The organism is Streptomyces sp. NPDC001709 (assembly GCF_053596375.1).
The window spans coordinates 115,343-230,685 of sequence record NZ_JBSFGB010000003.1 but is presented as its reverse complement, the minus strand read 5'-3'; the positions used below and the strand labels follow the sequence as shown (position 1 = coordinate 230,685).

Annotated in this window: 91 protein-coding genes, 3 pseudogenes and 2 riboswitches (1 of these 96 cut by a window edge); of the genes and pseudogenes, 64 read left to right on the top strand and 30 right to left on the bottom strand. The window is 71.1% G+C overall.

Annotated elements, in window-relative coordinates:
• The 7 genes in view from ACWC0C_RS06145 to ACWC0C_RS06115 are tightly spaced (at most 39 nt apart) and all read left to right on the top strand, a layout consistent with a single transcriptional unit that may run on beyond the window.
• A protein-coding gene (locus tag ACWC0C_RS06145) for an AAA family ATPase (RefSeq protein WP_450861993.1) crosses the window boundary here: on the top strand, positions 1–235 show its end. 1,682 nt of this gene lie to the left of the window's left edge; 235 of the gene's 1,917 nt are visible here — the last part of the coding sequence; its start codon lies beyond the left edge, outside the window; its stop codon occupies positions 233–235.
• A 39-nt stretch (positions 236–274) separates the two neighbouring features.
• Positions 275–1,492 (top strand): AAA family ATPase, encoded by a 1,218-nt coding sequence (locus ACWC0C_RS06140; RefSeq protein ID WP_449199185.1) that lies wholly within the window; start codon positions 275–277, stop codon positions 1,490–1,492.
• 29 nt (positions 1,493–1,521) lie between these two features.
• Positions 1,522–2,316 carry a hypothetical protein gene (locus ACWC0C_RS06135; protein WP_450861991.1) on the top strand — a complete coding sequence of 265 codons (795 nt, stop codon included), beginning with the start codon at positions 1,522–1,524 and terminating at the stop codon, positions 2,314–2,316.
• 3 nt (positions 2,317–2,319) lie between these two features.
• Positions 2,320–2,586, top strand: coding sequence for a hypothetical protein (locus ACWC0C_RS06130; RefSeq protein ID WP_449199187.1), 267 nt, complete (start codon positions 2,320–2,322; stop codon positions 2,584–2,586).
• Positions 2,583–3,257, top strand: coding sequence for a hypothetical protein (locus ACWC0C_RS06125; RefSeq protein ID WP_449199188.1), 675 nt, complete (start codon positions 2,583–2,585; stop codon positions 3,255–3,257). Before ACWC0C_RS06130 ends, ACWC0C_RS06125 begins: the two co-directional genes overlap by 4 nt.
• A gap of 37 nt (positions 3,258–3,294) precedes the next feature.
• A complete protein-coding gene (locus tag ACWC0C_RS06120; protein WP_450861989.1) occupies positions 3,295–4,914 on the top strand; it encodes a hypothetical protein in 1,620 nt (539 codons plus the stop codon).
• Entirely contained in the window at positions 4,911–8,078 is a 3,168-nt protein-coding gene (locus ACWC0C_RS06115; RefSeq protein ID WP_450861987.1) for a hypothetical protein, read from the top strand. Before ACWC0C_RS06120 ends, ACWC0C_RS06115 begins: the two co-directional genes overlap by 4 nt.
• Before the next feature lie 20 nt (positions 8,079–8,098).
• Here ACWC0C_RS06115 and ACWC0C_RS06110 read toward each other — a convergent pair whose 3' ends face one another.
• From ACWC0C_RS06110 to ACWC0C_RS06095, 4 genes are all read right to left on the bottom strand, one after another.
• Positions 8,099–8,308, bottom strand: a complete 210-nt coding sequence (locus tag ACWC0C_RS06110; RefSeq protein WP_069777248.1) for a radical SAM-modified peptide, FtsH ternary system-associated — start codon at positions 8,306–8,308, stop codon at positions 8,099–8,101.
• A 6-nt stretch (positions 8,309–8,314) separates the two neighbouring features.
• Positions 8,315–9,328, bottom strand: a complete 1,014-nt coding sequence (locus tag ACWC0C_RS06105) for a radical SAM protein (protein WP_450861985.1) — start codon at positions 9,326–9,328, stop codon at positions 8,315–8,317.
• Positions 9,329–9,358: 30 nt separating this feature from the next.
• Positions 9,359–10,516, bottom strand: a complete 1,158-nt coding sequence (locus ACWC0C_RS06100) for a hypothetical protein (RefSeq protein WP_450862284.1) — start codon at positions 10,514–10,516, stop codon at positions 9,359–9,361.
• Between the two features lie 140 nt (positions 10,517–10,656).
• The gene (locus ACWC0C_RS06095) at positions 10,657–11,487 is read right to left on the bottom strand and encodes a hypothetical protein (RefSeq protein WP_450861983.1); all 831 of its coding nucleotides are present in this window, start codon (positions 11,485–11,487) and stop codon (positions 10,657–10,659) included.
• A 241-nt stretch (positions 11,488–11,728) separates the two neighbouring features.
• Between ACWC0C_RS06095 and ACWC0C_RS06090 the strand changes: the two genes are divergently transcribed.
• Positions 11,729–12,373: a methyltransferase family protein gene (locus ACWC0C_RS06090; RefSeq protein ID WP_450861981.1), complete on the top strand. Its 645-nt coding sequence runs from the start codon at positions 11,729–11,731 to the stop codon at positions 12,371–12,373.
• Positions 12,374–12,412: 39 nt separating this feature from the next.
• Here ACWC0C_RS06090 and ACWC0C_RS06085 read toward each other — a convergent pair.
• A pseudogene (locus tag ACWC0C_RS06085) lies at positions 12,413–12,877 on the bottom strand (alcohol dehydrogenase catalytic domain-containing protein); the annotation flags it as partial.
• Between ACWC0C_RS06085 and ACWC0C_RS06080 the strand changes: the two are divergent.
• The 4 genes from ACWC0C_RS06080 to ACWC0C_RS06065 all read left to right on the top strand — a co-directional run bounded on the left by ACWC0C_RS06080 (position 12,812) and on the right by ACWC0C_RS06065 (position 14,890).
• Positions 12,812–12,952 (top strand): hypothetical protein, encoded by a 141-nt coding sequence (locus ACWC0C_RS06080; protein ID WP_449199194.1) that lies wholly within the window; start codon positions 12,812–12,814, stop codon positions 12,950–12,952. The pseudogene ACWC0C_RS06085 and the gene ACWC0C_RS06080 overlap by 66 nt on opposite strands.
• A gap of 104 nt (positions 12,953–13,056) precedes the next feature.
• Positions 13,057–13,177, top strand: a riboswitch (cobalamin riboswitch).
• Positions 13,178–13,239: 62 nt separating this feature from the next.
• Positions 13,240–13,638: a (2Fe-2S) ferredoxin domain-containing protein gene (locus ACWC0C_RS06075; protein ID WP_449199195.1), complete on the top strand. Its 399-nt coding sequence runs from the start codon at positions 13,240–13,242 to the stop codon at positions 13,636–13,638.
• 80 nt (positions 13,639–13,718) lie between these two features.
• A riboswitch (cobalamin riboswitch) is annotated at positions 13,719–13,858 on the top strand.
• Positions 13,859–13,894: 36 nt separating this feature from the next.
• Entirely contained in the window at positions 13,895–14,116 is a 222-nt protein-coding gene (locus ACWC0C_RS06070) for a CbtB domain-containing protein (RefSeq protein ID WP_031170427.1), read from the top strand.
• 21 nt (positions 14,117–14,137) lie between these two features.
• Positions 14,138–14,890 carry a CbtA family protein gene (locus tag ACWC0C_RS06065; protein WP_450861979.1) on the top strand — a complete coding sequence of 251 codons (753 nt, stop codon included), beginning with the start codon at positions 14,138–14,140 and terminating at the stop codon, positions 14,888–14,890.
• Between the two features lie 131 nt (positions 14,891–15,021).
• Here the strand turns inward: ACWC0C_RS06065 and ACWC0C_RS06060 are convergent, their stop codons facing one another.
• Positions 15,022–15,603 (bottom strand): histidine phosphatase family protein, encoded by a 582-nt coding sequence (locus ACWC0C_RS06060; RefSeq protein ID WP_450861977.1) that lies wholly within the window; start codon positions 15,601–15,603, stop codon positions 15,022–15,024.
• A gap of 102 nt (positions 15,604–15,705) precedes the next feature.
• Between ACWC0C_RS06060 and ACWC0C_RS06055 the strand changes: the two genes are divergently transcribed.
• Positions 15,706–16,506, top strand: coding sequence for a BPL-N domain-containing protein (locus ACWC0C_RS06055; RefSeq protein ID WP_450861975.1), 801 nt, complete (start codon positions 15,706–15,708; stop codon positions 16,504–16,506).
• Positions 16,507–16,510: 4 nt separating this feature from the next.
• On the opposite strand, the gene ACWC0C_RS06050 is transcribed toward ACWC0C_RS06055, so the two are convergent.
• From ACWC0C_RS06050 to ACWC0C_RS06035, 4 genes are all read right to left on the bottom strand, one after another.
• A complete protein-coding gene (locus tag ACWC0C_RS06050) occupies positions 16,511–16,933 on the bottom strand; it encodes a hypothetical protein (RefSeq protein ID WP_449202037.1) in 423 nt (140 codons plus the stop codon).
• Positions 16,934–17,111: 178 nt separating this feature from the next.
• On the bottom strand, positions 17,112–18,770 hold the full coding sequence (locus ACWC0C_RS06045; protein ID WP_450861973.1) for a hypothetical protein: 1,659 nt from the start codon (positions 18,768–18,770) through the stop codon (positions 17,112–17,114).
• Between the two features lie 290 nt (positions 18,771–19,060).
• Positions 19,061–20,695: a fucose isomerase gene (locus ACWC0C_RS06040; protein WP_450861971.1), complete on the bottom strand. Its 1,635-nt coding sequence runs from the start codon at positions 20,693–20,695 to the stop codon at positions 19,061–19,063.
• 204 nt (positions 20,696–20,899) lie between these two features.
• The gene (locus ACWC0C_RS06035; RefSeq protein WP_450861969.1) at positions 20,900–22,387 is read right to left on the bottom strand and encodes an FGGY-family carbohydrate kinase; all 1,488 of its coding nucleotides are present in this window, start codon (positions 22,385–22,387) and stop codon (positions 20,900–20,902) included.
• Positions 22,388–22,685: 298 nt separating this feature from the next.
• Here ACWC0C_RS06035 and ACWC0C_RS06030 point away from each other — a divergent pair, with 298 nt between their 5' ends.
• The 4 genes from ACWC0C_RS06030 to ACWC0C_RS06015 all read left to right on the top strand — a co-directional run bounded on the left by ACWC0C_RS06030 (position 22,686) and on the right by ACWC0C_RS06015 (position 26,976).
• Positions 22,686–23,732 carry a glycoside hydrolase family 172 protein gene (locus ACWC0C_RS06030; RefSeq protein WP_450861967.1) on the top strand — a complete coding sequence of 349 codons (1,047 nt, stop codon included), beginning with the start codon at positions 22,686–22,688 and terminating at the stop codon, positions 23,730–23,732.
• 70 nt (positions 23,733–23,802) lie between these two features.
• The gene (locus ACWC0C_RS06025) at positions 23,803–25,170 is read left to right on the top strand and encodes an ABC transporter substrate-binding protein (protein WP_450861965.1); all 1,368 of its coding nucleotides are present in this window, start codon (positions 23,803–23,805) and stop codon (positions 25,168–25,170) included.
• The gene (locus tag ACWC0C_RS06020; protein ID WP_450861963.1) at positions 25,167–26,129 is read left to right on the top strand and encodes a carbohydrate ABC transporter permease; all 963 of its coding nucleotides are present in this window, start codon (positions 25,167–25,169) and stop codon (positions 26,127–26,129) included. Before ACWC0C_RS06025 ends, ACWC0C_RS06020 begins: the two co-directional genes overlap by 4 nt.
• A complete protein-coding gene (locus ACWC0C_RS06015) occupies positions 26,119–26,976 on the top strand; it encodes a carbohydrate ABC transporter permease (RefSeq protein ID WP_450861961.1) in 858 nt (285 codons plus the stop codon). Before ACWC0C_RS06020 ends, ACWC0C_RS06015 begins: the two co-directional genes overlap by 11 nt.
• A gap of 75 nt (positions 26,977–27,051) precedes the next feature.
• Here ACWC0C_RS06015 and ACWC0C_RS06010 read toward each other — a convergent pair whose 3' ends face one another.
• Entirely contained in the window at positions 27,052–28,050 is a 999-nt protein-coding gene (locus ACWC0C_RS06010; RefSeq protein ID WP_450861959.1) for a LacI family DNA-binding transcriptional regulator, read from the bottom strand.
• Between the two features lie 118 nt (positions 28,051–28,168).
• On the bottom strand, positions 28,169–29,566 hold the full coding sequence (gene lpdA, locus ACWC0C_RS06005; RefSeq protein WP_450861957.1) for a dihydrolipoyl dehydrogenase: 1,398 nt from the start codon (positions 29,564–29,566) through the stop codon (positions 28,169–28,171).
• A gap of 242 nt (positions 29,567–29,808) precedes the next feature.
• Here lpdA and ACWC0C_RS06000 point away from each other — a divergent pair, with 242 nt between their 5' ends.
• Together ACWC0C_RS06000 and ACWC0C_RS05995 are read left to right on the top strand one after the other, a co-directional pair.
• On the top strand, positions 29,809–30,825 hold the full coding sequence (locus tag ACWC0C_RS06000) for an alpha/beta fold hydrolase (protein ID WP_450861955.1): 1,017 nt from the start codon (positions 29,809–29,811) through the stop codon (positions 30,823–30,825).
• A gap of 106 nt (positions 30,826–30,931) precedes the next feature.
• Positions 30,932–31,123 (top strand): hypothetical protein, encoded by a 192-nt coding sequence (locus tag ACWC0C_RS05995; protein ID WP_450861953.1) that lies wholly within the window; start codon positions 30,932–30,934, stop codon positions 31,121–31,123.
• Between the two features lie 40 nt (positions 31,124–31,163).
• Here ACWC0C_RS05995 and ACWC0C_RS05990 read toward each other — a convergent pair whose 3' ends face one another.
• The 3 genes from ACWC0C_RS05990 to ACWC0C_RS05980 form a co-directional block, all read right to left on the bottom strand.
• On the bottom strand, positions 31,164–31,727 hold the full coding sequence (locus tag ACWC0C_RS05990; protein ID WP_450861952.1) for a CGNR zinc finger domain-containing protein: 564 nt from the start codon (positions 31,725–31,727) through the stop codon (positions 31,164–31,166).
• Between the two features lie 341 nt (positions 31,728–32,068).
• Positions 32,069–32,974, bottom strand: a complete 906-nt coding sequence (gene surE / locus ACWC0C_RS05985; protein ID WP_450861950.1) for a 5'/3'-nucleotidase SurE — start codon at positions 32,972–32,974, stop codon at positions 32,069–32,071.
• A gap of 101 nt (positions 32,975–33,075) precedes the next feature.
• Positions 33,076–34,320, bottom strand: a complete 1,245-nt coding sequence (locus tag ACWC0C_RS05980) for an MFS transporter (RefSeq protein ID WP_450861948.1) — start codon at positions 34,318–34,320, stop codon at positions 33,076–33,078.
• A 669-nt stretch (positions 34,321–34,989) separates the two neighbouring features.
• On the opposite strand from ACWC0C_RS05980, the gene ACWC0C_RS05975 reads away from it, so the two are divergent.
• Both ACWC0C_RS05975 and ACWC0C_RS05970 read left to right on the top strand, forming a co-directional pair.
• Positions 34,990–35,604 (top strand): phosphatase PAP2 family protein, encoded by a 615-nt coding sequence (locus ACWC0C_RS05975; RefSeq protein ID WP_450861947.1) that lies wholly within the window; start codon positions 34,990–34,992, stop codon positions 35,602–35,604.
• A gap of 176 nt (positions 35,605–35,780) precedes the next feature.
• A complete protein-coding gene (locus tag ACWC0C_RS05970) occupies positions 35,781–37,328 on the top strand; it encodes a carboxylesterase/lipase family protein (protein ID WP_450861945.1) in 1,548 nt (515 codons plus the stop codon).
• A gap of 285 nt (positions 37,329–37,613) precedes the next feature.
• Here ACWC0C_RS05970 and ACWC0C_RS05965 read toward each other — a convergent pair whose 3' ends face one another.
• The gene (locus ACWC0C_RS05965; protein ID WP_450861943.1) at positions 37,614–38,969 is read right to left on the bottom strand and encodes a cytochrome P450; all 1,356 of its coding nucleotides are present in this window, start codon (positions 38,967–38,969) and stop codon (positions 37,614–37,616) included.
• Positions 38,970–39,085: 116 nt separating this feature from the next.
• Here ACWC0C_RS05965 and ACWC0C_RS05960 point away from each other — a divergent pair, with 116 nt between their 5' ends.
• A complete protein-coding gene (locus ACWC0C_RS05960; RefSeq protein WP_450861940.1) occupies positions 39,086–40,096 on the top strand; it encodes a LacI family DNA-binding transcriptional regulator in 1,011 nt (336 codons plus the stop codon).
• On the opposite strand, the gene ACWC0C_RS05955 is transcribed toward ACWC0C_RS05960, so the two are convergent.
• Both ACWC0C_RS05955 and ACWC0C_RS05950 read right to left on the bottom strand, forming a co-directional pair.
• Positions 40,084–40,830 (bottom strand): phosphatase PAP2 family protein, encoded by a 747-nt coding sequence (locus tag ACWC0C_RS05955; RefSeq protein WP_450861938.1) that lies wholly within the window; start codon positions 40,828–40,830, stop codon positions 40,084–40,086. The genes ACWC0C_RS05960 and ACWC0C_RS05955 overlap by 13 nt on opposite strands.
• 184 nt (positions 40,831–41,014) lie before the next feature.
• On the bottom strand, positions 41,015–41,980 hold the full coding sequence (locus ACWC0C_RS05950; protein ID WP_450861936.1) for an alpha/beta hydrolase fold domain-containing protein: 966 nt from the start codon (positions 41,978–41,980) through the stop codon (positions 41,015–41,017).
• A 223-nt stretch (positions 41,981–42,203) separates the two neighbouring features.
• Here ACWC0C_RS05950 and ACWC0C_RS05945 point away from each other — a divergent pair, with 223 nt between their 5' ends.
• From ACWC0C_RS05945 to ACWC0C_RS05885, 13 genes are all read left to right on the top strand, one after another.
• Positions 42,204–42,686 carry an ATP-binding protein gene (locus ACWC0C_RS05945; RefSeq protein WP_450861934.1) on the top strand — a complete coding sequence of 161 codons (483 nt, stop codon included), beginning with the start codon at positions 42,204–42,206 and terminating at the stop codon, positions 42,684–42,686.
• Positions 42,687–42,849: 163 nt separating this feature from the next.
• Positions 42,850–44,475 carry an AMP-binding protein gene (locus tag ACWC0C_RS05940; RefSeq protein WP_450861933.1) on the top strand — a complete coding sequence of 542 codons (1,626 nt, stop codon included), beginning with the start codon at positions 42,850–42,852 and terminating at the stop codon, positions 44,473–44,475.
• Positions 44,476–44,567: 92 nt separating this feature from the next.
• Complete coding sequence (locus tag ACWC0C_RS05935; protein ID WP_450861931.1) at positions 44,568–45,062, top strand: acyl-CoA thioesterase; 495 nt, start codon at positions 44,568–44,570, stop codon at positions 45,060–45,062.
• Between the two features lie 98 nt (positions 45,063–45,160).
• On the top strand, positions 45,161–47,533 hold the full coding sequence (locus tag ACWC0C_RS05930; RefSeq protein ID WP_450861930.1) for a bifunctional salicylyl-CoA 5-hydroxylase/oxidoreductase: 2,373 nt from the start codon (positions 45,161–45,163) through the stop codon (positions 47,531–47,533).
• Positions 47,534–47,545: 12 nt separating this feature from the next.
• Complete coding sequence (locus ACWC0C_RS05925) at positions 47,546–48,583, top strand: carbon-nitrogen hydrolase family protein (RefSeq protein WP_450861929.1); 1,038 nt, start codon at positions 47,546–47,548, stop codon at positions 48,581–48,583.
• Positions 48,580–49,692, top strand: coding sequence for a cupin domain-containing protein (locus ACWC0C_RS05920; protein WP_450861927.1), 1,113 nt, complete (start codon positions 48,580–48,582; stop codon positions 49,690–49,692). Before ACWC0C_RS05925 ends, ACWC0C_RS05920 begins: the two co-directional genes overlap by 4 nt.
• Positions 49,693–49,817: 125 nt before the next feature.
• Complete coding sequence (locus ACWC0C_RS05915) at positions 49,818–50,723, top strand: fumarylacetoacetate hydrolase family protein (protein ID WP_450861925.1); 906 nt, start codon at positions 49,818–49,820, stop codon at positions 50,721–50,723.
• Between the two features lie 33 nt (positions 50,724–50,756).
• The gene (locus ACWC0C_RS05910) at positions 50,757–51,551 is read left to right on the top strand and encodes a maleate cis-trans isomerase family protein (protein ID WP_450861923.1); all 795 of its coding nucleotides are present in this window, start codon (positions 50,757–50,759) and stop codon (positions 51,549–51,551) included.
• An 82-nt stretch (positions 51,552–51,633) separates the two neighbouring features.
• Positions 51,634–52,473, top strand: coding sequence for a PaaX family transcriptional regulator (locus tag ACWC0C_RS05905; RefSeq protein ID WP_450861921.1), 840 nt, complete (start codon positions 51,634–51,636; stop codon positions 52,471–52,473).
• A 166-nt stretch (positions 52,474–52,639) separates the two neighbouring features.
• Positions 52,640–53,587: an ABC transporter permease gene (locus ACWC0C_RS05900; RefSeq protein ID WP_450861919.1), complete on the top strand. Its 948-nt coding sequence runs from the start codon at positions 52,640–52,642 to the stop codon at positions 53,585–53,587.
• On the top strand, positions 53,584–55,518 hold the full coding sequence (locus ACWC0C_RS05895) for a dipeptide/oligopeptide/nickel ABC transporter permease/ATP-binding protein (protein ID WP_450861917.1): 1,935 nt from the start codon (positions 53,584–53,586) through the stop codon (positions 55,516–55,518). Before ACWC0C_RS05900 ends, ACWC0C_RS05895 begins: the two co-directional genes overlap by 4 nt.
• Positions 55,515–56,534 carry an ABC transporter ATP-binding protein gene (locus ACWC0C_RS05890; RefSeq protein ID WP_450861916.1) on the top strand — a complete coding sequence of 340 codons (1,020 nt, stop codon included), beginning with the start codon at positions 55,515–55,517 and terminating at the stop codon, positions 56,532–56,534. The genes ACWC0C_RS05895 and ACWC0C_RS05890 overlap by 4 nt, the downstream gene beginning before the upstream one ends.
• Positions 56,531–58,078, top strand: a complete 1,548-nt coding sequence (locus tag ACWC0C_RS05885) for an ABC transporter substrate-binding protein (RefSeq protein WP_450861914.1) — start codon at positions 56,531–56,533, stop codon at positions 58,076–58,078. The genes ACWC0C_RS05890 and ACWC0C_RS05885 overlap by 4 nt, the downstream gene beginning before the upstream one ends.
• A gap of 64 nt (positions 58,079–58,142) precedes the next feature.
• Here the strand turns inward: ACWC0C_RS05885 and ACWC0C_RS05880 are convergent, their stop codons facing one another.
• Together ACWC0C_RS05880 and ACWC0C_RS05875 are read right to left on the bottom strand one after the other, a co-directional pair.
• Positions 58,143–59,081 (bottom strand): sigma-70 family RNA polymerase sigma factor, encoded by a 939-nt coding sequence (locus ACWC0C_RS05880; protein ID WP_450861912.1) that lies wholly within the window; start codon positions 59,079–59,081, stop codon positions 58,143–58,145.
• Positions 59,082–59,091: 10 nt separating this feature from the next.
• Complete coding sequence (locus ACWC0C_RS05875; protein WP_450861910.1) at positions 59,092–60,285, bottom strand: NAD(P)/FAD-dependent oxidoreductase; 1,194 nt, start codon at positions 60,283–60,285, stop codon at positions 59,092–59,094.
• Between the two features lie 230 nt (positions 60,286–60,515).
• On the opposite strand from ACWC0C_RS05875, the gene ACWC0C_RS05870 reads away from it, so the two are divergent.
• The 5 genes from ACWC0C_RS05870 to ACWC0C_RS05850 all read left to right on the top strand — a co-directional run bounded on the left by ACWC0C_RS05870 (position 60,516) and on the right by ACWC0C_RS05850 (position 67,160).
• Positions 60,516–61,229 carry a FadR/GntR family transcriptional regulator gene (locus ACWC0C_RS05870; RefSeq protein ID WP_450861909.1) on the top strand — a complete coding sequence of 238 codons (714 nt, stop codon included), beginning with the start codon at positions 60,516–60,518 and terminating at the stop codon, positions 61,227–61,229.
• Between the two features lies 1 nt (position 61,230).
• Positions 61,231–62,064: a sterol desaturase family protein gene (locus ACWC0C_RS05865; protein WP_450861907.1), complete on the top strand. Its 834-nt coding sequence runs from the start codon at positions 61,231–61,233 to the stop codon at positions 62,062–62,064.
• Positions 62,065–62,183: 119 nt separating this feature from the next.
• A complete protein-coding gene (locus ACWC0C_RS05860; protein WP_449201647.1) occupies positions 62,184–62,987 on the top strand; it encodes an intradiol ring-cleavage dioxygenase in 804 nt (267 codons plus the stop codon).
• 55 nt (positions 62,988–63,042) lie between these two features.
• Positions 63,043–65,577: an ATP-binding protein gene (locus ACWC0C_RS05855; RefSeq protein ID WP_450861905.1), complete on the top strand. Its 2,535-nt coding sequence runs from the start codon at positions 63,043–63,045 to the stop codon at positions 65,575–65,577.
• A 167-nt stretch (positions 65,578–65,744) separates the two neighbouring features.
• Positions 65,745–67,160 carry a DEAD/DEAH box helicase gene (locus tag ACWC0C_RS05850; protein WP_450861903.1) on the top strand — a complete coding sequence of 472 codons (1,416 nt, stop codon included), beginning with the start codon at positions 65,745–65,747 and terminating at the stop codon, positions 67,158–67,160.
• A 1,087-nt stretch (positions 67,161–68,247) separates the two neighbouring features.
• On the opposite strand, the gene ACWC0C_RS05845 is transcribed toward ACWC0C_RS05850, so the two are convergent.
• Positions 68,248–69,534: a M20 metallopeptidase family protein gene (locus tag ACWC0C_RS05845; RefSeq protein ID WP_450861902.1), complete on the bottom strand. Its 1,287-nt coding sequence runs from the start codon at positions 69,532–69,534 to the stop codon at positions 68,248–68,250.
• Between the two features lie 627 nt (positions 69,535–70,161).
• Here ACWC0C_RS05845 and ACWC0C_RS05840 point away from each other — a divergent pair.
• The 3 genes from ACWC0C_RS05840 to ACWC0C_RS05830 all read left to right on the top strand — a co-directional run bounded on the left by ACWC0C_RS05840 (position 70,162) and on the right by ACWC0C_RS05830 (position 83,058).
• Positions 70,162–80,382 (top strand): amino acid adenylation domain-containing protein, encoded by a 10,221-nt coding sequence (locus ACWC0C_RS05840; protein WP_450861900.1) that lies wholly within the window; start codon positions 70,162–70,164, stop codon positions 80,380–80,382.
• 2 nt (positions 80,383–80,384) lie between these two features.
• Complete coding sequence (locus ACWC0C_RS05835; RefSeq protein WP_449201938.1) at positions 80,385–80,582, top strand: hypothetical protein; 198 nt, start codon at positions 80,385–80,387, stop codon at positions 80,580–80,582.
• 148 nt (positions 80,583–80,730) lie between these two features.
• Positions 80,731–83,058, top strand: coding sequence for an ABC transporter ATP-binding protein (locus tag ACWC0C_RS05830; protein WP_450861898.1), 2,328 nt, complete (start codon positions 80,731–80,733; stop codon positions 83,056–83,058).
• A gap of 120 nt (positions 83,059–83,178) precedes the next feature.
• On the opposite strand, the gene ACWC0C_RS05825 is transcribed toward ACWC0C_RS05830, so the two are convergent.
• The 4 genes from ACWC0C_RS05825 to ACWC0C_RS05810 form a co-directional block, all read right to left on the bottom strand.
• Positions 83,179–83,448: a DUF5132 domain-containing protein gene (locus ACWC0C_RS05825; RefSeq protein WP_449201940.1), complete on the bottom strand. Its 270-nt coding sequence runs from the start codon at positions 83,446–83,448 to the stop codon at positions 83,179–83,181.
• Between the two features lie 133 nt (positions 83,449–83,581).
• A complete protein-coding gene (locus ACWC0C_RS05820; RefSeq protein ID WP_450861895.1) occupies positions 83,582–83,794 on the bottom strand; it encodes a hypothetical protein in 213 nt (70 codons plus the stop codon).
• Between the two features lie 81 nt (positions 83,795–83,875).
• Complete coding sequence (locus ACWC0C_RS05815; protein WP_449201942.1) at positions 83,876–84,091, bottom strand: MbtH family protein; 216 nt, start codon at positions 84,089–84,091, stop codon at positions 83,876–83,878.
• The gene (locus ACWC0C_RS05810) at positions 84,091–84,375 is read right to left on the bottom strand and encodes a DUF5132 domain-containing protein (protein WP_450861894.1); all 285 of its coding nucleotides are present in this window, start codon (positions 84,373–84,375) and stop codon (positions 84,091–84,093) included. Before ACWC0C_RS05810 ends, ACWC0C_RS05815 begins: the two co-directional genes overlap by 1 nt.
• Positions 84,376–84,674: 299 nt before the next feature.
• On the opposite strand from ACWC0C_RS05810, the gene ACWC0C_RS05805 reads away from it, so the two are divergent.
• The 3 genes from ACWC0C_RS05805 to ACWC0C_RS05795 are packed head-to-tail and all read left to right on the top strand — an operon-like array spanning position 84,675 to position 87,628.
• Positions 84,675–85,814: an acyl-CoA dehydrogenase family protein gene (locus ACWC0C_RS05805; protein ID WP_449201944.1), complete on the top strand. Its 1,140-nt coding sequence runs from the start codon at positions 84,675–84,677 to the stop codon at positions 85,812–85,814.
• Between the two features lie 4 nt (positions 85,815–85,818).
• Complete coding sequence (locus ACWC0C_RS05800; protein WP_450861892.1) at positions 85,819–87,360, top strand: amino acid adenylation domain-containing protein; 1,542 nt, start codon at positions 85,819–85,821, stop codon at positions 87,358–87,360.
• A complete protein-coding gene (locus ACWC0C_RS05795) occupies positions 87,344–87,628 on the top strand; it encodes an acyl carrier protein (RefSeq protein WP_449201946.1) in 285 nt (94 codons plus the stop codon). The genes ACWC0C_RS05800 and ACWC0C_RS05795 overlap by 17 nt, the downstream gene beginning before the upstream one ends.
• 96 nt (positions 87,629–87,724) lie before the next feature.
• On the opposite strand, the gene ACWC0C_RS05790 is transcribed toward ACWC0C_RS05795, so the two are convergent.
• On the bottom strand, positions 87,725–88,915 hold the full coding sequence (locus ACWC0C_RS05790) for an inositol-3-phosphate synthase (RefSeq protein ID WP_450861890.1): 1,191 nt from the start codon (positions 88,913–88,915) through the stop codon (positions 87,725–87,727).
• 222 nt (positions 88,916–89,137) lie between these two features.
• Here ACWC0C_RS05790 and ACWC0C_RS05785 point away from each other — a divergent pair, with 222 nt between their 5' ends.
• The 10 genes and pseudogenes from ACWC0C_RS05785 to ACWC0C_RS05740 form a co-directional block, all read left to right on the top strand.
• Positions 89,138–91,282, top strand: a complete 2,145-nt coding sequence (locus ACWC0C_RS05785; protein ID WP_450861888.1) for a hypothetical protein — start codon at positions 89,138–89,140, stop codon at positions 91,280–91,282.
• A gap of 69 nt (positions 91,283–91,351) precedes the next feature.
• Positions 91,352–92,470, top strand: a complete 1,119-nt coding sequence (locus ACWC0C_RS05780) for a ferritin-like domain-containing protein (RefSeq protein ID WP_450861886.1) — start codon at positions 91,352–91,354, stop codon at positions 92,468–92,470.
• A 69-nt stretch (positions 92,471–92,539) separates the two neighbouring features.
• On the top strand, positions 92,540–93,418 hold the full coding sequence (locus ACWC0C_RS05775) for an SCO3242 family prenyltransferase (protein ID WP_450861884.1): 879 nt from the start codon (positions 92,540–92,542) through the stop codon (positions 93,416–93,418).
• On the top strand, positions 93,415–94,290 hold the full coding sequence (locus tag ACWC0C_RS05770) for a sugar phosphate isomerase/epimerase family protein (protein ID WP_450861882.1): 876 nt from the start codon (positions 93,415–93,417) through the stop codon (positions 94,288–94,290). Before ACWC0C_RS05775 ends, ACWC0C_RS05770 begins: the two co-directional genes overlap by 4 nt.
• A complete protein-coding gene (locus ACWC0C_RS05765) occupies positions 94,287–95,036 on the top strand; it encodes an EboA domain-containing protein (RefSeq protein WP_450861880.1) in 750 nt (249 codons plus the stop codon). Before ACWC0C_RS05770 ends, ACWC0C_RS05765 begins: the two co-directional genes overlap by 4 nt.
• Positions 95,006–95,872, top strand: a complete 867-nt coding sequence (locus ACWC0C_RS05760) for a TatD family hydrolase (RefSeq protein WP_449201953.1) — start codon at positions 95,006–95,008, stop codon at positions 95,870–95,872. The genes ACWC0C_RS05765 and ACWC0C_RS05760 overlap by 31 nt, the downstream gene beginning before the upstream one ends.
• A 51-nt stretch (positions 95,873–95,923) precedes the next feature.
• Positions 95,924–97,105: a metabolite traffic protein EboE gene (gene eboE / locus ACWC0C_RS05755; protein WP_450861877.1), complete on the top strand. Its 1,182-nt coding sequence runs from the start codon at positions 95,924–95,926 to the stop codon at positions 97,103–97,105.
• Positions 97,102–98,502: an alkaline phosphatase family protein gene (locus ACWC0C_RS05750; protein ID WP_450861875.1), complete on the top strand. Its 1,401-nt coding sequence runs from the start codon at positions 97,102–97,104 to the stop codon at positions 98,500–98,502. The genes eboE and ACWC0C_RS05750 overlap by 4 nt, the downstream gene beginning before the upstream one ends.
• A 158-nt stretch (positions 98,503–98,660) precedes the next feature.
• On the top strand, positions 98,661–98,894 hold the full coding sequence (locus tag ACWC0C_RS05745; protein ID WP_450861873.1) for a hypothetical protein: 234 nt from the start codon (positions 98,661–98,663) through the stop codon (positions 98,892–98,894).
• A pseudogene (locus ACWC0C_RS05740) lies at positions 98,839–99,240 on the top strand (pPIWI_RE module domain-containing protein); the annotation flags it as partial. The gene ACWC0C_RS05745 and the pseudogene ACWC0C_RS05740, both read left to right, overlap by 56 nt.
• 329 nt (positions 99,241–99,569) lie before the next feature.
• On the opposite strand, the pseudogene ACWC0C_RS05735 reads toward ACWC0C_RS05740, so the two are convergent.
• Positions 99,570–99,803 (bottom strand): annotated as a pseudogene (locus ACWC0C_RS05735) (helix-turn-helix domain-containing protein); the annotation flags it as partial.
• Between the two features lie 137 nt (positions 99,804–99,940).
• Entirely contained in the window at positions 99,941–101,329 is a 1,389-nt protein-coding gene (locus tag ACWC0C_RS05730; protein ID WP_450861872.1) for an HNH endonuclease, read from the bottom strand.
• A gap of 917 nt (positions 101,330–102,246) precedes the next feature.
• Here ACWC0C_RS05730 and panD point away from each other — a divergent pair.
• Positions 102,247–102,666, top strand: a complete 420-nt coding sequence (panD, locus tag ACWC0C_RS05725) for an aspartate 1-decarboxylase (RefSeq protein ID WP_449196829.1) — start codon at positions 102,247–102,249, stop codon at positions 102,664–102,666.
• Positions 102,667–103,077: 411 nt separating this feature from the next.
• On the opposite strand, the gene gndA is transcribed toward panD, so the two are convergent.
• Positions 103,078–104,517 carry an NADP-dependent phosphogluconate dehydrogenase gene (gndA, locus tag ACWC0C_RS05720; RefSeq protein ID WP_450861870.1) on the bottom strand — a complete coding sequence of 480 codons (1,440 nt, stop codon included), beginning with the start codon at positions 104,515–104,517 and terminating at the stop codon, positions 103,078–103,080.
• Positions 104,518–104,788: 271 nt separating this feature from the next.
• Between gndA and ACWC0C_RS05715 the strand changes: the two genes are divergently transcribed.
• Positions 104,789–105,940, top strand: a complete 1,152-nt coding sequence (locus ACWC0C_RS05715; RefSeq protein WP_450861868.1) for a transglycosylase family protein — start codon at positions 104,789–104,791, stop codon at positions 105,938–105,940.
• Here ACWC0C_RS05715 and ACWC0C_RS05710 read toward each other — a convergent pair.
• Positions 105,930–107,087, bottom strand: coding sequence for a DMT family transporter (locus tag ACWC0C_RS05710; protein ID WP_450861866.1), 1,158 nt, complete (start codon positions 107,085–107,087; stop codon positions 105,930–105,932). The genes ACWC0C_RS05715 and ACWC0C_RS05710 overlap by 11 nt on opposite strands.
• Positions 107,088–107,314: 227 nt before the next feature.
• On the opposite strand from ACWC0C_RS05710, the gene ACWC0C_RS05705 reads away from it, so the two are divergent.
• The 6 genes from ACWC0C_RS05705 to ACWC0C_RS05680 all read left to right on the top strand — a co-directional run bounded on the left by ACWC0C_RS05705 (position 107,315) and on the right by ACWC0C_RS05680 (position 115,140).
• Positions 107,315–108,064 carry a (2Fe-2S)-binding protein gene (locus ACWC0C_RS05705; protein WP_450861864.1) on the top strand — a complete coding sequence of 250 codons (750 nt, stop codon included), beginning with the start codon at positions 107,315–107,317 and terminating at the stop codon, positions 108,062–108,064.
• A 40-nt stretch (positions 108,065–108,104) separates the two neighbouring features.
• Positions 108,105–109,256 carry a glycogen synthase gene (glgA, locus tag ACWC0C_RS05700; protein WP_450861862.1) on the top strand — a complete coding sequence of 384 codons (1,152 nt, stop codon included), beginning with the start codon at positions 108,105–108,107 and terminating at the stop codon, positions 109,254–109,256.
• 50 nt (positions 109,257–109,306) lie between these two features.
• The gene (gene glgC, locus ACWC0C_RS05695; protein ID WP_450861860.1) at positions 109,307–110,527 is read left to right on the top strand and encodes a glucose-1-phosphate adenylyltransferase; all 1,221 of its coding nucleotides are present in this window, start codon (positions 109,307–109,309) and stop codon (positions 110,525–110,527) included.
• A 200-nt stretch (positions 110,528–110,727) separates the two neighbouring features.
• The gene (locus ACWC0C_RS05690; protein WP_449196836.1) at positions 110,728–111,201 is read left to right on the top strand and encodes an N-acetyltransferase family protein; all 474 of its coding nucleotides are present in this window, start codon (positions 110,728–110,730) and stop codon (positions 111,199–111,201) included.
• Positions 111,202–111,331: 130 nt separating this feature from the next.
• Positions 111,332–113,653 carry a GH92 family glycosyl hydrolase gene (locus ACWC0C_RS05685; RefSeq protein WP_449196837.1) on the top strand — a complete coding sequence of 774 codons (2,322 nt, stop codon included), beginning with the start codon at positions 111,332–111,334 and terminating at the stop codon, positions 113,651–113,653.
• 155 nt (positions 113,654–113,808) lie between these two features.
• Entirely contained in the window at positions 113,809–115,140 is a 1,332-nt protein-coding gene (locus tag ACWC0C_RS05680) for a wax ester/triacylglycerol synthase family O-acyltransferase (protein WP_450861857.1), read from the top strand.
• Positions 115,141–115,343: the final 203 nt, after the last annotated feature.

The window sequence follows — 115,343 nt, the reverse complement described above, 5'->3', positions numbered from 1 at the left end:
GATCAATCTGCACGCCGCGAAGTTCGGCATCGACGTCGGCGGCGGCGTGGACGAGCTGATCGCGTCGGCGCTGCGCGGCCGCAACGGCGACGACATCCACTCGGTCTTCCGGGACGCCTTCGTCGCCGCCCACTTCCAGGATCCGCCGGTGCCGCCCACCCCGGAGCAACTGGGTCAGATCGTCGGCCAGTTGCAGCGCAAACGGCGTGAGCAGCGCCGGTCGGGCAGGCGCTGACGCCGTGACAGTCACGAGGAACACGAGGCAGGAGGCACGGTGAGCTGGGGCCAGGACACCACCGACACCATCAGGGACCTGGACTATGTGCGACTGCGGCTCGGCGCCGAGTTCGTCGGCCGCGAGCGTGCCGTACGGCTGCTGCAGCTCGCCGTGGTCTGCCGGGAACACGCGTTGCTGCTCGGCCCCACCGGCACCGCCAAGAGCGAGCTGATCTCCGCCCTCGCCCGGCACATCGAGGCCCGTCACTTCAGCTATCTGCTCACCCGGTTCACCGAGCCGTCGGAGATCTTCGGCGCGCTGGACTTCGAGCAGTTCCGGCAGGGCACCTACCAGGTGCGCACCGAGGGCATGCTGCCGAGCGCCGAACTCGTCTTCCTGGACGAGGTGTTCCAGGGCAGCAGCGCCATCCTCAACACCCTGCTCACCCTGCTCAACGAACGCCGCTACCACAACGGCGCCCGGGCCGAGAACGCCCCGCTGATCAGCCTGCTCGGCGCCACCAACGAGATACCCGACGATCCCGGCCTGACCGCGTTCTCGGACCGGTTCCTGATCCGGCTCCAGGTCGAACCGGTCGGCGGCACCGATCTGGAGCGGCTGCTCCAGGTGGGCTGGGAGCACGAGACCCGCCGGTTCACCGCCGCCGTCAAGGCCGCCGAAGAAGCCGCCGAACAGGCCCGGGGCGCGGACCCGCCCGCCCGGCCCCGCCCCGCCCGCACCTCGGGCACGCTCACCGTCGAACGGCTGGGCCGGCTCACCCTGCGCCTAAAGGACGTCGACCTCACCCCGGTCCTCGGCGAACACCGGGAACTGGTACGCCAGTTACTGATCCAGGGCGTCCGGCTCTCGGACCGCCGGCTGGTGCGCAGCCTGAAACTGGTCGCCGGGTCCGCGCTGCTGCGCGAGTCGCGCACCGCCGAGCCCGTCGACCTGTGGCCGCTGGCCCACATCTGGACCGACCCGGCCGACCGCACCACGGTGGAGGAAGCCGTACAGAGCGTGGTGGAGAAGCACGGCGGGGAGCCGGCCCGGCGGCGCCGCCCCGACCACGAGATCCTGCTCGACGCCCGGGAGATCGGCGCCCCGCTGACCGTGGGCCGCCCGCCCAGCGAGTGGAGCGTCGTCGAGGGGCTCCACAAACTCGCCGATCTGTCACGTGAGTTGAGGGAGCATCCACCCGTGAACACCCAGACCGAGGCAGAGCTGTCTCGTATCATTGCCGAAGTGAACGCCCTGCTCGACCAGTTCGAGTGAGGGCGGAACACACGAGGGGGTACCCCAGCATGTGCAATCCCCGACGGGTCCGCGTCCGGGCCTCCAGCCGGCTCACCCGCATGTGGCAGGAAGAGCTGCGCCGCACCGGCCGGGCCAGCGCCGAGGTGGCCGGCGAGGCCACGCTCCGGGAGGAGTTCGGCACCCTGCTCGGCGCCCCGACCCGCCGGGCGTTCGAGGACGCGCTCGGCGCCGACACCCGGTGGACCTGGCAGGACGGCGGCTACCGGCTCGAACTGGACGGCGGCACGGTCGTCTACGACCTCGACTCCGGCTGGATCGAGATGACCGCCCGGCTGAGCGACGTCGTGACCGCCGAGGCCGAGGTGACCCGCACCCTGCAGGGCACCGTGGAGGTGAACGCCACCGCCGAGCACTCCGAGCGGTACTTCGACGACAGCTGGGCGGGCCTGAGCAAGTCGGTGGCCGAGCGCACCGCCCGCGCCCAGGCCCAGGAGCGCGCCGACCGCGAGGCCGCGGAGCAGGCCGCCCGCCAGGAGGAACGGGAGCGGCTCGCCGGACAGCGCAGGCTGGCCGCCCAGCGCGACGAGATCGACGCCGAAGCTCGGGCCGAGGCCGAACGCAGGGCCGCCGCCCAGGCCGAGCAGCGCCGCGAGGAGCTGGAGCGGGACGCCGAGGCCCGGCTACGGGAGGCGCGGACCGGCTTCCTGCGCCCGGTGCACGAGGTGCTGGCCGTGGCCTACCGCGACGCCATCGTGGAGTACGCGCGCGCCCACGGCGTGCAGGACATCCAGGTCGACGAGACGGACGGCACGCTCAACATCCAGTTCGAGATGGAGGCCTGAGCGATGCGGGTCAGGGTCGAGTTCCGGTACAACGCCGAGACCGGCGAGGTGGAACTGTTCCAGGTGGACGACATCGGCCGCACCACCCGGATCGAGGACCACGACGCCACCCACGACGAGATCGCCTACGCCATCGGCCGGGTGCTGGACCGCAGGCCCGGCGTGGCCGAGGTGGTGGCCGACCGGGAGCGCGAGCCGCAGCCGTGGATCGCCGAAACCGACGCGGGCACCGAGGAACAGCACCGTGAGCGAAGGCAAGCCCACGAATGACGAGACCGCCCGACCTCCTGGCCTCCGCCGCACGCTGCTACGAGCAGACGGGCGACTACGCCCAGGCCGCCCGCTGCCACGACGAGGCGGGCCATCCGCTGAAAGCGGCCGAGCTGTGGGAGCAGGCCGGCGACCCGGTGCGCGCCGCCGACCGCTGGCTGCGCGCCCGCCGGCCGAGCCGGGCCGCCGAATGCCTGCTGTCCGCGCGCCGGTTCGAGGAGGCCGCCGAGTGCTACGAGAAGGGCGGCGACCTGCTGAACGCCGGCTGGACCCTGGTCACCCTCACCCGGTCGTTCGCCACCGCGGAGCACCTGTTCGCCCTCGCCGAGCCGCAGACGGCCGGTGAGCGGCTACGGCGCAGGCTCGGCCGGCAGCTCGCCGCGGCCCGCGCCTACGGCGAGAGCGAGACCCTGCTGCGCACCCTGACGGGCGTACCGGAGCGGATCGGTTCGCTCACCCCGGCCAGGGAGCGGGCCAGGGTCGAGCTGTGGGCGGTCACGGCGGCGGACCACATCCGCCGCCCGGACCTCGGCGCCCTGGTCTTCGCCGCCTCCTACCGGGCCGCCGTCACCGGCTGCGCCGACCGCTGGCAGCACTGGGCCGCCCGCACCCTCGGCGACACCACCGGCGTACCGGCCTCCGCAGCGCCGCCGGGCCCGGCACCGGCCTAGGCGAGCGGCACCACCAGATCCAGACATCGGGGGATCCATGAGCTATCTGAGACCGCGCAAGAAGCGGACGCCGCCGCCCGTCCGTCCGGTCGGACGCTTCACGGCGGTCCCCCTGAACCCGCAGGACCACACCATGCCGCCCCCGCCCCCGGGCGAACCGCCGGTCACCGAGCCGGGGGAGCGGGGCGAACCGTCCGGCTGGTCGGTCGCGGTCCGCTTCCCGTCCCCCCGCGCCGCCCTGGGACATGTCGCCGCCACAGTGGAACTGGGCCCGCCCGGCCTGCGCAGATCGCCGCACGACCACTCCGTGTGGGCGCTGCTCACCCTCGGACACCAGCCGGGCCTGCCGCTGGCGGCCGGTTACGGCGGTCTGGTCTACGAGGCCGACGCCGACGGCCTGCTGTGGCCCGACCCGACGGCCGGCGGCGCTCGGCGCGCCTTCGACCACCTGTCCACCGTCGCCGGATGGGAGCCGGTGTCCCTCGCCGAACTGGCCGCCCACAGCCCGGTGACCGGCCCGCCGCCCGGCCTGAAGGAGGTCGCCGTCCTCGCACCGGGAGCGCTGGGCCGCTGGCTGCTGCGCCGCTGCCTGGCCACCGGCGTGGAGACCACCTTCACGCTGGTCGAGCGGTGTGACCCGGACGGCCGGGCGGACCCGGGCTGGCTGCTGCTGCGGCTGCGCGCCCTGGACGGCGCCGTACCCGCCGGACTGGTCGAGACCTGCGACAAGCTGCCCGGCACCGTGGCCTGCCGGGCCGCCGACCCGGACTGCCGGATGCTGGTCGACCTGCGGCTGCGGCTGCCCCTGGACGACGCGGTCCTGCTCGAGGACGTACCGCCCGGACAGCACCTGGTGGTGGAGCGCGCCCTCGCCGGACCGCCCTGGCAGTGGCAGCCGCTGGGCGAACCCGGCGCGGGCGAACTCCTCTACGCCCGCCCGGTGCCGGGCACTCCCGCACCCGTCCGCACCCCGGTGCCCGTACCCGCCCTCGGGCCGCCACTGCCGGTGCGCCTGGTGCCCAGCGCACGCGCCCCGCACCGGGTCGACGCCGTACTGATCGCGGACGGCGAACTCGACAGCCTGCGCCGCTTCCTGCGCACCCGGCCCCTGCACGAGACCGCCGTGGTCGCCTTCGGACCCGGCCGCCATCTGGTGACCGAGCCGCCCGGACTGTGCCAGGCCCTGCCCTTCGGCGTGCCCGTCTACCAGGCCGGGCCGGGCGCCCTCTACCTGGAGAGCGGCTGCGTCCTCAACCCGCCGCTGCCGGACACCGCACGCGACGAGGTCCTCGGCCTCGGCCCGGACCTCGTCACCGTGCTGTGCCGCGACGGCGCCTGGCAGCTGCGCCTGGCCGACGTGCGGCCCGCCTGGCAACTGTGGATGCCCGCGCCGCCCGCCTTCGCGACCGGCCTGTCCCAGCGGGCCCGGGAGCTGCTGGACCGGCTGGCCACCGCGATGCCCGAACCCGAGCCCGCCGCACCGGCCGCGCCCCGCACCCCGGAGGCCGAACGGCGGCGGCTGAACCAGGTCGCGATGGAGCACTCCCTGCGCGGCGAGTACCGCAAGGCCGCCGAACTGCTGGAGCAGGCGGGCCACTTCCAGCGCGCCGCCCAGATGTACGAGCGGGCGGCGACCGAGCTGGGCGAGGGCCTGTGAGCACACCCCCGGCCGGCGCCTGGAGCGCCCAGCACATCCTCACCGTGCCCGCGGCCGACGCCCGCTGCCTGTGCCTGTCACCGGACGGCACCGGACTGGTCGTGGTGCACGGCGGCGAGGTCGTACGCCACGACGACGAGGGCCGCGCCGTATGGCGGCTGCCCTGGCCCGGCCCACCGCCGGCAGCCGACCGGCACCCGGGCACCGACGCGGCGGTGTGGACCCCCGACGGCGACCGGCTGTTCCTGCTCGGCGCGGGCCACCTGGTCCTCCTCGACGCCGACACCGGGGAGCCCGTCGAACTGCCCCCGGAGCTCCACACCGAGGGCGAGATCACGGCCCTCGCCCTCTCACCCGACGCCCGGCTGCTGGCGGCGGGACTGCGCTCCGGCGACGTCCTGCTGCTGTACCGCGCCGAAGGCACCGTGACCCGGCTGCGTGGTGTCGACCCCGTGGTCGAGGTGTGCTGGATCCCGGGCCGGCAGGACACCCTCTGCGTCGCCACGGCCACCTCCGCACAGCTGTGGGAACCGCACGGCCGCACCATGACCGGCACACTCGGCGGGCTCTTCGAGGGCCTGCGCCGGGTGGCCTGCTCCCCGGAGGGCCGGGCGATCGCCGTCGAGGACTACGCCGGGCTACGGCTGCTGGACCCGGGCTCCGGCCGGGAACTACGGCGGGAGTTCGTGCCGTACCGGATGAACGCGCTGGCCTTCGGCCACGACGGCTCGCTGCTGATCGCCGGCTCCGAACTGGACGGACTGCGCGTCCTCGGCCCGCACCTCGACGCCCTCGGGCAGCTGCCGGGCCGGGTGACCGGACCCGGCGCGCTGAGCCTTTCGGCCAGCGGGCTGTTCGCCGCCCTGCTCGACACGGACACGGTGGCGGTGTGGGAGCCGTCCGGCGCGGTACCGCGCCCGCACCGGCGCCGGGACCCGGCCGCGCTGCGCCGCTGGGCCAACGCGATGGGCGTCACCGTCGGCAAGGTCCACACCCGCACCGGGGAACGGCCCCCCGGGGTGCTGCGCGCCGTACGGCTGCCGGAGGCGGGACTCGGCTGTGTCGCCCCGGCCCTCGCATGGTCCCCGGACGGCGCCCGGCACTGGTGCGAGTCCGGTCCCGGCCGCATCCTCGAGTACGCCGCCGACGCGACCCGCCCCCTCGGCGGGGCACCGGTGCCGAGCTTCCCGCACGGCTGGTACGACGCCGCCTGCCTGGCCGGCGACCGGCCGGTGCTGGTGCTCGCCGCCCACTACGAACAGGGCGTCAACCGGCTGGTGGACCCGAGTGACGGCGGGGTGCTCGCCGAGCGCGTGGCGGGGCAGGCGGTCACCGCCGATCCGGTGCGCCCGCTGCGCTGGGCGGCGCCCGAACCCGGCCCGGACCCACGGCAGTTGCTGGTGCACGACCTGGCCCAGGACGGCGGCGGGCCACAGCGGCTGCCCGTGGAGGACGGGGTGCGCCGGCCCGCCTGGTCCCCGGACGGCCGCCTGCTCGCCGCCGGCACCCGCGGCCGGGTGATCGTGTGGGGCGCCGCGACCACCGGCCGGTGCCGCCGGGTGCGGGTGCTCGACTGGCCCGACCGGCAGGCCATGGTGTGCCGGGTGGCCTGGTCCCCGGACGGCAGCCGGCTGGCCGCCACGCCGGGCAGTGCCGGCGGCCCGGTCGTGGTCTGGGACACCGGCACCTGGCAGCGGCGGCAGATCTTCGGCGAGGCCGGCGGCCGGGACTGGGCGCCGGCACTGTCCTGGTGCGCCGACTCCCGGCTGCTGGCGTTCCCGTCCGCCGACCAGGACTCGGTGGCGGAGGTCTGGGACGCCCAGGAGGCGCGCCGCATCAGGGTGCTCGTGCCGCCGGACGGGGTCGGCGGGCATCTGTGGACGCTGCGCTGGTCCCCGGTGGGCGACCAGCTCGCGGCCACCTACAACTCCGGGGCCGCGGTGCTGTGGGAGCTGTTCACCGGCGGCCCGCGCACCGCCGCCGCCCCGGTCCCGCCGAACGGCCAGGAGGAACTGATACGGCTCGCCGTGCTCGCGGCCGTCCACGGATTCGGGGTGCCGCTGGACCTGCTGGCGGACGTCCTGGCGCTGCTGCGCGGCACCACCCCGCCCCGGCTGCGCACCCTGGCCGACCACCGCGGCCTGCACGCCCTGCGCGAACTGGGCTGGCCGGGCCCCGCCCTGGCGGGGCTGGCGTTGCTGCTGGTCGCGGACCTGCCCGCGGACCCCGCCTATCTGGCCCCGCCCGAGGTCACCCCGGCCGACCTCGCCCAGGCCCTGGGCCGGGCGCTGACCGGCTCCTCCATCCCCGCCCGGCGGTCCGCACCCACCCTCACCGAACTGACCGCGGCGCTGGGCACGGTGGACGACCGGCTGGTGGCGCTGCTGCGCATCCTCGGCCCCGAGGCGGTGGCCGCCGACCCCACCCTGCCGGCCCGGATGCGCCGGCTCCCGCTCTCCCTCACCCCGCCCGGACCCGCCCAGCGCGCCCTGCTGGGCCTGAGACTGCTGGACGGCGACACCGGCCTCGCCATGGGCGGCGCGGGCGGCACCGGCCGCTCCGGGCTCGCCCGGCACGGCCGGGCCGACCGGCTGCTGCCCACCCAACTCGCCCTGCCCACCGAGCTGCTCAGGGCCCGGCACGCCCGGGAGGAGCTGCTGTACCGCACCAGCAGCGGCCGGCTGCCGCGCGATCCGCACGGTCTGGTGCTGCTGTTGGACGACACACCCGCCACGCACGGCAAGGTCGGCTCCGTGCTGCGGCTCGCGGCCCATCTGATGGCCGCCACCGTGCTCCGGCTCGGGCGCCCCTGTGCCCTGGTGCCGCTCGGCGAGCCGTGGCGGTCGCGGATCCTGCAGGGCCCGGAGGACCTGGTCCATGTGTGGGCCGCGGGCCCGCTGACGGCGGGCGACGCACCGACGGCGTTCCGGGAGGCCGAGGTGGTGGCCGCCCGGCTCACCGCCGACATGTCCGGGCCGCCCCGGATGGTGCTGCTGTCCCATCCGTACCTGCGGCCCGCGCCGCGCCCGGGACTGCGCGAACTGCGCGTGCACTACCCGCACATCCCGTGGCGGGAGCCGGCCCGGCACCGGCAGGTACTGCCACCGGAGCCGTCACCGGAGGAGCTGCGGGCGGCACTGACCGCGCTGCTGTCGGACGAGTGAGACCGCCCCGGCCACCCCGGTCAGCCGCAGAGCATCTGCTCGATCGCGTCCGGCCCGAGCGTCTCCAGCAGCCGCTCCAGCACCTCCGGCCGGAAGGCGTCCCCGAGCACCTGGACGCCCCCGCCGTCGACGCTGATGCTGATCCGCACCAGGCGCCCTTCGGGATGCCGCTCGTACTCCTCGGGCTGGATCAGGTCGGGGATGTGCTCGACCATCCGATACTCGGCCATGGTGTGTCACCAACGTCCTTCCACCGCGGTGCCGCACCGCGGGCACCTGCCGTCCTCGAGGGTGTTCCCGCCCAGGGCCCAGATGTCCCGGGCCACCACGGTGGTGCGGCAGCGCGGGCACCGGGTGGCCCGCCCTTGGGCGCCCAGGGCACGCTCGACGTACACATGCAGCAGTCCCTCCTCGCGCCCGATGCGCACCCCGGCCTCGAGGTCGGCCACCGGTGTCGGCGCGTGGCCGGTGCGGCGGTGGGCGGGGGTGGCCCGGACCAGGTGCCAGGGGATCGCGGGGTCCATCGCGGCCAGCGCACGGGCGATCGGGCGCAGGGTGCCGGGTCCCGCGGTGAGTCCGGGGATCAGCGGGGTCGACACCTCCACCCAGACGCCGCGTTCCCGCAGCCCCGTGAGGGTGTCCAGGACGGGGCCCGGCCGGGCGCCGGTGAGGTCGCGGTGGTCGCGTTCGTCGAGGGTCTTCACATCGACGTTGACGGCGGCGACATGGCGCGCCGCGAGATCGACGGCCTCGGCGGTCAGGAATCCGTTGCTCTTCCAGACCACGTCCACACCGAGCGGGCGGCCCGACCGGGCCAGCGCGGCGGTCAGTTCGATGGCCAGCGAGGGCTCGGTGTAGGAGATCGCGACACATCCCGAGCGCGCGGCGGCCTCCCCGGCCACCTCCTCGGGGTCCACCGGCTCCGCGTCCCAGCGGACGGAGTCCTCGCGGCCGTACTGGGACATGCGGTGGTTGATGCAGTAGTCGCAGGCGAAGGTGCAGCCGGGCGCGGCGAGGGTGAGACAGGGTGTGCCCGGGCGGTAGTGGTACAGCGGTTTGCGCTCGACGGTGTCCCAGTGCCGTACGGACGACGCGAAGGTCGCGGTCTCCAGCCCGTCCCCGGTCCGGCGGCGTACCCCGCACAGGCCCGTCTCGCCGTCCTCCAGCGCACACCGGAAAGGACACAGCAGACACTGCACCCGCCCGTGCCGCTCCCGGTGGAGGACCGCCGGTGTCCACTGCATCCCCATGTCGCCAGGGTAGCTTCCGTCCCGCCCAACTTACGGGGAATCAACGTGACTTGGACTCTTCGTGGCGTCGAGCGCGGCCAGCACGGCCTGTCCCGCCTCCGTGTGCGCGCGACGGCGGGCGGCGGCCGACGGATCCGGAGACGGTACGGCCCGGGTGCCGGCGGACCGCAGGCGCAGCACCTCGGCAACGGCCCGGTCGCCGACGGCCTGCCGGTCGTACGCGGCCGGGTCGCACTGGAAGGCGAGGGCCGCCGCGGCCAGCACCCCGGCCGCCGACGAGCACCGGGAGGGACCGCCGGCCAGCAGTCGCCGCGCTCCCGCCGTCACATCGGGGCGCTCGGCGGCGAACAGGTCGGCCAGCGACTGCCCGGCCAGCCCGGACCAGCCGCCCTTGACCAGCGCCGCGGCCACCGCACCGGCCTCCTGGTCGCCGTCGGTGCCGTCCGGCGCGCCCGCGCCCGGGTGTCCGGACAGCCGGGCGGCGGCACCGGCCAGCCGCAGCCTGGCCGCGGGCGGCGGATGCGGGCCGTCGTAGTCCCGTTCGTCCCCGTCGTCCCCGCCACCCCCGGATTCGAGTAACTCCGCGAGCACGGTGGCGTAAGCGGGCCCGCACAGCACGGCGGCGCACACGTCGGCGAACGCCTCGCCCGCCCAGCGCTCCCAGTGGACGGCCCGGTCCGGGGGCAGACCGGCCGCCCCGACCCGCAGGCGGATCTCCTCGCCGAGTCCGCAGTCGTCGTCGACGTGGTGCGCGGCCTCGTGCGCCACCGTCAGCAGGGCGGGGAGGTGGGAGCCGAAGGACCAGGGCACGTCGATGACCGGGAACGGCAGCCGCGCGGCGGCCTCGCGGCCCTCGCGGGTGTGGATGCCGCCGCGGGGCAGCAGATCGTGGTAGGCGCTGCCCCGGCGGTGGGCGCGCGGCGAGGCGGACCGGCTGAAACCCACCAGCGGGGGCTCCTTGGGACGGGAGCCGGCGAGCCCCAGCGCGGGGCCGTAGCACTCCCAGGCCAACTCGTCGGCGGCGTCCAGGAAACGGCGGTACTCACGGTCGCGGCGCAGCAGGAACCGGGCGCGGTAGAAGTCCCACACATGGTGCAGATCCAGCACCCGGCCCGGCACCTCGTCGCCGCGCCCGTCCGCGAGCCGGGCCCGTGCGTCGGCCACGCCCGCCCCGAGCAGCGCGAGCACCGCGTCCAGTTGGCTGTGGTGCTTCTCCAGCGGCTCGCCGGCGCGGCTCGCGTTCTGCCACCGGCGCAGCTCCTCCTCCAGCCCGGCGACCGCGTGCGCACGCGCGGCGGCGCGCCGGGCGGGCAGCGGGGCCGGGGTCGTCAGGACGTATCCCGGGCCGGCTCCGGCTCGGGCTCCTCGATGAGTTGCGGCGGGGAGTCGAGCACGGCCGACGGGTCGTCGGCGGCCTGCTCCAGCAGCAGCGGCGGCACCGGCTCGGCGTCGAGCCCGCGGCCCGGCTGCACGGGCCCGTACTCCTCGCGCACCCCGTTGAGCCAGGTGCCGCGCAGCCGTACGACCCGGAAGAGCGGCGTCACCGCCTCGCCGATCCACTGGAAGCCCAGGTGCCGGCTGCCCGTGACCTGTGCGGAGCCCGCCAGGTCGAGCAGTTGCAGCGGCCCCGCGCCCACGGAGGTGCCGAGCCGCAGCTCGGCGGAGGCGCCCGCCTCGGCGGCCACCAGCACGGCGGCCCCCTCGGCCCGGACCACCTCGGTCACGGCGAGCAGCCCGGCGTCCCACCGGCCCTCCCAGTAGCGCCGGACCAGCGCGCCGGCCAGGGCACGGGTGTCCGCCATCCCGCTGCCGGCCAGGCCCCGGTACGCCACCAGCGCGGCCCGCTGCCGGGCGAACCGCAGCAGCACTCCGGCGTCCGCGTCGACGAGGGCGGAGAACAGCGGGTCCGTGGCGCCGGACACCTTGAAGCGGACGTCGATCCCGCCTCCGGCGTCGTGCACGAACGCGCCGCGGGCCTCGGGCGCCGTCTCGTCGAACGCGATCCGCCGCTCGGCCAGCGTCCCGGCCGCGCGGACGGACCCGCGGGAGTCGTGCAGGACGTCCCCCACGGCGACCTTCTGGAGCAGGGGCCAGGCCAGCCACCAGTCGCCCCACGCCTCGCGCATCGCATCCCGGTACACGGCGAACGCATGGACCACGGCGTTCAGCTCCTCCCCTGTCCCGCCCGACCACCTGCGCGCAGGCTAGCAGCGCCGCATCCGGGACGCGCCCGAACTGCCCTGTTCCGCAGGGACTTTGACGTGGTCTGCCGCGCTCCGCGCGCCGTCGATCGCCCGTCGGGCCGACGGCGCCTCCATCCGTGGATGGAGACAGCTGGAGCGCTCTCCATCGACCCGTGGGTGGTGGTGATCGACTGTGTGCGCGGAGCACCCTTGGGACATGGGCTCTCTTCACTCGGCACTTGTCCTGATCACCGGCGTCTGCCTGGTGATCTTCGTCGCGGCCTGGATCGCGGGGGCCGTCTATTTCGGCGTGAAGAGCCGGAGAGGCGTGCGCGGCTGGGTGCGTGGACTGCGGCGCACGCTGCCGCGCCGGGTGCTGCTGATCGCGGGCGTCTATGCGTTCTCCCTCCTGGTCGGGCACTCCCGGGGCTTCTGGCGTCACCTGCGGTACTGGCAGCCCGAGCTGGCCGTCCTGGGCGTCCTGCTCGCCATCGCCTCCACCGCCCTGCTGCTGTGGGCCCGCTGGGTTCTGGGCACGATGTGGGCCAGCGTCCCGACGGTCCAGGAACACCATGAGCTCCGCACCGACGGGCCCTACCGGCTGGTCCGCCATCCCATATACACCGGCCTGCTCGGCTTGATCGCCGGCGCCATGCCGGCCTGCGGCTTCGGCGTCTGGACAGCGGTCCTGGCGGTCGCCGTGCCCTGGCTGCTGCGGCGGGTCCGGATCGAGGACGGCCTGATGGCCGACCGGTTCGGCGCCTCCTACGACACCTACCGCGCCGATGTCCCGGCCCTGATCCCCCGCATACACCCCGCCGCCGGTCTCGGCCTCCGCCGTGCGGGGGGCGGGCAGCGGTAGCCCGGTCGGTAGTACGGCCGCCCGGCTCCCGCGGGTGTACCCGCGGGCGACGACCAGGACACAGGCCCCGGGCCCGGCCTTCAGGTGCGGGGCCACCAGACGCCGCGACAGGGACCAGTTGTCCCCGGCCGAGGCCATGGCCACCGGGTTCAGATCGGCGGGCGGGGGTACGAGCATGGCGTCCGCTCAGGGCACGCGCACCAGGTCGGAGAAGAGCCCGCCCCAGCTGCCGCCGATCGGCGCGCCGTACATGGTCATGTGCGGTACGGCCGTGCAGTGCGCGGTCAGCCCGGCGCGGCAGTTCTCGCAGCTGCCGCAGTTGATGGACCAGGGGACGACCACGAGATCGCCCGGGCGTACGACGGTCACCGCGTCACCGGTCTCCACGACCCGGGCCACGCACTCGTGACCCAGGGCGAACGGCGGGTCGATGAAGCTGTGACCGGCGAGGATCGCGGTGTCGACGTCGCAGGTGGTGGCGGTGACCGGGGCGACGATCGCCTCCTCGACCAGGTCGCCCGGCAACTGGAGATCCTGCTCGCCGACGCACTCGACCGCCCGGTCCGACCGACAAGGTGAAGCCGCTGTCTCCGGACGGGGAGTGAACAGCACGGCGACCGTGTACCGGGCCTGCCCGCCCCGTGATGGCATGATGATCGTCGACATAGGGCGACGGCGGTCCGAGGAAGCCGGTGTGAATCCGGCGCGGTCCCGCCACTGTGACCGGTGAGCGAGTTCCGGCAGGTCACTGCCCCGACCGGGGCGGGAAGGCGGCGCGAGCGGGGTCCCGGGAGCCAGGAGACTCACGCGGTCGCCTCCTCGACGGACACCGGGGCGGATCTCCCCGGGAGGGGGAGTGGTGCGGCGTGCCCGAGAAGCCGGCGGAAGAGGCGACAGCCGGGGCCAGGGTCGGGAGCGGTTCGGCGCCGTGCCGGGTCGTCGTGTGCCGGGACTGCTGCTGCGGCAGCCCCAAGGTGACCGGGGTCGATCACGCGGCGCAGACCGCGCGCCTGCGGGCAGAGGTGCCGGTGCGCATCTCCGACTGCCTGGACGTGTGCGATCAGGCGAACGTCATCGTCGTACAGCCGTCCGCCGCGGGCCGGGCCGCCGGTGCGCGGCCGGTCTGGCTCGGGCTCGTCAACGACCCTGACGCCACCGAGGACATCGTCACCTGGGTACGCGCCGGCGGCCCCGGCGTGGCACCGCAGCCGGACATCCTCGACCTGTACGCCTTCACCCCACCACGGCGCCGTACGAACGCCTGAGCCGCGCCGCGGGAAGTCCGGCCGCACGTCCCCCTGTTGAGAGAGGAAGATCACGTAGGGGAGGCGCTCTTGGCCGCGCCCGCGTCACGCGGTACGGTCTGTCCGATATCGACGACGGCGAAACGGAAGCCGGTGGGAATCCGGCACGGTCGCGCCACTGTATGCGGCGCCCCCCAGGGGGCTCGCGAGTCAGACCCGTGGCCGTCGTCCTGTGCACCACCGAGATGGGACGCGAACTCCCAGAGGAGGTCCTGCCATGGCGCAGACCGTCGCCCAGCCGACAGCCACCACCCCCGTCGTTCCCGCCACGCTGCCACTGAAGGCGATTGCTCCCTGGGCTGTCTTCTTCGGCATCCTCATGCTGGTCCTGCTGTACTTCGTCGGCGCCGAGCAGGGCGCCACCTCCGTGTTCAACGGCACGGACGTCCACGAGTGGGTGCACGACGCCCGCCACCTGCTCGGTTTCCCCTGCCACTGACGCGAGGGAAACCGTACGCACATGAATTCCGCAACCGTACGGCGCCTTCTCGTACGGGGCATGCTCGCCGGCCTCGCGGCCGGCGTGCTCGCTCTGATCGTGGCGTACGTCCTCGGCGAGCCGAACGTCGACAAGGCGATCAGTTTCGAGGAGGCCCACTCCCACGAGCACGAGATGGAGGCCGTCTCCCGCTCCCTGCAGTCCACCGCCGGCCTCGCCACCGGTGTCCTCGTCTACGGCGTCGCCTTCGGCGGCATCGCCGCGCTCGCCTTCTGCTTCGCCCTCGGCCGCATGGGCCGCTTCGGCCCGCGCGCCACGGCACTGCTGCTGTCGGGCTGCGCACTGCTCGCCGTGTACGTCGTGCCGTTCCTGAAGTACCCGGCCAACCCGCCGTCGATCGGCAACGCCGACACCATCGGCAAGCGGACCACGCTGTACTTCCTGATGATGCTGCTCAGCGTCCTCCTGGCGGTCGCCGCCACCATCCTGGGCAAGCGTCTCGCACCGCGCCTGGGCACCTGGTGGGCGACCGTGGTCGCGGTGGCCGCGTTCGTCGTCGTGATCGGCCTGGCCTACCAGTTCCTGCCCGTCGTCAACGAGGTGCCCAAGGACTTCCCGGCCACCCTGCTGTGGCGGTTCCGGCTCTCGGCACTGGCGATCCAGACCGCTCTGTGGGGCGGATTCGGCCTCGCCTTCGGTGAACTGGCCGAACGGCTCCTGAACCCCAAGCCGGCAAGGGCCGCGAGCGGACAAGCGGTTCCGGCCGCGCACTGACTCCTTCCGGACAACACAGGGCCCGTGTAACTGGTCGTCGGCCGCCAGGGACATCCCCACCGGGCGCAGGTGGCATGCCGCCGTCGGCGGTGCCGTGACGGGCGCCGCCGACTTGATCCGCCGGACAGGCCCTAGTCGGCCTCCGGCACGGAGAGCGGGCGTCCCAGCCGCAGATTCCAGCGGCCGGCCCGGCCGCTGAGTTCGGTCACGGTCAGCGGCGGCACGTCGAGGCGCCAGAAGACCGCGGCGGGCATGCCCAGCGCTTCGAGGGCCGCCGCCCGCACCACCTCGGGCTCGACCACGGCGAGCGTACGACCCTCCAGGTTCTGCACGTCGGCCAGCCAGCGCGCGACGCGTCCGCACAGGTCCCGCACGGACTCACCTCCATGCGGCGCGCATTCGGGATCGGTGAGCCAGCGGCCCACCGCCTCGGGCTCGGCGGCCCCGACCTCGTCCAGGGTGCGACCGCGCCAGCGGCCCATATCGAGACCCGCCAGCTCCGGCGTCGGCACACCGTCGAGGCCCAGCGCCGCGGCCGTCTCCCGGCAGCGCACGCCGGGGGAGGTGAGCACACGAACCGCTGCGGGCAGCGACCCGGCAGCCGAGCGCGCCCGGGCCGCGCCGCTGTCGTCGATCGAGCCGCCGTCGTCGAAGCGGGCCTGCCGCAACGACGTGCTCATGGCGGGGGAGACGAGAAGGACTCGGCTGGTCACGCGGTCGCTCCTGTTGCTGTCGGGGACGCCGTCACCACGCAGGTGCGAACATGGCAGGCTACTCTGGATGGCTCGTTTCCCGGAAAGAGCAGGCGGCGGCACGTGATACCTCCCGTTCCCCCCATCAGCCGGCGCCGGCTGCTCGGCCGGGCCCTGCCCGCCGCGGCCGCCGGCCTGCTGACCGCCGGCACGGTCACCGCCTGCACCCGGACGAGCGCCTCCCGGCAGGCCGCCGAGCCGCTGCTGGCGCTGGTCTACCGAGGGCCCGGGGCCTGTGGGGGGTGCGCCGAGGCGGTGGCCGCGCTTCTGAAGAGGGCCCCACGGCCGTTCACGGTCAGGTACGTAGGCCCTGAAGAGGACGTACCGTTGACCGCGGCCGGCCTGGCGGACGCCGACGTGTACGTCCAGCCCGGCGGCGATGACGACCTCGACGGAACCTGGGCGAAGCTGAGGGGCGCCGCCGGGGCGATCCGTGACTGGACCCGGGACGGCGGCCGCTACCTGGGATTGTGCATGGGCGGCTATCTGGCCGGGAGGGACCCGGGATTCGGCCTGCTGCCCGGCGACACCGACGAGTACATCACCTCCCCGCGTGCCTCGGTCCGCGACGAGAGGGACACGGTCGTGCCGGTGACCTGGAAGGGCAAGCCGCGTCACATGTACTTCCAGGACGGGCCGTTCTTCGTTCTGGACGACGGGGCCGACGCAGCCGTGCTCGCCAGGTACGACAACGGCACCGCGGCCGCCGTCGTCGCGCCGTACGGCAAGGGGCGGGTCGGGGTGGTCGGACCGCATCCGGAAGCCGATGCCTCCTGGTACTCCGACGAGGGGCTGAGGAATCCCGACGGCGTGTGCTTCGATCTCGGCCACGACCTCGTCGAGGAGACCGTCAGGGGGCTGTAGCGGCTCAGTAGCCGCCCAGCAGGGCCCGTACCCTGCGCAGGGTCTCCGGCCCGGCGGAGCTGTGCCAGCGTGCGGGATCGGCGGGGCGCCGTCCCCACAGCAACAGGACCCGCACGGCCGCGTCGCTCTCGATCGTGGCGGGGCCCTCGGGGGCGGCGAGCCGGATGCCGCCGCCGTCGGTGTCGGCGGTCACCACGACGTCGTCCATGCCCGGCGTCCGCAACCGGCCCTCGACGCGCCCCTCGGGGCCCAGATCCAGACCGGTGCGGCCGCGTTCGAGCAGGGGCCGGCCGACCGACACCACACTGTGCTCCGTCATCCACGGCTCGTTGAGGGCCTGCACCGCCGTCCGGTCGTCGCCGGTCAGGTCCCAGCGGTGCAGGATCAGCTCCTCACGCATGTGTTCCGCGAAGAAGGCAACGGTCACGGTCCGGCCGGTCCACCTCACACGTCACGTACCGTCCACGCCTCGCACCATGTGCCGTCGTCGGGCCGCCGTGCCTGCACGGCGTGGACGAAGGGGGCGAGCTCAGGCTGGGTCTCGTCGACCTTGGAGGGAATCATGCGCCACGGGTAGCCCGGCCGTGCGCCGGTCAAACCACGGGTCAGCGGTCATAGGCCTCCAGTTCCGCGATCGACGTGAACGTCTGTGTGCCGCCGCTTCCGCCGATCACGCGTACGCCGTCGCCGGTCGTGGTGTCGAAGTCGAAGACATACGTCTTGTTGGTCCCGGCGGCCGACGACGTCGGATAGGACGGCGTCACCCGCAGACCGGTGACATCGGTCCAGACCCCGTCACGCCGCACCTGGATCCTCGGTGCGTCGCTGAACCAGCCGCCGTCACCGAACATCGTGCCGGTCGTGTAGGCCACTTCGTCGAGACTGTAGGTGCGCGGCCAGGTGTAGCCCCACCAACTGGCCGGCTTGCGTTCGTCGTTCCAGTCGTCCTCGTTCTGGCCCTTGTCGCCGTCGTTGTAGATCGAGGTGCCGAAGTGCGTGGCGCGTTCGATCGGTACCGTGCCGGGTTCACGCGCGAGGTTGCGGGTGCCGCCCGGCGCGTTGCCGGGCGTGGTGGGCGTGTACGGGGTGAGGGACATCTTGCGCAGGGAGAAGGTGTACGCCCAGAAGTCACCGGCCGGGTAGCCGCCGCCGCACGGACAGACGTTGGACTGCAGCCACATCGACCTGCCGTCCGCGCTGATGTATTTGGACGGGATGGTGGTGGCGTAGCCGCCGTGCTTGGTGTGCGTCCACGGGTAGCCGCCGAAGTCCTTCGGGGTGAAGTGCTTCCACGGGCCCCACGGGGTGGGGGCCTCGTAGAACTCGTACGTGTACTCGGTCCAGGAGGTGTAGATATAGCGGTTCAGCGGTTTGTCGTAGACGATGCCGCCCTGGCCGATCACGCTCAGGTCGCCGGCCCGGCCCGCCGTGCCGACGTTCTGGTAGATGCGGTGGTCGTCGTGGAGCACCGAGACCCGCTGGTCGATGTCGGCGGTCCACTGCGGGGTGCCCGCGCTGTCACCGGCGTAGAAGCGCCAGGCCGACCGGTCCTGGATCGACGTGGCCGGCACCCGGGCCAGATACAGATCGGCCGGATCCGGGTCGGGGTCGTAGGTGTCGCGCCAGTCGTAGTCCAGGCCGTACGCGTAGACGTATCCGTCGGGGCTGTTCGCGTTGTCCTTGCCGTAGTCCAGGAACATGATCGTCGTGAACTTCTGGTTCGAGAACATCGGTGTGCTCTGGTCCGACATCCAAGTGGCGCCCTTGTCAGTGGACTTGACGATCGTCGCGCTGGGCGCGTTGTCCAGGGTGCCCTGCTTGAGGTCCTGGACGGCGAGGTACAGATCGCCGTTCACGCAGACCATGCCGGTCGGCTTGCGGTAGTACTGCGTGGGGTCGCCCCAGATCCGGCCTATCCGGTCGCCCGCCGCGAGCTGCGTGCCCGTCAGATTGCCGGGCATGCCGCTGATGCGGGCCGCGCCGATGTCGTGCCAGGTGTCGCCGAAGCCCAGGCCGTCGCCGTAGGCGGCGTAGACGTTGTCGTCGTTCGACCAGCACGACGGCCACAGGTCGCCGTGCTCCCGGTTGTCGCCGATCGCGGGTGCTCCGACGGTCGCGCCCGCATCGACGCTCACGGTGGAGAAGTACGTACTCTCCGGGGCGTTCGTCAGCGCACCGGTGTCGGCGTGGACGGCCGGTGTGGTCAGTGCCGCCACGGCGGCCAGGCCGGCCGCCAAGGTGATCAGGGCTCTGAGTCTTCGCACAGAACAACTCCTCGCGGTGGGGATCGGGAACCGAGGAACGTGCTCGGACGGCCGGCAGATCGTGCCCCGGCACCGGGTCCTCGGCATGCGCAGGGGATACCGAGATCCTTCGAGGGCGCGGCGAACCGGCCACGCTGAACTCCTCGGAAGCGTGGGGCTTCCTGGTTCGCCTGCTCGGTGGTTCACGTGCCGGTTCGCGGTGCTCCGCCCGTACGAGGGGTGATGGGGCGGAACACCGCGAAGTCCTGGTGCGGGCGGGCCGTCGGGTACTCGCCCGCCCGCCGGTTCGGCTACAGCGCCACGTCCCCGCACAGGTGGACCTCGACGCCCAGCTCGGCGAAGAGAGCTGCCTTGGCGCGCAGTGCCTTGTCGGCACTCGCGGCGTCGGGGGCGTAGGCCACGTTCAGGTGGTTGGCGCGATGGCGGGCCATGAACTGGTCGCGGGTGACGCCGTGCAGCACCGCGTGCATGATCGGCCACTGCGGGGTGGTGGCCGCGAGCCGGCGCTGCGTCTCCTCCTCCGGCAGCTCGATCGCGGTGGCACGGCCGAGGTCGACATGCAGCCGGCCGTCCATCAGGAACACCCGCGACCAGACGATCTCGCCCGGCCTGGAGACCCCGCTGAGCGTGCCGCCGCCGAGCGGGAAGTACATCGGGGGCTGCCGCATGCTGTACGACTTGTGGTAGCCGCCGTTGTGCGAGGCGGGCACCGAGCCGGAGATCTCGAAGACCCACACGAACCGGCTGTCGTACTCCTCGCCCCAGCGGATGTCGTGCAGCGTGGTGGCCGGGTCGAGGCCCATCGCCGTCCAGATGCGGTTCGTGACCAGGGAGTCGACGGCGACGCCCTCGTCCACCTCGTTGAAGTGCGGCAGCGGGGCGCCGGCGTACAGCTCGCGGGCCCCGTCGCGGCTGAACACCGGTGGGCGCTGGACGTTGTTGAGCAGGCCCTCGGCGAGGTCGCTCGCCGGGACGGTGTCCTTCAGCCCCTGCTGGTACTGGATGCCGACCGCGTCGAGCCCGAAGTCGTCGGCGATGCGCAGCGCGGCTATGTACATCTTGAACTGGCTGAGCAGTTGGCCGTCGGTGAGTTCGGTGGCCTCGTCGGTGCCGGTGTGGAACCTCATGCCGGCGTGGTCGAGCCAGGCCCGGACCGCCCGCGCCTCCTCGTCCGGGACCTTGTTCATCTCCGCGACGAGGGCGCTCTGCGACAGCCGCTCCTTGTAGATGCCGAGCGGGTTGAGGAACTCGTCGTCGATGATGGCGTTGTACATGCCCATGGAGCCCTCGTCGAAGACGCCGATGATCGCCTTCTCCTCGCGCAGCTGCCGGGCCAGGGCCACACCGAGTTCGGTCTCGGCATCCTCGGGCAGCGGCGGCAGCGGCCGGACGTGGCTGGTGTCGTGGGTGAGGGTGCCGGTCTCCAGCCAGGTGCGCAGGCCCTCGCGCGTCCAGTCGTCGGTGAAGTCGGCGCTCCACAGCACGGAGTACTCGCGTCCGCCCTTGGTGAGGCTGCCGGCGAGGTTCAACAGGCCGACCAGGCCCGGGAATTCACCGCTCCAGTTGGCGACGACCAGGATCGGGCCCCGGTGGTCGCGCAGCCCGGCCAGGACATGGTGACTGTACTGCCAGACGCCCTCCACGACGATCAGCGGCGCGTCCTTGGGCAGCGTCTTGAACACCTCGATGCCGGCGCGCTGGCTGTCGATGAAGCCGTGCCCCTTGGCCGTGTCGAAGGCGTGCCCGCGGCAGACCTGCCGACCGAGGTCGGTCAGCGCGGCGGCGAGGTCCTTCTCCAGCTTCTCCTGGGTCGGCCAGCAGGTGACATTGGCGGCGGGGCGCAGGTCACCACTGGCCACGGTGTAGACGGTGTGCGGCTCGGCGGCGACCGGCGGGTTCGGCACGGGCAGGGTGTACGCGGTCATGCGATCTCCGTTGGGGTGTGCGTAGGGCAGCCACCCTCCAGCCGGCCGAGTCGGTCCGGCGCCTTTCAGGCTGGGCCGAGTCGGTTTCGGTGCCTTTCGGGCCGACCGAGTCGGGTGGTGGGTGGGCATAGGTCGGAGGTCCAGGGGGCGGAGCCCCTTGGCGGGGTTCAAGAGGCGGAGCCCCTTGCCTGGCCGAGGCCCGGCTCAGCGCTCCTGGAGCGGCGCCAGCGCATGCACGGTCGCCGAAGTCTCCCGGTACAGCCGCCGATAGAGGCCGTACAACTCGTCGTAACGGCCCCGGTGCTCCGCACGCGGTGTCACCGTCCGCCGCACCGGATTCCAGTCGTCGATACCGGCGTCCCCCACGAGCTGCGCCGCGAGCAGTGCGCCGCCGTAACTCGCGCCGACCGTGGTGGTGCGCAGCTCCTGAGGCCGGCCGGTGATGTCGGAGACGATCTGGGTCCACAGTGCGCCCTGGGTGCCGCCGCCGACGGCGACCACGCGGCGGATGTCGCCGCCCGCCTCCTCGATGACCTCGATGTTGTGGCGCACCCCGAACCCGGTCGCCTCCAGCGCGGCCCGGTAGAGGTCACCACGAGTGTGGGACAAGGTGAGTCCGGCGATCACGCCCCGGGCGTCCGGGTCCATGATCGGAGTGCGCTCGCCGGAGAAGTACGGAAGCATCAGCAGCCCGCCCGCGCCCGGCCCCGACTCGGCTGCCAGGCGGGTGAGTTCGGCGTGGTCGCCGGCGGCGAACAGCTCGCGCAGCCAGTTGGTGACCGCGCCGGAGGTGGCCATGCCGCCGGCCAGGTTGCGGGTGCCGGGCAGGGCGCCGACCGTGCCCCACAGCGACGGGCTGGTGAGCGGTTTGGGCACGGTGTGGATCAGGAACATGGTCGTGCCATACATGAGCATCAGGTCACCGGTGTGCTGTGCACCCACGCTGAGAGCCTCGGCCCAGGCGTCGATGGTGCCGGTGGTGACGGGGATCCCGGCGGGCAGTCCCGTCGCCTCGGCGGCCTCGGCGGCCTCGGCGGTGATGGTGCCGGCCGACTCGCCGGACCAGCGCAGCGGCGGCAGTTCGATGCCGGGGGCGACCTCGGCGGCCCAGGGGCCGTACCACTCGCCCGCGAGGGTGTCGTACAGCGGGGTGCACTGGCTGGCCGAGTGGTGGTCCAGCACGTAGGCACCGGTGAGCTTGCGGACCAGCCAGGAGCTGGGCATGTACAGGCGGCGGGCGCGGGTGTACAGCTCGGGCTCCTCCTCGGCCACCCAGGCGATCTTCGGCCCGGCGGCCTGGGTGGTGAGCGCGGAGCCGCCCCGGCGGATGATCTCCCCGGCGCCCAGTTGTTCCTCGATGCGGCGGATCTGGCGGACCGAGCGGGTGTCGACGCCGTAGAGGATCGCGGGGCGCAGTGGGGTGTCCTGCTCGTCGGTGAGCAGGACGCAGGGGCCCATGCCGCTGACCCCGACGGCGAGCACGGTGGTGTCGTCCGGGCCGCTCAGCTCGCGGGCGATGCCGGTGAACTCGCGCCACCACACGGAGGCGTCCATCTCGAAGCGGCCGGGGCCCGGCCTGGTGGGGGTGTGCTCCCGCACGGCCGAGCGGATCAGGGTGCCGTCGAGACCGACGAGGACGCCCTTGGTGCTCGATGTGCCGATGTCCACACCGATGACTGCGTTGCGAGGCATGACAAGCACGCTGGCAGAAATCGATTTCAGCGTCAAGAGGCCGCGCTGAGTCGGGTTTTGTGGCCGAGAAGAGTCGCAGCAAGCCGTACAAGCCGCATAAACCGGTCATGGTGGGGTCGGCAGCATGCGCTTCGATCTCACCCCTTGACACCCTCCGAGGTCGGCCCTACGTTTCGCTGAAATGGATTTCAGATGGCTGCACGGCCCGGCTCCGGGCCCGCCCCGCACGCCACCCATGAAGGCACAGAACACGATGACGACCTTTGGACTCGACGGCATCTCCCGCAGGACCCGTGCCGTGAGCCGATCCATCAGCGCCGAGAACTTCACCGGTGCCAAGTCCGGCGGCGGCCGCGCCACCGGGGGCACCGGAGCGGTCGCGGCGAGCAGACTGGGGCCGGGCTGGAAGATCTCCCCGAGCATCGACATCGCCGCCGGCGAGACCGCGGTGCTCGCGGACATCGAGGGGCCGGGCACCATCCGCCACCTGTGGTGCACCACCGACCCGCACACCGCCTGGCGGGGCACCCTGCTGCGGATGTACTGGGAGGGCGAGGAGACCCCGGCCGTCGAGGTCCCGCTCGGCGACTTCTTCTGCAACGGCTGGAACACCTTCAGCCAGGTCTCGTCCGTGCCGGTCGCCGCCAATCCCAACGGCGGGTTCAACGCGTACTGGCCGATGCCGTTCCGGCGCAGCGCGCGCATCACCCTGGAGAACCTGACCGCCGAGAAGGTCACCCTCTACTACCAGGTCGACTACGAACTCGACGAGGTCGCCGACGACGCCACCTACTTCCACGCCCAGTGGCGGCGCAGCCACCCGGTGCCCTACGGCGAGGTGCACACCCTGCTCGACGGGGTCACCGGCGCCGGCAGCTACGTGGGCACGTACCTCGCCTGGGGCGTCAACAGCCCCGGCTGGTGGGGCGAGGGCGAGTTCAAGTTCTACCTCGACGGCGACGACGAGTTCCCGACGATCTGCGGCACCGGCACCGAGGACTACTTCGGCGGCGCGTGGAACTTCGACGTCCCCGGGCAGGGCTACACCGCCTACACCACCCCCTACCTGGGCCTGAACCAGATCCTGCGCCCCGACGGGCTCTACCGGAGCCAGCAGCGGTTCGGGATGTACCGCTGGCACATCCTCGACCCCGTCCGCTTCTCCCAGGACCTGCGGGTCACCGTGCAGAGCCTCGGCATCGGACCCGGCCAGGGCAACGGTCTGCCGCACCGCTACCGGCACACCAGCGACGACATCGCCAGCACCTCGCTCTTCTACTTGGACGCCCCCGGCTCCGCCTCCCACCCCGCCACCCCGGACCTGCTGACCCTCGAAGTCGACTGACCGCCCCCTTCTCCGTACGCCACCCCCCGCTCTTCATCCGGCCCCATCCCACTCCGACAGGAGCGCACGCATGCTCCACCACGGCAATGAAGCCGGGCGCCCGGCCACCGCGTCACGCCGGCGTTTCCTCACCGCGGCGGCGGGCGCCGGCGCGGCCCTCGCCTCCCCGGCCCTGCTCACCGGTTGCGGCACGGCCCAGGCGAAGGGGGGCAACCTCCAGTTCTGGAACTTCTACGGCCCCCAGCGCTCGCCCGACCCCGCGATCAACGCCCAGTCCAAGTGGTTCGTGGACATGGTCGCCGCCTGGAACCGCACCCACAAGGCGCAGATCGACCTCGTCTACCTGCCGCAGCCCACCTACCTCAACGGCTTCAAGCTCCCGTCGGCCTTCGCCACCGGCGAGGGCCCGGACATCTTCCTGCTCTCGCCCGGCGACTTCCTGCGCTACTACAACGGCGGTGTCCTCGCGGACCTCACCCCGCACATGGACAAGGCCGCCATCGACGACTACGGCCCCGCACTCGACAGCCGCAAGGTCGACGGCAAGGTCTACGCCCTCCCCATGGAGATCGAGCCGCTGGCCATGTTCTACGCTCAGGACGTGTGGGAGAAGGCCGGCCTGTCCGAGGCCGACATCCCCACCACCTGGGATCAGATGCTCGACATCGGCGACAGACTGCGGACGAAAACCCGGGCGGGCCTCGTCTTCGAGACCCAGCCCGGCTACTACCAGAACTTCACCTGGTACCCGTGGATGTGGCAGGGCGGCGGCGATGTGCTGGACCACCAGGGCGAGGTCGTCTTCGACTCCCCGGCCACCCGCCAGGCTCTCGCCCTGTGGCAGGACGCCGTACGCCACGGCATCGCCCCGCGTACCGTGCCCGCCGCCGGCGATGTGATCGGCGGCTTCAAGGGCGGCAACGTCGCCATGTGGCAGCAGGGTATCTGGAACGTCTCCAGCTTCAAGGCGTTCGCCCCCAAGTACCGCTACGGCGTCTTCAAGCTGCCCGTTCCGCCGGGCGGCAGGTACGTCACCACCCTCGGCGGCTGGTCCTTCTGCGCCAACGCCCAGGGCCGCAACCCCGAGGCGGCGGCCGAGTTCTGCGCATGGGCGCTCGGGTCCATGAAGGACGACTCGATCAACCGGATGGTCGACTGGTGCGTCGGCGCCAAGTCCGATGTGGCGCCCCGCGCCAGCGCCCTGGAGCGGGGCGCCGCGAAGGGCGGCTACGACTCCGAGATCATGAAGAAGTTCAAGGACGAGATCTTCCCCGGCGGACGCGCCGAGCCGCGCTACCCCCCGGTCGTCTACAAGGCCATCTCCGACGCCATCCAGGGCACCATGCTCGCCGGCCGCGGGGTGGCCGGCGAGGCGGAGAGAGCCGCCCAGTCCATCGCCGCGTACTCCAAGAGCTACAAGGGGGCGAGCCTGATATGAGCAGCGTCGCCGCACAACAGCGCCGGCGGGCCGCCGCCCCGGCGCAGGCGCCCGCCTCCGCGCGGGCGCCGAGACTCAGCCGCAAGCAGCGGGAATGGCTGGCCGCGGGCCTCTTCCTCGCCCCCGACGTCCTCAGGCTCCTCGTCTTCGTCGCCATCCCGATGGTGCTCTCCGTCGCCCTGAGCTTCTTCCAGGTCAGCGGCTTCGGCTCGTACCGGTGGATCGGGCTCGGCAACTACCGGCGGATGCTGCACGACCCGCTGTTCTGGGACTCCATGAAGATCACCGGTGAGTACGTCGTGATCCTCGTCCCCGTCCTGTTCTGTGTGAGCCTCGGCCTCGGCCTGCTGGTGAAGCAGAAGCTGCCCGGCATCGGCGCCTACCGCACCGCGCTCTTCCTGCCGTACGTGATCAGCCTCGTGGTGGTCGGCGTCCTGTGGAAGTTCCTGCTCGACGAGCAGACGGGCGTGGTCAACCGGGCGATGCGGGCGGCCGGTCTCGACGGCGAGTCCTGGCTCGGCAGCCCCTCCCTCGCCCTCGGCTGTGTCATCGCCGTCATGGTGTGGGTGATGATGGGCTACTACATGATCATCTTCCTGGCGGGGCTCCAGGAGATCCCCAAGGAGTTCTACGAGGCCGCGAAGCTGGACGGCGCGGGACCCTGGACCACCTTCCGCACCATCACCTGGCCGCTGCTGCGCCCCACCAGCTTCTTCGTGCTGCTGATGTCGACGGTCGCCGCCATCACCGGCGGCCTCGACCTGATCTTCGTCCTGACCAACGGCGGCCCCGCCAACGGCACTTCACTGGCGATCTTCTACATCTACCAGCAGGCCTTCGGATTCGGCGAGTACGGCTACGCGTCGGCCATGGGCTCGTTCCTGGTGCTGATCATGGTCCTGATCTCCGCCGTCATCTTCAAGTTCACACGAGGCGGGAGGTTCGACGATGGCGAGTGACGCCCTGAGGACCCGGACGGGCCGGGAGGGCGGACGCCGGCCGCGCTCCACACGCGCGGGACTGACGGCCCTGGCCGTCGTCCTGTCACTGATCAGCATCCTCCCGGTGCTGTGGATGGTCACGTCGTCCTTCAAGACCCGGGCCACGGTCACCGACGGAAACCTGATCCCACGGGACTTCACCTTCGACAACTTCGTCTATGTCTTCACCGAGGTCCCCTTCGCCCGCTACCTCTGGAACAGCTTCTTCATCTCCGCGGTGATCACCGTGGCGGCGCTGTTCTTCCACTCCATGGCCGCCTACGCCCTCGCGCGGCTGCGCTTCCCGGGCCGCGAGAAGCTCTTCGGCGCGATCTTCGCCACCCTGCTGGCCACGGCCCCGGTCGTGCTGATCCCGCTGTTCCTGGTCGCCCGCCAGCTGGGCCTGCTCAACAGCTATGCCGGGCTGATCATCCCGGCCATCTTCAACGCCTTCGGCATCTTCCTGCTGCGCCAGTTCTACCTGGGGCTGCCCAGGGAACTGGAGGAGGCGGCGATCGTCGACGGCTGCGGCCACTGGCGGGTGTACTGGAACATCGTCCTGCCGGTGTCCCGGCCCATCCTCTCGGCCCTGGCGATCTTCTTCTTCCTCGCCAACTGGAACGCCTTCGTCTGGCCGCTGGTCGCCACCAACGACCAGTCCCTGACGGTGGTGCAGCTCGGCATCGCCTCGTTCCAGAACCAGTACACCTCCAACTGGAACTACATCCTGGCGGCGGCCACGGTCGCGGCGCTGCCCATGCTGGTCCTGTTCTTCGTGTTCCAGCGGCAGATCGTGGAGTCGATCAAGACGTCCGGACTGAAGTAGCTCCGGGCCCGTGAACAGGGGCGCCGTACCGGCCCGTTGACGGTACGGCGCCCCCCTTTCCCGTCGTCGGGTGCCTCACGGCCCGGCGGTGCTCTCCCGCACCTGGAGCGTGGTGCGCAGCACCACGGTCTGCAGCGGCGACGGCTTGCCCTCGATGCGCTGCAGCAGCAGATCGGCCGCCGTACGACCCAGCTCGTAGGAGGGCAGCTCCACGGCGGTCAGGGACGGCTGCACCAGCGACGCCCAGGGCACATCGCCGAAGGACAGCACACCGACGGCCGGGGGAGTGCGCCCGACCTCGCGCAGCGCGTCCAGGACGCCGATCGTCATGAGGTTGTTGGCGACGAACACGGCGTCCGGCGGCTCGGGCAGGGCCAGCAGCTCGCGCATCGCGGCCCGGCCGCCCTCGACACGGAAGTCGGCGTGCCGTACGTAGGCATCGCCGGCCGGGGCGGCGTCGCCCGTGGAGTACACGGCCATGCGATACCCGGCCAGGCGTTCCTCGGAGGTCGAGGCGCCCCGCGGACCGGTGATGCAGGCGATCCGGCGGTAACCGGCCTGCAGCAGATGACGGGTGGCCACCTCGCCGCCGTGCTGGTTGTCCACCTGTACGGCGTCCACCTCGGCTTCGTGCGGCCGCCGGTCCACGGCGACCACGGGCACGCCCCGGGCGAGCAGTGGCCCCAGGTCCGTCTCGTCCTGCGAGGCCGCGGCCACGATCACACCGGCCATCTGCTCGCCGAGGGCGACCTCGAGGTAACGGCGCTCCTTGTCGGTGTCCTCGTCGGAGTTGCACAGGACGACGGAGAGGCTGGTGCGCTGTGCGGCGTCCTCGACCCCACGGGCGAGCGAGGTGAAGAAGGGGTTCTCGATGTCCGGGATGATCAAGGCGATCACGCTGGACTGCTGCTTGCGCAGCGACCGGGCCACCCGGTTGGGCGCGAAGCCGAGAGCCGCGGCGGCCTGCTGAACGGACAGGGCGCGTTCCGGCGTGACCCTTCCGCCGTTGAAGACACGCGAGACCGTCGCCGGGGACACCCCGGCGGCTCGCGCCACGTCATGAATCGTCACCACCTGTGTGCGCATCCTTTCGCCGTGCGTGACACCAGCCTACACCTGTCCTTGAAAAGGATTTCATCCCTGAATTGAGCCGACGGCCGGATGCTTGCCGTCCCGCCGTCCGCAGCCCCGCTCAGAGGTTGATCATGTGGCCGGCCAGGCCGTGGAGGGTGTCCTGCACCGCCTCGCTCAGGGTGGGATGCGCATGGACGTTCCTGATGAGCTCGGTGACGGTAAGGTCCCACTTCTGGGCGAGGGTCAGCTCCGGGAGCAGTTCGGTCACGTCCGGCCCGATCATATGGGCGCCGAGCAGTTCGCCGTAGCGGGCGTCGCTCACCAGCTTCACGAAACCGGCCGTTTCGCCGAACCCGTGTGCCTTGGCATTGGCGGTGAACGGAAACTTCGCCACCCTGACGTCGAAGCCCTCGTCGCGCGCCTCGGCCTCGGTCCAGCCGAAACTGGCGATCTGCGGCCGGCAGAACGTCGCACGCGGGATCATGCGGTAGTCCAGTTCCATCGTCTCGGCGCCGGCGATGCTCTCGGCGGCGACGACGCCCATCGCCTCGGCCGCGTGAGCCAGCATCAGCTTCGCCGTGACATCGCCGATGGCGTAGATGTGCGGCTGGCTGGTGCGGCAACGGCCGTCCACGTCGATGGCACCGCGGTCGGTCAGCCGTACGCCCGTGGCGGACAGCCCGTAGCCGGCCGTACGCGGCTGGAAACCCGTGGCCTGCAGCACCCTGTCGGCCTCCAGGACCTGTTGTCCGTCGCCCTGCCGGACCCTGACGCGGACGCTGTCGGCATCCTCCTCGATGGACTCGACGCGGGTGGAGGTCAGCACGTTGATCCCCTGCCGCCTGAACCGCTTGGTGAGCTCGGCCGACACCTCCTCGTCCTCCAGCGGCGCGATCCGGCCCAGGAACTCGACCAGCGTCACCTCGACGCCGTAGGAGCGCAGCAGATAGGCGAACTCGACGCCGATGGCGCCGGCCCCGGCGATGATCAGGCTCGACGGGAGGCTGTCGGCGAGGATCTGCTCTTCGAACGTCACGACACGCTTGCCCAGCGCCGTTCCGGGCAGCAGCTTCACGGTCGCCCCGGTGGCGATGACGCAGGAGCGGAAGGAGAGCGTCGCCTCGCCGTCGCGCAGGCGCACTTGCAGCGTGTGCGGGTCGACGAAGACGCCCTGCCCCTCGAACTGGGCGATCTTGTTCTTGCGCATGAGATAGCCGACGCCCTTCGCGCGGCCGTCGGCCACCACCCGGCTGCGTTCATAGGCGCTGCGGTAGTCCAGACTCACGTCCCCACCGATCTTCACGCCGAACTTCTCCGCGTCGTGCAGGACCAACTGCGCGACCTCGGCGTTGCGCAGCAGCGCCTTCGCCGGGATGCAGCCGATGTTCAGGCAGACGCCGCCCCAGAAACGGCCCTCCACGATCGCCGTACGGAGTCCCAGCTGAGCGGAGCGGATGGCCGCCACATACCCGCCGGGGCCGGCTCCGAGGACGACGACGTCGAAGTCAGTGTCCATCTCCACAACCCCTTGATCTCCACGGCCGACACCTCGATCCGTCGGTTGCCGCCGATGCCGACGGGCCCCTGGAACCTCCCTGCCCACGGTCTCCCATCCGCAGCGGCACCGCATCACGTGGGGTGCGAGCCACCCGCTTGCGTCCGCTTGGGTCATCACCGGTCATCGTCACCTGTTTGACAGGTGACGAGATGCGTGTGAAGGTTGTCATGCCACAAGCCGTGCGGCGAAGGGGGTCCCTCGTGATCGACAGGCGTACGTTCACCAAGGTCATCGGCTTGGGCACCGGCGCGGCCGCTGTCTCGCCGGCCGGCCTGCAGTCCGCCGCGTCCGTCGTCACCCCCGGCGCGCACACGGCTTTCCGCACGCTCAAGCAGGTCAGGGCGGGCGTCCTCGACATCGGTTACGCCGAGGCCGGGCCTGCCCGCGGCCCGGTCGTCCTGTGCCTGCACGGCTGGCCCTACGACATCCACAGCTACGTCGACGTCACCCCGCTCCTCGCCGAGCTGGGGTATCGCGTGATCGTTCCGTATCTGCGCGGTCACGGCAGCACGCGCTTCCTGTCCCGCCGCACCCCCCGTACCGCCGAGCAGTCCGCCGTCGCGCTGGACATCATCGCCCTGATGGACGCGCTCAAGATCGACAAGGCGGTGCTCGCCGGCTTCGACTGGGGCTCGCGCACCGCCGACATCATCGCCGCCCTCTGGCCCGACCGCGTCAAGGCCCTTGTCTCGACCGGCGGTTACCTCATCACCGACGTCAAGGCTCAGCAGGAGCCCGCCGCCGCGGCCGTCGAGCACAACTGGTGGTACCAGTGGTACTTCGCCACCGAGCGCGGCAAGAAGGCGATGGAGAACGTCGACGAACGCATCGCCCTGTGCCGTTACGTGTGGACCCTCGTCTCGCCCAACTGGGACTTCGACGAGGCCACCTTCCAGCGCACCGCCCAGGCCTTCGAGAACCCCGACTACGCGGCCATCGTCCTGTACAACTACCGCTGGCGCATCGGCCTGATCGAGGGGGATCCCCGCTACAGCCGCTACGAGGCGCAGCTCGCCGCCCGGCCGCCCATCCGCGTCCCCACGATCACCCTCGACCCGGCCCTCGATCCCTTCACCCCGGCCGGTGACGGCTCCGCCTACCGCGACCACTTCACGGGGCCCTACGAGCACCGCACCATCGCGAAGATCGGGCACAACCTGCCGCAGGAAGCGCCGACCGCCTTCGCGCAGGCCGTCGTCGACGCCGACCACCTCTGACGGCCCGCCGGCGCGCCGAAGGGGACGTGGTCACCATTTCCCAGGCGTCACCGTCGTGACCGGTGACGAACGAGATTGTCAAGATCGATGAAGTGGAGTGTGGGGCATGGGCAAGGAACTCACGGCGGACGCCGCCGCGGCAGCGGCACGGCACGCCCGCTACGGCAGCCTCCCCGAGCGCATTCGCTTCGAGGACATGACCGAAGAGGTGGCCGCCCCGACCGGGGCCGATGCCTCGTACGACCCCGTGAGCTCGTGGAAGTACTACTCGTGCCTCGCCCTCGACCTGGGGTTGTAGGCAGCCTTCAGCCTGCCTGACCCGCCCCGCCTTGGCGGGGTCAGTTCCCGGCGGTGACGGGCGCCGCCTTCTTGCGGGCGCGGTAGGCCGCCGCCTTGATCTTGTTGCCGCAGGACTCCATGCCGCACCACTGCCGTCGCATGCCCCGGGAGCGGTCGATGTAGACGCGCGTGCACTCGGGGTTGCCGCACTCCTTGAGCAGCGGGACGTCCGGGCCGCTGAGCAGTTCGACGGCCTGCCGGGCGACGGTGGCCAGGGCTTGCCCGGGCGTCGCGTCGGTGTGCCGGCCCGCCCGGGTGAGCTGCGGCGTCGCCGGGACCTGGCGCGCGGCGGCGTTGAGGACCGCGAGGGCCTCACGGTCGAAGTCCTCGCCGAGGCGGCGGTTGGTGACGAGTCGGTAGATGGCCTCGCGCACCGCGATCGCCTCCCGGACGTCGCCGTCCTGGCCGGGCGTGATCGTGTCCACGAGCCCGGACTCCAGGTACCAGGCGTTGAGCCGGTCCGGCGTCACGAACATCTCGAACCGGGTCGACCGCCGGGCGCGCAGGGTGGCCGCGAAGTCGAGCGCCGGGTGCCCGCACACGAAGACGTGGTCAAGATTCACATCACCATCTTGACAGGTGACTCTCGTGCGCCGCAAGGCTCCTTTGTGCCCACCCCCTTCGAGCCGCCGTCTGCCCAGGACCACCTGCGGCTGTCACCGAGGGCATCGCACGGTCCCGGAAGTCGGGCGTTCGCCATGTCGACACCCGGGACCTGGGCTCCGTAGAGGGTGGGTGAGTACGGGTCGTCGAACTCGTAGACACAGGTGGGTACTTGCGCGGCGAACGTGCGAGCGGTGCTGAGCGTGTGACAGGCGAAGGTGGAGTCGGTGAGGACCGCCGACAGCGCGTCGCACGGCGTGGGGTAGGCCGCCACCGGATAGTGGGCCAGGACCTGCTGAGCCTACGGGCGCAGGTCGGCGAGAAGCATCGCGGTCTTCGCGAAGCCGACGGTTCCGGTGTTCCAGTCGGGAGAGATCGGCGTGACGGACACCCTGTCGGCATTGATCGCCTCGACGTCGCCGCCCTTCTCGGCAGGCGCCGGGACCACGTTGACGTTCACTTTCCATGTGCCGTCACCGGAGTCGCTGTAGTCGGCCTTGAGGACGGGCTGCGGATCCTGGGTCGTGACCGAGACTCCGGAGGCGGTGCCCTTGCCGTCGGGACCGACCACCGGATGGTTGATGTCGAGCCCCACGCCCTCGGGCAGCAGCCGCCCGTCCCTGGCGCGGCTCCGCAGGCGTTCGATGAGCTTGACGGTGAAGTCGTCGGTGGGCCGCATGGCGTTGAAGATGGGCTCCGGCACCGGTGCCGTCATCCCACCGGTGCTCACGGCAAGGGCGGGCACACCCCGTTCCAGGGCGGCAATGGCGCCGCCAACGGTCCCCGAGTGGGTGGCCAGGGCCGCCACGTTGGGACCGAAGTTCGTGCCGGAGACCACGAGATCCGGGGCGTGGTCGGCGAACACCTCGGACAGCCCGAAGGACACCGAGTCACCCGGCGTCCCGTCCACGGCCCACACCCGGGGCTCGGGGTGCTTCACCGTGATGGTGCTGCTGCTCATCATCTTCGTCCCGGCGCCGCTCTGGTTGGTGAGCGGGGCGACGATGGTGACGTCGTAGCCCGCCTCGGTGAGCCGCCGGCAGAGCATGCGGATGCCCGGGGCGTTGTAGCCGTCGTCGTTGGTCAGCAGGATGCGCATCGGGCCGTCCTGCGCGGTCTTCGGCGCGGCGCTCGCCGGCACGGCACCGACGAGAGCCGGCGTGCACAGCAGCAGAGCGGCCAGGGGCAGAACGCGCGTGCGTCTCACGGAGTGCTCCTTCGATGGGTGAGGAGATAGGGGGGAGGACGAGGACCGGCGGGTGCACGACCCCCTGCATGCGCCCGCCGGGGCTCCATGGGGGGCTGGTGTCAGCGCACTCCGCGGATCGGGAGGATGGCCAGCGCGCCCAGCAGCGACAGGCCGCCGCCGATGAGGAACAGTGGGGTGTAGCCACCCAGCGCGGTCACGACGGCGGACGCGACGAACGGAGCGATGATCTGCGGCCCGGCGTTGGCGATGTTGAGGACGCCCATGTCACGGGCGGCGTCCTCCGCGCGGGGCAGGACGAGCGTGACGACCGCGGTGTCCACTGCCATGAAGCATCCGAAGGCGAGTCCGTTCAGGGCGCTGAAGCAGAGCATGCCCGGCCAGGTCGGGCTGATGACGGGGACCGTCGTCACGATGCCGGCGAGCGCGGCCGACAGGCCGACGAAGATCTTGCGCCGGTTCCAGCGGTCGGACAGCAGACCTCCGATCACCGTGGACACGGCCATCGCGCCCATCGACACCGGGGTGAGGATCGCCATCGCCTCCGTCGGGGCCAGGCCCTTCGGTAGCTTGATGTGGTCTTCGAGGATGTACAGCTGGTATCCGACGACCGAGAAGTAGCCGAGCACCATCAGTGCCCGTCCGATGAAGGCCCACCGGAAGTCATGGTTGGCCAGAGCGGAAAGGAAGGCTGCCAGGCGATCGCGTCTCGGGACGGGCGGCAGGGGCTCACGACGCGGCACGTCGCGGCAGAATCCGGTGAGCAGCAGCGCGGCGCCGGCCACGACCGCGCCGAACACCAGGTAGCCCGACTGGAGGTGGCCTGCGGTCCGGGAAGCGATCAACACGCCGGCCGTGCCGCCGATCGGCAACCCCAGGCCGACGAGGGCGGAGGCAGTGCCGCGACGAGCGGGAGGGATCCGGTCGGGTACGACCGCGGTGACAGCGGCCTGGTAGACGTTCATCGTTGCCTGCACCAGGCACCATCCGATGCCCACCAACAGCACGGTCCGCACGCTGCCCAGGAAGGCCAGCCCGGCGAGTGAGGCCAGCGCGCCACCGAGGATCCACGGGTTGCGGCGCCCGGTGCGGTCCGAAAGGGCGCCGGCGATCGGGTTGAACGCGGTCGCGAAGACCGAGCTCACACCGCCCACGACGCCCAGGACCGCGACCTTGTCGGCCGGGTCGATCTGGGCGATCTGGGTCGGCAGCAGCACCGCGCCGACGCCCATGTACACGGCGAGCATCGAGGAGTTGGCGAGCAGGAGCAGCAGCATGAGGCCACGCCGGCGGGGCTCATGCGCGACGTTCGTCGCCTTGGGCTGGATGAGTTCATCGGTGGACACGGTGACCACCCATCGGTACGGGCGCCGCACGGTACGCGCGGCGCGGAATGGGGCAGGGCATGTCGACTCCTGGAGCGGAGCTGCGAGTGGGACGGGGGTAAGGCGGCAAACGCTGGGGGACGCGTGCTCGGGTGGCACCTGCGTACGGCATGAGTGCGTGCGGGTTACACGTGTGTGGTTACACGTGTTGCCTTGGTGTGTAGGCCTTGTCTAGCACCTGTGGCGTCCCTTGAGTAGAGGTTGGCGCAAATTGGCGGCGACCGTAAGCGTCGGGTTCGGGAGCGTGGTCGTTACACGTGTAGCTACCCGCCAGTCGGTCTTGTTTGCGCCGTGACGACTGGGTCAGGGTTGGCTCGAAAACGCCCTTCGCGGCGTCGTACGCAGCGGTGCTGTCGCGTGACTGGCTGTGTCGTCGCCTGGTGGCGCCGGATGTGGCGCCGCTGCCGGCGGGTCGACGCCGCGTTCATCGCGTGCACGGGTGCCGAGCGTGCACGGGTGCCGAAACCCCGTCCCTCGTCCCTCGCCGGTCGTCGGCCGTGCCCCAGAGTCCCGGAAAGGTCGGTCATGATCCGTCCACGAACTGCTGCCCCCCTGCGACCGCCGTCCGGTGCGGCTCGACGCGACCAGGTTCCGGCTGCCCCTCCGCGGGGGGCGTCGATTGTCGCCGCCGTGTTGCTGGCCGCGGTGTTGGCGGCCAGCCTTGCCCTCCTCGGGAACGGGCGGCCTGCTTTCCAGGGCCTGGATGATCGCTGGATGAATGCGATGCGGGGAGCGCCGAGGGGCGCGGCGACGAGTCTCGCCCGCACGTTCGACGTGCTCGGCGGCCCCCTGGGGGTGATCCTGCCCCTCACGCTGACGGGATGCCTCGCCATCTACGGGAGGTGGAGATCCGGCCTGTTCGTCCTCACGGCCGGAGTGGTCGCCAACATCGTCGTCGTGCTCCCCTTGAAGCAGCTGGTCGACCGCCCCCGCCCGCCACACCCCTGGGTTCTGGTCGGTGAGGGCTCGTTTCCGTCCGGCCAGGTCTTCATGGTGACGACTTTCCTCCTGGCTGCGGGGGTGGTGCTCTTTCCGTCGCGTGTACGGCGCTGGTGGTGGCCTTTCACGGCAGCCCTGATCGCCGTGACCATGTGGAGCCGTACGTGGCTGCACGCCCAATGGCTCAGTGACACCGTGGCGGGTGCCGCCGCAGGCGTGGGTGTCGTACTGCTGCTGTGGTCGGTGTTCGCGCGCCTTCTGCAGGAGGAAGCTGGACGTGCCGCGGCCGATCGCCTGTGGGACTAGTTCGATCGCCGCCCCCTCTCCTCTATGTTGATTAATTGACGGCCGTCGGGATTCCGGAATACTCTCGCGCTCGGCTGGGCGTGGGTCCTGCCGCTCCCGTGCCTCCACCCGCCATGCGGCCCGAGTGGCCATGGCCCCCATATGCCTGGTGAACGGGTTCACCAAGGAGGACATACATGACTGACAGGCAAGGTCAGGTTCCCCCCGTCGTCCAGCTGCCGGCCGGCCGGCTGCGCGGAGGCATCGAGGGTGATGTCGTGGTCTTCAAGGGCGTGCCGTACGCCGCGCCACCGGTGGGTGACCTCCGCTGGCGTGAGGCCCGTCCGCACCCCGGCTGGAGCGGTACAGGGGAGGCGACCGCATACGGTCCGAGCTCGCCGCAGATGTACATCGAGGGCGGCGACCCGGTCCTGGGGGGCCACGGATCCCCGCCCTTCGACGACGACTGTCTCACGCTGAACGTGTGGACACCGGCCGTCGATGACGCGCGCCGACCGGTGCTGGTCTGGATCCACGGCGGCGGATTCGTCTCCGGCTCCGGATCATTGCCCATCTACTCCGGCGAGACCTTCGCGCGCGACGGCGACCTCGTGGTCGTCACCCTGAACTACCGCCTCGGCCCGCTCGGTTACCTGTCGTTCGACGACGCGACCGCGGCCGGGGCACAGCCGGCCAACCTCTGGCTCACCGACCAGCTGGCCGCGTTGCGCTGGGTGCGCGACAACATCGCCCACTTCGGCGGCGACCCCGACACCATCACTGTCGCCGGCCAGTCGGGCGGCGCCCTGTCCACCGCCGCCCTCGCCGGGCACCCCGAAGCCCAGAAGATGTTCCGCCGGGCCATCCTCCAGAGCCCGCCCCTAGGTCTGCACATCCCCACCCGCGACGAGTACCGGGAACGGGCCGACGCCTACCTCGAGTCCGCCGGGGTGAAGGACGTCGACGAACTCCGGCAACTGCCGTGGCCGCGGCTCGTCGAGGCCGCCGGAGGGCTCTACGCACGCACCGTGCGCTGGGGGTACTGGCCCACCCCCTTCCTCCCCGTGCGGGACGAGGTCACACTCTTCCGTCACCCGGCCGAGACCCTCCTGCACGGCGCGGCGACCGAGATCGACGTTCTCATCGGCTGGACCCGCGAAGAGGCCAACTTCAACTTCGCCCTGGACCCGGCGTACGCGAAGTCCACCCGCGCCCAGGTGGTGGGCCGCATCGCGGAGCGCTTCGGAGACGGTTCGGCAGCCGACGTGTACGACGAGTACGCGCGGACCCGGCCCGGTGCCGGACCCGTCGACGTGCTCATGGATCTGGTCTCGGACGAGTTGTTCCGGGTTCCGTGTGTGGAACTGGCGGAAGCCAGGGCGGCATTGGGGCGTCCCGTCTGGGCGTTCCAGTTCGACTTTCCGGCGCCGGTGCATGGCGGGAGGCTCGCCGCCGCTCACTGCCTGGAACTCCCCTTCGTCTTCGACAACTTCGACAGCTGGTCGCATGCGCCACTCGTCGAGGGGATCGATCCGGTCGTGGGGGAGGGGCTGGCGAAGAGCATGCATCAAGCGTGGATCGCCTTCGCCCGCACCGGCGATCCGAACCACCCCGGGATGCCGGAGTGGGAGCAGTACCGGCAGGGAGGCCGCACGACGATGCGTTTCGACTCCGTCACCGGCCCCGTGAACGACCTGGCCGGGCATGCCCGTCGCCTGCACGGTCGCCGGGTGTCGGCCTGCTAGTCGGGTCGTCAGTCACACGTGTAACTCCTGGCCCGGCTCGCGGATCAGCGCTCCGTGCGACGAGCGGACAGAGGGCTTCGAGGAGTTCTTCGGTCGCGGGGCTCCCCGAGATCGCGGAGAAGGCGGCAGCTCAGGTACCCGACGATTCCCGGGACCCGCTCTTCCCGTACGGCCACGGGCCGGACGCGCAGCCGCTCACCCGCTCACGCGGTGAACGCGAAGCGCTGAGGGGGGTGTTGCCGGACCGAACGGTGGTGTCCGGCAACACCCTCTTCGCGTAACGGCCTACCAGCCGCCGAAGGAGTTCCACCAGCCCCAGCGCTGTGGCGGCGCCTCGTGCGGAGCACGGTCGGCGCGCGGCTCGGCGGGCGCATCCATGACGGTCCGGGGGGATGCGACCGTGTCCCGACCGGTGTCGGGGTCGGTCGCGGCGAACGTCACCGGCAGTTCGGCCGGCGCCCCGCACCACAGGGAGGAGTGCCGCAAGGCGCTGTCCGGGAGGGCGGGACGGAGGTCCGCGAGTCGGACCAGGAGCACGTCGAGCGCCGTTTCCGTGATCAGGCGCGCCGCCTCCTTGGCGGGGCAGCCGTGGGACCCGGTACCCCAGGCCAGGTGTGCCCGCGTAGGGGAGGCCGTGGCTCCCTCGAGCTCCGGGTCGGTGTTGGCGGCCGCAAGACAGGGGATCACCAGGTCACCCTGCCGAATGCGGCGCCCTGCCAGGAACATGTCCCCAGTCGCCCACCGGCCGGGGATGTTGGGCATCGGCGCGCCTGCGTGGAGTGCGTGCTCCATGAGGCGGGACACCGCATCTCCGGTACCGGTCACAAGGGCCGGCCCTTGGTGTGCCAGGAGAAGGCGCACGCTGTTGCCGATCCAGCCGATGGTGCTCTCGCCGCCGATCAGGGCGAGGGCGAGCAGGTTGTGGGCGACCTCGTCGGCGGACAACGCCGTGTCCTGAGCCAGCCACGACGCGAGGTCGGGTGCCGGTGAGACGCTCCGCTCGTCCACCACCCGACGGAAGGCGTCGAGCAGCTCCGCACCTGCCCGCAGGGCGCCGGGGAGGGTATTCACGACGGTCTGGCTCAGGGCATCGAGCGTCGTGATCGAATCGTGGGACAGGCCGAGCAGATGGGCGAACACGTCCCACACGAGAGGCCGTGTGTACTCAGCCACCAGGTCGGCGGCGCCGCGTACCGACCAGCTGTCCAGCAGCGCGTTCGCCCGGTGGCGGACCAGTCGGCCCAACCGCCTCGGATCGAGATGGCCGAGGGCCTCCGTCACCGCGCGGCGGTGCCGAAGGTGCTCTTCCCCGTCGAGCCGGAAGACGGCAGGGAGAGGACCGAGCAGCGGTGGCACGGGTGTGTCGTCCCGGATCCTTCCATGAGAGGCCGCATCCCACCGGCGTGGGTCGCTGGAGTAGTGATCCGCTCTCCGGATGACCTCCAGCGCGTCCCGGTGGGTGAGCACCAGCCAGGCGGCGACGCCGGGGGCGATCTCGACCGGGACGACCGGTCCGCTGTGCCGGCGCAGGGAGGCGTAGACGGCGGCGAGGTCCTGATCCAGCCCCCGGCCGTGCAATGGGGTGAGGCCCGCGCGGTACGGGCACGCGGGCGTGGGGCCGGAGTGGCTCGTCTGTTCCATCGGACTCCTTCGGTGCGTGCGGGGCGGCCCGGAGGCGCCATGTCGCGCTCATCGGTAACGCGTGTAACCTGGAGGGAGGCCGGTCAGCGGACCGGGAGGAACGGGTTAAGGGCGTCATGGACAAGGAGCCGACAGCGGCGGCGGCCGTCACGAGTGCCGACGTGGCGCGTCTGGCGGGGGTGTCGAGGGCGACCGTGTCCTTCGTCCTCAACAACACGCAGGCGCACCGGGTCAGTGCCACCACGCGTGCCCGGGTGCTGGCGGCGGCACAGCAACTCGGCTATGTGCCGCACGCTGCCGCCCGGTCGCTGCGGGCGGGGCGGAGCAACCTCGTCCTCGTTCCGGCCTCCGTCTCGGCGGTCGGAAGCCTGGTCAGCACCTGGATCGACGACCTGCAAGGCGAACTGGAACACCACGGGTACGTCACCGTGCTGCACGCCGGGCGTTTCTCCGACTCCGTGAGCGCTGCCCGGGCCTGGGCCGAACTGCGCCCGGCGGCGGTGCTGGCCCTCGACGGTGACAGCCTGACCGACCAGGCCGCCGACGTGCTGGGCAGGGCCGGGGTGCGGGGGGTGCTGGCCTTCGCCTCCCATGACGTGAAGGGCGTCCACACCATCGACTTCGACCACGCACGCGTCGGAGCGCTGGCCGCCGAGCACCTCGTCTCCCGCGGGCGGCGGAACATCGGCGTGATCATGCCGCGGGAGCGCGGCCTGGCCACCTTCGCCCGGCCACGCCTGGCCGGAGCGCAGCAGGTCGCCGCCCGCAGCACGGCGGCGGCCGTCACCGCGGTCGAGATGTCCTACACCCACGAGTCCGCTGCCGAACTGGCCGGGCATTGGCGCGAGTTGGGTCTGGACGGGGTGTTCGCCTACAACGACGACTATGCGGCCCTGCTGCTGCATGCACTGCGCGACAAAGGGGTGGCCGTACCGGGGGATGTCGCTGTGGTCGGAGCCGACGACCTGGTGCTGTCGGCTCTGCAACAGCCGCCGTTGACGACCGTGCGGCTGGACCTGCCCACGCCCGCTCGGATCGCCGACGCCCTGCACGAGCTGGTCGACCGGGGTGTGCCGCCCGAGGTTCCGGGCATGGAGCCGGTCCTCGTCCACCGTCAGTCCTCGTGATCGGTCGGTCTGCCGACGGCGGCGCGGGCAGGTGACGCATCCTCTTCCCGCCTCAGCAGTGGTGTGAACAGCCACCACAGCACAAGGGCGGTGCCCGCGCCCGTGGTGGCGCCGGCCACCGTGTCGCTGAGCCAGTGGGCGTGCAGCCATGTGCGGCTCCACATCATCGCGACCGTGACGGCGATGCCGAAGGCCCACCAGCCTCGTCGGCGGGCCGGGCGGACGAAGAGGACGCCTGCGACGACCACCAGGAGTGCCGTTCCGGCCGTGTGACCGGAGGGGAACGAACCGTGGTCCACCTGGACCAGAGGGTGGGCCGGGCGCGGCCGGTCCACCCAGAACTTGAGGATGTGGACGACGGCCATGTTGCCCACCCCGTAGGCAGTGAGCAGGAACAGCAGGGACCGCCAGCGTCCGCGTACCGCGAGGACGAGCAGCAGGCCTATGGGTATCACCACTCCCAGCGGGCCGCCCAGCCAGTTCAGTACGGCGGCCACGGCCGCGCAGGGGCCGTTGTGCGGGCCTCCCATCCAGTGCGACCAGGTGTCGTCGACGCTCTGGAAGACCGGACGTGCCGGGCGGGTGAGCACTGTGGCGGCGAACGCGGCGGTGACGAGGAGGAAGAACGCCCCGAGCCCGAGCGCGCCGGATCGTGCGGGAGGTGCGGGGAGGCGGCGGTGCCCCTGGGGGATCGGTGCGGGAGCGGCGAGTTCAGCCGCCGGAGTGCTGGTCATCAGGTACCTCTTGCGGCCGGAGACCATCGCCGGCCGGTCGGGATGTAACGGTGGGCGGACTCGCCGGTGCCGGCTCTCATGGGAGCCGACGTGGTGAGTGGAAGCCGGGTCGCGGAGGTGGCGCCGGACCGTCCGGCCGGCGCCACGTGTGCTCGTCAGTGGTGACGGGTGGTACGACCCGGGCTCATGCGTTCAGGTGGCGGGCGAGGAAGGCGACGCTTTCGGAGACGATCGGCGTCACGTCCTGGGTGCCGAGGAAGATGTGGTCGGCGCCTTCCACCGGGTGCACGGTGACCTGGCCGCCGGCGCGCTGCAGGGCCCCGGCGAGTACCTCGCTCTGGCTGTAGGGCACGAGACCGTCGGCCGTTCCGTGGATCAGCAGGAAGGGGGGCGGAGTGGCCGGACCGGCGTAGGTGACCGGGCTGGCGACGCGGGCGAGCTCCGGCAGCTCTTCGGCGGTGCCTCCCAGCAGCGCGGTGAACGGGTTGGGATAATCGGGGCCGGACGGCGAGGGCGGAAGGGTGTGCGACAGCAGCGCGCCCAGGTCCGACACCCCGTACCAGTCGACGACGGCCCGGACGGTGCTGTCCTCGTCCCGCACGCCCTCGGCGCCCTCCAGTACCGTGGCCGCTTCGGTGCCGTCGGCGCGGACGAGGCCCGCGAGCGCGGCGAGGTGGCCGCCCGCCGATTCTCCCCAGACGCCGATCCGGTCCTTGTCGATGCCGAGGTCGGCGGCGAAGTGACGCACGTAGCGGATGGCGGCCTTCACATCGTGCAGCTGTGCGGGGAACGGCGCCTCCAGGCTGTGCCGGTAGTCGATGCTCACCACCGCGAGACCGGCTCCCAGGATGGTGCCGTACAGCAGCTCGACGGGCACGGTCGGCGGCGGGAAGCGCCGGTCGCCGTCGAGCCAGCCGCCCCCGTGGATCCACACCACGGCCGGCACCGGCTGCTCGGACGCCGGCACGTGCGCATCGAGCAGACGAGGCCGGTATCCCGGCGTGCGCGCGTACGTCACCCCGTCGAAGCGGCGCACGCCGTCCCGCCCGGCCAGCGGGGGAGCGGGAGCGAGGAACGGTGGCGGAGGCCATTCCACGTCGCTGGTCGGGGTCGGCTGTACGGCCGGGTGTGTCGGAGATGATGAGGTCATGTCCGCCTCTCTCTGTGGGCGTGTGTGCGGCGACGGTGACGAGTGGGCGCTCCGATGTGCGTGCGCCGTAATCAGCGGTACGGAACTTTCCCGATGAATGTCCGGATTGCCCTTGTGTTTATGTAGGGCTCGTCCTAGCGTGTTACACGTGTAACAACCTGGCCGCCTGGCAGGTTACACGAGAAATCCCGTGCGTGTCGCACCTTCTTGCCGGGGAGTCCGCATGCTCGCCCCCACCTTGTTCGCGCCTGGCCTGCCGTCGCTTTCCCCGTGCTCGGCGCCCGCCCCTCCCGCCCCGTCCCCGGGACGCCGCCTCGTCCACTGGACGACCGAGGCCGCCGCCTCGGCGGTCCCCGGTGGGCGAACGTCTCTGCGTTACGTCCTCGAGGACTGGCGTATCGCGCCGGAACCGGGTGAGGCGCTGCTGCTCGCGGGGACGGAGCTGCTGTCCAACGCGATCCGGCATGCGGGCGACGTGACGGGCCGGCTGCGCGTCACGGTCACCCTCGCGGATGGCTGGTTGCAGCTCGACGTCGCTGATGGCGACCCCCGTATGCCGCGCTTCGGCCTCGATGCCGACGGCGAGGCGGAGAGCGGCCGTGGCCTCGCGATCGTGGGCTTCCTGGTTCGTGAGGCCGGTGGCGAGCTGACGGCGTTCCGTGCCGGGTCCGGCAAGGTCGTCCGCGTTCGCGTCCCTGCCGTCTGACTCCCGACCCGCTCAGGGCCTCGCTGGTCGCGATCAAGGCGCGCCTGACTGCCGTTCGGACGAGTGCCGCAAAAATCTATGTCGTGAAATCTTGACGCTCGTAAAAATAACGAAATACTTGCCGCACTCCCTTCGCTGCCCCCGAGACCGAGGTGTGCGCCCCATGGAGCTCTCCCCGTCCGCCCACGTGGACACGTTCTGCCGCGACCGACTACCCCCCATCCATCTCTGGCCCCAACTGCACTTCGACCTGCCGGAGTTGCGGTACCCGGACCGACTCAACTGCGCCGTCCGGCTGCTCGACGACGCCGTCGAACGCTGGGGCGCCGACCGGCCCTGTCTGCTGACCCCGACGGACCGCTGGACGTACGGCGACCTGCTGCGGCACGCGAACCAGGTCGCCCAGGTCCTCACCGACGACCTCGGGCTGGTCCCCGGCAACCGCGTCCTGCTGCGTGGCCCCAACGCCCCCTGGCTGGTCGCCTCCTGGTTCGGGGTGCTCAAGGCCGGCGGTGTCGTGGTCACCACGATGCCCCTGCTGCGGGCCGCCGAACTCGCGCAACTCCACGACATCAGCCGTCCCGTGGCCGCCCTGTGCGACCACCGGTACCTCGACGAACTCCAGGCCGCCGACGCGCCTGGGCTGACCGTCCTTTCCTACGGCGGCCCGGGCGACGACGACCTGATCCGCCGCTGCGCGGCCAAGGACGGTGTGTTCTCCAGCGTCGTCACCGCAGCCGACGACGTGGCCCTCATCGCCTTCACCTCCGGTACGACCGGACGACCGAAGGCGACGATGCACTTCCACCGGGACGTTCTCGCCAACGCGGACACGTTCTCCCGGCACATCGTCAAACCTCGCCCGGACGACGTCTTCACCGGTACGCCACCGCTGGCCTTCACCTTCGGGCTCGGCGGCCTGGTCGTCTTCCCGCTGCACGCAGGGGCGGCGACGCTCCTCATCGAGCAGGCGTCGCCGGAGAAGCTGGCCGACCTCGTCGCCGAGCACGGCGCCACGGTCCTGCTCACCGCCCCCACCGCATACAAGGCGATCATGGCCGCCGGAGCCGTGGACCGCCTGACCGGCCTGCGACGGTGCGTATCCGCCGGAGAAGCGCTGCCGGCCCAGGTGTGGGAGGACTTCCATGCCGCGACCGGCCTGCGCATCATCGACGGCATCGGCGCCACCGAGATGCTGCACGTGTTCATCTCCGCCGCCGACGACGACATCCGGCCGGGATCCACCGGCAAGCCCGTTCCCGGCTACCGGGCGATGGTCGTCGACGACAGCGGGGCGCCCGTTCCCGACGGGGAGCCGGGCCTGCTCGCGGTCGCCGGCCCGACGGGGTGCCGCTACCTCGACGATCCACGCCAGGCGGCGTATGTCAGGAACGGCTGGAACGTCACCGGTGACACCTACATACGCGATGCGGACGGCTACTTCTGGTACGTGGCCCGCAGCGACGACATGATCGTCTCCTCCGGATACAACATCGCCGGACCCGAGGTCGAAAAGGCGCTCCTCGTTCATCCCGATGTCGCGGACTGCGGCGTCGTCGGTGCGCCGGACGACCGGCGCGGGATGGTCGTCAAGGCGTACGTGGTCCTGCGTGAGGGTGTCGCCCCCGATGACGTGACCGTCAAGGAACTCCAGAACCACGTCAAGCAGACCATCGCGCCCTACAAGTACCCGCGCGCCGTCGAGTTCGTCACCGACCTGCCACGCACCAGCAACGGCAAGCTCCAGCGCGGCGTGCTGCGCCGACGCGCCGCCGGCGCGGACGGCTGACACCCCCTGCCCTGCCGTGCGAGCACCGCTCACCTCGTCCTGTCACCGGACATCCCCGCAGCCGACCGGATCGGCTGACGAAAGGCACCTTCATGGAAACCCCCAGCACCCAGCAGGCAACCCCACCGATCGGCGTCGGCGCCGCTGGTGACGACCACGCCGTGGCGTCGGACCTGCCCAGCATCGTCATCGAGCGCCGTGTCGAGTGGCCCGACACCGACGCCGCCGGCCACTACCACCACTCCACCGTCGTGCGGTGGGTGGAGGCGGCGGAAGCCGCCCTGCTGCGCCGTCTGGATCTGGCGCACCTCTTCGGCAGCACGCCGCGCGTCCACTTCGAGGCCGACTATCGCGCCCGGCTGTGGTTCGGAGACCTCGTGCGCGTCGAGCTGCGTGTCACCAAGGTCGGCACCAGCTCGCTGCACTACGCCTTCACCGTGCGCGGCACGGGCGAAGAGGACGCGGCCACCGGCCGGATGACGATCGCTCACTCCGCCGCGCGGGCCTCCGGGGCCACGCCCTGGCCAATCGAGGTGCGCGATCTCCTGACCACGGCGGGCGCGCAGGCTCCCGAAACCCTGAGCTGAGCCGTGCGGATCATGCGAGCCACCCCTCTTTATCGAGTTTTGTTGACGAGCGCAGGAATTACGACATACGTTGTTCCTCGAACCACAAGGAGGACGCCGTGCGCGTAGCAGTCATCGGCGGAGGGCCCGGTGGGCTGTATTTCTCGGCCCTGGCCAAACAGCTCTCCCCGCAGTGGGAGATCACCGTCTGGGAGCGCAACGCGGCCGACGACACCTTCGGATTCGGCGTCGTGTTCTCCGACGAGACACTCGACGGCATCGCGCAGGCCGACCCGGACGTCTACCGCGCCATGTCGGCCGAGTTCGCCCGCTGGAGCGACATCGACGTGCGCTACCAGGGTCAGGTCCTCACGTCGGGGGGCCACGGATTCGCCGCTCTCGGCCGTAAGCGCCTGCTGCAGATCCTTCAGGAGCGGTGCGCGGCACTGGGGGTGGACGTGCGCTACCGCACCCAGGCCCCGCCGGCGGCCGAACTCGCCGCTGCCTACGACCTCGTGGTGGCGAGCGACGGCGTACGGTCGCAGACGCGGAGCGCCTACGCCGACAGGTTCGCACCGGACCTGGACGAACGGCACTGCCGTTACATGTGGCTCGCGACCGACAAGGTCTTCGAAGCCTTCACCTTCATCGTGGCCGAACGGGACTTCGGGACCATGCAGGTCCACGCGTACCCGTTCGACGACACCCGCAGCACCTTCATCATCGAGATCGACGAGGACTCCTGGCGGCGCGCGGGGTTCGACACGTTCGCCGCCCGGGACTTCGCGCCCGGGGCCGACGACGAGGACAGCATCCGGCGGTGCCAGGAGATCCTCGCCGACCACCTCGACGGCCACCGGCTGATCCCCAACGGGTCCAAGTGGATCCGCTTCACGACCGTACGCAACAGGACCTGGCGCCACGAGAACGTCGTCCTGCTCGGCGACGCCGCTCACACGGCCCACTTCTCCATCGGCTCCGGTACCAAACTCGCCATGGAGGACGCCCTCGCCCTGGCGGCCTGCCTCCACGAACACCCGGACGTGCCCCGCGCCCTCGCCGCGTACGAGGCCGAACGCAAGCCGGTCGTCGAGTCCACGCAGCGGGCCGCACAGGCGAGCCTCGAATGGTTCGAGAACGTCGGTCGCTACACCGCGCAGGAACCGCCTCAGTTCGCGTTCAACCTGCTCACCCGCAGCCGACGCGTCACGTACGACAACCTGCGTGTGCGCGATCGTGCGTTCACCGACGCGGTGGACACCTGGCACGCGGAGCACACGGCGATCGGCGGGCGGGCCGCCTCGGTGCCGCCGATGTTCCGGCCCTTCCGACTGGGCGGTCTGCGCCTGCGCAACCGCGTCGTCGTACCTGCGACCGCGCTGTACTCCGCGCAGGGCGGTGTGCCAGGGGACTTCGACCTCGTTCATCTCAGCACGCAGGCACTGGGCGGCTCGGCCCTGGTCATCGCCGGTATGACGGCCGTGAGCGCCGACGGACGCGCCACACCCGGCTGCCCGGGCCTGTACACCGACGAGCAGGAAGCGTCCTGGCACCGGATCACCGACTTCGTCCGCCGCCAGTCGGACACCTGCCTCGGCATCCAGCTCACCCACGCCGGACGGCGCGCCGCCACCAGCACGCCACGCGCCCACGGCCGGTGTGTCCCCCTCGGCGACAACGGCCGGCCACTCGTCGCGGCGTCCGCCCTCCCCTGGGACGCGGGGAGCGTGACGCCCCGCGAGGCGAGCCGCGAGGACATGGACGCCATCGCGCAGGACTTCGTCGCCGCCGCCCGCCGCGCCGACCGGGCAGGCTTCGACGTACTGGAACTCCAGTACGGCCACGGCCACTTGATGTCGAGCTTCCTGTCACCGCTGACGAACACGCGGAGCGACTCCTACGGCGGCGGCCTCGCGAACCGGATGCGCTTCCCCCTGGAAGTCCTGCGCGCCGTCCGCGCCGTATGGCCCGCCGGCAAGGCCCTGATCGTCCGGATCTCGGCCACCGACTGGGCCGACGGCGGCATCAGCGAGGCCGACGTGGTCGAGCTCTGCGATGCTCTGGCGGACGCCGGGGCGGACGCCATCGATGTCTCGACCGGCGAGGTCGTCGCCCATGAGCAGCCGCGCTACGGCCGCAGCTACCAGACGCCCTACGCCGATCTGATCCGCAACACCGTCGGTGTGCCGGTGATCGCCGTGGGTGCGATCTCCACGTACGACGATGTCAACTCCCTGATTCTGGCGGGCCGGGCGGACCTGTGCGCCGTCGGCCGCGCCCAGCTCCACGACCCGCTGTGGACGCTCCACGCCGCGGCCGCCCAGCAGTACACCGGACCGGCCGCGCCCTGGCCGGCGTCCTGGAAGGCGGGCAGCGGAAGGCCGCCGGGCGCCCGCACCGACCGGGTGCCCCCCCGCCTCCAGCTGCTCCGGACCGCTCCCGCTCCCGTGCACCAGCGGTGGCTTTCCCGGCCCGCAGTGACGGCCGTCTGACAGGAGGAACAGATGGAGGAACAGATGCAGAGGCTGCGGCGCTTCAAGGCGGCAGCCGTACAGTCCTCGCCGGTCTTCCTGGATCCGGCGGCCACGGTCGACAAGGCCGTGGCCCTGCTGGCGGAGGCCGCCGCCCAAGGTGCCGAACTCGTCGTCTTCCCCGAGGTGTTCATCCCCGGTTACCCCTACTGGAACTGGACCATGAACCCCGTACAGGGCTCGCCATGGTTCGAGCGCCTGTGGCGGGCGTCCGTCGACATCCCCGGCCCGCACGTGGACGCGCTGCGCGCCGCGGCCCGACAGCACGGTGTCGTGGTGGTGATCGGTGTCAACGAGCGGAGCCCACACAGCCTGGGCATCCTCTACAACACCCTGCTCACCATCGGCCCGGACGGCGAACTCCTCGGCGTGCACCGCAAGTTGGTGCCCACCTGGGCGGAGAAGCTGACCTGGACCGGCGGCGACGGAAGTTCACTGAAGGTCCACCAGACCCCAATCGGCCCGCTCGGCGTCCTCGCCTGCGGTGAGAACACCAACACCCTGGCCCGCTTCACCCTTCTCGCCCAGGGCGAGCTGGTCCACGCGGCCAGTTACATCGCGCTGCCGGTCGCACCGGAGGACTACGACATGGCGGACGCCATCGCCGTCCGTACCGCCGCCCACAGCTTCGAGGGCAAGCTCTTCTCCGTCGTCGCCTGCTCCACCATCTCCCCGGAGATCGTGGACACCGTCGCCGGCGACGACGAGGACGTACGCCGCATGCTCGCCCGCCCCCGCAGCGCACTCTCGGGGATCTTCGGACCCGACGGCCGCCCCGTCACCGAGCCGCTCGTCGACGACGAGGGCATCGTCTACGCCGACATCGACCTCGCCAAGTGCATCCGGCCCAAGCAGATGCACGACATCGTCGGCCACTACAACCGCTTCGACGTCTTCCGCCTGCACGTCGACAACACCCCACGCACCCCGGTCACCTTCACGACCGACCCCGCCCCACCGCTTCCGTCCGACGAGACCGGCACCGCCGGCTCCCCGAAGGAGGACTCATGACCACCGAGTACGACGACGACAGGCTGGGCCGGGCCCGAGTGTCCGACACCCCCGAACTCGCCGCCTACTACGGCGAACTCGCCGAACTGGAGGCCGGCGCCCTCTGGACGGTCGCCAACGACATCGAGCCGTGGTACCCGCAGCCGAAGTCAGTACCGGTCCTGTGGCGCTACGACGCCCTGCGCCCCCTGGTGCGCAAGGCGCTCGACCTGGTCAAGGCCGACGACGCCGGACGCCGCGTCGTCATGCTCGTCAACCCCGGCCGCAAGGACGTGAGCGCCGCCGTCGGCCTCCTGTACACCGGCCTGCAGATCATGGGACCGGGGGAGTCCATGACCGCGCACCGCCACCAGGCCGCCGCCCTGCGCTTCGTCCACGAGGGCACCGGCGCCTGGACGATCGTCGACGGCCAGAAGCTGAAGGTCGGTCCCCGCGACTTCGCCATCACCCCCAACGGCACCTGGCACGAACACGGCAACGACGCCGACGACGGCCCCGTCATCTGGCAGGACGGACTGGACATCCCCCTCGTCAACGCCATGGACGCGGGCTTCTACGAGGTACACCCCGAGCTGTACCAGCAGCCGGGAAGGGTGATCAACTCCTCGGTCCTCACCTACGGCGCCAACCTGCTGCCGTACGGCGTGGAGAAGTGGACCCGCCCCTACTCGCCCCTGCTCGCCTACCCGTGGGAGCCCACCTACCAGTCGCTGCTGGGCCTCGCCAAGGCCACGGAGGGATCCCCGTACGACGGCGTCATCGCCGAGTACACCAACCCCGTCACCGGCGGCTCCGTCATGCCCACCCTGGGCGCCCACATGCAGCTCCTGCGCCCCGGCCAGGCCACCAGGGCCCACCGCCACACCGGGTCGGTCATCTACACCGCGGCCAAGGGCCGGGGCTACTCGATCATCGCCGGGCAGCGCTACGACTGGCAGCAGGGCGACATCTTCTGCGTCCCGTCCTGGGCCTGGCACGAACACGTGAACCTCGACCAGGGCGAGGACGCCTGCCTCTTCTCGTTCAACGACTTCCCCGTGATGCGCTCCCTCGGCTTCCACCGCGAAGAGGCGTACACCGACAACGGCGGGCACCAGCCCACCGAGTGAACAGCCGCCGCGCCGGGACCGCCGGCCCTGACACCGGTCACCGGCGCGGCGGTGCGCCGACGAGAGGCGCACCACCGCCCCGCCCCCCTCTGCGTCCCTTCCTCCATCACCACCAAGGAGCCGTCATGCGACTCGTGACATACACGGTCAACGAAGACCCTGCCCGTCTCGGCGCTCAGATCGACGACCACGTCATCGACCTGGCCGCCCTCGCCGCCCACCACGGCACGGCACTCCCGCAGGACCTGCCGGCGTTCATCCGCGCGGACGCCGACGTCCACGAAACCGCACGCCAGCTGCTCGACGGCGACCCCTCCGACTGGCCGGCCAAAGCCGTCCACGCGATCGACCAGGTCGCCCTGAACGCCCCGCTGCGCCCCGGCAAGATCATCGGGGTCGGCCTCAACTACGTCGAGCACGTCGAGGAGTCCAGCCGCAGCCTGGACACCGACAGGGAACTGCCCTCGCGCCCGGTCCTCTTCAGCAAGCCCGCCACCGCGGTCACCGGCCCCGGACAGCCGATCCTGCACAACGGCGACCTCACCCAGCAGCTCGACTGGGAGTGCGAACTCGCCGTCGTCATCGGCCGCACCGCCTTCCGCGTCAGCGAGGAGGACGCCTACGACCACATCTTCGGCTACAGCATCGTCAACGACATCAGCGCCCGCGACCAGCGCCGCTCCGGACAGTGGTTCTTCTCCAAGGGCCAGGACTCCTACGCGCCCTTCGGCCCCGCCGTCGTCACCGCCGACGACATCGCCGACCCGATGAACCTGGACCTCGAACTGCGCGTCAACGGCGTCACCAAGCAGAAGTCGAACACCCGCCACATGCTCTTCCCGATCGCACGCCTCATCGCCGACATCTCCTCCGGCGTGACCCTGGAGCCGGGCGACGTCATCGCCACCGGCTCGCCCTCCGGAGTGGGCGCCGGGATGGTGCCGCCGGAGTTCCTCGTCCCGGGCGACACCGTGGAGGCCACCGTCGAGTACATCGGCACCCTCACCAACCCCGTCGTCGACGCCCGCTGACCCTCACCACCGCCTCAGCTCCACGGAGACACCATGGCCCACCGCGCCTACCGCATCGGCCAGATCGTGCCGAGTTCCAACGTCACGATGGAAACCGAGATCCCCGCCATCCTGCGCGCACGCGAGAGCGTGGCGCCGGAACGCTTCACCTTCCACTCCAGCCGTATGCGGATGACCCACGTCACCCCCGAGCAGCTCAAGTCCATGGACGCCGACTCCGACCGCTGCGCCGTCGAGCTGTCCGACGCCCGGGTGGACGTCCTCGGGTACGCGTGCCTGGTCGCCATCATGAGCATGGGACTCGGCTACCACCGCACGTCCGAGGAACGCCTGCACACCCGCACGGTGGAAAACGGTGCCCCCGCACCGGTCGTCACCAGCGCCGGCGCCCTCGTGCATGGTCTGCGCACCCTCGGCGCCGAGAAGATCGCGCTCGTCGCCCCGTACATGCGGCCGCTGACCCGGACGGTGGTGGAGTACCTGACCCACGAGGGCATCGAGGTCCTCGACTACGAAGCGCTCGAGATCCCCGACAACCTGGACGTCGCCGCGCACGACCCCGCCAGGCTGCCCGGCATCGCCCACGCCCTGAAGTACACCGACGCGGACGCCGTCGTCCTCTCCGCCTGCGTCCAGATGCCGTCCCTCGGGGCCATCGAGGAAGCCGAACAGCTCCTCGGCAAACCCGTGGTCTCCGCCGCGGTGTGCACCGCGCACCAGATGCTGCGCACCCTCGGCCTGCCGGCCGTCGCGCCCGGAGCGGGCCACCTCCTGTCCGGCGCGTATGCCGAGGCGCCGCTGCCCCAGCGGGAGGCGACCGCCGGATGAGCGGTCGCCGGCGCCTGCGTCCGGCAGGGTGGCCGCAGGGGGTGCTCGGTAGGATCGCCACCGCACAGGACGGAAGGCGATCATGTCGGACAGCAGCATCAGGCCCAGCTCGTTGATCAACACGGTGTACGGCGCCTTTCTGCGCCGCCTCGGGGGATGGATCTCCATCGCCGACCTGATCGTCCTGATGGCCGAACTGGACGTGGACGGACCGGCGGTGCGCTCGGCGATCTCCCGCCTGAAGAAGCGCGGCATCCTGGAACCCGAGCGGCGCGGCGCCAACGGCTACCGGCTGAGCCCGGCCGTCCACCCTGTTTTCGACGAGGGTGACCGCCGTATCTTCGGCAGCCTGGAACCGGCCGACCTGGCCGACGGCTGGGCCATGGCCGTCTTCTCCGTGCCGGAGTCCGAACGGTCCCACCGGTACCAACTCCGCACCCGGCTGACGTGGCTCGGCTTCGGCAACATCACCTCCGGAGTGTGGCTCGCCCCAGGGCGCCTCCTCGACGACGCCCGCGCCACGCTCGACCGACTCGGCCTGAGCGAGTACGTGCACCTCTTCGCGTCGCGGTACGTGGCGTTCAGCGATCTGCGTACCTCGGTCAGCTCCTGGTGGGACTTCCCGGCGATCCAGGCACAGTACGCCGAGTTCACCGACACGTACGGCCCCGTCGCGGCACGACTGACGACACGGTCCGCCATGGACACCAGGGAAGCGTTCCGCCACTACGTCCCCATGCTCACGCAGTGGCGACGCCTGCCGTATCTCGACCCGGGCCTGCCCAAGGAACTCCTGCCGGACGACTGGAACGCGGTCGCGGCCCGTCAGCTGTTCCAGCAACTGCAGGCCGTGCTGGCCGAGCCGAGCTTGCGGCACGTACAGACAGTGACCGGACTCAAGACGGAGCCCGCGGCGGACTGAGACCGCACGCCACGCCGGACCGCTTGATAAACCGTGTAACCAAGCATCGCAACGTCTCCTGTCGTAGGCATCGACACGTGTAACTAACTTCCGCTATACATGCCGCGACGAACAAGTCCTTTCGATGCACTCGCCGTCGAGTTGCACGACCTCCCACGAGGTGCGCATGGCAACCTTCCGACTAGTGGTCAGACGGCTGTTGTCGTCGACTCCGCTCCTGTTCCTCGTCTCCGCCCTGACGTTCGTGCTGGTGTCCCTGGTGCCGGGAGATCCGGCCCGGACGATCGTGGGGCAGCACGCCACGGTCGAGCAGTACGAGGCCGTCCGCCGCCAGCTGGGGCTGGACGAGCCGTTGCCGGTCCAGTACGGGCACTGGCTCGTGCAGGTGTTCCACGGCGACCTGGGTACCTCGCTGTTCAGCGGCGAACCGGTGACATCCGTGCTGAACAACCGACTGCCCGTGTCGCTCTCCCTGATCATCGCCGGCACCATCGTCTCCGGGATCCTGGGCGTGCTGCTGGGACTGCTCAGCGCTCGACGTGGCGGCCTGCTGGTGCGGGCCGTGGACGTCCTCGCGCTCGTCGGCCTGGCGGTGCCGGCGTTCTGGTTCGCGCTCGTCCTGATCGCCGTCGGAGCCGTCCGGCTGCGTTGGTTCCCGGTGACCGGCTACGTGCCCCTCGCCGACGACCCCGTCGAGTGGGGCCGTTCTCTCGTCCTGCCGGTCCTCTCCCTGTCGCTGAGCGCTGTCGCCATCATCGCCAAGCAGACAAGGGACTCGGTCCTGGACACGTTCGGGCGTGACTTCATCCGGGTCATGCAGGCCAACGGATTCTCCCGGCGATCGATCCTGTACCGGCACGTGCTGCGCAACGCCGCCCTGCCGGTGGTGACGGTGCTCGGTGTCGTGCTCGTCAGTCTGCTGGCCGCCGCCGTCTTCGTGGAGACGGTGTTCGCCATGCCCGGGCTCGGCAGCCTCACCCAACAGGCCACCGTCCAGCACGACATCCCCGTCATCCAGGGAGCCGTCCTGTACATCACGGTCCTCGTCGTCCTCGTCAACCTGCTGGTGGACCTCGCCTACAGTCGGCTCGACCCGAGGATGCGTGCCGCATGAAGCATCCCACGCCGCCGAACGCCCCTCGCCCGCTCAACAGACGCCCCCTGATACGGCGGGTGCTGGCCCGCCCGGCCGGTGCCGTGTCCCTTGGGTGGCTCCTTCTGCTGACGGTCGCCGCCCTCGCCGCGCCGCTCATCACGACGCACGGTCCGCTGGACCAAGACCTCGGTCACGTACTGTCCGGTCCAACGGCGGGCCACTTGCTCGGCACCGACAACCTGGGCCGGGACCTGCTCAGCCGATTGCTCTTCGGCGGCCGCTCCACCCTTCTGGCCGTCGGCGAAGCCCTGGCCGTCTTCCTGGCCATGGGTGTGCCCCTCGGCCTGGCCTCCGGATTCCTGGGCGGCTGGGTGGACGGGCTGACCGTACGCACCGCCGACCTGCTGTTCGCCCTGCCCGGGATCATCATCGTGCTGGTCGTGCTGTCCGTGTTCCCCGGCAACCTGCACGCCGCCATGATCACGTTCGGGGTGCTCGGCAGCCCCGGAATCATCCGTATCCTGCGCAGCCAGACCCTGGGCATCCGCGAGGAGTTGTACGTCGCGGCCGCCCAGGTCGCCGGCCTCACGCGGCCGCGGATCCTGCGCCGCCACATCCTGCCGCGCCTGATCAGCACGGTCATCGTCCAGGCCGCTCTGTTCGCCGCGATCGTCGTCACGATCCAGGCGGGCCTCGGCTTCCTCGGCCTCGGAGCCCAGCCGCCCAACCCGTCATGGGGCGGACTGGTGGCCGACGCCTCCCAGGCCCTCGACCGCGCACCGTGGATGCTCGTTCCCTCAGGCGTCCCGCTCGTCCTGACCGTGCTGGCGCTCGGACTGCTCGGCGACGCGGTCCGGGACGCGGCCACCGAGGGATGGTCGGTCCCCAAGATGACCGCGCCCACGGCCGCGCAGCGGCCCGTACGCGGCGAGCGTCGTCCGGCAAGCACCGTCACCACGAACTCGACGCAGTCCGGCGCGAGCGCCCTGCTGTCGGTCAGGAACCTCTCCCTCGACATCGGCGGTGTCCCGGTCGTGCAGGACGTGAGCTTCGACATCGCCGAGGGAGAAACCGTCGGCGTGGTCGGTGAATCGGGCTGTGGCAAGTCCGTGACCTCCCTCGGGATCCTCGGACTCGTGCCCGGCGGCGGCCGCATCGCACAAGGCCAGGTGCTCTTCGACGGCACCGACCTGGTCGCTTCGCCCGCCGATCTCGCACAGGTTCGCGGGACCGGGATCGCGTACGTCTCCCAGGAACCGATGGTCGCCCTCGACCCGATGTTCACCGTGGGCCGCCAGCTCGCCGAGGCAGTACGACGGCACGAGCGCTGCGACCGCCGCGCGGCACGCAGCCGAGTCACCGAACTGCTCGACATGGTGAACATTCCCGACCCGGCAGCCGTCGCGTGGCGCTATCCCCACCAACTCTCCGGAGGAATGGCCCAGCGTGTGGCGATCGCTCTCGCACTCGCCGGCCGTCCCCAGCTCCTGATCGCGGACGAGCCGACCACCGCCCTGGACGTGACCGTCCAGGCCGAGATCCTCACACTGCTGCGCAACCTGCAGGCCGAGACGGGAATGGCGGTCCTCCTCGTCACCCACGACTGGGGCGTGGTCGCCGACCTGTGCCACCGGGCCGTGGTGATGTACGCCGGCCAAGTGGTCGAGGCCGCGGACGTGCGGGAGATGTTCGCCCAGCCCCTGCACCCGTACACCGCGGGCCTGCTGGCCGCGAACCCTCACCGGGCGCGCGAGGGTGAACCCCTGCCGACCATTCCCGGGACGGTCCCCGCCCCACGCGAGTGGCCCTCCGGCTGCCGCTTCGCCGCCCGCTGCGCACTCGCCGACGACGGGTGCACGAAGCCGGTGACGCTGACCGAGCCGGCCCCCGACCGACTCAGCCGGTGCGTCCGGTCCCAGCAGCTCCTCGCGGAAGGCACCGCCCGATGACGCACCCACCGCTCCTCGACATCAACGCCCTGACCGTCGAGTTCCGTCAGGGCCGCCGCACTCCGCCGCTGCGTGCCGTGGACACCGTGTCCCTGAGCATCGCGCCCGGTGAGACGGTCGGACTCGTGGGCGAGTCCGGCTCCGGCAAATCCACCATCGGCCGCGCCGTACTGGGCCTGAACCGCGTCCACTCCGGTCAGGTCCACTTCGAAGGCCGCGACGTCACCCATGCCTCCTCCCGCCTCCGGCGCGCACTCAGCGCCCGCCTCCAGGTCGTCTTCCAGGACCCGTACTCCTCCCTCAACCCGGCCCGCACGATCGGCCAGACCCTTGCCGAGCCCCTCCTCGCCCACGGCAAGCCGAGAAAGCAGGAGATACGGGACCGCATCGCGCAGATACTCCCGCGAGTCGGCATGCCCGCCGACACGGCGGACCGTTACCCGGGTCAGTTCTCCGGCGGACAACGCCAGCGCATCGCCATCGCCCGCGCGCTCATGCCCGAGCCGCGCCTCGTCATCTGCGACGAGCCGGTCAGCGCGCTGGACCTGTCCATCCAGGCACAGGTGATGAACCTCCTGGCCGACCTGCAGCGCGATCTCGACCTCAGCTACCTCTTCATCGCCCACGACCTGCCCGTGGTGCGCCACCTCTCGCACCGCATCGTGGTCCTCTACCGCGGCCAGGTCATGGAGACCGGACCCGCCGCCACGCTGTACGACGACCCGGTCCACCCCTACACCCAGGCACTGCTCGCCGCCGTACCCCAACCGGATCCCACAGCCCAGCGGGCCCGGACGGCGAGGCGGGGGACGGCGACAACGGTGACCGCGCCCTCACCGGCCGGCTGCGTCTTCGCCCACCGCTGCTCCCACGCCGTCGACCTGTGCCGCCGCGAACGTCCCCCGCTGCTGCCGCTCCCGGACGGACGGGCCGCAGCATGCCATCGCACCCCGGAACTCCACCCCCACGCCACGGCCCGGCGGCCCCAGCCGCACACCGTAAGGAAGCACTCATGAGCAAAAGATCCCTGACCACCGGGCTGGCGGCACTCACGGTGCTCGCCGTCGCCGGCACCGCCTGCGGCGGATCCGGCACAGGCGGAAGCAACGGGAAGGGGGACACCCTGACGGTCGTCGCCGCCGGCGCGCCCGCCAGCCTCGACCCGGCGAAGGCCAACGTCGGCTCCGACAACTGGTTCGTCAACCTCGCCTACGACACCGTCCTGAGGCAGGGGCCGAACGGACAGGCGGGGCCAGGCCTGGCCACCAAGTGGGGCTACATCGGCACCGGCAACACCGACTTCGCGTTCACCCTGCGCAGCGGACTGAAGTTCGCCGACGGAACACCCCTGGACGCCAAGGCCGTTGCCGCCTCGATCAACTACAGCCGCGAGAACGGCCTCAACGTCTCCTGGACCTCCGCCATCCAGTCAGTCACCACCGGCGGCCCACTCACCGTACGGATCCACTGCTCAAGCCCGCACCCCAACCTGCCGCAGCTCATGACCCAGGTCCTCATGGTCGGCTCGGTCATCAGCCCCAAGGGCCTCGCCTCCCCGGCCGCCATGGGCACCCACTCCTTCGGCGCCGGCCCCTACGTCCTCGACGCGGCGCACACCGCGACCGGCGACCACTACACCTACACTCCCAACCCCTACTACTGGGACAAGAAGAAGATCCACTGGAAGAAGGTGGTCATCAAGGTCGTCGCCAACCCCAACTCCGCACTCCAGGCGGTCAGGACGGGGCAGGCCGACGCCATGGCCATCACCGCCGACCAGGTCGACACCGCCGAGTCCGCCGGACTGAAAGTCACGGGAGCGCCCAACGTCTTCATGGGCGTCATCCTCGCCGACCGCCAGGGCACCATCGCCAAGCCGCTCGAGGACGTCCGCGTACGGCAAGCCCTCAACTACGCCGTCGACCGAGCCGCGATCACCAAGGCCGTCGTACAGAGCCACGGCCACCCGACCAGCCAGATATCCCTTCCCGGGCTCGACGGCTTCGCCGCCGACTACGACAACCGCTACCCCTACGACCCGGTCAGGGCCAAGAAGCTCCTCGCCGAAGCGGGTTACCCCCACGGTTTCAAACTGAGGATGGAGACGCAGGGGTTCTTCGGGATCGACCTGGTCACCCAGGCAGTCGTCCAGCAGTGGAAGCAGATCGGCGTCACCGCTGACGTCACCACCGACACCAGCGTGGGCCAATGGCTGGCCAGCGCCACCTCCAAGAAGTACCCGGCGCTCGGCTTCGGCTACGGCGGCGCGACAAGCTACGCCCTGTCCCTCGACTGGATGCTGCCGCACGCCACCGCCTTCAACCCCTTCGCCACCTCCGACCCCAAGCTCACGCGCATGCTGTCGGCAGCCGCCGCGGCTCCTGCCGACAAGCAACCCGCCCTCTACCAGGACGCCATGCGCTCCGTCGTGGACCAGGCGTGGTTCGTCTCCGTCCTGCGCATGGACGGTCTCTACGCCTACGACTCCAAGAAGCTGACCGGTTTCACGGCCGGCCTGAGCTACATCCCGGACCTCGCCTGGAGTGTTGCTCCCCGGTAGAGAGCGGAGCAGGCAGCCGGTCCCAGGATCGTCACCTGGGGTGCTGTCCTCGCTCCGCCCCAGGTCACCATGCGTTGATGACCGGTGCGTCGGGTTCGTGCTGCCGCCAGGCCTCGTTGAGGCGCGCGAGCCGGTTCGCGGCGGCGATGCCGTGCAGGGACGCGACCTTGCCGCCGCTGACGTCGAACGCCACGGCGCCCACGACCCGGTCGTCGACCACGGCGACGACGGCCGGGGAGCCGTTGACCAGCGCGATGTGGAACGCGGGGGAGCCGCCGGCCAGCCGCCGCTTCGCCGGCGTGGGTTTGAAGCCGGCCCGCACGTAGGAGGCGACGCGCTCGCGCGTCGTGTACCGCAGCAGCCGCTTGGCCAGTCCGGCGCCGTCCGAGACCGCCGACACGTCGTCGGTGAGCAGCGCCACCAGCCGTTCGGTGCGCCCCGACGTGGCGGCGGCGAGGAACTCCTCGACGATCCGGCGCGCGGACGCGGGGTCCACCTCGCCGCCGCCGCGGCGCTCGGCGGCGACCCGGCGTCGGGCCCGGTGGACGTGCTGCTGGCTCGCGGACTCGGTGATGTCGAGGATCCCGGCGATCTCGGCGTGGGGGTACGAGAAGGCCTCGCGCAGGACGTAGGCGGCCCGCTCGACCGGCGAGAGGCGCTCCATGAGGGTCAGCACGGCCAAGGACACCGATTCGCGCTGCTCGAAGGTGTCGGCCGGGCCGAGCATCGGGTCGCCCTCCAGGAGCGGCTCGGGCAGCCAGGCACCGGCCGCTCGCTCGTGGCGCGCCTGCGCCGAGCGGAGCCGGTCGAGGCAGAGATTGGTGGCGACCTTGGTCAGCCACGCTTCCGGCACCTCGACCCGTTCGCGGTCCGCAGCCTGCCAGCGCAGGAACGTGTCCTGCACGGCGTCCTCGGCGTCGGCCGCCGAACCGAGCAGGCGGTACGCGAGCGAGGCCAGCCGGCCCCGGCTGGCCTCGAACCGATCGACGGCTGCACTGTCCATGCGGAGCAGCCTATGCGGCGGCGGCCCTCACACCGGCCCGGTCGGGCGCGGTGGCCAGGCGGCGCTTGCGCTTCGGCATGCCGAAGGTCGGGTGGACGATGGCCCACCCGGCCCCCTTGAGCACGCTCGACTTGAACCACACGGCGGGCCGGCCGCCCAGGTACCAGGACTTCGACCGGACGTCCCCGTCCACCATCTGGAAGATCGCGTCCCGACGCCCGAGGCTGATGTGGTTGCCGTAGTACTTCAGGTCGGTGGTCGGAACCTTGCCGCCCGTCAGACGCGCGATGATCGCGGCGGTCGCCTGCATGTTGGTGTAGCCGGCCGAGGCGCAGGACATCGGCAGCGGCCGGCCGTTCTCCCCGATCGCGTAGGCGCAGTCACCGGCGGCGTAGACGTCCGGGTGCGAGACCGAGCGCATGGTGCGGTCGACGACGATCTGGCCGGTCGCGGCGACCTCCAGGCCGCTGGCGGCCGCGATGGGGTGCACGGCGAACCCGGCCGACCACACGGTCACGTCGGCCGGGATGGCCGTACCGTCGGCGGCTAGCGCCCGCGTCGGCTCGACGGCTTCGATTCCGGTGTGCTCGTGGACGGTTATGCCGAGCCGGTCGAAGGCCTGGCACAGGTGACGACGGGCCTTCGGGGAGAGCCAGGCGCCCAGCTCGCCGCGGGCGGCGAGCGCGACCGAGAGGTCGGGCCGCGACTCGGCGAACTCGGTGGCGGTCTCGATACCGGTCAGCCCCTCACCGACGACCAGCACGGTGCCGCCCTTGCCCAGATCGGCCAGGCGCTCGCGCAGCCGCAGCGCCGAGGACCGGCCGGTCACATCGAAGGCGTACTCGGCCACGCCGGGGACGCCATGGTGGGCCGCGGAGCTGCCCAGCGCGTAGAGCAGCGTGTCGTACGCGAGTTCGCCGTCGCCGTCCTCGCCGGTCACGGCGACGGTCCCGCGCTCGGGGTCGACGCCGGTGACGCGTGCCAGGCGCAGCCGCACCGCGGTACCGGCGAACACGTCGGCGAGTTTGCGGAACGCGAGGTCCTGGCCGATCGCGAGCTGGTGGAGGCGCATCCGCTCGACGAAGTCGGGCTCGGCGTTGACGACGGTGATCTCGGTGTCGACGGGTGAGAGCCGGCGCGCCAGGTTTCCGGCGGCGAAGGCCCCGGCGTATCCGGCGCCGAGTACGACGATGCGGTGCTTCATGGCGTTGCTCCTGTCTCGTTCGCGTGCCCCTTGAACGAGACCGCGCCCGGATTGCTGACAGGGGTCGGGTGTGACGTGGGTCACCGAACCGGGGCGCTGGTGAACGCGGTCGTGCGGCGGTGACGGTTCGCCGCGGCGGTCCGCCGATCGCGATCTGTGCGCGCGGAACGCCGCAGAAATACTGGTCCAACCAGTTGACCAGTGAGCCGGTCGCCTTCACCCTGATCGCCATGAGCCATGGACCCATCCGGCGCGAGGCGGTCTCCGACCAGCTCTTCGCCCTGCTGCGCGACAGGATCCTCGGCGGGGAACTGCCGGCCGGTGCCGCGCTCACGGCCGAACGGGATCTGGCAGCCGAGTTCGGGGTGAACCGGCATGCCGTCCGAGAGGCCGTCAAGCGGCTTCAGCAGGCACGGCTGGTCGAGGTCAGCCACGGCGGCCGCACGCTCGTCCTGGACTGGCGGCACACCGCCGGCCTCGACCTCGCCATGGGCATCGCGGCGGCCGACGCCGGGCCCTCGGTGGAGGACCTCGCCCGCGACGCCCTGGAGATGCGGGCGTGCATCGGCGCCGACGCGGCCCGGCTGTGCGCGATCCGGTGCTCCGAGGACACCGCCGGGGAGATCGTCGAGGCCGCGGGCCGGTACGCGCACACCGGGCCCGATCTGACCGAGCTCGGCGATGCGGACGTCGCCTGGTGGCGGTTGGTCGTGGAGGGTTCCGGCAACGTCGCCTACCTGCTGGCCTTCAACAGCCTGGTGGACGGCACACTCCCGGTGGCCGTCGTGCCGGACGACCTGCGGGCCGCGGAACTCCTCGACGTCGAAGCACATCAGCGGCTGGCGGCCCACATCGCCGCACGCGAGTCCGAGGCGGCCGAACGGCTGGCGCGCGAGCTGCTGTCCCGCAGTGTGCCCGCGACGCCGCGGAAGGCGGTGCGCTGACATGATCCCGGCCGTGGTCTACGCGATACCGGCGTTCGTGCTGCTGGTCGTCGTCGAGGCACTGTCCTACCGCTTCCTCCCGGACGACGACGAGCGCGGCTACGAGTTGCGGGACACCGTCACCAGCATGTCCATGGGCGCCGGCAGCCAGGTCGTCGCGGTGCCGTGGAAGGCGGCGACGATCGTGGTGTACGCGGCTCTCTTCGCCGTCGCCCCCTGGCACCTGTCGCCGTCCTCCGCGTGGACGTGGGTGCTGCTGTTCTTCGGTGACGACCTGGCGTACTACGCCTTCCACCGCGCCCACCACCGGGTACGGGTGCTGTGGGCGAGCCATGTGGTCCACCACTCCAGCCTCCGCTTCAACCTCTCGACCGCCCTGCGCCAGAGCTGGACGCCGATGACGGGGCTGCCCTTCTGGCTGCCGCTGGCACTGCTCGGCATCCCGCCGTGGATGATCCTGCTCCAGCAGGCCTTCAGCCTCGTCTACCAGTTCTTCCTGCACACCGAGCGGGTGGACAAGCTGGGGCGGCCGGTGGAGTGGTTCTTCAACACGCCCTCCCACCACCGCGTTCACCACGGCTCCAACAAGGTCTACCTGGACCGCAACTACGGCGGCATCCTCATCGTCTGGGACCGGCTCTTCGGCACGTTCGAACCGGAAGGCGTGCGGGTGGCGTACGGCCTGACGAAGAACATCGACACCTACAACCCGGTGCGGGTGGCCTTCCACGAGTTCGCGGCCGCCTGGCGCGACGTCCGCGCGGCGCGCCGCTGGCGCGACCGGGTCGGGTATCTGTTCGGGCCGCCCGGCTGGGCACCCAGGGCGGATGGGTGACCTGTCACCGCTGATCGTCGCACCAGCGTGCTCAGGCCGGTCCCGTGGTTTCGTAACGCGGTGGCTCCGTGGGTCGTCCGTGCGATCCCGTGGGTCGCCGCAGGCGTCATGCTCGCACCATGACTGACATCCCCCACCACAACACCGCGGAGCCGCAGCGCGACCTCGAGCCGTCGGACGTTCCCGCAGGTGCCACCCGCAGGTCCGTCATAGCCACCCTGGGCGGCGCCACCCTCGGCGTGGCCGCGCTGGGTCTCGCCGCCACGCAGGCGACCGCCGCCACCGAGCACCGGGCCGCGGCCCGGCCGGCCGCCGACTGCGTCCTCACGCCCGAACAGACCGAGGGGCCGTACTACCTGGACCTGGAGACGGTCCGCAAGAACATCACGGAGGGGAAGGCCGGCGTTCCGCTGACCCTGCGCGTGACGGTGGTCGACGCGGCGACCTGCGCCCCGCTGCCCCAGACGGCGGTCGACATCTGGCACTGCGACGCGCTCGGGGTCTACTCCGGTTATGTGGCCGGAGGTTCCACCCCGGACACGACATTCCTGCGCGGCGTCCAGCTGACCGACTCCACCGGTGTCGCGGAGTTCACCACCGTCTACCCCGGCTGGTACGTCGGCCGGGCCCTCCACATCCACGTCAAGACGCATGCGGGAGGCACCGTGTCCAACGGGACGTACCACGGCGGCCACGTGTCCCACACGGGCCAGCTCTACTTCCCGGAGGCGTACAACACCAGGATCGCCGCCCTGTCCCCGTACCGGAACAACACGGCCACCCGCACGCTCAACGCGCGGGACGGCATCTACCGCAACGGCGGCTCCTCGACCCTGCTGACCCTCACTCAGGCAGGCGGCGACCTCGGCAAGGGCGTGACCGGAACCGTCGTACTCGGCATCGACCCCGCCGCCACACCCTGACGCACGGGATGCCCGTGGTGGCCGGCCCCGCAACGGTGTCGGCCATCGTGCAGAGATGTTGGCCATCGCGCAGAGACACATGGCCGAAGGCGATGGTTTCGTTCCCGGGCGGTGCGGCCAGGAAACGGAGATGAGCCGGAGTCGAACATGTGAGGTGTGCGGTGCGGCGCTGATCGTGAGGCCGCACGGGGGTCGGCCGGCTCGGTACTGTTCCAGCGCCTGCCGGCAGCGGGCACTGCGGCGACGGGCGGCTTCGAACGTCGCGGTTGCGGTCCCGACTGCCGGTGGGAGCGTCCTGCCGCCGGCGCTCGACTCCTTCGTCGGCCGGCAGCACGAGCTGTCGTGCCTGCGCATTCTCCTGAGGAGTTCGCGCCTCCTCACGCTCACCGGTGCCGGCGGTGTGGGCAAGACCCGGCTGGTGCTGGAGTTCGCCAAGGCATTGCCGAAGCGCTTCGCACGAGTCGACCTCGTGGAACTCGCATCACTCCAGGACAGCGCGCTGCTGACGCAGTCCCTGGCCGCCGCGCTGGGGGTGGGTGAGCGAGCGGGCCGGACCGGCGTCGACGTGCTGGTCCGGGCGATCGGTGACGCCCCGCGGGTGCTGGTCCTGGACAACTGCGAGCATCTGGCCGAGCCGTGCGCCCGGTTGGCTGCGACCCTGCTGGGCCGCTGCCCCCGGCTACGGATCCTGGCCACCAGCCGGGAGGCCCTGAGGGTGCCCGGAGAGACCGTCTTCCGGGTCGGCGAGCTGTCCCTGCCGCCGTCCGACGCCGCTGACGATGTGACGGCCCTCATGCGGTCCGAGGCCGTACGGCTCTTCGTCGACCGTGCCGCGAGCAATTCCCCGGGGTTCGCACTCCATCGGGGCAACAGCCACCTGGTGGCCGAGATCTGCCGGCGCCTGGACGGCCTGGCGCTCGCCGTCGAACTCGCGGCCCGCCACGTCGGTGCGCTCGCGCTGAGCGACATCCTGGCGGGGCTGCAGGACCAGTTCTCCCAGCTCGACCTCCTGACCGGGGGAAGCCGAACCGGACCCGCACGCCACAGCGGGCTGGCCGCAGCGGTCGATTGGAGCCATCGGCTGCTGGATCCGGCCGAGCAGACGGTCTTCCGGCGCCTCTCGGTCCTGGTCGGCGGGTTCGACGCGACCGCCGCCCAAACAGTCTGCGCCGGGGACGGCATGGGCCGGCGGCAGGTCTTCCGCATCCTGCGCGCCCTGGAGGCGAAGTCGCTCGTCGTACGTCTGCCGGGAGATACGGCGCCCACACGCTTCAGGCAGTTGAGCGCCATCCGTGTCTGCGCCCTGGACCGTCTGCGCGCATCCGGCGAGCTGCACGCCACCGTGCACCGGGCGCTCGCGTGGCTGACCGAGCTGGCCGGGCGGGGCCGCGGGGAGGTGTTCGCCGACCAGGCCGGCAGCCCGCTCGCGGCGGAACGGGACAATCTCGCCTCGGTACTGGCCTGCAGCGCCGACCACGGCGATGCCGTACGGGTGCGGCTGACACTGGAGTTGGCGCGTGTGCACTACCAGCAGGAGCAGCCGTCGGCCGCCCGTGCGTTACTCACCGGACTGCTGCGGGGACCCGGGGGCCGGGCGCTGGGTGGGCAGGTGCCGGCGCTCGCCGCACGCGTGGCCTGCCAGCAGGCCGATCCGGAAGAGGCCCTGCGCCTGGGCGAGCAGGCGGTGCAGAGCGAGCGGATGCGCCGTGACCCCGCCGGACTCGCCAACGCCCTGGACGCCCGGGCGGCGGCGCGACTGTGCCGCGGTGAGTTCGCCGAGGCCGTCGCGGATCTGAGGGAATGTCTGGAGGTCGTCGCCTCCTTCGGCACGCCGCAGGACACTGCTTGGTGCAGCCATCACCTGGCCTGGGCGCTGCTTCAGGCCGGCGGGGAGCTGGAGGCCGACGACCTGATGTCACGGTGTCTGCCCGTGCTGAGGGAGCAGGCGCCGTGGCCCCGGACCGCGGCCGCGCTGCACACCGCGGGGGCCGTACGGTTGGCCCTGGGGCGTCTGCGCAGTGCGGAGACCTTGTTCGCCGAGGTGCTGCGGATCGCTCCAGGAGCCAGTTTCCATGCCCTGTACCCCGTGGAGGGCCTGGCCCTCGTGGCCGCGGAGAGCGGCGACATGCGGCGTGCACTGCGGCTGTACGAGGCGAGCGCGCAGGCACGGCGCCGCCTGGACACCGAGCCCGAGGGTCCCTGGCGGCACAGGATGGAACAGGCGGCGGCGCGTGCCCGGACACAGCTGTCGGCAGCGGAACGGGAGGCTGCCGTCGCCGGTGCCCGTGGACTGCGCGGAGAGCGGCTGGTCGCGTACGCGCTCGGGGCAGGGAGCGGGGACCACCGAACGCGGCGTGATGTCCGGGCCACAGACGATCGGTTCCCGCTCACCGCACGGGAGTCCACGGTGGCCGAACTCGTCGTCGAAGGGCTGACCAACCGCCAGATTGCGGACCGGCTCGGTCTTTCGGTCCATACCGTCGCCACCCACCTGGACAAGGTGCGCGACAAGCTGGGCCTGCGCTCCCGCACCCAGATCGCACTGTGGGCGGCCGCACGGACCGAGGGTGGGTGGACAGCCCGGCGGTGAGCACCTGGCCGGGCAGTGATCGGTGTCACGGCGCGATGCCTTGTGTTACTGTCGTGCTTTTGCGTGGTCGTCGCGGTGGGCGATTCTGCCTGTTCGGTTCCGCTTGTGCGTGAGCTGTTCCCTCCTGCCGGGCCTTCCTCGGTACGTTCCCCTGCGGAAGGCAGTTCATGAAGCATCCCGATGACTCCGGCATCGCTCACAGCGGTCCCGCCCAGCCCGGGGCCACGACCCCGGCGCTGCCCCCGGCCGTCTCCTTCGCCGGTCTGGAACTGCCGGTGGAGGTGGTTCGGACCCTGAGCGGACTCGGGGTGCGCGAGCCCTTTCCGATCCAGGCCGCCACACTGCCCGATGCCCTGAAGGGGCGCGACGTCCTCGGACGCGGGCGCACCGGATCGGGGAAGACGCTCGCCTTCGGCCTGCCGCTGCTGACCCGTACGGCCGGGCGGCGCGCCGAACCGAAGCAGCCCCTCGCTCTGATCCTCGTGCCCACCCGGGAACTGGCCCAACAGGTCACCCAGGCGCTGGTGCCGTACGCCGAGGCACTGCGGCTGCGGACGGCCACGGTCGTCGGCGGCATGTCGATCGGCCGGCAGGTCGCCGCACTGCGCCAGGGAGCCGAGGTGGTCGTCGCCACCCCCGGACGCCTGCACGACCTGATCGAGCGCAACGCCTGCCGCCTGGGACGGGTGAGGATCACCGTGCTGGACGAGGCCGACCAGATGTGCGACATGGGATTCCTGCCGCAGGTTGTCGACGTCCTCGACCAGGTGCACCCCGACGGTCAGCGGATGCTGTTCTCGGCCACTCTGGATCGCGACGTCGATCAGCTGGTCCGCCGCTACCTCCACGACCCCGTCGTCCACTCGGTCGACCCGTCCGCGGGCACGGTCACGACGATGGAGCACCACGTTCTGGTCGTCCACGGCCCTGACCGCTACGCCGTCACCACGGAGATAGCCGCCCGCGACGGCCGCGTACTGCTGTTCCTCGACACCAAGCACGCCGTCGACCAGCTCACCCGGCATCTGCGGGCCAGCGGGGTGCACGCCGGGGCCCTGCACAGCGGCAAGTCACAGCCACAGCGCACACGGACCCTGGCACAGTTCAAGAACGGCCAGATCACCGTTCTTGTGGCGACCAATGTCGCGGCCCGTGGCCTGCACGTCGACGACCTCGATCTCGTGGTCAACGTCGACCCGCCCACCGACCCCAAGGACTATGTGCACCGGGCGGGCCGCACCGCCCGCGCCGGTGAGTCCGGCAGCGTGGTCACGCTCGTGCTGGCGGGCCAGCGCCGCGAGACGAGCCGCATGCTGGCCGGGGCCGGTATCGAGGCAACCGTCACCAAGGTGCGCTCGGGCGAGGCGGAGCTGAGCCGGATCACCGGTGCCAAGGCTCCCTCCGGGACCCCGCTCGACGGCGGGCCCGCCGTCCCCCGGCCCAAGAACACCAACGTTCCCTTCCGCGGCCTCGGCACCAGCAAGGACACCTCCCGCGGCGCCGGCGGCAAGTCACGAAAGGCCGGCGAGGCCCGCAAGCTCGCCGAGGCCCGCAAGGCCGCCTTCGTGCGTCGCAACGGCTGAGAGGCGTTGCCCTGCCAGTGAACGTCCTGGCCACGGGATCGACTCCCTTGGCCGCGAGAGGCATACCCGCCGAAACGGAGCAGGATGATGCTGGAGTCAGCGCCGTTTTGACATTCGTCGCGGATCAGCTGCAGTACCGAAACAGGGTCGGCCATACGTCGCCAAAGCGTGTCGTTGTAGAGTGCGGGAACGCCCTTGACCTGCAGGAAGCAGGCAGGGAGCCGACCTCTGGGAGCACTGCATGCTTCGTATCCATGTTCAAGTCCAAGATCTAGCGCTTGGGTGTTTCCGCAGGTCAGGGCCCTGATCGCCGCCTCCAGGTCAGCGAAAGGTCAGCATCAGGCCGGACGGTGTCCGGCTTGCTGACCTGCACCTGCGGCAGGGGTCTGCTGCGCCGCCCATCGCCCTGCTCGGAAGGCTTGATGCGTGGCTCGACAGCTCGCCCGTGGGATGGGGTCGTTCTTCAAGGAGACTCGGTGTGAGATCATCCGATGCCTCAAGCGATATGCCGCCCGCGAGGTCTTCAACCTGGTCAGGACGGTCTCTACCGACCCCCTGTAATAGGGGCGTCCGCGATCAGGGCGTTGGCGTGTCCCGGAGCGAATAACTCGGCCGCCTGCATCCGGATGTGCTCGCGGAACACTCGTCGCTCCGCGGTCGGCCCGCCCCGCCGTGCCGATATCGGTTCCCGCCCGTTCCAGGCCATGGTCTCCTCCGGTCGTGCGACGCACTTCGATCCGGACGACCCCTCCAGCATGGTCCTACTCAGCGATACCCGAGGGCTCGCAGCTCCTCATCAGTGGTCGAGTCGTCGTGCGGTCCCGGGCGGCCAGGTGTCACAGGAACCATTGAAGGCAACCACCCCCAAGCCATACCCCGGGGCCACTGGATCCTCTGGAACGTACGACAGCCCATCCGACCCATCAACAACGTAGGACCACCCCCCAGGTCATCCGTCCGACAGGGGGACACAGTCATGCCGGGCCCGCAGGCCAGCGGCCCTCTTGCAGGACCGCGAAGAAGATAATGGGGCTGAGGGGGGCGACTTCGTCGGAGGCGGGGGCAGCGGTGCGCGTGTCGGGGGCCGTCACGGTGCGGGGTCTGGTCCGTCTCCGGCGAGGAAGGCCAGCGCCACGGCTGCGTGGCAGGCGATGCCCGCCGCGATCGCGTTCTCGTCCATGTCCATGCGTGGCGAGTGCAGTGGCGGGGCCTCGTCCGGTGTCAGGCCCGGTGGGCACACGCCGAGGAAGGCCAGGGCGCCGGGGACTGCCCCGAGGACGTAGGAGAAGTCCTCCGACGCCATCTGCGTGGCCGTCAGGACGTCCACGTTCTCTGTCCCGAGCGCGCCCGCGGCCGTGCGCAGGACGAAGTCGGTGAACCCGGGGTCGTTGAAGGTGGCCGGATAATCCGGCTCGACGGTCGCCTCGGCCTCGGCTCCATGGGCGGCGGCCACGCCCTCGGCCACCCTGGTGATCCCCTCGTGCAGTCTCTTCCGGGTCGGCTCGGACAGGGTGCGCAGGGTACCGCCCAGCTCCGCGGTGTCCGGGATGATGCCCGTGACCGTACCCGCGGTCAGGCGGGTCACGCTCAGAACGGCCTTGTCATCGACCGACAGGCTGCGGGTGACCAACGTCTGCAACGCCAGCACGATCTCGCAGGCCACAGGCACCGGGTCGCACGTCGTGTGCGGCGCGGAGGCATGGCCGCCGCGCCCGCGTACGAGGACCCGGAAGCGGTCGGAGGCCGCCAGCTGCGGACCGGCGCGCAACCGCAGCGCGCCCGCGGGCAGGTTGGGGTGCACATGGAGGGCGAAGGCGGCGTCGGCTCTGCGGCCGGACGCCTCCAGCACACCCTCGTCGATCATGTGGCGGGCTCCCCGATGCCCCTCCTCGCCAGGCTGGAACATGAACACCACGCGTCCGGCGATTCTTTCGCGCCGTTCGGCGAGCAGCCGTGCGGCGCCCACGAGCATCGCCGTGTGAGCGTCATGGCCGCACGCGTGCATGAGCCCGGGGGTCCGCGAGGCGAACGGCAGGCCGGTCTCCTCGGCGACCGGCAAGGCGTCCATGTCGGCGCGCAGCAGGATCGTCGGGCCGTCGGCCGCCCCGGTGAGGACCGCGGTGACGGAGGACAGCCCGCGGCCGGTGCGGATCTCCAGGCCGAGGCCGTCGAGCGCGCCCAGCACCAGGCGTTGCGTCTGCGGCAGGTCGAGACCCAGCTCCGGATCACGGTGCACCGCGCGGCGCAGGGCAACCGCTTCGGGTGCCGAGCGGCGAGCCTCCTCGAGGAGGGACGGGTCTGCGGTGAACTCGACGGCCTGCCGTGACGGATCGGCATCCAGTGCATGGTGCGAAGCCCGAGGCGGAGGTGTCATGCAGCCGTTCTCCTTCCCGCACCCGGCCCATGGCAGCGCGGCGCGCAGTGGCGTCACACGCAGGATGGCGTATTCCGTCCGCTGAACAGGCAGCGACGCGCTGACGTGATCGACCGAGGAGCCGGGGCACTGCCAGAGCAATGGATCGAATTCCACAAAGAAATGCACTGCGCCGCTCGCAGCAGAAAGGGTTCATCAGTGGCGAGATTCTCGCAGCAGAAAGGGTTCATCACTGGTGAGAATGGAGACGCGGGAACTTCTAATTCCGAAAGCAATCCAGACCGTTCACGACACCGCCCCGGAGAGGCTTTCACCACTGCTCTGCAGCAGCTCAAATGCCCTTAGAACAGCCGAAGTTGAGCCAGAATCACGAATATCGCCGGGCGGATAAAGCAGGTTAGTGCTACTGCGGTCTCGGTACTGCCTGCATTCGGGTGATAATGACGTGCAGGTGTCGGAACCCACTCTCGCAGCTGGCACGATGAGTGCAAGATCGAAAGGCCCTGCCATGCGGGGTCTCTTTCTTCGTTGTGTGGGTGTGTCGTCTTTCGGGCCGCACTCGGTACTGCTCCGTCGGAAATGGTGTGGGCGTGGGCAGGAATCTCGGACACTGCAGGAGGTTGCCCCGTGTTCTCTCATGAGCTCTCCACCAGCTCGGCACCGACCGTGGAGTGCACTGCGGATTCGCCTGCCGAGGTCCTGCCGCTGACCGCAGCACAGCGCGAGGTCTGGCTAGCCGACCAGCACTCCCCGAGCGCGGGCGCCGCGCTCCGTATGGGCGAGTACCTGGACATCCGCGGGCCGGTCGACACCACCGTGTTCGAGGCAGCGCTGCGCCAGGTCGTGGCCGAGACCGACGCACTACGGGTCCAGGTGGTGCCCGGCGAGAACGGCCCGGAGCAGCTTCTGAGACGCGAGCGGCGCTGGTCGCTGTCGCTCGTCGACGTCAGCGAGGAATCCGACCCGGAGGCGACGGCACGCACATGGATCGCCGAGGACATGGCCCGGCCCATGGACCTGGCCTCCGGCCCGCTGTTCAGCTTCGCGCTGCTCCGGCTGGCGCCGGACCGGTTCTGGTGGTGTCACACCTACCACCACGCGGTCATGGACGCGTTCGGCCTCTCCCTCATGGCACGCCGAACCGCCGAGGTGTACACGGCCCTGGCCCGTGGGGAGGAAGCGGGCCCTAGTCCCTTCGGACCGTTGTCGGCCCTGGTCCAGGCCGACCAGGACTACCGCGCGTCCCAGGACTGCGCCGTCGACCGGGAGTACTGGACGGAGCGGCTCTCCGGCTGGACGCAGACGGTAGCGATTCCACCTCGTCCGGGGTTCGCGGCACCGGACCCCGGCCCCGCGGTGCAGGGGCCGTCCTCCGGGCGGCCGGCTCTCGGGCCCGCCCGCACAACCGGCGTGCGACCGCTCCCGCGCCAGAAGGCGCTTCGGGCGGCGGCTTGGCGCGCCGACGTCCCTCCGAACCGGTTCGTGGTCGCCGCGGTGGCGCTGTACGCGCACCGACTGACGGGCGCTCGGGACGTGACGGTCGGGCTGGCCGTGTCCGGCCGCCTGGACCGAGCGTCCCGCACCACGCCGGGCATGCTGGCGGGCGGGGTGCCCGTACGGCTGACCGTGCGACCCGACATGCCGCTGGAAGACCTGCTGGCCCAGGTCGACGACCGGCTGCGCGAGGCGGTGGCGCACCAGCGCTACCGCGGCGAGGACCTGTTCCGCGACCTCGGTCTGCCCCGCCGTGCCGGCTCGGCGTTCTCACCGGTGGTCAACCTCATGGGGTTCAACTACGACATCACCTTCGCCGGCCACCGGTGCACCGCGCACAACGTCTCTGCCGGACTGCTCATGGACCTGATGGTCGCGGTGTGGGACCGCCGGGACGACGTCGGCCTGCACCTGGAACTGCACGCCGCGCCCGAGATGTACGGCGACGCCGACCTCGCGGACCATCAGCAGCGGCTGCTACGCCTCCTGGCGGACATGGCGGTCTGCGATCCCGGTCTGCCGGTTGGCATGCTGGATGTGTTGTCGGCCGATGAGCGGCGGTGGCTGCTCGGGGCGGGTGGCACCACCGCGGCCGGGACTCCCGCCGCTCCCGTGCCAGCGCTGTTCGAGGCTCAGGTACGGGCCACCGCAGACGCGGTCGCGCTGGTCACGGGCAACACCTCCCTGACGTACGGGGAGTTGAACGCACGGGCCAACCGGCTCGCGCACGCACTCGCCGCCCGAGGTGTCGGGGCTGAGGACGTGGTGGCCCTGGTCCTGCCCCGCAGCGTGGAGCTGGTGGTCGCCATCCTGGGCGTGCTCAAGGCCGGGGCCGCCTACCTGCCCGTGGACCCCGCCTACCCAGCGCCGCGGATCGAGTACATGCTCGACGACGCGCGTCCCGCCCTGGTGATCGACGACCTACACACGCTCGCCACACTGACACAGGACCAGCCGGACACCGACCCGGAGATCACCGTCGACCCCCGGCACCCGGCCTACGTGATCTACACCTCCGGATCCACCGGGCAGCCCAAGGGCGTGGTGGTCGCCCACACCGGGATCGCCAACCTGGTCACCGCCCTGACGGAGCAGTTCGGGATCGACGCCTCCAGCCGCGTCCTGCTGTTCGCCTCACCCAGCTTCGACGCGTCCGTAGCGGAGATGTTCACCGCCCTGCTCACCGGGGCCGCGCTCGTCCTCGCCCCCACCACCGACCCCCTGACCGCCCTTACCGACATGCGCGTCACCCATGCCACCGTGCCACCCTCCGCACTGGCCGCGGCCGACCCCGCCGGCGTGAGCGTGTCGACGCTGGTCGTCGCGGGAGAGGCATGCCCGCCGGGCCTGGTGGCGCAGTGGGCGCCGGGACGGCGGATGATCAACGGTTACGGGCCGACCGAGAACACCGTCGGCGCGACCCTGAGCGAGCCGCTGGCTCCCTCGGACGCGGCACCACCCATCGGGCGGCCGATCCCCGGGTGCCGCGTCTATGTCCTGGACGGCGCACTGCAGCCGGTACCGCCGGGGGTGACCGGGGAGCTGTATGTCGCGGGGGCCGGGCTGGCCCGCGGCTACCTGCGCCGACCGGACCTGACCGCCCAGCGATTCATCGCCGACCCTTACGGCCCGCCCGGCACCCGCATGTACCGCACCGGCGACCTCGCCCGCCGGCGACCCGACGGTCAACTCCACTTCGCCGGCCGCGCCGACGACCAGATCAAGGTACGCGGCCACCGCATCGAACCCGGCGAGATCGAAGCCACCCTCACCACCCACCCCACCGTCACTCACGCCGCCGTCACCACACACGACAACCGGCTCGTCGCCTATGTGGTGCCGGAGGCCGGGGCGGGTACGGACATCGCCCTCCTCCGCGACCACGCGCGGGCGCAGCTGCCCGCGCACATGGTGCCTTCCGCGTTCGTGGAGCTGGATACCCTGCCGGTGACGCCGAACGGGAAACTGGACCGGGCCGCCCTGCCCGCACCGGACTTCACCACGGCCGCAGGCAGCGGCCGACCCCCGCACACCCCACAAGAGCAAGTCCTGTGCGACCTGTTCACCGAGGTACTCGGCGTATCCGGCATCGGCGTCGACGACGACTTCTTCGCCCTCGGCGGCCACTCCCTCCTCGCCACCCGCCTCACCAGCCGCATCCGGGCCACCCTCGGCACCCAGGTCGACCTGCGCACGGTGTTCGAGGCGCCCACCGTCGCCGGCCTGGCGGCCCGGTTGGACGGCGCGGACCGGGACCGGCCGGTGCTGACCGTCCGTGAACGACCCGTTCCCGTGCCGCTGTCGTTCGCCCAGCGGCGCCTGTGGTTCCTGCACCGCATGCAGGGCCCCGACGCCACCTACAACATCCCGCTGGCAGTCCGTCTGAACGGCCGGCTCGACCCGGAGGCGCTGGAGCGGGCCCTGGGCGATGTCGTGGCCCGGCACGAGAGCCTGCGCACGGTCTTCCCCGAAGTCGACGGTGAGCCCTGCCAGCGGGTACTGGAAGCCGCTGCGGCCCAGCCAGGGCTGCACACGGCCGTGGTCGGCCGAGCGGAGCTGCCGGACCGGCTGGCGGAAGCCGCCCAGTACGCCTTCGACCTGGCCGCCGAACCCCCGCTGCGCGCGGAGCTGTTCGCCCTGGGACCGACCGAGCACGTGCTGCTGATCGTGATCCACCACATCGCGGCCGACGGCTGGTCGATCGCTCCCCTGGGCCGCGACCTCGCGACCGCGTACGCCGCCCGGCGCCTTGGCGAGGAGCCGGGGTGGGCACCGCTGCCGGTCCAGTACGCCGACTTCAGCCTGTGGCAACGCGAACTGCTCGGTGCCGAAACCGGTCCGGACAGCCTTCCCGCACGGCAGCTCGCGTACTGGACACGGGCCCTGGCCGACCTGCCCGACGAACTGAGGCTCCCCTGCGACCGGCCCCGGCCTCCCGTCGCCTCGCACAAGGGCGCGCAGGTTGTCTTCGATATCGACGCCGAGCTGCACACGGAGTTGGCGGCGTTGGCGCGCCGGTCGCGGACGAGCCTGTTCATGGTGCTGCACGCGGGTCTGAGCGCGCTGCTGTTCAGGCTGGGGGCGGGTGACGACATCCCCATCGGCAGCCCCGTCGCGGGGCGCACGGACCAGGCCCTCGACGACCTGGTCGGTTTCTTCGTCAACACCGTGGTCCTGCGCACCGACACCTCCGGCAACCCCACCTTCACCCAGCTCCTCGACCGCGTCCGCGATGCCGCCCTCGCCGCCTACGCCCACCAGGACCTGCCCTTCGAACACCTGGTGGAGGCAGTCAACCCGCTCCGGTCACCGGCCCGGCACCCGCTGTTCCAGGTGATGCTCTCCGTCGACACCGCCGAGGCCGGGCAGTTCGCCCTCCCGGACCTGGAGACCTCCGCCGCCCCGCTGCCGACCGCGACGGCCAAGTTCGATCTGGACGTCTCCGCCCGGGAACAGCGCTCCGAGAGCGGCGAGTGCGCCGGGCTGGACTGCGCGATCGAATACGCCACCGACCTGTTCGACCACGCCACGGTCCAAGACCTGGCCGCACGATGGGTGCGACTGCTGAAAGCGGCCGTCCAGGACCCGGACCGGCCGATCGGCCGCATCGACGTGCTGTCCACCGACGAGCGCCGCGTCCTCCTCGCCGCCACCGACCGGGTGGTGCCGGCGCAGACGGCCGCGGACACACTCCCCGAGCTCTTCCGCACCCAGGTGCGCACCACTCCGGACTCGTTCGCGGTCGTGGCCGACGACGCCACCCTCACGTACGCCGAGCTCGACTCCCGAGCGAACCGGCTCGCCCACGCACTGACCGCTCGCGGCGTCACGGTGGAGGACGTCGTCGCCGTCGCCCTGCCGCGCTCGGCCGACCTGATCGTGACCATCCTCGCCGTACTCAAGGCCGGGGCCGCCTACCTGCCCCTCGACCCCGCCTACCCGGCCGCGCGCATCGCCGCCATGGTCGAGGACGCCCGGCCCGTGCTGCTCCTGACCGACCTCCCCACCGCCGCCGCGAACGGGCTGGATCCAGGTGTGCCGCGCCTGCTGCTCGATGCGCCCGAGACCGCCGAGACGCTGAAGACGCTGCCGGATGCCGACCCGGTGACGGGGCTGCTGCCCGACCATCCGGCGTACGTGATCTACACCTCGGGGTCGACCGGCGTGCCCAAGGGTGTCGTCGCCCGGCACACGAGCGTGGCCGACATGGCCGTCCAGTACGGGCAGCAGGTGTTCGCTCCCGCGGCGGACCGGGCCGGAGGGCGGCGCCTGCGCGTGGCGCTGACCGCGTCGGTGTCCTTCGACGCCTCCTGGGCACAGCTGGCGGCCCTCATGAACGGCCATGAACTGCACGTGGTCGACGCCGCCACCTGGGCGGACGCGGACCGGTTCACGGCGTGGCTGGTGGAGCACCGCATCGACTCCGTCGACGTGACCCCCTCGTACATGCGCGTCCTGGCCGACCGGGGTCTGTTCACCGACGAGCGGTGGCGGCCGAGCGTGGCCGTACTCGGCGGCGAGGCCCTGCCGGACCGGCTGTGGGAGGAACTCCGGGCCGTGGACGGACTGGTGGCCCACAACATGTACGGGCCGACCGAGTGCACCGTGGACGCCGTACGCGCACGGCTCGACGCCGCCGCGACCCCCGTCCTCGGGCAGCCGGTTCCGGGCTCCCGTGCCTACATCCTGGACGACGCGCTGGAGCCGGTGCCGCCGGGGGTGACCGGGGAGCTGTATGTCGCGGGGGCCGGGCTGGCCCGCGGCTACCTGCGTCGGCCGGGCCTGACCGCGCAGCGGTTCATCGCCGACCCCTACGGGCCGCCCGGCACCCGCATGTACCGCACCGGCGACCTCGCCCGCCGGCGACCCGACGGTCAACTCCACTTCGCCGGCCGCGCCGACCAGCAGATCAAGGTACGCGGCCACCGCATCGAACCCGGCGAGATCGAAGCCACCCTCACCACCCACCCCACCGTCACTCACGCCGCCGTCACCACACACGACAACCGGCTCGTCGCCTACGTCGTACCGGCGACCGGGGCCGAGACGGATCCGGCCGAGCTGCGCGCCTTCCTGCGCACATGCCTCCCCGCCTTCATGGTGCCTGCGGCGATCCTGCTCCTGGACAGCCTGCCGGTGACGCCGAACGGGAAACTGGACCGAGCCGCACTGCCCGCACCGGACTTCACCACGACCGCGGGAAGCGGCCGACCCCCGCACACCCCACAAGAGCAAGTCCTGTGCGACCTGTTCACCGAGGTACTCGGCGTGCCCGGCATCGGCGTCGACGACGACTTCTTCGCCCTCGGCGGCCACTCCCTCCTCGCCACCCGCCTCACCAGCCGCATCCGGGCCACCCTCGGCGCGGAACTCGCCGTACGCACGCTGTTCGAGGCCCCCACCGTGGCCGAACTGGCGGCCCGGCTCGACATCGGCACACAGTCCGTACGCCCGGCGCTGCTGCCCATGCCGCGTCCCGAAAAGTTGCCGCTGTCGTTCGTACAGCAGCGCCTGTGGTTCCTGGACCGCCTGGAGGGCCTCGGCGCCACCTACAACATCCCCCTGGCGCTGCGCCTGTCCGGCGAGCTCGACCGGGACGCGCTGGAGCGGGCGCTGGGCGATGTCGTGGCCCGGCACGACACCCTGCGCACCGTTTTCCCCGAGATCGACGGCGTTGCCTGCCAGCGGATCATCGACGCGTGCGCAGCACGTCCGTCGCTACGGGTCACCGAAGTGGACGAGGACGGGCTTTCGTCGCGGCTGGCGGAAGCCGCCCGATACGTGTTCGACCTGGAGGTGGAGCCCCCGCTGCGCGCGGAGCTGCTCGCGCTCGGACCCGCCGAACACGTGCTGCTGGTCCTGGTCCACCACATCGCCGCCGACGGCTGGTCCATGGCACCCCTGGCCCAGGACCTGGCAGCCGCCTACACCGCCCGCTGCCGGGGCGAGGAGCCCGCCTGGGAGCCCCTGCCTGTGCAGTATGCCGACTACACCTTGTGGCAGCGGCAACTGCTCGGCGACCCGGCCGACCCCGACAGTCTTCTCAGCCGCCAACTCGTCTACTGGACCAGGACCCTGGCCGGCCTCCCCGACGAACTGGCGCTCCCCTACGACCGGCCCCGGCCTCCCCGCGACTCGTACCGCGGCGCCGACATCCCGGTGCATATCGGCGCCGAACTGCACGTGGCGCTCTGCGAGTTGGCACGCCGGTCGGGAACGAGCCTGTTCATGGTGCTGCACGCGGGACTGGCCGCGCTGCTGACCAAGCTGGGCGCGGGTACCGACATCCCCATCAGCGTCCCCATCGCCGGGCGCACCGACCAGGCCCTCGACAACCTGGTCGGATTCTTCGTCAACACCCTGGTCCTGCGCACCGACACCTCCGGCGACCCCACCTTCACCCAGCTCCTCGACCGCGTCCGCGAGACCGCGCTCGCCGCCTACGTCCACCAGGATGTGTCCCTCCAGCACTTGGTGGAGGCGCTCAGCCGGTCCCTCTCCCACCATCGTCTCTTCCAGCTCAAGCTCATCCTCCAGAACACCCCCGACGCCACCTTCGACCTGCCCGGCCTGCGGGTGAGAGAAGTCACCGTGCCGTCAGGATCGGCCAAGACGGATCTCGCCATCAGCCTGGACGAGCGTGAACGTGCGGACGGCAGCCCGGCCGGTCTGGACGGCTCGATCCAGTTCAGCACCGATCTGTTCGACCGGCAGACGGTCGGAAGTCTCTTCGCCCGCTGGGTACGGCTGCTGGAAGCCGCCGTCCAGACACCCGACCGGCCGTTGAGCCGACTGGATGTGTTGTCGGCCGATGAGCGGCGGTGCCTGCTCGGGGCGGGTGACACCACCGCGGCCGGGACTCCCGCCGCTCCCGTGCCAGCGCTGTTCGAGGCTCAGGTACGGGCCACCGCAGACGCGGTCGCACTGGTCACGGGCAACACCACCCTGACGTACGGGGAGTTGAACGCACGGGCCAACCGGCTCGCGCACGCACTGATCTCCAAGGGTGTCGGGGCCGAGGACGTGGTGGCCCTGGTCCTGCCCCGCAGCGTGGACCTGGTGGTCGCCATCCTGGGCGTGCTCAAGGCCGGGGCCGCCTACCTGCCCGTGGACCCCGCCTACCCAGCGCCGCGGATCGAGTACATGCTCGACGACGCGCGTCCCGCCCTGGTGATCGACGACCCGCACGCCATCACCGCCCTGACACAGGACCAGCCGGACACCGACCCGGAGATCACCGTCGACCCCAGGCACCCGGCCTACGTGATCTACACCTCCGGATCCACCGGGCAGCCCAAGGGCGTGGTGGTCGCCCACACCGGCATCGCCAACCTGGTCACCGCCCAGGCCGAACGCTTCACGATCGACGCCTCCAGCCACGTGCTGCAGTTCGCCTCACCCAGCTTCGACGCCTCCGTGTCCGAACTGTTCACCGCCCTGCTCACCGGAGCCGCGCTCGTCCTCGCCCCCACCACCGACCCCCTGACCGCCCTCACCGACCCGCGCGTCACCCATGCCACCGTGCCACCCTCCGCACTGGCCGCGGCCGACCCCGCCGGCGTGAGCGTGTCGACGCTGGTCGTCGCGGGAGAGGCATGCCCGCCGGGCCTGGTGGCGCAGTGGGCGCCGGGACGGCGGATGATCAACGGTTACGGGCCGACCGAGGCCACCGTGTGCGCGACCATGAGCGAGCCGCTGGCGCCCTCGGACGCGGCACCACCCATCGGGCGGCCGATCCCCGGCTCCCGTGCCTACATCCTGGACGACACGCTGCAGCCGGTACCGCCGGGGGTGACCGGGGAACTGTATGTCGCGGGGGCCGGGCTGGCCCGCGGCTACCTGCGCCGACCGGGCCTGACCGCGCAGCGGTTCATCGCCGACCCCTACGGGCCGCCCGGCACCCGCATGTACCGCACCGGCGACCTCGCCCGCCGGCGACCCGACGGACAACTCCACTTCGCCGGCCGCGCCGACCAGCAGATCAAGGTACGCGGCCACCGCATCGAACCCGGCGAGATCGAAGCCACCCTCACCACCCACCCCACCGTTACTCACGCCGCCGTCACCACACACGACAACCGGCTCGTCGCCTATGTGGTGCCGGAGGCCGACGCCACGGCCGACAGCGGGACGTTGCGTGAGCATCTGCGGTCCCAACTGCCCGAGTACATGGTGCCCGCGGCGATCCTGCTCCTGGACAGGCTGCCGGTGACGCCGAACGGGAAACTGGACCGGGCCGCCCTGCCCGCACCGGACTTCACCACGGCCGCAGGCAGCGGCCGACCCCCGCACACCCCACAAGAGCAAGTCCTGTGCGACCTGTTCACCGAGGTACTCGGCGTATCCGGCATCGGCGTCGACGACGACTTCTTCGCCCTCGGCGGCCACTCCCTCCTCGCCACCCGCCTCACCAGCCGCATCCAGGAGGTTCTGGGCATCCCCTTGGGCATGCGAACGCTCTTCGAGGCACCGACGCCGGCAGGGCTGGCCCAACGCCTCGGCTCGGACAGCTGTCTCGACGCGTTCGACGTCCTGCTACCGCTGCGGGCGCAGGGCAGCCGTCCGCCGCTGTGGTGCATCCATCCCGCGACCGGGATCGGCTGGTCCTACAGTGGCCTGCTGGGTCACCTCCCCGCCGACCAGCCGGTCTTCGCGCTCCAGGCGGAGACCCTGACGCGGCCCGAGGCCCGGTCGGACACGTTGGCGCAGATCGCGGCCGGCTACGTCCAGCACATCCGCAAGGTGCAGCCGCAGGGGCCCTACCGGCTGCTCGGTTGGTCGGCCGGGGGCCTGCTCGTACACGCTGTCGCGGAGGAACTGGCCCGCTCGGGAGAACGGGCCGACCTCGTGGCCGTCCTCGATGCCTACCCCCGACAGCACGTCCCGGCGGGTCGCTCGGCGGCACCTGCCGTACCGTCCGTGCGCGAAGTCGTCGCGGCAGCCTTCGGTTGCGACCCGGAAGTCATGTTCCCCGGTCCCTCGGACCTGCACCCGGAGGACGTGGTCGAGGTACTGCGCGCATCCGGCCATCCGCTCGGCTCGCTGAGCCCGGACCGCGTTGCCGCGGTCATCGCCACTGCGCGCGACTTCTCGCGGCTCGCTCAGACGCACACCCCAGGGGTGATCGAGGGCGACCTGCTGCTGTTCACCGCCGCCCACGACGCGACCCCCGAGGCTCCCTCCCCGCAGGCGTGGCGCCCCCACGTGCGAGGACGGATCGAGACCCACGCGGTCGGCGCGACACACCTCGGGATGACCGGATCCGATGCGCTCGCCCACATCGGGCCGGTCCTCGCGACGGAACTCGACCGGATCGACGCCGGCCTTGCCCGGATGACCGAAGAGGACATCTGACCATGACGAACCCGACTGACCCGAGCGGAAGCAACTGCGCCGTTCCCCCGGCCGAGACCGACGCCGAGGACGGGAACCAGCCCACCGTGCAGGACGACCTGGGAGCCGACGGCTCTCCGGGCCCTCGACGGGGCTCGCCCGGGCACCTCGGTCGGCCGTGGACCAGCACGTGTCTGCCGGGGGTGGTGGACCAGCCGTGAGCGCGGACGCGTTAGGCGGTGATGAGAACGAGCTTCTTCCCTGCGTCGGCGTCGCACGGTGCGGCGCCCCCTTCGGAAACCGGTGATTGTCGACATGCTGTTGCTTGAGAAGCCCCCCACCACAACCTCTGCGGTACCTCGTCCGGACGTGCCGCCCACACTGCGAGCCCGGTCGGTGATCCCCGGCAGGCAGCGCTGGGATGTCGAGGCCGTCTGCGGCAGACCGGGCGTCGCCCGCCTGATCGAGGAATTCCTCGAACAGGACGAAGACATCGTCGAGGCACATGCGAACCCGGTCACCGGACGGGTACTGGTCCGGCACGACCCCGACGTCCCCCCGCAGCGCATCGCCGGGCGCCTGCGCGAGGCCGTCACCCGGACCCTGCTGTACGCGCGGTCTCGCGCGGGCCGCGCCGGCACCTCGGTTGGTGCGACCCGCCCAGCCGCCGACGGCGGCGTCGCGGCGAGCAGTCCGGGCGTACCGGCCGAGGGGACTCGGCGTCGCAAGCGGTCCGCGCTGCTGGTCCGCGGTGGTGCCGTGGCGGTCGCGGCCGTGGCCTGCGGCAAGTTCTGCATGCCGCTGCTCGCGAGCCCCCTCGCCAGCCTCGGCCTGGCCGCCGCGGCCACGGCCGTCGTGGTCAGAAGGGCGTGGTCGCGCTCGGATCGCGCGCAGCAGCAGAAGAAGGCACAGGAGCAGGGCGGAACGGCCCCGGACCACCACCCGCTGCGGACCGTCATCGGCCGGCACAAACGGCAGCTCGGCGGGGCAACGCTGCTGTCCGTACTCGCCCAGCTGGCGGAAATGGCGCTGTACGCCCTGGTCCCCTCGACCGTGCTGCTGCTCGCCAAGGGCGAGAGTGCGACTCTGGCCGCGCTGGGCGTGACAGGCGCCACGGCCCAGCTGTCGCTCCTCGTCGGCGCCGCCCTGGTGGCCTGCCTCGCCATGGCCGCCCTGGGCTACGCCGCCGGCGTCGCCTGGCGCAAGCTGGGACAGACGGTCGAGGACGACTGGCGTACCCGCACCTACGCCCACGTCCAGCAACTGGCACCGGCCGACATGGAGAGCGAGCGCACCAGCCGGGTCGCCGCGGTACTGTCCGAAGACATCAGCCAGTTGGGCACCTTCGTCGGCACCAGCCTGCACGAATCGGTCCAGCTGGCCACGAGCCTCGCGGCGCTCATCCCGGTGTACCTGCTGCTGGCCCCGCAGATCGCCTGGGTCGCCTTCGCGCCTGTCCCGCTGGTCACCTGGCTGTCCTTCCGCTTCCACGAGCGCGCGGTCGCCGACCACATCGCCTCCGGTGAGCACCGGGCTCGGCTGAACGGCAGGATGTCCGACAACCTCCATGCCCACACCACCATCAAGGCCGCGTGCACCGAAGAGCACGAGAGCACGCGCATCGCCGAGCTGAGCCGGGAATACCGCGAGGCGAACGGCTCCACCGACCGCAGCGCGGCGGCCCAGTCCCAGACCCTGCGGCTGGCCGGCTGCTCAGCACTGGTCGGCACACTGCTGCTGGGCGGCCGGGCCGTGCTGAAGGGAGAGCTGCCCGCCGCGGCATTCGGGCCGCTGATCGAACTGCCGGGCATCGCCCTGGTACGGCTGACCCGGCTGGGCAGCATCACCGACCAGTACCAGCGCACCCTCGCGGCCCTGGAACGGGTGCAGTACCTGCACGGCCTGCCCGTCGAGCCCGTCACGGAAGGCCGTCGTCTGCCCGCCCAGCAGGTCAGCGGGAACATCGAGCTGCGGAAGGTGACCTTTGCCTACCCCGGTCGCCCGCCGGCGCTGCTCGACACCTCGATGACCATCGCCCCCGGCCGCACCACAGGCATCGTCGGCGCCACCGGCGCGGGCAAGACCACCATCGCCAAACTGCTCATGCGTTTCCGCCACCTCGACGAGGGACAGGTGCTGCTCGACGGAACCGATGTGCACACCATCGCCCTGCCGGACCTGCGCCGCGCGATCGGGTACGTCGCTCAGGAGCCGTTCCTGTTCGACTCCACGATCGCGGAGAACATCCGCTACGGCACCTTCGACGCCACCGACGAGCAGCTCGTCGAGGCGGCCCGCACCGCCGGGGCCCACACCTTCATCGACGCCCTGCCCGACGGCTACGACACCCTGGTCGGCGAACGCGGCGCCGCGCTCTCGGGAGGGCAGAGACAGCGCATCGCGCTGGCCCGCACCATCCTGCGCGACCCGCCGGTCGTCATCCTCGACGAGGCCACCTCAGCCGTCGACAACGAAACCGAGGCCGCCATCCAGCACGCTCTTCAGGCCTTCGGGACGGACCGCACGATGATCGTCATCGCCCACCGGCTGTCCACCGTCCGCGGCGCCGACCGGATCTATGTCCTGGGCTCCGGCGGCCTGGTGGCCGAACACGGGACACACGACGAGCTCGTGGCGCGGGACGGCACCTACGCCACTCTGTGGCGGCTGCAGGCCGGTCAACGGGTGCCGGCCTGAGGTCGCCCACCCGCACCATGGTCGGGGGACGACAGTGGCCCTGCTACCGCTGCGAGGCAGCTGTAGCAGGGCCACTTACGGAGAGCCCATGGAAGCACCGTTTCGCGTCGGACCCCGGGCTCAGCTCGCCTTGGCCGCACCCGCCTGCTTCTTGGGCGGCACAACCCCGTCGGTGCCCTCCCGGGGCGCCACCTCGGGAGCCCTCTTCCCGGCCGCCTCGGCTGCGACGTCACGCATCTCCTCGGCCGTCCTGCGAGAGGCCTGCTTGACGTCGATGACCAGCCCCACCGAGGTCTTCACCGCGCCGCGCGCGAGGGGCTTGACGATCCGCTGGACCAGCGGTGCCGCTACCACACCCGCGACGAAGGGGGCGACAGGAACAGGTGCCATGGTGCTCTCTCTTTCTCTCATCGATCTGTACGCCGTACCCGCATGTACGCAGTACCCGCACAAGTGGCCGAGAGATGAGCGCGGACCGCTGGACGAGCCACACGGCCCTGCACATTCACTCCGGCGGGCGCCGTCAGTGTTGCTGCAGGTCGAGCTTGGAGAGGTACACGGGGATCTTCGCCACCGTCCTGCCGGGGACCGTGGTCGTCTGCAGGGTCCCCTGCACCAGGTCCCGGACGATGAGCATGTAGATGCCTCGCTTGTACACGAGCTCGGCCCGGTACAAAAGACTCGCGGACGTGTCCTCCTCCGCCGTCTCCGTCACGAGATCACGGCTCTCGGCCATGGATTCCACTCCTTCACAGCTTTGTCCGGGTTGACGTAGATGGCTGACACAAGGATCTGGGCACGCCGTGTCGTTGCCGCTCTACCGGCCGCCGTCCATCGCCTCGGCGAGACTCCGCGGCCGCATGTCGGTCCAGGTGCGCTCGATGTACTCCAGGCACGCCTGCCGGCTGTCCTCCGGGTGGGCTACGGCCCAGCCGTCGGGCACATCGACGAAGGCCGGCCACAGGGAGTGCTGGTGCTCGTCGTTGACCAGCACGAGAAAGCGGGCGTCCTCGTCCTCGAACGGGTTGGTCATCAGTTGCCCTTTCCGCTCGCGGCACCCGCGGTGGCCGCGGCGGGCCTGGCCTTCGTGGTCTTCTCGACGGGCTTCGCGTCATCCCGAAGCTCGGCGTTGATCATCTCGGCGGTCACCTCCGCGGCGATGTCGTGGAACTCCTCGCCGGCCTGGTGCGCGGCCTTTTTCATCTCCATGGCCAGGCCCACCGTCGTCTTGATGGTGCCGTGCACCAATGGCCGGGCGAAGCGCTTTGCCGCCGGCGCCAGGACGAGACCGAGCAGGAAGGGTGCAATAACAGGCATGGTTGAGATCTCTCTCTGCGCATGAGGGACGGGACAGGCCGCAGCCGTACAACTTGGATTGCCAATCAGGCCTTGAATGAAATAATGAAGCTCTCCCGCGGCCAATTCTCGCGCACACATCCAATTTCACCCTTGCGGCCGAAAAATATCGATCATCAAGTGATCTTGATCGAATTAAGAATCACGGAAACGCGGGGATTCCCCCGTTCGTGTGCACTGGTAGAAGCGTACTCGATGTTTGGGGTAATGTCCCCCAAGGGCCCAATCTCGGGCACCGAAAAAAGAGAGGAGATCGGCGCGTGGATTTCGCGCTGACCACCGAGCAGGAGCAAATGCGCAAGGAAGCTCTACGCTTCGCCCAGGCGCAACTCAACCCCTCTTCGCCGAGTGATGACCGCCCCTTTTCCCGCGAGCTGTGGCGGCAATGCGCAGAATTCGGCGTCCAAGGCATGCCGTTTCCCCTTGAGTACGGCGGACAGGGTGCCGACCTGCTCACCACCGTTCTGATGCTGGAAGAACTGGGCTACGGCTGTAACGACAACGGACTGCTTTTCTCGCTGGGCGCTCATATGTGGTCCTGTGCGCTGCCGATATGGCGTTTCGGCGACGCCGGGCAGCGAGCCCGCTATCTGCCTTCACTGTGCGACGGTTCGATGATCGGCGTCCAAGCGGTGACCGAGGTCCGATCCGGATCCGACGCGCTCGCGGTCGGTACCACCGCCCGCCCGAGCGGTGACGGCTACGTCCTCGACGGGGTCAAGACGTTCATCACCAACGCGCCGGTGGCCGATGTCTTCGTGGTGCTCGCCCGGTCCGGCCGGGCCAAGGACGCGGGTGGGCTGTCCGCGTTCATCGTCGAACGGGACCAACCGGGTGTCTTTGTGGGAGAGCCCTTCCAGAAGATGGGACTGTCCTCCTCCCCGATGGGCGAAGTGGTTCTGGACGGCTGCCACGTGCCGACGTCGGCACTGCTCGGCGGCCCCGGCGCGGGCATGACGGTGTTCAACACCACCATCGAGTGGGAGCGCAGCTTCATCCTGGCCACCGCCCTGGGCACCATGCGCCGCCAACTGGAGGAGTCGGTCGCACACGCACGGACCCACACACGGTTCGGTGAGCCCATCGGCAGGAAACAGTCGGTGTCCGGCCGCATCGCCGACATGCGGGTGCGGCTGGAGGCCGCCCAGCTGATGCTGTACCGCCTGGCCTGGCTCAAGGATCAGGGCAGGCGCACGAGTCTGGAGTCCTCCATCGTGAAGTTGTATCTGAGCGAGGCGCTGGTCGAGTCCAGCATGTCGGCCTTCGCGACCCACGGTGCGTACGCCTACATGTCCGGCACCGCGCAGGAGCGCGATGTCCGCGACGCCCTGGCGAGCCGCATCTACTCGGGCACCTCCGACCTCCAACGCGTCATCATCTCGCGGATGCTGGGGCTGTGATCTCATGACCGATCTGCTGCACCACCTGCTGCGCACAAGCTCCGCCCGTACTCCGCACGCCACCGCGGTGATCGACGACGGCGGTCACCTGACCTACGCCGAGCTGGACCGGCGGGCCAACCAACTGGCCCGGCTGCTGCTGTCGCTGGGCATCCGGCCTGGTGACCGCGTGGGACTGCACCTGCCTCGCACCGCCGACGCCCTGGTCGGGGTGTACGGGGCGCTCGCGGCCGGTGCCGCCTATGTGCCGCTTCCTCTCGGCGTTCCGGTGCCGCGGCTGCGCACCATCGCGACCGACGCCGGGATCCGTGTCGTGGTGGCGGCACAAGAGGACGCCGACCGGTTGCGGGCGGACCTCGGCGGGCATGGTTCCCCGGTCACCGAGGTGGTCGCCCCGCACGAGGCGGCCGAATGGCCCGGTGAGGCGCCGGACATCGCCGTGCAGCCGGACGACCTGGCGTACGTCCTGTATACCTCGGGCTCCACCGGCAACCCCAAGGGCGTGATGATCTCGCACCGCAACGCGCTGTCGTTCGTGGCCTGGGCGGCACGGGAGTTCGAGGTGACCGGGGCCGACCGGCTGGCGAACCACGCCCCGCTCCACTTCGACCTGTCGGTGTTCGATGTCTTCGCCGCGGCGTGGGCGGGTGCCGCCGTGGTGCCGGTGCCCACGGCCGTCGCCGCCTTTCCCAGTGTGCTGGCCGAGTTCGTCCGTGACCGGCGGATCACCGTCTGGTACTCGGTGCCCTCGGCGCTCAACCTGCTGGTGTCGCGGGGCGGCCTGGACGCCCGTGGCCTGCCTGATCTGCGTCTGGCCCTCTTCGCCGGCGAGGTGTACCCCGTACCGCTGCTCAGACGGGCGATGGAGGTGCTTCCCGACGCGCGTTTCTACAACCTCTACGGGCCCACGGAAACGAACGTCTGCACCTACTACCAGGTGCCGCGGCCCCTCCCGGCGGACTGCGTGGCTCTTCCCATCGGGGTCCCGCTGCCAGGGGTCGAGCTCTGCGCGGAGGCCGACGACGGCCGCCCGGCCGGGGTGGGCGAGACGGGCGAACTGTGCGTCCGCGGCGCGACGGTCATGCGCGGCTACCTCGGTGACGCGGCGCGCACCGCGCAGGCCCTGCGCCCCGCCCCCGACCGGCCGAAAGTCCCCGCCTACCACACCGGCGACCTGGTTACCCAAGACGCCGAGGGCCACTGGCACTTCCTCGGACGGCGGGACTCCCAGATCAAGACCCGCGGCTACCGGGTCGAACTCGGCGAGGTGGAGCGGGCGCTGGCGACCCACCCGGCCGTGCTGGAGTGCGCTGCCGTCGCGGTTCCAGACGAGGAATTCGGCCACCTCATCGCGGCGTTCGTCGTGCTGCGCGAGGAGATGGCGGCCGCCCGGCTGACCGCCCACTGCCGCACCGTCCTGCCCAGCTACATGGTCCCGTGGCGGCTCCGGACGGTGGCGGCCCTGCCCAGGACCACCACAGACAAGATCGACTACCGCCGGCTCAAGGCGGACATGGAGGTAGGCGCACATGCGCAACACCGCTGAACAGGTGCGGAAGTTCATCGTGGAAAGCCTCGGCTGGGATGGTTCCCCGGCCGAGCTCACGGACGACCTGCCGCTGATCGAGAAGGGCATCCTCGACTCCCTGGGCCTCCTCTCGCTGGTCACCCACCTGGAGAACAGCCTCGGGATCCAGGTCGACGATGGCGACATCATCCCCGAGAACCTGGGCACGCTCAGGAGTATCGACCAGTACGTCGCCCGCAAGCTGGACGAGACACGGTCGCAGAAGGCAGCCTCAGCACCGATGTAGTTCGGTGACGGCGGCAGAAGCTGTACGAGGCGGTCGGCGGGCCTGGTGCCAGGCCCGCCTGCACTGTTGTCCCGACTGTTGTCCCGGCGAAACGGTCTATCGCCTGGGCGGATGATCGGTGCCGGCACCCAGTTCCCCCGCGAACGCGCACAGCCGCCGCCACTGGCCTGGAAGGTCGTGCGGAACCGTGCCCTGCGGGGCCTTGAAGAAGAATGCCAGGTCGTGCAGAAGGCCGCTCCTGCCGACCTCGTGGGCGCGGGCCACCAGGCGGGCGAGGTCCAGGACCAGCGGCGCCGCGAGCGCGGAATCGAGGCCCGACCAGGTGAACTCCAGTCTCATGCGCGCGCCCAGAAAGCCGGAGAAGGTCACCAAGTCCCATGCGGTCTTGCAGTCACCGAGGGCGGCCACCTCGTCGATGCGTACACGGCCCTCGGGCTGGTAGCCCAAAGTCGCCTCCAACACACGGGTCTTGCTCGCAACCTTGGCCGCGCCCGCTCCGGGGTCCGCCAGGGTAGCGCCGTCGCCCCCTCCCAACAGGTTGACGGACGACCAGGAGTTCACTGTGAGGTTCCGGCAGGCGAACATCGGGGCGAGAACACTCTTGACCAGAGTCTCGCCCGTTTTCCCGTCCTGACCGGCGTAGGGCACACACTGGCGCTCGGCGAGCTGTGCCAGGGCCGGCAGCCGTGCCCCGGTCGAGGGGGTGAAGTCGACGTACCCGCAGCCCGCGAGCATCGCGGCCCAGGCGTACTGGGAACTGGGCGGCAGCACGTCCTCCGCCCCCGCGGCCAGCGCCGCCTCGACCTGGTCGAGGTGCGCATGCGCGGGGTGAGGTGTCGCGGCGGGTTCGCAGGACGCGACGTGCACCACGACTGTGCGTGCCAGGCGGTGGTCCTCGGCGAAGGCGGTGAGGTCCTCGACGATACGTTCGACGTTCCGTCCGGGGTGGCGGTCCGTCGGCGCCGGACGCAACGCGGCTTCCGCCTGTTCCAGCTCCCGGGCCAGCGCCGCCACGAAGTCCCGCGGCAGAACGTCCTGGTCCGCGAGTTGCTCCGCCTTCTTGCCCCAGGGGACTGCGGTGATGTCGTGGCCCCCGAACACGAGACCCGTCACGGCGGGCAGGCCGGCGTCGGCGAAGGGCGCCAGCTCGGTCACCATGCCCCGTCCTACCGTCAGCCCCGCTCGGAGCACCAGTGCCCCGACGACGGCTGTGGTCGCCACCGACCCGCGCGCCCCGACCAGCCAGACACCGACACGACCAGAGGTCGTCGCGCTCGTTCGTGACATCGGTGCTCTTCCTCGTAGCTCCTGGTATTGCTCAGCCATACGAAGGTTAGACGTACGGGCCGGAATTTTTCGGCCTGCCACACGGACCAATCCATGCGCCGTCCGAGTGAGGACAAATCGTTTCTCCTTTCGATGATCGAAGTTATGTCGGGCCGGGTGGTTACCACGTAAATACACTCCGCCACAGCGGCGAAGAAGCATAGGCGTCAGGAGATTCCAGGAATGAGTGTCCTCTCCGTCCCTCGCATTTACTTCAAGGGTGTGGCGGCCTGGCACCCGGGCACCATCAACAACAACAGGTACTGGCCCGTCTACGACTATGTGAACGCCGACCTGAATTGGGAGTTCTTTCAGCAGAACCCGGATACTCGGCACTTCACCCACGAGAACATCCGGACGGAGTTCCCCAAGTGGGCCCGCGCCCTGCGCGAGTTCGAGAAAAAGGACAGCACCGGAAAAATCGTGGGAAGGGTTCAGGAGCCGCCCTCCCAATGGGACTACTACGGCGGCATGGAGTGGGCTTTCCACTCCCAGGACGCCGCGACGCACGTCACCGGAATCCAGACCGACCTCGCCGGACCGGTGGAGGGCGACGGACTGGTCGGTGCCGTCGTCGACATGGTCGGCGACCCCTTTCCCGGCAGGTCCTTCCCGACGCCGGCGCGGATGACGGACACCAACCCCAACAGCATCTCCAACACCAACTTCTATGCGCACCGGTTGCAGATCGGCACAGCCACCGCTCCTGAACGCTATCTCTCGGGTCAGGTGGCTCCCGGCACGTACATGAACTCCCGCTGGCTGAACTTCCAGCGCAACCTCAACCGCGACGGCAAGGTGCAGCTCGCGGGAATCGCCAGTACGCTCCTCCAGGTCTGCTTGCCGAAACAGGTCGGCGGCGATCCGCTGCGCATCAATGCGGCCGGTTCCGATGTCCTCCGCCGGTTCGAGACAGAACTGGAGCGACCGAGTGTCCGCGGCCTCATGGTCCGTTGCACGGCCTACCTCACCCGGTACTTCACCCTGCCCGAGTTCCAGGACTGCTACGACCCCGACCCCCATCTGTGGACCACCAAGCAGTACGCCCGCCTGGTGCAGATCTGGAACGACGACCTGGCATCCGGGCGGGCACCGGCGCAGAACCCGGCGGTCTCCCGGCTGGTCGGCACCGTCGGACTGTGGACCGGTGACGACCCGTGGGTCACCGCCCCGGGCGGTCGCCACCTGGTGCCCCGGGAGGCCTTCACACCCGGGGGACGTACGTCCCCCGTGGTGCTGGGCCCTGCAGCGATCGAGACCCAGCGTGTCAATGGCGACCGCTACGCCACGATCGACCTGGGCAGCACCGTCCCTGAGATCGACACCACCGGGAAGAAGGAGGACCTGGGCACGTTGCGCCTGATGGTGCGGGACCTCCAGGACGACCTCGGCTGCATCGCCGAGATCGACCGTTCCCGCTACGACCAGGAAGCCTACGAACGCACCGCGGGCATCGTCGATGTCGAGATCCCCGATTTTATCGACGACGAGGATCTCGCCGAGGGCACGCTCGAGCTCCACCGTGCGGTCGACGGCAAGACCCTCCTCGCCGAACGGGAATTCATCGTCGAAACGGACGACCGCTGCCTGTATGTGGACCAGCCGTCGGACGAGAACAAGGTCCTGGACAGGGCAGTGATCCATGTGCAGGTCCGGGAGAGGGGCAAGGTGCCGGACAACTCCGTCTCCCTGACCGTCGTGGAGTACCGTCCTGATCCGGAGCCCCCCGCGCCCGGGGCCGCCAGCTGGAAACGGGTGGACCAGAGCGACGCGATCTTCCTTCCCGGCGAGATCACCATGACCGTGGAAAAGGGCCTCGGAGAACTGGAACTCCCGATGCCGGCACGGCCCGGCTTCCCCGTCATCGCCTTCTTCCCGCCAGGGGAGCGGATCCCGGACGTGCTCGGTCCTGCCGCGATCGGCAAGATGTCCATCGGCTGGTCCTCCTACGCCACCGTGCGGGTGCTGCCGTTCGACAACGAACTGCCCGGTGAGTTCCGCAGAAAATGGCAGAGCGAGGCGTCGGGGAGCCGCGAGACCGCCAGGAAAAAGGCATGGACTTACCTCTACGAGAACGTTCTGTGCCCCTACGACGTGATCTATCCGTCGATGAAGTACGTCGCCCACCTGGACCTGGGGGACCAGAGCAGCGTCGACGAGAACATCGACCTGATCGTCGAACTCGCCGACCGGACACTGCTGGAGTCCAACTCCACGCTGTACATGCCGGTCTCGCGCGAGCTGTCCGAAGGGAAGCGTCAGGTGCTGGGACTCTACCAGCGTCTGGTCAAAAGCGGCTGGGCCCCGGACGCATTGGACGAGGAATGAACTCGGCCTCGCTGCCCACCTCGGAGCTGCTGACCGATGTCAGCGGCATTCTCGCCCAAGGAACGTGACATGCCCCAGACCGGCTCGGAAAACCTCCCTGACATTCACACCCTCCAGCAGCTGCGTGCCAAGCTTCAGGACGCGATCGCGATCGAGTTCGCCACGATTCCGCCCTATCTGACGGGTTGGTGGACGATCCCGAAGCATGCCCAGAGCAGCTATTTGTGCACCAGCATTCAGAAGATCGCGGTCGCCGAGATGCGGCACCTGGCCATCGTCGCCAATCTGCTCATCGCCGTCGGTGGCCAGCCCGACTTCCGCGCCGCTGCCCCCGTGTATCCCTGCCGCATCCCGGACCGCGACGACCCGAAGAAGCCGAGCGACAAGCTGGTCAAACTCCTGCCGTTCGGCGAGGACTTCGTCAATCTGGGGCTGTTCATCGAGCAGCCCGACCCGCGGCCCTGCGAGGACATCCCGTTGGTCGTGGGGGAGCTCCCCGTGGCGCTGGGCAGGATCGACGAGGTCGGTGAGGGCCTCCCGATGCTCGCCGCCGGTTATCCGTCCCTCGGCATGTTCTACGAGGCCATCGCAGAAGGGCTCGAGTGGCTCGTGGTGAACTACGGGGCGGACTACGTCTTCCCCAACGGTGGCTCACGGGCCGAGCAGTACGTCTACTTCGGCGGCCAGGAGGACATCAGCGTCACCGACCCCAAGAAGGCGGCGCAGCTTCTGCGCGACATCATCACGGAGGGCGAAGGATCCACGTGGACGATCTGGGACGAGAACGGTGACCTCTCCCACTACTTCTCCTTCGCGGAGATGTGGCTGAAGCGGCGCTTCACGTCCAAGGACGATCCGTGTGCGCCCAGCGGCGACCAGATCGGCTGGCCGGAGGACGTGGCCGACATTCCGGCGGATCCGACGATGGAGACGTATCGGGGCGACCCCGAGGCGTGGAGCCTCGCCCATGCCTTCAACCGGCTCTACGGGCAGATGGTCGACAGCCTCCACATCGGTTTCAACGGCCACCCGGCACAGGTCGATGCCGCGATCGGGCTGATGAACCAGCTAGAGGAGAGTGCGCGCCGGGTCCTGGACCACACGCTGACCAGGGGCCCCGGCGAGGGCAGGCAGGCGACCCCGACATTCGAAATGCCCTCCCGGTACCTGCCCCTGACCGGTGATTGAGAGGTGCGTGTTCAGTCACGCAGGCGGCTGCTCCGCTCCCGGGGCGGGCCGGCGCCTTCCCTCTCGCGGTTGCGCGCGGTCGCGGAACTCGTCCGTGCGCCCGCCGCCTTGACCGTCCCGGGCGACAGTCTGGCCGGGGCCGCCGCGGCCGGGCGGCCGTTCGGGGCCCGGACGCCGTTGCTGGGCGCCGCGTCGGTCTGCCTGTACTGGGCCGGAATGGCGCTCAATGACTTCGCCGACCGGGAAGTCGACGCCTGGGAACGCCCCGAGCGGCCCATTCCGTCGGGCCGCGTCAGCCCGGGCTTCGCGCTTGGCCTGGCCACCGGTCTCAGCGCTGCCGGGCTGGCACTGGCCGGGGCGGCCGGCGGGCGTCCGGCTCTGCGGGTGGCGGTGCCTCTGGCCGTCACGGTGTGGTCCTACGACCTCGGGTGCAAGCGGCACCCCGTTGCCGGGCCGGTCACCATGGCCGCCGCTCGTGGCCTGGACGTCCTGTTGGGCGCCGGCTCCGCGCGGCTGGGCGCCGCAGCCCGGGTCGCCGGGCTCGTCGCCGGCCACACCCTCGTCGTCAGCGCGCTCGGCCGCCACGAGAACACCGGCGCGGGCCCGCGGCTGCTCGGGCCCACGATCGGTGCCACCGCTGTGGCAACCGGGCTGGCCGCCCGGGTCGTGCCGTGCGGGGAGGCGATGCCCCCTGCGGAGGCGGTGCGGCGCCAGGCCGTGGTGGTGGCCGCACTCGGGTTGTACGCCGTTACCTTCGCCGGTCGCCAGCTCTTCGCGCTGTGCGGTCGTCCGCAGTGCCTGCACCGTGCCGTCGCCGCGGGCATCGCGGGAATGCTGCCGCTCCAGGCGGCGTGCCTGGCACGGTCCGGGGCGCCGGCGCTCGGAGCCGCCCTGCTCGCGGGCCACCGGACGGCCCGCTACCTGTTCCGGAAGGTGACCCCCACATGACTCCCACACCCGTCCCGCCTCTGCGCTTCGGTTACGGAACCAACGGTTTCGCCGGCCACCGCCTGGAGGATGCCGTGGCCGTACTGGCCGATCTGGGCTACCAGGGTGTGGCCCTGACCCTGGACCACTGCCACCTCGACCCGTTCGCCCCCGACCTGGCACGGCGCACGGCCGCGCTGGCCCGGCGGCTGCAGCGGCTGGGACTTGCCGTGGTCGTGGAGACCGGCGCCCGCTACCTGCTGGATCCCCGCCGCAAGCATGCGCCGACCCTGCTGGACGACGCCCCCGCGGCCCGTCTGGAGTACCTGGCTCTGGCGATGCGCGTCGCCGCCGACCTCGGTGCGGAAGCGGTGTCGCTGTGGAGCGGCGCGTGTCCTGCCGAGCTGGCGCCCGAGGCCGCCTGGGACAGGTTGTACAGCGGCTGCTCGTGGGCGGTCGAGGAGGCCGAGCGGCACGGCGTCGTACTCGGCTTCGAACCCGAGCCGGGCATGCTGGTGGACACTCTGGACGCCTACGACCGGCTTAGCCGCCGACTCGGCGACCCGCCTCGCCTGGGGCTCACCCTCGACATCGGCCACTGCCGCTGCCTGGAGGACGCGCCCGTACCCGACTGCGTCCGGCGGGCCGGGCCGCGCCTGGTCAACGTCCAGATCGAGGACATGCGGCGCGGCGTGCACGAGCACCTGGAGTTCGGTGCGGGCGAGATCGACTTCCCGCCCGTGCTGGACGCCCTGGCCGAGGTCGGCTATCACGGCCTGGTCAGTGTGGAACTGCCCCGGCACAGCCACGACGCGCCCGGACTGGCCGCCCGCTCCCTGACGTTCCTGCGGGCCGCCGATTCCTCCGCCGTGCCTGCGGGGGCGGCCCAGTGAATGCGCCCGACGGCTTCGCAAACGCCGCGACCGTGCCCCTGGGGCGGCTGCGCGCCGCGGTGACGCGCCATGCCGGTGCGGGCTCAGTGGCCTGGCTGGAGGCCGCCGTCGAAGAGGTTGCCGGCGCTCCGGCCGCCCTCCCCCGGCGGTTCGCCGAGGCCGGGCGGCGCTGTGGCCGGGTGGTACTCGCCCGGGGGGCTGTCGCCGTCCCCGACCCGTCGGTAGGCGCCGTGCCGCCCGCCTGCCTGTACTGGACGGTGGACGACGCGGCTCGTACGTTGCTGCTGGCCGCGCTCTGCGCTCCGCCCGCCAGGCTGGCCGACGTGGCCACCGAGCTGTACCACGGAGGGGACGCCGCCGAACGGCGCGGCGTGCTGCGCTCCTTGTCCGTCATCGACACGGCGGACCACGCACTGCCGTTGGTGGCCGATGCCCTGCGGACCAACGACCTGCGGCTGATCGCCGCGGCCCTCGGCCCGTACGGTGCCCGGCACCTGGACGGGGCGGCATGGCGGCAGGCGGTCATGAAGTGCCTGCACTGTTCGATTCCGCTACGGGCCGTGGCCGACCTGGACGCGCGGCGCGACGCCGAGCTCGCGGGCATGACCCGGTACTACGCCAGGGAGTTGACGACGGCCGGCCGTCCGCTCCCCGCCGACGTGACCTTGCTCCTCTCGGAACCCACCACCATCCCCTCACGCAACACAGGTACCTCGTGCGCATCTTCGACCCCCACATCCATCTGACGTCCAGGACCACCGATGACTATGAGGCCATGCGTGCCGCAGGCGTCCGGGCCGTGGTGGAACCCGCCTTCTGGCTAGGTCAGCCGCGCACCAACGCGGGTAGCTTCGCCGACTACTTCGACTCCCTGATCGGCTGGGAGCCGTTCCGCGCCTCCCAGTACGGCATCCGGCACCACTGCGCCCTGGCGCTCAACCCCAAGGAGGCCAACGACCCCCGCTGCTCCAAGGTGCTCGACCTGCTGCCGCGCTATCTGCCCAAGGACCCGGTGGTCGCCGTGGGGGAAGTGGGGTACGACTCCCTCACACCACAGGAGGACGAGGCGCTCGCAGCCCAGTTGGCGCTCGCCGCCGAGTTCGACCTGCCCGTCCTCGTACACACCCCGCACCGGGAGAAGCTGACCGGAACCCGGCGTACGCTCGACGTCCTGCGCGAGTCCGGCCTCCCGCCGGAGAGGGTCCTCATCGACCATCTGAACGAGGAGACCGTCGGCGAAGTCGCGGGCACCGGATGCTGGATGGGGTTCTCCGTCTACCCGCACACGAAGCTGGACCCCGCACGCACCACGCGCATCCTGGCCGACTACGGAGTCGACCGCATGCTGGTCAATTCGGCGGCCGACTGGGGGCGCAGTGATCCGCTGAGCACCGTCCACACCGCCGAGGCAATGCGCGCCGCCGGCTTCGACGGCGACCGGATCGAGCAGGTCTTCTGGCACAACCCGGTGGCCTTCTACGGCCAGAGCGGCAAGCTCGACGTGCCGGACACCCCACACGCATCCGCCCAGCGGCTCCCCGCCACCACCTACCTCGGTAACTCCCTCGCCCGCGGCGGCTGACGGCCGGACAACCCGACGCCGCGGACGACCGGAAGAAGGACGCCAAGCACCATGCGCCTGCGCCATCCCGACGGCACCGTGCTCCACCTCGCCTACTGCACCAACGTGCACCCCGCCGAAGACTTCGACGGGGTACTGCGCCAACTCGACGTCTACGCCGAACCCGTCCGCGCACGCCTCGGCGTGGACCGGCTCTGCCTCGGTCTGTGGCTCGCCCGCGACGTGTCCCGAGAACTGGCCGCGAACCAGGACGCCACCGACCGGCTGCGCCGTGAACTGATCGCACGCGGCCTGGAGACCGTCACCCTCAACGGCTTCCCCTACCGCGGCTTCCACGAGCCCACGGTCAAGAAAGCGGTCTACCGACCCGACTGGACCGACCCCGAGCGCCTCGCCCACACCCTCGACCTCGCCCGAGTCCTGGCCGCACTGCTGCCCGACGACGCGGCACGCGGCAGTATCTCCACGCTCCCCCTGGGGTGGCGTACGCCCTGGTCGGCGCAGAGCCACGACACGGCGCTGCGCCACCTCGACCAGCTGGCCGAAGGACTGGGCAAGCTCGCGGCGGAGACCGGGCGGGAGATCCGCGTGGGCCTGGAACCCGAACCAGGGTGCAGCGTGGCCACCATCGCCGACGCCTGTGCCCGCCTGGCGGGCCGCGTCGATCCTCGTCACCTCGGGGTGTGCCTCGACGCCTGTCATCTGGCCGTCGACTTCGAGGAGCCCGGCCCGGCACTTTGCCGCCTGGCCGACGCGGGGCTCCCCGTCGTCAAGGCACAGCTTTCCGCCGCCCTCGAAGCCGGGGAACCCGCACGGGCCGAGGTGCGGGAGGCGCTCGCCGCCTTCGACGAGCCACGCTTTCTCCACCAGACCAGGACGGTCGCAGACGGACACCCACCGCAGAGCTGGGACGACCTCTCCCTCGCCCTCCAGGAACCCGCCACGGACTCCGGTCCGGCACGCCCCTGGCGCGTGCACTTCCACATCCCGGTACACGCCGAACCCGCGCCGCCCCTTTCCTCGACCAGGCCGGTACTCACGCGGATCATCCGGGAACTGGTGGCCGGCCCCCGCGCCGTCACCGACCACCTGGAGGTCGAGACCTACACCTGGTCGGTGCTGCCCTGCGCCGAACGCCCCAGCGGCACGGAGGGCCTGATCACGGGAATCGCGGCCGAACTGGCCTGGACCCGCGACCGCCTGCTCGCCACCGGGCTGGAGGCCACCCCATGAGCCACCACCGGTCCCTCTCCGCTGCCCGGCCCCTGCTGGTCCTGAACGTCGCCGCCCTCACCCCTCGTCTCCTGCGGCACATGCCCCGGCTGCGGAGCCTGGCCGACCAGGGTCACGCGGCCCCTCTCACCCCCGTCTTCCCCGCTGTCACCTGCACCGTCCAGTCCAGCCTCGTCACCGGCCTGCACCCCCGCGACCACGGAATCGTCGGCAACGGCTGGTACTTCCGCGACCTCGGTGAGGTCCTGCTGTGGCGCCAGCACAACCACCTGGTGCGGGGCGAGAAGGTCTGGGAGACGGCCCGCCGCCTCTTCCCCGGCCACCGCACCGCCAACGTCTGCTGGTGGTACGCCATGGGCGCAGGCACCGACATCACGGTCACCCCGCGGCCCGTGTACCACGCCGACGGCCGCAAGTCCCCGGACTGTTACACCGTCCCAGCCGCCCTGCACGACGAACTCACCCGACTCCTCGGCCCCTTCCCGCTCTTCCACTACTGGGGCCCGGCCGCCTCCCTCCGCTCCACCCGGTGGATCGTCCACGCCACCCGGCATGTCATGCGTACGACCAACCCCGACCTCACCCTGGCCTATCTGCCACACCTCGACTACGACCTGCAGAGACACGGCCCCCACAGCCCGCAGGCCGGGGCCGCCGCCGTGGAGCTGGACGCCGCCGTCGCGCCCCTGCTGGACTTCGCCCAGGAGCGCGGCGTCGCCGTCGTCGCGCTCTCCGAGTACGGCATCACCGCCGTCGACCACCCCGTCCACCTCAACCGCGCCCTGCGCGAGGCCGGGCTGCTCTCGGTCTGCACCCAAGCCGGCATGGAGTACCTCGACCCGTTCACCTCCCGCGCCTTCGCCGTCGCCGACCACCAGGTGGCACACCTCCACGTCCGGGACCCCGCGGACGTGCCGCACGTGCGCAACCTCGTGGCGGCGCTGCCGGGCGTCGAACGCGTCCTCGACGACAGCGGCAAGGCGGAGCTCGCCCTCGATCACGAGCGCTCCGGTGAACTGGTCGCCATCGCCGACAGCCGTTCCTGGTTCACCTACTACTACTGGCTCGACGACGCCCGCGCACCGGACTTCGCCCGCTGCGTGGACATTCACCGCAAGCCCGGCTACGACCCCGCAGAACTCTTCATGGACCCCGCCGACCCGCTCATCAGGCTGAAGGCCGCCGGCGCCCTGCTCCGCAGACGGCTCGGCATGCGCGCCACACTCTCCGTGGTCCCGCTCGACGCCACCTGTGTACGAGGCAGCCACGGCCGACTACCGGACCACCCCGACGACGGCCCGATCCTGCTCTGCTCCGAGCCCATGGCCGTGGAGCCCCACACCGGCCACGCCGCCGTCGACGTCCCGCGCCTCCTGCTGGAACTGACAGGCCGCTGACTGACAATCACCAACAAACCCGCACTCATGAGGACCAATAGTGTCAGAAGCCGTTGTCAATCCGAACGTGATGGCTTTGTTTCCGCAGGTCAGGCATGTTCTCGGAGGATGGGCGGCAGGGATGGCGGTGTCGTGTCACCGCACCGTCGGAGGGCTGGATGCCGTCGCTCATGGGGCTGCTGGAGGAGCGGGAGCTGTCCGCGCGTCAGCGCCTGGAGAAGTGCCGCGAGGAGGCGGAGCGCGCTGCGGCCGCGCTCGCCGAGGCCGAGTGGGCTTGCGAGCGGGCGGTGATCGCGCGGGAGGAGTTCGCGGCGGCGCTGGCCGAGGCCCGCAGAAATGGCTGCCCATCCACCGCGCTGGGAGACCGTCCACCACGAACTCATGCCGTGTGACACGCCCCAGGCGGCACCGCTGCGTCCGTCACCGCACCAGTACAGCCTCAGCCCCGACTGGCTGGCCCGCCGGATCCTCGCCCTGGGCCCGTACCCGTACGACGGTGGGCACCTCATCTTCCGAGCCATGCCGCGCGGACCGCGTGACCAGGGTGCCCAACTCGTCTCCGAGCCGATCCGGCTTCCCGGCCCTGACGAACAGCATGACTCCTGGTGGTCGGTAACGCTGTCGATCACGCTTCAGACCGTGCCGTTCGACGCGCTGTCGCGCTTCAACCTCCGTTGGTCGGCTCGCCGTTGGGCCACTCGTACCAACACCAGGACGGGCCGGTTGCACCTCCCGTGGGGTGCGAGCACCACCGTCCTGCTGCGTCCGCGCAGGCCATTCCCCCCCCTGGGCGCACCCTTCCCGGACGCCGGCGCGATCCTGACCGATCCCGCGCGGCGTCCACGCGACCGCCACCACCACGAGCACGGGGACCTGGGCCGCTCTCCCGGGAGGGCTCGAAGGCAGGAAGACGTAAGGCGCCATGTCCCCATGCTCACAAGTACGGGGTCATGCGCCGCTCTCAATGAAGGCTTCGTCAGCCGGGGTCCAGGAAGGCGTCACAGTCCCGCACTCGAACAGTCCGGCAGTGCTCCGAGAAGCCGCGCCGGTGCCGCTACCAACGAATTAGGGTCCAGGCAGGCCAGGCCCTTCTCATTGAACGCGTGGATCACATCCCGGACGGTGTCCTCGTCGGCCTGGACCAGCTGGGCGATCACCGGCACCCGGTTCCCGCCGGCCGAGGCCAGCAGCATCAGCGCCCGCCGGTAGCGAACCGAACTGGTGCTGCCCCGGCGCACGATCTGCTGCAGCTTCTGCCCCTCCTGGTCGGTCAGTCTGCGCACACGGACGGGCTCGGCCACCGCGCCTCCAGCGGTCGGATCGGATGTCACCGCACATCCAACCGCTACGACCGCCGACCCGGCGAACCTATGCGGTTACAGCACTAGGCACGGCCCACCCATCGGCCAACTTGTCGGTGCCGATGAAGGGGCAGGTTTCATCGAGCTGCGGCGAGCAGTTCCTGGTGCCTGGCGAGAGCCGTAGCGCGAAGGAGAGCACGGAATTCGTCGGTCACCGTCCCACGGGTCTTCAGGGCATGGCAGTTCGGGCACAGAGCGATCATGGCCTTGGGGAGGTCCGCGCCCCCCTTGGCGTGATCGTCTATGTGATCCACCTCCAACAGGTAGGAGCCATTGCGGCTGAGTGCCGAGGTGTAGCGGGGATCAGGGCAGCGGGGGTTCTCGCAGGCCCCTTGGCTGCGCTCGAGCACCGCATGGCGGGATGCGGCGATGCGGCTCAGCCGCTGACCACCTTGGGGGCGGGGGCGGTGGCTCCTGCCGTCCTGCACGGCGCGCTCCGCCCGGGCATTCAGCTCCGCGTAGCGCCGAGCCGGATCTGCCATGCGGCGCAGCAGGGCAACGATCATCAGGCAGCGGTCGAGTGCATCGGCGGCCGGCTCCTCAGCCGGCACTGCGAAGTGACCGGCGGCCGCATCCCAGTCGCTGTTGAACTCGCCGTGGCGCAGATGCGCGCACTCCCAGCGGCTGCGGTTCAACTTCGTGAGTGTGGTCGCCGTGTCCGGCCACAGGGCACCGTAAGGGAGGCCGTCGCGTAGCCAGGCGTACTCCAGCCCTGCGTAGATCGCGGCGTACTGGAGGTTGCGTCCGTAGGTGACGACGCGCTTGCCCTGGAGTCTGTGCAGCAGGGTGTCAGCTACCTCGCGGAAACGTGGGGCGGCTTCGAGTTCCGCAGGGTCGTGGTGGCCGGGTCGAAGCTGCTGCAGGTATGTCGTTTCCCCTTCGGGGTTGATGAATTGATGCCATCTCTTGAAGCCATCGGCCGAGGTGAGTGCTATCTCATACGGCACGGCCCGTTCCAGGGGCGGGGTGGACGGGGCAGATGATCCGATGGCGCTGACGGCCAGAATGACCGTATCCGGGTCGTCGAGGACGTCCTGGGCCCAACGGATCGCAGCATGGCGGACGGCTTGGGCTTCGTCGGCATCGGGTGGCGCCGAGAAGGGGACAGCTTGATCCGCGCGGTAGACAGGAGCCGGCGGATATACGGTCTCTTCCCATTCCGGCGTCATGCGCCCGGTGCTCGTGGGTGCCCCCGGGACGGCAACCAGCTGCGGAGGTCCGAGTACGTAGGCGTCGGGACGGAACAAGTTCGACGCGCGCAGCCCTGCGGCCTTGAGTTCGCCGGCGGACTTCAACCCTTTCGGCAACCGCGGGTAGCGCTGGAGCAGGTTCCTCAAGACGTCGTTCGGCTGTGCGTCCGGGTTCTGGACGTATACCGGCGCGCCGAACCCGGCGGGGGTGGCACCGCACACCACATGTTGCTCACCCACGGGGCTGAACGGGACGGCATCGAACTCTACGAACATGTGAGGCTGTTGACTCCATGGCGACGGACGAGGACCTGGAGTGAATCTAACCCGACCGGCTCGTGGCCTGAGCTGTTGCGGCCCGGGCGCTTGGCTGAACTTAGCGGGGAGACCTCCCTCGACGCCCTGAGCAGAGCCGCGCAGATCGATCCGGTTTTTACCTTCCGTGTCGTCACAGACGAGGCAGAAGCAATCGTAAGCTCTGGCCGGTACGGCACCCACGGTGTCACACAGGGGCTGATCTACGCATTCGCCCGCCATGCCGTCGGCCTGCCCGGGCACAGCTCACTCCATTTGAGGTTCGCGCTGTGGGACGAAGCGGCTGCGGTCATCGAGAGTCGGGCGCCTCGGGTCCACGACAGCGACGACCCCGACTCCCCTTACCATGCCCCCGACCGGGACACTGGCACGGCGGCACACGGCGATCTGGACGGCGCCTTCGGCCGCGGCACTGGCGGGAGTGGCCCACGCGGGACGCGAGGCCAAGCAGCGGTCGATGATTGCCGCGCGGGCTCTCGTCTCACTGCGCCCGGAGGCTCGTCTTGGGCGGGGCGAAGAGGGGAAATGTCGCGGAAGCGCTCGGCCGTGTGGTGGTGGAGCGTGCTGGTCGGTCCTGGTCCTCCACCTCACCGCCGCTGACTCCAGTTAGCAGCTTGCTCTGGATCCCTCGCCTTGCTTGATGACTCATCAGGTAAGTCAGCATCCCCTCAGCATTGGACCGGGACAGTCTTCCGTACATGCTCCTGGTCGACGGCTTCGCGACAGCCTGTTGCGCGCAGATTGCGCAGGTGAGAAGCCTGCTCGCCACGGGGCACGATGTTCTAGAAGGTCTTCGAGTCGAAGGCGTGCCGATGTACAGTAAAGGACGCCCCTGACCTGCAGAAAGTTGGCGGGGAGCCGTCTTCTAGGAGTCTAAAGTGCTGCGAACTCTGATCAAGTCCAAGATCCACCGAGCCACCGTCACCCAGGCCGACCTGCACTACGTGGGATCGGTGACCATCGACGCCGACCTGCTCGACGCCGCCGACCTGCTGCCGGGCGAGCTCGTGCACATCGTCGACATCACCAACGGCGCCCGGCTGGAGACGTACGTCATCGAGGGCGAGCGCGGGTCCGGGGTGATCGGGATCAACGGGGCGGCCGCCCATCTCGTGCACCCCGGAGACCTGGTGATCATCATCAGCTACGCCCAGGTCACCGACGCCGAGGCGCGGCAGCTCGAGCCGCGGGTCGTGCACGTCGACGCCGCCAACCGCATCGTCTCCCTCGGCGCCGACCCGTCCGAGCCGGTGCCGGGATCGGACCAGCAGCGCAGCCCGCAGGCCGTCCGCGCCTGACCGAGGGGCCGGGTGTGAGCCGGGACCGGGCGGCTGGCCCCCTCGGGTGAGTGGCCGCGCGAGGGTCGGGTAGGCGGGGGAGTAGTCCAGAGGCGACGTCCAGCGATGCCGGAGGACACCATGACGAACCCGCATCCCGACCCGGTCCCTCCGGGGCCGCCACCGGGTCCAGGTCCCACGCCACCGGACCCGTACCCGAGCCCGGTCCCGCCCCCCGAGCCGGTCCCCCAGCCCACCCCGCCCCCACCGGGCCCGGGCCCGACCCCACCGCCGGCCCCGGGCCCACCCGAACCCTCACCGTCTCCGATCCCACCGGGCCCGGAGCCCGTACCGAACCCCGAGCCGGGCCCCCCGCTCACCTGACGACACCGGGCACCACGGCAAGGGGCACCCCTTGGGCGCACAAGCCGACTACGCGGAAACCTCCGAGCGATCCCCACCCCACAACGTGTGGAACGCCCCCTCCCGGTCCACCCGGCGGTAGGTGTGTGCCCCGAAGAAGTCCCGCTGCCCCTGCGTCAGGGCCGCCGGCAGGCGACTCGCCCGCAGCGCGTCGTAGTACGCGAGCGCCGCCGCGAACCCCGGCGCCGGCACCCCCTGCCGCGTCGCGGCGATCAGCACCTCACGCCAGTCGTCCTGCGCGGCGGCGATCTCGCCCGCGAACGTCTCGTCCGACAGCAGGCTCGGCAGATCGGCCCGGGCGTCGTACGCGGCGCGGATCCGGTCCAGGAACGCGGCCCGGATGATGCAGCCGCCCCGCCAGATCGAGGCCACCGCGCCGAGGTCGATGTCCCAGCCGTACTCCTCGCTGCCCGCGGCGATCTCGTGGAAGCCCTGCGTGTAGGACACGATCTTCGACGCGTACAGCGCCTGCTCGACCCGGTCCGCGAAGGCCGCGGCCTCCTCCTTGCTCAGCGGTACGGCCTTCGGGCCCGCCAGCCCCCGCGAGGCCTCGCGGAGCCCCGCGTGCCCGGACAGCGAGCGGGCGAAGACCGCCTCGGCGATGCCGGACACGGGCACGCCCAGGTCCAGTGCGATCTGGACCGTCCACCGGCCGGTGCCCTTCTGCTCGGCCTGGTCCACGACCACGTCCACGAAGGGCTTGCCGGTCGCCACGTCCACGTGCGACAGCACCTCGGCCGTGATCTCGATCAGGTACGAGTCCAGCCGGCCCCGGTTCCAGGTGCGGAAAATGTCCGCGATCTGCGCGGGCTCGTACCCGGCGACATCGCGCAGCAGCTGGTAGGCCTCGCCGATCAGCTGCATGTCGGCGTATTCGATGCCGTTGTGGACCATCTTCACGAAGTGCCCGGCACCGTCGGGGCCCACGTGGGTCACACAGGGCGCGCCGTCGGCCGCCTTCGCGGAGATCTTCTCCAGCATGGGGCCCAGGGAGTCGTACGACTCCTTCGATCCGCCCGGCATGATGCTCGGTCCGTGCAGCGCGCCCTCCTCACCGCCGGAGATGCCCGTGCCGACGAAGTGGATGCCCCGCTCGCGCAGCTCCCGCTCCCGGCGCCGGGTGTCCGCGAAGTGTGCGTTGCCGCCGTCGATGATCATGTCGCCGGGCTCCAGCAGCGGCGCGAACTCCTGGATCACCGCGTCCGTCGGCTCACCGGCCTTCACCATGATCACCAGGCGGCGGGGGCGCTCCAGGGCCGCCACGAACTCCTCGGCGGTCTCGGCCCCGATGAAGTCCCCCTCGTTCCCGAAGTCCTCCACCAGCGCCTTGGTCCGCCCCACCGTACGGTTGTGCACGGCGACCGTGTAGCCGTTGCGAGCGAAGTTCCTGGCGAGGTTGCGGCCCATGACCGCGAGGCCCGTGACACCGATCTGCGCTGAAGTGCTCATGCCGCCTGCTCCCTAACTGCCTCGTGACTACGGCTCCGTCAGTACGGGTTCTCGCCCATCCTGACGTGCCGCCACGGCGAGCGCACATCCGACCCGCCAGGCTTGAGTACGCGGTGAGGGCCTCCGGAGCCTCAGTCTCCGGCGATTCAGGTCAAGCAGGGGCCGTTACCGGCCACTTGGGCGGTGCGTGCGGCCGGATTTCCGTCTTGTCATGGCCTGTTCGTGGCGCTTACTTTTGCCCCTCCTGACGCATGCCGAGGGGAATTCGGACATGGCCGTACGCGGCCGGCATCGCCGGTACCAGCCGAACAGGATCAACCGCGCCTCACTCACCGTCACGGCGGGCGGCGCCGGCCTCGCGATCCCGCTGGTCGCCGCCGGTACGGCCGACGCGGCCGACGCCGCCACCTGGAACAAGGTCGCCGCCTGCGAGTCCAGCGGCAACTGGAGCATCAACACGGGCAACGGCTACTACGGCGGGCTGCAGTTCACCCAGTCCACCTGGGAGGCGTACGGCGGCACCCGGTACGCCCCGCGCGCCGACCTCGCGACCAGGGACGAGCAGATCGCCGTCGCCGAGAAGGTCCTCGACGGGCAGGGCCCGGGCGCCTGGCCGGTGTGCTCGGTGCGGGCCGGGCTGACCCGGGGGGACGCGGACCCCGGCACGCACACGGACAGCGCCGCGACCCGGCCGGTGCAGGCCGAGAGGAAGACGTCCGTACGGGACGTGCGGCCGCAGACCACCCCGCAGTCCCGCGCCGGCCGGACCGAGATGTACACGGTGGTGCACGGCGACACGCTGTCCGGGATCGCCGAGGAGCACCACGTCCGCGGCGGCTGGCACGGGCTCTACGCCGGCAACCGCGCGACGATAGGCGCCGATCCCGACCTCATCCTGCCGGGCCAGCGGCTCAGCCTGCGCGGCACGGCCGCCACCGACACCAAGTCCCCGAAGTCCCCGAAGAAGAAGGCCTCTTCGGAGCACACGACCGCGCCGCACCGGACCACGTCCACCGGCCGCACGCTCGTCGCCCCGGTCGACGCGCCCATCGGCACCGGCTACCGCGTGGCCGGCGCGCACTGGTCGAAGGGCTACCACACCGGCGTCGACTTCCTCGTGCCGACCGGCACCTCCGTGCAGGCCGCCGAGGCCGGGCAGGTGGTGGCCGCGGGGTGGGGCGGCGCGTACGGCTACCAGGTGGTGATCCGGCACGCCGACGGCCGTTACACCCAGTACGGCCACCTGTCGGCCATCTCGGTGCGGATCGGGCAGAGCGTCACCGCCGGCCAGCGCATCGGCCGGTCCGGGGCCACCGGGAACGTCACCGGCCCGCACCTGCACTTCGAGGTGCGGACCGGACCCGGCTTCGGTACGGACATCGACCCACTGTCCTACCTGCGGGCCGGCGGCGTCAGGATCTGACGCCCGTACGCTGCCTGTCCAGGACCGGCAGTGGTACCTGGACGCCCGAGGGCAGCGCGGTGTACGACGCGGGGAGCACGAGGTCGGCCGGCGGTCCGCCGCCGTCGGCGCGCTCCCCGCTGCCACCCGGTCCGGGCGTCAGCAACTCCCGCAGCACCGGCTCGTCGAGCGCGCCGGCGGCCTCGGGGCGCTTGGCCCCCTCGGTCTCGGCCGGAGCCGCAACTCGCTGCTGCGGCATGGCGGGGAGCCCTTCCGTGGTGGGGGCAACCGAGGCGGAGACCGGTTCCTGGCCGCCGTCCGCCAGGGACGGCGCCCCGGCGCGCTCGATCCGCTCGGTCGTCAGCATGATCAGCCCGCCGGCCGCCACCACGCCGCAGCTCACGGCGAGCGCGGTGCCCGTGCCGCCGTAGCGGAACGACTCGCCGAACATCAGGATGCCGACGGCCGCCGCCAGCACCGGGTTGACCACGGTCAGCGTGGCCAGCGGGGCGGCGAGGCCGCCGCCCCGGTAGGAGGCCTGGGACAGCAGGACACCGCCGGTCGCGAACACGCCGACGACCGCGAGGGAGGGCAGGTCGGCCAGGTCGATGCCGTGTGTCCAGTCGACGGCGACGGTCTTGGTGAACACCGACGACATGCCGAACGCTGTGCCGGAGGCGGTGGCGAGCAGCACGCTGCGCACCGCCGGGTGCCGCTGGGCGGCCCGGCCGGCGCACATCAGCGCCACGACCGCCCCGCCGGTGACCAGTGCGACCGCCACCCGCTGGGCGGAGTCGAGGGAGTGGCTGTCGGAGGAGCCGACCAGGGACAGCAGGCCGGCGAGGCCCACCGTGGCCATGACCGCGCCGCGCCATGCGGTCGCCCCGGCCCGGCGGCCGACGCACAGCGCCGCCATGGGCAGCGCGAAGACGATGGTCAGCGCGCCGAGCGGCTGGACCAGGCTGAGCGGGCCGTAGGCCAGCGCCACCACGTGCAGCAGGCCGCCGACACCGTTGAGCGCCAGCGCCCCCCACCAACTCGGCCGGCGCAGCGGCAGATACGCACTGTCCGGGGCGGACACCGCCACCTGCTCCTGCACGATCGCGCCGGCCGCGTAGGCGAGGGCGGACACGAACGACAGCAGCACGGACAACGCGAGGGAGCTCATCGGCATCTCCTCTGCGTGCGGCGGGGGCCCTGAGCCCGGCGCGGCGTACGGTCGGCTTCCATGGCCAACACTCTGCCGGTCCGCGCTCTTCCCGTCGTCGTACCTGAGCACGCAATGCCTCCTACTGCCGATGGAGTACACCAGCCGCGCGATCATCCTCGGGACGGGTGTGCGGGACGGGGACCCCGGGCACCGGTCCGGGAACGGGCCTGGTACCAGTACCTGTCGTGGACCTCGACCCCGCTCTCGCCGCCCTCCGCCCGCTCGGCGGCTTCTTCGTCCTGCGTACGGTCCCGGCCCCGGCCGAAGCCGCCGGCGGACCGGATCCCGGGCAACTCCCGACCCTCGCCGAAACCTACGAACGGGTGACATCGGACGCGTTGGCGGTGCGGGTGGCCGTGGTCGCGGACCGGCTCCGCACCCCCGAGCCGCGTGTCGCCGCCTCCATCGCCCAGCAGGGGCTCGCCGCCCGGCTGTGGTCGGCGGCCCTCGGCTGCGCCGTCCTGTACGGCAGGCTGCCCGACCTCGACCCGCGCCTGCTGCGCTGGGATCCCCTTGCCGCCGCCCCAGACGACCTGTACCTGACCGAACTGCGCCCCCTTTCCGGCGACGCCGCCACCCTCGCCGCAACCGTGCTGCACGCACATCTGGAGCCCCTGGTGGAAGCCCTGAGAACCCGTTACGGCAGCGCACCCGGACTGCTGTGGGGCAACGCGGGCTCCGCGCTCGCCGGGGCGGCCCGGGAACTGGACCGCTGGGCCCGCGCACACGGCCGTACCGACGCGGCCGGCCGGGCCCGCGCCCTGACCGGCGAACTCTTCGCCCACCCCCTGCTGCGCACCACCGGCACCCGCACCGGCACCGCCTTCCGTCGCCGCAGCTGCTGCCTGTACTACCGGGTCCCCGGCGGCGGGGTCTGCGGCGACTGCTGCTTCACCCGGCCGCCGCGCTCTTCCCCGGGAGTCGCATCTGGGTGACCATGAAGAGGACCTGCCACCGGTGCGAGGGGGTTGTCGGGTGCGAGTGGGACTGCTGACCCGGGAGTACCCCCCGGGCGTGTACGGCGGCGCCGGTGTCCATGTGGAGTTCCTCGCCCGGGAGTTGACCTCCCTGGTGGACCTGGAGGTGCACTGCTGGGGCGAGGGCCGCGGCGTGGGCGTCGTACGCCACCGCCCCTGGTCCGCGCTCGACGGCGCCAACGACGCGCTGCGCACCTTCTCCGTGGACCTGTCCATCGCCGCCGCCCTCGAAGGCCGCGAACTCGTCCACTCCCACACCTGGTACGCGAACCTCGCCGGGCACTTCGCCAAGCTCCTGTACGGCATTCCGCACGTGCTCACCGCCCACTCGCTGGAGCCGCTGCGCCCCTGGAAGGCCGAACAACTGGGCGGCGGATACGCCCTGTCGAGCTGGGCCGAACGCGCGGCCGTCGAGGCCGCCGACGCGGTGATCGCCGTGTCCGGGGCCATGCGCGAGGACATCCTCGCCTGCTACCCGGCGCTCGACCCGGCCGCCGTACACGTCGTGCACAACGGCATCGACACCCGCCTCTACCGGCCCGACCACGGCACCGACGCCCTCACCCGGCACGGCATCGACCCCGCCCGCCCCTACGTCCTGTTCGTCGGCCGGATCACCCGCCAGAAGGGCGTGCCCCATCTGCTGCGCGCCGTACGGGACATCGACCCCGGCGCCCAGGTCGTGCTGTGCGCGGGCGCGCCCGACACCCCGGAGATCGACCGGGAGTTCCGGGAGCTGTTCGAGGAGCTGAGCCGGGTCCGCGCGGGTGTGTTCTGGATCCCGCAGATGCTGCCGCGCCCGGAGGTGATCCAACTCCTCACGCACGCGGCCGTGTTCGCCTGCCCCTCGGTGTACGAACCCCTCGGCATCGTCAACCTGGAGGCGATGGCCTGCGGCACCCCGGTCGTGGCCTCCCGGGTCGGCGGCATCCCGGAGGTCGTGGACGACGGCCGTACGGGCCTCCTGGCCGACGTGGACGACGACTTCGAGACGCATCTCGCCCGCGCGCTGGACTCCCTCCTCGGCGATCCGGACGCGGCCCGGCGGATGGGGGAGGCCGGACGGGCGCGTGCGGTCGGGGAGTTCGGCTGGGACACGGTGGCCCGGCGCACGGCCGCGTTGTACGAGGAGATCCGCAAGCAGGCTTAGTCCCGTCTGCTCGGGGCATCCATGGTTCATCCAGGGTGAGGGGAGCGGCCATGCGTCGTGGTGGGCCTTCGGTTCTCGGGATCGTGCTGGCGGGCGGCGAGGGCAAGCGCCTGATGCCACTGACCGCCGACCGCGCCAAACCAGCGGTCACCTTCGGCGGCACCTACCGTCTCGTCGACTTCGTCCTGTCCAACCTCGTCAACGCCGATGTCCTGCGCATCTGCGTGCTGACCCAGTACAAGTCGCACTCGCTGGACCGGCACATCACCACCACCTGGCGGATGTCCAGCCTGCTCGGCAACTACGTCACACCGGTCCCGGCCCAGCAGCGGCTCGGCCCGCGCTGGTACCTGGGCAGCGCCGACGCGATCCTGCAGAGCCTGAACCTGATCTACGACGAACAGCCCGAGTACGTGGCCGTGTTCGGCGCCGACCACGTCTACCGCATGGACCCGCGGCAGATGCTCGCCCAGCACATCGAGGGCGGCGCGGGCGTGACGGTGGCCGGCATCCGGGTGCCGCGCGTGGAGTCCTCGTCCTTCGGCGTGATCACACCGGGCCCGGACGGCCAGGCCGTCGAGCGCTTCCTGGAGAAGCCCGCCGACCCACCCGGCCTGCCGGACGACCCGGAGACCGTCTTCGCCTCGATGGGCAACTACATCTTCACCACCAAGGCCCTGATCGAGGCACTGCAACGGGACGCCGAGGACAGGGAGTCGGTGCACGACATGGGCGGCTCGATCCTGCCCCAGCTCACCGCGCGCGGCGAGGCCCGGCTGTACGACTTCGGGGACAACCACGTGCCCGGCGAGACCACCCGCGACCAGGGCTACTGGCGGGACGTGGGCACCCTGGACGCCTACTACGAGGCGCACATGGACCTCATCGCCGAGCGCCCCGCGTTCAACCTCTACAACCGCCAGTGGCCCATCTACACCCACTCGGGCCAGCTCTCCCCGGCCCGCTTCAACGGCGGCGGCATCGCGGGGGAGTCCATCATCAGCGCGGGCTGCCTGATCCGCGGCCAGGTCACCCGCTCGGTCCTCTCCCCGGGCGTGCGGGTCGACCCCGGCGCGGTGGTCCAGGGCTCGGTCCTGCACGACAACGTGCGCATCGGCCGGGGCGCGGTGGTGCGCGGCGCGGTCCTGGACAAGAACGTGGAGGTCCCGCCGGGCGCGACGATCGGGGTCAACCCGGACCGGGACGCGGAGCTGTACACCGTGTCCAAGGGCGGGGTGATCGCCCTGGGGAAGGGGCAGCGGGTGCCCTAGGGATAGGGTCCGCGGCATGCGCCGGAGTTCGAGGCCTGCCTCGGGCGCGCCTGCCGCGACTGCGGAGCCCTGTTCCCCTTCCTCACGGAGTACGACCGGCGGGAACTGGACGCAGTGGCCGAGGACCTGATGGAGGTCGAGGACGCCGCCCCGCGGCACACCCCTGGGACCCGCCCGGCAGCCCGGGTTAGGGTCGGCGCATGTCCGCTGCTCCCGCGCTCGTGTTCCGGCCCGCCGTCCGTGCCGACCTGCCCGCCGTACTCGCCTTGCTCGCCGACGAGGACAAGGTGGTGGATCCGGCGGCGGTGGAGGTGACCGCGGCGTACGAGCGTGCCTTCGCCGCGATCGAGGAGGACCCGCGCAACGAGTTGCTGGTTCTGGTCGAAGGTGAGGCCGCTTCCGGCACGGTCGTGGGCTGTCTGCAGGCCACGTACATCCCCGGGCTCGGCAAGGGCGGTGCCGAGCGGGCGCTGATCGAGGCGGTGCGGATCCGCGCGGACCGGCGCGGTGGCGGGCTCGGCCGGACGCTGATGGAGCGAGCCGTCCAGCGGGCACGGGCGCGCGGCTGCGCACTCGTTCAGCTCACCAGCAACAAGAACCGTGCGGACGCGCACCGCTTCTACAGCGCGCTCGGCTTCGCCCGCAGCCATGAGGGCTTCAAGCTGACGCTCTGACGGACCGTCACCATCCGGCCGCTGTCCCGCGCGACGCGTTTGGCCCGATCGCCGTAGCCTGCCCGGATTTGAGTCGTTCGACCTTCAGGATGCAGACAACGATGTCCAAAACCTGCGGAGGTCATCCGACATGAGAGGGACCCGGCGCACGCGGTTGTGCCTGGCCGGGGTGATGGCAGCGTCCGCGCTGATCGCCACCCCCACCGCACGGGCCGCCGAGCGGACCGACGGACACCTCACCGATCTGGTCAACCCGTTCATCGGGAGCCAGGACGAGGGCAACACCTTCCCCGGCGCGGCCGTGCCCTTCGGCATGGTGCAGCTCTCCCCGGACACCGGGCACAGCACGGGCTACGACTACACGCAGAACCGGATCCGCGGCTTCTCCCTGGTCCATCTCTCCGGCGTCGGCTGCCGCATCGGCGGTGACCTGCCCGTGCTGCCCACCACCGGCGACGTCACGCAGACGGACTACACCCGGTACGCGGTCGGCTTCTCGCACGCGGGCGAGACGGCGAGCCCCGGCTACTACCGTGTCGGCCTGTCCTCCGGTATCCGTGCCGAGCTGACCGCGAGCGCGCGCACCGGCGTGCAGCGCTACACCTTCCCCGCCACCGACAAGGCCAACGTCCTGCTGAACGCGGCCCAGTCGCTGCACAAGGCGGTCTCCAGCTCCGTCGAGATCCTCGACGACCACACCGTGCGCACCGAGATCACCGGCCACGGTTTCTGCCGGGACACCGGCCCCTACACCGTCTACACGATCACCCGCTTCAACCGGCCCTTCACCGCCTACGGCACCTGGGACGGCGAGACGCTCACCCCGGGCTCCCGCAGCGGACCCGGCGGCGCCTACGTCCGGTTCGACACCACCAAGGACCGTACGGTCGAGGCGACCACCGCCCTGTCCTACGTCGACGCACGCGGCGCGGCCGGGAACCTCGGCGCCGAGCGCGGCCGGTCCTTCGACGCCGTACGCGAGCGGGCCCGCGAGGAGTGGGAGAAGCGGCTCGCCGCGGTCCGGGTCCGGGGCGGCACGAGCACCCTGCGCCGGACCTTCTACTCCTCGCTGTACCGGTCGTTCCTCGCACCGAACATCGGCAGCGACGCCGACGGCCGCTACTTCGGCTGGGACCGGCGCGTCCACCGCGCCAAGGGCTTCACGTACTACCAGAACTGGTCGCTGTGGGACACCTACCGCACCCAGGCCCAGCTGCTCGCGCTGCTCGCGCCGGGCGAGGCACGGGACATGGCCCGCTCGGTCGTCGCGATCGACGAGGACGGCGGCTGGCTGCCCAAGTGGGGCTACGGCCCGGTCGAGACGAACGTCATGAGCGGCGACCCGGTCACCCCCTTCCTGACCACGGCCTATCAGATGGGGCTGCTCAAGGGCTTCGAGGAGCGGGCCTACCGGGCGCTGAAGAAGAACGCCGACGGCGTCCCGCCCGACGACTACCCGGGCATCGGCCGGGAGGCCAACGCCGAGTACCTCGCGCACGGCTTCGCCCCCTTCGACAAGGACCGCCCGTTGGCCAAGATGGGCGACTCCGACTACCACCACGGGGCATCGGTCACGCTGGAGTACGCCCTCGCCGACGCGATGCTGGCCCAGATGGCCCGGGGCCTCGGCCACAAGGCCGATGCCGACCGGTACGCCGCCCGCGCGCAGAACTACCGCAACATCTTCGACCCCGCCACCGGCTTCTTCCGCGCCCGGGACGCCGTCGGCGCCTTCACCGGCTCGGCCGACCCGGCGCGCGGCATCGGGTTCCACGAGGGCACCGCCTGGCAGTACCAGTGGCTCGTGCCGCAGGACGTGCCCGGCATGGTGCGGCTCATCGGCGGTGAGCGCGCGGCCAACGACCGCCTCGACGCCTTCTTCGCCTACGACCGGCTGCTCGCGGACCCCGCGAAGACCGCCCGCGAGGTGTGGGTGCACGGCGACGCGTACGCGTACTACAACGCCGACAAGTACAACCCGATGAACGAGCCCGACCTCATCGCGCCCTACACCTATCTGGCCACCGGTCAGCCGTGGAAGACCACCGACGTGGTGCACGCCGCCCTGACCCTCTTCACCGACGGCCCCACCGGCATGACCGGCAACGACGACCTGGGCACGATGTCCGCCTGGAACGTGCTGTCGTCCATCGGGCTGTTCCCGATCCAGCCGGGCTACGGCACCTGGGGCCTGTCCACGCCCGTCTTCGACCGCGTCGACCTCGCCCTGGACCGCCGCTACTGGCCGAGCGGCCGGCTGACCATCGCGGCGCCCGGCACCTCGGCCGCCGACCGCTACATCCAGTCCGTCCGCACCGACGGAACACCGCACGGGCGTACGTATCTGACGACGGGTGCGCTGCGTTCGCTGCGTTCGCTCGCGTTCACGGTCGGCCCGCGCCCGTCTGAGTGGGGTACGTCACCCGGGGCGGCGCAGCCCGTTCTGAAGTGACCTCACGTATCACTTGGGTCCCGCCCCTTTCCGAGGGGCGGGACTTAATCTGCTGTTAACTGAGCGTAGCCTGATCATACTTGACCGTAATCGGGTGTCGGAGTTTGACTGCGGGTGACTGCAGATCTCCCCTCGTCGACGCGTGAGGCAAGCCCTTGACTTCCGACCTGCTCGCTCCACTCGATCTGGCGTTCTGGAACATCGAGTCCGACCGGCACCCGATGCACCTCGGCGCGCTCGGCGTCTTCGGTGCCCACTCACCCACCGCCGGTGCCCATGCCGCCGACCTGCTCGCCGCCCGCGCCGCCGCCGTTCCCGGGTTGCGTCTGCGCATCCGCGACGTGTGGCAGCCGCTCGCCTTCGGCGGCGCCGCCCGCGAGCCCGACCCGGACTTCGACCCGCTGAACCACGTACGGCTGCACGCCCCGACCGCCGACTTCCACGCGGTCGCCGGCCGGCTGATGGAACGCCCGCTGGAGCGTGGCCGGCCGCCGTGGGAGGCGCATGTGCTGCCCGGCGAGGACGGGGTGTCCTTCGCGGTGCTGTTCAAGTTCCACCACGCCCTCGCCGACGGGCTGCGCGCACTCAAGCTGGCCGCCGGTGTCCTCGACCCGATGGACCTGCCGGAGCGGGCGCCCCGCGCCATCGAGTCGCCGCGCGGTCTGCTGCCCGACGTACGCAAGCTGCCGGGGCTCGTTCCCGGGCTGGTCAGGGGCGCGCTGTCCGACGTGGGCCGGGCCCTGGACATCGGTGCCTCCCTCGCCCGGTCCACCCTCGGCATGCGGCCCACCTCCGCGCTCACCTCGGCCCCGAGCGGCACCCGCAGCACCGCCGGAGTCGTCTTCGACATCGACGATGTGCACCGGGTGCGCAAGACCGTCGGCGGCACCGTGAACGACGTGCTCATCGCGGTCGTCGCCGGTGCCCTGCGCCGCTGGCTGGACGAGCGCGGCGACGGCAGCAAGGGGGTGTCGCCGCGCGCCCTCATCCCCGTCTCCCGCCGCCGCCCGCGCACCGCCCACCCGCAGGGCAACCGGCTCTCCGGCTATCTGATACGGCTCCCGGTGGACGAGCCCGATCCGCTCGGCCGCCTGGACTTCGTGCGCACCGCGATGATCCGCAACAAGGACGCGGGGCCGAACCGGGGCGCCGGTGCCGTCGCGCTGCTCGCCGATCACGTCCCGGCCCTCGGTCACCGGCTCGGCGGGCCGCTCGTCGGGCAGGCCGCCCGGTTGTGGTTCGACATCCTCGTCACGAGCGTGCCGCTGCCGGGTCTGGGGCTGCGGCTCGGCGGGCACGAGCTGAAGGAGGTCTATCCGCTGGCGCCGCTCGCCCCCGGCCAGGCGCTGGCGGTGGCGATCTCCACGTATCGCGGGCGCGTGCACTACGGGCTGGTCGCGGATGCGCGGGCCGTGCCGGACCTGGACCGGTTCGCTCACGCGGTGTCGGCCGAGGTGTCGGCGCTGCTGGCCGCGTGTGAGGTTTGAGCGGTTCCCACCCGCCGGGCCCATCGCCGTCGGCGGCCGCGGGCCGGAGGGCGGGAAGGGGTTCCCACCCGCACCACCCGTGCGGCTTTCGTCGTCGGGTGCGGGTGGCCCCCGCGGGGCTTGCCCGCCGTCGGCGGCCGCGGGCCCGGGGGGGGGAAGGGTTCCCTCCCGCACCAGCCGTGCGGGTTTCGTTCTCGGGTGCG

Bases quoted from the DNA above. Each gene is read 5' to 3' on its own strand.
- ACWC0C_RS06135 (WP_450861991.1), top strand. From the start codon at position 1,522: ATGTGCAATCCCCGACGGGTCCGCGTCCGGGCCTCCAGCCGGCTCACC.
- ACWC0C_RS06130 (WP_449199187.1), top strand. From the start codon at position 2,320: ATGCGGGTCAGGGTCGAGTTCCGGTACAACGCCGAGACCGGCGAGGTG.
- ACWC0C_RS06125 (WP_449199188.1), top strand. From the start codon at position 2,583: ATGACGAGACCGCCCGACCTCCTGGCCTCCGCCGCACGCTGCTACGAG.
- ACWC0C_RS06120 (WP_450861989.1), top strand. From the start codon at position 3,295: ATGAGCTATCTGAGACCGCGCAAGAAGCGGACGCCGCCGCCCGTCCGT.
- ACWC0C_RS06110 (WP_069777248.1), bottom strand. From the start codon at position 8,308: ATGGCCGAGTATCGGATGGTCGAGCACATCCCCGACCTGATCCAGCCC.
- ACWC0C_RS06105 (WP_450861985.1), bottom strand. From the start codon at position 9,328: ATGGGGATGCAGTGGACACCGGCGGTCCTCCACCGGGAGCGGCACGGG.
- ACWC0C_RS06090 (WP_450861981.1), top strand. From the start codon at position 11,729: ATGGGCTCTCTTCACTCGGCACTTGTCCTGATCACCGGCGTCTGCCTG.
- ACWC0C_RS06070 (WP_031170427.1), top strand. From the start codon at position 13,895: ATGGCGCAGACCGTCGCCCAGCCGACAGCCACCACCCCCGTCGTTCCC.
- ACWC0C_RS06065 (WP_450861979.1), top strand. From the start codon at position 14,138: ATGAATTCCGCAACCGTACGGCGCCTTCTCGTACGGGGCATGCTCGCC.
- ACWC0C_RS06040 (WP_450861971.1), bottom strand. From the start codon at position 20,695: ATGACCGCGTACACCCTGCCCGTGCCGAACCCGCCGGTCGCCGCCGAG.
- ACWC0C_RS06035 (WP_450861969.1), bottom strand. From the start codon at position 22,387: ATGCCTCGCAACGCAGTCATCGGTGTGGACATCGGCACATCGAGCACC.
- ACWC0C_RS06025 (WP_450861965.1), top strand. From the start codon at position 23,803: ATGCTCCACCACGGCAATGAAGCCGGGCGCCCGGCCACCGCGTCACGC.
- ACWC0C_RS06020 (WP_450861963.1), top strand. From the start codon at position 25,167: ATGAGCAGCGTCGCCGCACAACAGCGCCGGCGGGCCGCCGCCCCGGCG.
- ACWC0C_RS06015 (WP_450861961.1), top strand. From the start codon at position 26,119: ATGGCGAGTGACGCCCTGAGGACCCGGACGGGCCGGGAGGGCGGACGC.
- lpdA (WP_450861957.1), bottom strand. From the start codon at position 29,566: ATGGACACTGACTTCGACGTCGTCGTCCTCGGAGCCGGCCCCGGCGGG.
- ACWC0C_RS05995 (WP_450861953.1), top strand. From the start codon at position 30,932: ATGGGCAAGGAACTCACGGCGGACGCCGCCGCGGCAGCGGCACGGCAC.
- ACWC0C_RS05970 (WP_450861945.1), top strand. From the start codon at position 35,781: ATGACTGACAGGCAAGGTCAGGTTCCCCCCGTCGTCCAGCTGCCGGCC.
- ACWC0C_RS05965 (WP_450861943.1), bottom strand. From the start codon at position 38,969: ATGGAACAGACGAGCCACTCCGGCCCCACGCCCGCGTGCCCGTACCGC.
- ACWC0C_RS05960 (WP_450861940.1), top strand. From the start codon at position 39,086: ATGGACAAGGAGCCGACAGCGGCGGCGGCCGTCACGAGTGCCGACGTG.
- ACWC0C_RS05955 (WP_450861938.1), bottom strand. From the start codon at position 40,830: ATGACCAGCACTCCGGCGGCTGAACTCGCCGCTCCCGCACCGATCCCC.
- ACWC0C_RS05950 (WP_450861936.1), bottom strand. From the start codon at position 41,980: ATGACCTCATCATCTCCGACACACCCGGCCGTACAGCCGACCCCGACC.
- ACWC0C_RS05945 (WP_450861934.1), top strand. From the start codon at position 42,204: ATGCTCGCCCCCACCTTGTTCGCGCCTGGCCTGCCGTCGCTTTCCCCG.
- ACWC0C_RS05940 (WP_450861933.1), top strand. From the start codon at position 42,850: ATGGAGCTCTCCCCGTCCGCCCACGTGGACACGTTCTGCCGCGACCGA.
- ACWC0C_RS05935 (WP_450861931.1), top strand. From the start codon at position 44,568: ATGGAAACCCCCAGCACCCAGCAGGCAACCCCACCGATCGGCGTCGGC.
- ACWC0C_RS05925 (WP_450861929.1), top strand. From the start codon at position 47,546: ATGGAGGAACAGATGCAGAGGCTGCGGCGCTTCAAGGCGGCAGCCGTA.
- ACWC0C_RS05920 (WP_450861927.1), top strand. From the start codon at position 48,580: ATGACCACCGAGTACGACGACGACAGGCTGGGCCGGGCCCGAGTGTCC.
- ACWC0C_RS05915 (WP_450861925.1), top strand. From the start codon at position 49,818: ATGCGACTCGTGACATACACGGTCAACGAAGACCCTGCCCGTCTCGGC.
- ACWC0C_RS05910 (WP_450861923.1), top strand. From the start codon at position 50,757: ATGGCCCACCGCGCCTACCGCATCGGCCAGATCGTGCCGAGTTCCAAC.
- ACWC0C_RS05905 (WP_450861921.1), top strand. From the start codon at position 51,634: ATGTCGGACAGCAGCATCAGGCCCAGCTCGTTGATCAACACGGTGTAC.
- ACWC0C_RS05900 (WP_450861919.1), top strand. From the start codon at position 52,640: ATGGCAACCTTCCGACTAGTGGTCAGACGGCTGTTGTCGTCGACTCCG.
- ACWC0C_RS05895 (WP_450861917.1), top strand. From the start codon at position 53,584: ATGAAGCATCCCACGCCGCCGAACGCCCCTCGCCCGCTCAACAGACGC.
- ACWC0C_RS05890 (WP_450861916.1), top strand. From the start codon at position 55,515: ATGACGCACCCACCGCTCCTCGACATCAACGCCCTGACCGTCGAGTTC.
- ACWC0C_RS05885 (WP_450861914.1), top strand. From the start codon at position 56,531: ATGAGCAAAAGATCCCTGACCACCGGGCTGGCGGCACTCACGGTGCTC.
- ACWC0C_RS05880 (WP_450861912.1), bottom strand. From the start codon at position 59,081: ATGGACAGTGCAGCCGTCGATCGGTTCGAGGCCAGCCGGGGCCGGCTG.
- ACWC0C_RS05875 (WP_450861910.1), bottom strand. From the start codon at position 60,285: ATGAAGCACCGCATCGTCGTACTCGGCGCCGGATACGCCGGGGCCTTC.
- ACWC0C_RS05870 (WP_450861909.1), top strand. From the start codon at position 60,516: ATGAGCCATGGACCCATCCGGCGCGAGGCGGTCTCCGACCAGCTCTTC.
- ACWC0C_RS05865 (WP_450861907.1), top strand. From the start codon at position 61,231: ATGATCCCGGCCGTGGTCTACGCGATACCGGCGTTCGTGCTGCTGGTC.
- ACWC0C_RS05860 (WP_449201647.1), top strand. From the start codon at position 62,184: ATGACTGACATCCCCCACCACAACACCGCGGAGCCGCAGCGCGACCTC.
- ACWC0C_RS05855 (WP_450861905.1), top strand. From the start codon at position 63,043: ATGTTGGCCATCGCGCAGAGACACATGGCCGAAGGCGATGGTTTCGTT.
- ACWC0C_RS05850 (WP_450861903.1), top strand. From the start codon at position 65,745: ATGAAGCATCCCGATGACTCCGGCATCGCTCACAGCGGTCCCGCCCAG.
- ACWC0C_RS05845 (WP_450861902.1), bottom strand. From the start codon at position 69,534: ATGACACCTCCGCCTCGGGCTTCGCACCATGCACTGGATGCCGATCCG.
- ACWC0C_RS05835 (WP_449201938.1), top strand. From the start codon at position 80,385: ATGACGAACCCGACTGACCCGAGCGGAAGCAACTGCGCCGTTCCCCCG.
- ACWC0C_RS05825 (WP_449201940.1), bottom strand. From the start codon at position 83,448: ATGGCACCTGTTCCTGTCGCCCCCTTCGTCGCGGGTGTGGTAGCGGCA.
- ACWC0C_RS05820 (WP_450861895.1), bottom strand. From the start codon at position 83,794: ATGGCCGAGAGCCGTGATCTCGTGACGGAGACGGCGGAGGAGGACACG.
- ACWC0C_RS05815 (WP_449201942.1), bottom strand. From the start codon at position 84,091: ATGACCAACCCGTTCGAGGACGAGGACGCCCGCTTTCTCGTGCTGGTC.
- ACWC0C_RS05810 (WP_450861894.1), bottom strand. From the start codon at position 84,375: ATGCCTGTTATTGCACCCTTCCTGCTCGGTCTCGTCCTGGCGCCGGCG.
- ACWC0C_RS05800 (WP_450861892.1), top strand. From the start codon at position 85,819: ATGACCGATCTGCTGCACCACCTGCTGCGCACAAGCTCCGCCCGTACT.
- ACWC0C_RS05795 (WP_449201946.1), top strand. From the start codon at position 87,344: ATGCGCAACACCGCTGAACAGGTGCGGAAGTTCATCGTGGAAAGCCTC.
- ACWC0C_RS05790 (WP_450861890.1), bottom strand. From the start codon at position 88,915: ATGTCACGAACGAGCGCGACGACCTCTGGTCGTGTCGGTGTCTGGCTG.
- ACWC0C_RS05785 (WP_450861888.1), top strand. From the start codon at position 89,138: ATGAGTGTCCTCTCCGTCCCTCGCATTTACTTCAAGGGTGTGGCGGCC.
- ACWC0C_RS05780 (WP_450861886.1), top strand. From the start codon at position 91,352: ATGCCCCAGACCGGCTCGGAAAACCTCCCTGACATTCACACCCTCCAG.
- ACWC0C_RS05770 (WP_450861882.1), top strand. From the start codon at position 93,415: ATGACTCCCACACCCGTCCCGCCTCTGCGCTTCGGTTACGGAACCAAC.
- eboE (WP_450861877.1), top strand. From the start codon at position 95,924: ATGCGCCTGCGCCATCCCGACGGCACCGTGCTCCACCTCGCCTACTGC.
- ACWC0C_RS05750 (WP_450861875.1), top strand. From the start codon at position 97,102: ATGAGCCACCACCGGTCCCTCTCCGCTGCCCGGCCCCTGCTGGTCCTG.
- ACWC0C_RS05745 (WP_450861873.1), top strand. From the start codon at position 98,661: ATGCCGTCGCTCATGGGGCTGCTGGAGGAGCGGGAGCTGTCCGCGCGT.
- ACWC0C_RS05730 (WP_450861872.1), bottom strand. From the start codon at position 101,329: ATGTTCGTAGAGTTCGATGCCGTCCCGTTCAGCCCCGTGGGTGAGCAA.
- gndA (WP_450861870.1), bottom strand. From the start codon at position 104,517: ATGAGCACTTCAGCGCAGATCGGTGTCACGGGCCTCGCGGTCATGGGC.
- ACWC0C_RS05715 (WP_450861868.1), top strand. From the start codon at position 104,789: ATGGCCGTACGCGGCCGGCATCGCCGGTACCAGCCGAACAGGATCAAC.
- ACWC0C_RS05710 (WP_450861866.1), bottom strand. From the start codon at position 107,087: ATGAGCTCCCTCGCGTTGTCCGTGCTGCTGTCGTTCGTGTCCGCCCTC.
- glgC (WP_450861860.1), top strand. From the start codon at position 109,307: ATGCGTCGTGGTGGGCCTTCGGTTCTCGGGATCGTGCTGGCGGGCGGC.
- ACWC0C_RS05690 (WP_449196836.1), top strand. From the start codon at position 110,728: ATGTCCGCTGCTCCCGCGCTCGTGTTCCGGCCCGCCGTCCGTGCCGAC.
- ACWC0C_RS05685 (WP_449196837.1), top strand. From the start codon at position 111,332: ATGAGAGGGACCCGGCGCACGCGGTTGTGCCTGGCCGGGGTGATGGCA.